This window comes from Pseudomonas sp. Marseille-Q5117 (genome assembly GCF_946901175.1).
Taxonomy (GTDB): domain Bacteria; phylum Pseudomonadota; class Gammaproteobacteria; order Pseudomonadales; family Pseudomonadaceae; genus Aquipseudomonas; species Aquipseudomonas iranensis.
The window spans coordinates 1-115,343 of the sequence record NZ_CAMPPP010000011.1; the positions used below are offsets into that span (position 1 = coordinate 1).

Below are 115,343 nucleotides of genomic sequence, written 5' to 3' on the forward strand. Positions count from 1 at the left end.
GTTGCCTGCCCCGGTGGATCTCACCTCGCACATAGCTGCCACCTATTCGCCGCGTGAGATCCGGCGATCGATGGCTGCCCATCAGCATCCGCAGGAGAAGCATTTTGGATAAGATCGTCCCCGACCCACCCCTCGAACCCACCACCCCCCTCGAACAAACCATCCGCGCCGACGACCTCGCGAAAAACCGCGAAGCGATCAAGCGCGCTCTCGATTTCTACCTTTGCCCGCAGCCTGGCAAGTCGCATCCGCCCAGCACTATGTTTCTGATTCAGCCCGACATCGACACTGAAAGCCTGCTCGCCCATGCCTGTGAATCACTGGCTTCAGCCAATACCCTGGCCAGTGATTTCGCCGATCAACTGGGCCGTCCGCAACGCAATACGGCTTTGGCGATACAGCAGATCATCATGCTCGCCGAGCTGGCGGTGAATCGGGCGCTGGATCGGGTTGACCCGCGTAGTTGAGTCAGGCGCGCAAATGTCGGCTCGGACATAAAAAAACCACTGGGCCGCCGGGCCCAGTGGTTCTTCTCGACGTGCAATCAGATTTACGTCACCTGCACCAGCTTGATGTCAGTTACCAGCATGCTGATCAACGTCCGCAGGTATTTGAAGCCCTCGTCTTTTTTGCCCCATCGATCAATGAACAACAAGCCTCGGTCGTTGACCTGAATCGGTGTGACCACTATTTCGCCAGCCTTGGATTTATGCACCAGACGCGTTCCGCTGGTGCCCTCGTTTTCGATCAGGAACAGCCCGGGGTGAGTCAGTTTACTGCGGCTGACCGGTGGCGCAGGGGCAATCTCCTTCTTGCCTGCGACTGCGAGGTTCATCGTGAAATCACTGCGCACAGCCCGTGCGCCGATGGCTTTTTCCGGGATTATTGTCGCCCACGCGCCTTGTTGGATCGAGCTGGCGAGATCAGGCGCACTGTCGCGAACATGAAGGCTGACCGCGCTCAGCGTTTCCCCCAGCCCCGGAACGCCGAGACTGTAGTTGGTCTGCGTGCTGTCGATGAGCGCGATCCATTTATGCGGTCCGTGGACCAATTGATCGGCTTTGATCGTTTCAGTGGCGAAGTAGCTGAACATCTCCTTCCTCGACAACTCGGGATCAGGCAATCCCTTGACGTTGTAACTGGCGACGCAATCAATGGCCCTGATGCGGATGTTGTATTTGGCCGCCGCCTCACATACCTCGTTGTAATTGTCGGTACCCACATAACCACTCGGCCGATCCGCGCTGAGCATGTGCAGATGAGTCTTGAGTCGCTCGGGCATCCGTTGGGTCAGGTGAAAGATGTCCAGATCCGCCTGATGCAGATCGGTGTATATACGCTCCAGGTACAACGTGTCATAACCCGCATCCTTGAATGCCTCCATGTGTTTCCTGAGCAGCGCCTTGCCTGATACTTCGGTTGGGTTTTCACCGATCAGGAGATTCAAGCGACCGTCTGCCAGTTTTTGCAAAAACGTGTCGAAGGTTTCCTCGGCGGTGATCGTCGGGAGCGCCGCTGTTGTTGCAGGTTTGAACTCGGCCAATGTATCTCTGGCCGCTTTGCCCAAGCGCTGGCGTGCGCCAACAAAAGCGCTGAATAACAGCCGGTCGCCTTTCGCGGGCTCGTAAAAACTGTTCAAGCCGTTACTGTCGCGCATCAGCCTGACAACACCCTCGTGAAACGACGGCGCCATATCGTAGTCGCCCAATTGACTGGAAGTCGTGGCAGTTGCCGCTGGCTTGGAGACCGGCCGAGGTGCTTTGTACACGGTCGGCATCTGCACCAGATAATCGCCTTGGGCCGTCGCACTCCCGGCGGTTGCTGCGGGAGAGTCCAGGCCAATGCGAGCGGGTTGATACAGGTCGACATCTTCAACACGCACGGCTACAGCGTCGTGCAAATCGGCCAGCCCCGGGGTGTTATCGAAGGTACTCATGCGTGACTGCTCGGTCAGGACAATCCAGCGGTCTTCAGGGGCGTCGGCGATGTTGGCTGCAAGGGTCTGGTGCGAATAGAAGTTGCGGATGCTGTTGCTGCGTGGCGTCAGAGGCGAGATCGTCGACATCGCCATGAAGTGCTCCAGTTGGTAGCTGGTAGAGGCATCCAGTGCATGAATCTGGAGTCCCTTTTCTTGAGCTGCACGCACAAGTGCTCGATAAGAGTAGAGCGAACCCTCTGCGTGCCCCAGTGCCTTGTCGACGGCTTTGAGATGATCTTTGATGTGCTTCCAGCTTTCACCTTTGTTCAACTTTTGCAGCTTGGGATAAAAGACGTCTCCCGCGACATACTCAACATAAAGGCGCTTGAAACCCTTGGCCACGAGCGCGTCCATATTTTCAATCAGCACTTTTTTGCTGGCGATGGAGCCGGGCGCGGCGCCAATCACCAGATTTTTTCCTTTGCATGCGTCGCTGGCGATCAATTGTGCAAACGAGGCGTCGGCGGCCACGTCAGGGACCCGAGCGCGAACAGGCCGCGGGGCGAGTTCGGCGAAATGACGGTTCGCGTCTGCGGTGAGTTTGTCGACCTGTTTCAGGTAAGCGATTCGTGTTTTTGCGAGTCCATCGACTACGCCGATCACGGTCGCGAGGGGTGACGTACCCATGTAATCCTGCCCACTCGCCAGGACGCTGGCGCGGAACTGCGGATCCATTACCGCCTCGATGCGCTGCCGGTACTTTTGCGCCACGCCATAGTCTTTGTGCGGACCGGGTGTCTCGGGCACGGCGTCGTACTTCGGCGCGCCGCCGACCATGCCGCTGCGCCTCATTGTTCCGTCAAGATCGGGCACGACGAGAATACCGGTCGAGACGGGAGGGTCACTCATTTTCATCTGATAAAGCAAATAACGACCCAGTGCGTCGGGATCGTGCTTGGCGTAGTAAAAACTCCCTCTGAACTGGACCAGACGCAAACTGTGCCATTGCGGTGCTGGGGCTACCTGATCAATCAGTCTCACGACACCCTGCTGTTCGTTGCCAGCACTGGCGATCCCTTTACGCAACAGCCGACGCACGGGCTTGAGTGAGCGCAAGGCGGGACGCAGATCGGTCAACACTGCGCCGGTACTGTTGAACAAGTAACCGAGCAGGTGTTGGAAGGCTTCGCCGTGGTCCCCTTGGCGATAAGCGTGCAGCGCGAGCATGGCGTCCTTGAAGGCCAGCAGCAGACCGGTGCTCAGGCTTAGCAGCGGAAAGGGCGCGGTGGCGATGGCGGTGATCCATTCGACACTGGTCCAGATCAGCCCGGCGATCATTTCGGTCCGGCTGGTGGTGGTGGCGTGGACATTGTCGATTCGCCGTTGCAGCTTCATGTTGTATAGCGCCGTGCGCAGATCGCTGACGGCGTCGGTCGCTGGTGTCGAGTCGTAACGTGGCGGGCTTGGCGTGATTTTATTGAGGTCTTTGGGCAACTGAGTTTTGACGTTTTCGAGGAAAGTGCGAATCCGCGGCTGAGCGCTGACACTGACGCGCAGAACAAAGTATTCGGTCATTCCAGCCTGCTGTTGGAGCAAGTAGTTGAACAGCCGTGCTTCGCGAAAGCTGACACCGTCGGGCGCGTCGGGGGTGTAGAGCAGAACCGGGTTATCACCATGGCTGAACAGCCAGGCGTCGATCACCCATTCGCCGTCGATCATCAAGCGGTGGATGGGGAATTTCGTACGCGTCACTCCAGACGATTCATCCATGCTGGTGATGCTCTGCTCCAGCCATTGCCGATCGCTGCTGGCGATGTGACCCTGCAGCTGGCATTCCAGCGCAGCGCTTTTCATCTGGCGCTGAGTGATGGCCAGGGTTGCGTTACGGCGGAACTCGTAGCCCTCGCTTGTCGCACTCTGCAGTTCAGCCTTGACCTTGTCGGTGTAACGCTGGCCGATCCACATTCCGGTGACCGAGCGCGCGACGTTCTGCGCGGTGAGGCTGCTGATATCGATATCCGGCGGGCCTTTGAAGCGGGCCGAGCGGGAGAATTTGTCATCGAGAAAACCGATGCCGTCGGCATAGCCGTCGCGATACAGCTGGGTGTAGGTCAACGGCTTCGGGGTCGAGGAGCGCACGATGGAAGTCGGCGAGTAAGCCCATACGGTATCCGGGTCGACATCATTGGCCGGGCGCTTGAGCAAGCGGTTCAGACTGATTTTCGCCTGCTCGTGGACGTAGTCGTTGAAGGCTGGAAAGCGGCTGCCCGACAAGTGATGTTGATTGAAAGCGCGCAATGCGCCCTCGGCCTCCTCGGTGAAGGTCGACAATGCCCGGCGATTGGCTGCTGTTGTCGAGCGATACCAGGTGGGCGTGCTGAAGTCATAGTTGTCGATCCGCGTGGCCAGTACGTGTTCGGCCATGGCTTGCAGGCAATCGACATGGTTGCCGGTGTGCCCGAACGTCACCTTCCGATGCTCCAGCGCATCAGGCTTGAAGCTCAGCCCTGCCAGCACTTTGCGTAGCGTCGGGCGAAAGCGTATCGGCGCACGGCTGATCAGGTAGCCCGCCATGCTGTCGGCGACATCACTGTGCCCGGCCCAGCCCAACAGATGGGTCTGGCATTCGCGTTCACTGGTGAAGGCCTGAAACTGCTGCTCTCGCGGCGCCTGCGGCGTGCACAGCAATACACGTTTGATCACGCCCTTGTCGTCGCTCTGACGCAGCACCCACAGATCTTGCAGTTGCGCGCCGTGCAGCGACAGGGTGGCGGCGCGCAGATGGGCATCGCTGCCGCTGCGCAGGCGCTGGATGAGCTGCAGATCACCGTCTTGCAGGTGCCCTTGGAGTACCGCCGTATGGGCGAGAGCGACGATTCGCAGGTCGAGCATTCGCTCAATGGCGGGTTTGATCGCAGGCTTGGCCTGCATTTCTTTTTGCAAGCGATTGAAGTCGATGCGCGGCTGCAGTTTCAGCGCTTGCCCGACCAGCCACGCCGGTGTCACGTCGGCAAAGGTTTCCGGCAAGGGCGCACCATCATAGGTCAGGGTGGTGTAGTTCAAAAACTCTGATCCCGGTAACTCATCGCCGGTGTGGGGACCGCGCAAGGACAGATCGAGCAAATTGCTCTGATGCGCATAGACGCCATAGCCCGGCACTCGGCGATCGGTGCTGACCTGCAATTTTTCCGGCTCCAGATCGTCGATTCCCAGCTCGTTGCTCAGGCGTTCCAGCCATTGTTCGCGGGCCAGCGCCAACAGGCTGCCTACCGGCTCCATCAGGTCGAGCAAGTGTTGTCGCGCCTGCTGATAGTTGCGCAAGTGCTCGGCCAGTTCGGTCTGCCGTGCAGTGCTGGCGCTGCGGTACCAGTCCGGTGCGCTGTAGCGCAGATGGCGTTCGAACAGGGTCTGTGCGCGCAGCTCCAGGCGTGGAGTGAGATCCGGCTGGGCGGTAGCAATGGCTTTTTCGAGCGCTTCGAGCAACAGCGTTGGGTCTTGTTGCGGGTTGTCGGCGAAACTCAAGGCACGCTCGATATCCTGCGTGCGTTTCTCGATCAGCGCGTCGTAGGTGTGTTCGAACAAGGGTTTGCTGTCGATCGGCGCGAGCGACAGCGGCCAGATCCCTGCGGCACCGACATCGTGATAACGGGTCGGCAGCATTTGCATGAAATCCTCGCGGCCGCTGCGCGAGTTCAGCGACTCGCGCAGATGAGTGTCGAGATCGGCCGGCGAATTGAAGAACTCGATACCGCGTGCAGGTGTGAAAAGCAGGGCGTAGCCGACGCTCTGGTCTTTCAGCAGATCGGGAACTCGGGGGCTGTCCTTTTCCGTTACGACAAAGGCGCCGGCCAGTTCGACGGTGGTGGCCTGATAGCTGAACTGCAATGCATGAATGGCGGGACGCAGCATCGGGGCCAGGTCGAGTTTATTCAGCAGCTCGCCCGCTTGCGGGTGGAGCAGGCGATCGGTGACGGCTTGCCGTGCTTCGTGGCCGATAGCGGTGAATCCGGCGTCGTACGTCAGAAATGTTTTTGCCGGTTTGCCGTCGATCTGATCACGCAGGTCCATGTTGATCAGTTGGGTGTTGAGTCTGATCTTCAGGTTTGCGATCAGCTTTTTGCCTGTGTCGCTTTGCAGGTCGCTGGTTTCGAGCTCTTGGTATAGCGCGCGGCTTCGCTGCTGGTAGCTGGTGCGGTAGGTTTTCAGCTGTTCATTGAGGGTTTTCAGGTAGGTCTGTTCGGTGGTCGGTTTGTGTTCGGGGAGAAGTGGGTCAGGGGTATTGAACAGGTAATCACCGATCTGGTTGAGGTCGCTTTTGATCTCATCGGGGGTGGGGGCGTTGGGGGTGCTCATGGGCACGTTCTCCAGGCTGGGAATGAGGGGCCAGCATGGCGAGGAGGGTGTTTTGTGGGGTGGTATATATGTATGGGTTTGGGGCTGGGTTTGGGTGAGTATCCGTTTCTTCGAGTGTTGCGGCTGGCAGTTTCGCCCTTGCGGCGAGGCACTTTTTCCACTGCGTCGTACGGTCGCTGCGCTCCCACCCCGGATCAATCCCTGCGCTCAGCCTTCCGACGGGCTCCAAAGTCAAAAGCGGACTCGAGCTTGGGCTCATTGTTTTGAGTGGTTAGAAGCGGGTGGTGTCTGGCTTTGGTTTTGTGGTGGATTCGCCACTCATCGGAACGCCGCCCGCCCAACCCTCTCCCCGAGGAGAGGGAGCTGATTTGTGGGGTGTTCAAAATATGCATTCAGCTCGGTATCGCACCTCGGCGCCGTCATCCAACCAACTCGGTCGGTCCCCTCTCCCTCCGGGAGAGGGCTTGGGTGAGGGGCTGTTGATCTGCTCCAAAAGTGGGAGCGAGCCAGCTCGCGAAGCGGCCCGCCAAACCACGACAGATTCAAGCCTGCGCGCTGACCTCCCGGCGACTGACCAACCCCTCCAGCGCCCCACTCAAACTCGCGGCCTTTTCCCCGACCAGCAAATGCCAGACACCGCCATCCAGCTGGCTGACACCCTGGCACCCGAGCGCCTTCAGCTGCGCCTCGGACAATGCCTTGCCATCGGCCAGTTGCAGGCGAATGCGGGTCATGGCGATGCAGTCGAGCTGCAGCACATTGTCACTGCCGCCCAGCGCATTCAGCCATTGCTGCGCTTCACTGCTTGTAAGCGCAACTGTCTTGGGCTCATCGGTAGCAACAACGGTTTCAGCCAGAACCGCACGGCCCAGCGCCGGCATCGCCAAGCGAATTTCATCGGCGATGCTATCAGCAAGCGGCCCGACCACGACCTGCAAACTGCCGCCCTTGCCCGGGCGCACCACGGCCATTGCGCCCAGCGCTTTCAGCTCGGCGTCCGAGGCCTTGTTGCGGTCGACCATCTCCAGGCGCAGTCGCGTTGTGCAGGCACCGACGGTGAGCAGATTCTCGGCGCCGCCCAAGGCTTTGATATACGCACTGGCGCGTTCGGTTTCCGAGAGCACGGCTTTTTCGGCGCTGGCGACGTCTTCGCGCCCCGGCGTCTTCAGATTGAAGCGGCGGATACAGAAGTCGAAGACCAGGTAATAGATGACCGCATAAGCCAGCCCGACCGGCACCACCAGCCAGCCATTGGTCGACTTGCCCCAGCCGAGAATCATGTCGATGAAGCCACCGGAAAAGGTGAAGCCCAGATGAATGTTCAGGCCGTTGGTGATCGCCATCGACAGCCCGGTCAGCAGCGCGTGCAGGAGGAACAGCAGCGGCGCGAGAAACATGAAGGCAAATTCGATTGGCTCGGTGACGCCAGTCAGAAACGAGGTCAGCGCCATCGACAGGAAGATCCCGCCCATCACCTTGCGCCGCTCCGGCAGGGCGTTGCGGTACATCGCCAGGCAGGCGGCGGGCAGGCCGAAGATCATCATCGGGAACATGCCGGTCATGAACTGGCCGCCCTTCGGATCGCCGGCAAAATACCGCGACAGATCGCCGGTCACCAGCGCGCCGGTGGTCGGGTCGGTGAAGTTGCCGAAGACGAACCACGCCATGTTGTTGAGGATGTGGTGCAGGCCGGTGACGATCAGCAGGCGGTTGAACACGCCGAAGACGAACGCGCCGAGGCTGCCGCTTTCCATCATCAGCGCGCCGAACGCGTTGATGCCCTGCTGGATCGGCGGCCAGATGTAGCCGAACAGCACGCCCAGACCCACCGCCGCGAACCCGGTGACGATCGGCACAAAACGCCGGCCACCGAAGAACGCCAGATACTCCGGCAGCTTGATGTCCTTGAAGCGGTTGTACAGCGCGCCGGCCAACAGGCCGCTGACGATCCCGGCGAGCATGCCCATGTTGATCGTCGAGTCGAGCACCTTGAGCGTGGAGATCATCACCAGATAACCGATCACTCCGGCGAGGCCGGCGGTGCCGTTGTTGTCTTTGGCGAAACCGACGGCGATGCCGATGGCAAAGATCATCGCCAGGTTGGCGAAGATCACTTGTCCGGCATCGTGAATGATCGCGATGTTCAACAGGTCCGTGTCGCCCAGGCGCAGCAGCAGGCCGGCAATCGGCAGGATCGCGATCGGCAGCATCAGCGCGCGGCCCAGGCGTTGCAGGCCCTCGATGAAGAGTTGGTACATGGCGTTTGTCCTTTTTGTTTTTGTTAGCGCAGAGGCCAATGTTGATGACAGGCGTGGCGAACGGCGGCGGCGCTGGACAGCTTGAGCAGGTCGCGGCTCAGGCGCTGACATTCGGCTTCATGCAACTGACGTACGCGGTCCTTGATTTCACCGATCTGCACCGGGCTCACCGACAGTTCGGTGACGCCCAGACCCACCAGCACCGGCGTCGCCAGCGGGTCGGAGGCGAGGGCGCCGCAGACACCGACCCAGCGCTTGTGCACCGCCGCACCTTCGCAGGTCATGGCGATCAGGCGCAGCAGCGCCGGGTGCAGGGCATCGACCCGCGCCGCCAGCCCGGCGTGGTCGCGGTCCATGGCCAGGGTGTATTGCGACAGATCGTTGGTGCCGATCGAGAGAAAGTCGGCGTGTTCGGCCAGTTGTTCGGCTTGCAGCGCGGCGGCGGGGACTTCGATCATCACGCCGATTTCCGGGCGCTCGGCAATGCCCATTTCAAGCCGCAGTGCATCGACGCGCTGGCGGATGTGCAGCAGTTCGTCGACCTCGGTGACCATCGGCAACAGAATCCGGCAACGCGACAACGGCTTGACCTGCAGCAGCGCGCGCAGTTGCTGATCGAGAATTTCCGGGCGCGCCTGGGCCAGCCGAATGCCGCGCAGACCGAGCACCGGGTTGGCTTCGGCCGGCAGCGGCAGGTAGTCGAGTTGCTTGTCGCCGCCGACGTCGATGGTGCGGATGATCACTGGCTTGTCGCCCATGGCATCGATCACCGCTTGATAGGCGCTGCGCTGTTCTTCGACGTCCGGTGCAGTCTGGCGATCGACGAAAAGAAACTCGGTGCGCAACAGGCCGACGCCATCGGCACCGTTGGCAAAAGCGTCTGTCGCTTCGTTGCTCGAGGCGACATTGGCAGCCACTTCGATGTGCACGCCATTGCGCGTTTCAGCGGGCAAATGGGCTTTGGCCTGTTGGCTGTCGCGACGCTGCTGACGCTCGATCTGCGCCTGTTGCACTTCGGCCAGGCGCTCGGCGTTTGGCGTCAATTCGAGGCGCCCGCCATCAGCGTCGAGCACCATGGCCTGATTTTGTGATTGATCAAGCAATTGCGCGCCCAAAGCGACGATGCACGGCAGACCTTTGCCGCGCGCCAGAATCGCTACGTGGGAGGTCGCGCCGCCTTCGGCCATGCACAACCCGGCGACACCTTGCGCGCTGAGTTGCAGCAGATCCGATGGCGTCAGTTCGTGGGCGGCAACGATGGCGCCGGCCGGAACCTGGTATTGCCAGGCCTCGCCAAGCAGGGCGCGCAGGACGCGTTGTTTTAGATCACGCAAATCGTTGGCGCGTTCGGCCAGCAGCGGACTGCCGGTGCCTTGGAGCATGTCGCACTGCGTGTCGATCGACTGACTCCAGGCGTGCGTCGCAGCGGTGCCTTGCGCGATGAATTGCTGCGCGGCGTCGAGCAGGGCCGGGTCTTCAAGCAGCGCCATGTGTGCAGCGAAGATCGCTTCTTCGTCGGCGCTCTTGTGCTTTTTCGCTTGGGCGAGGGTGGCGGCGATTTCGCTGCGCACCGCGTTCAAGGCCGCTTCAAGAATCGGCTGCTGTTGCACTTGATCGTGATGGCCCGCATCCGCCGGCAAAGTGATCGCGTTCAAGCGAAACAACGGCCCGGCGACCAGCCCCGGCGCCGCGCAAACACCGTGCAACACGCCAGCCTCGGCCGGGCGTTTCAGCGCGGCTGCGGTGGTCGGCGCTTGCGCGTGGTGATCGTCCGGCAGCGCCGTGGCCAATGCGCTGAGCAGGGCTTGCAATGCGGCATCGGCGTCCGGCCCCTGACAACTGACCTGCACCTCATCCTGCTCACCAATCGCCAACCCCATCAAACCGATCAGACTGTTGCACGGCGCCGCTTTGCCGTTGAAGTGCAGCTGTGAGTGGCTGCTGAACCCCTGGGCGGTCTGGCGGATCAGCGCAGCGGGGCGCGCATGCAAGCCGCCGCGATGAGCGACCCGAACTTGGCCACGAACCTCTGGCCCGCCGCTTGTATCGGTATTCGCCGCCACCACATTGCGCGCGATGATGTGCAGCAACGGCTCGCCGACTTTCACCGCTTTGAGGGTGATCGGCCGCACCTGAAAATCCGTGCTGTTGGTCAGGATCAACAGGCTGACCAGGCTTTTGCAGTGCTGACCGACCTTGTCTAGGTCATAGCGCAGCAGCGGCTGACCAAGGCTGACGCGATCGCTTTCCTTGACCAGCATGGCGAAACCTTCACCGTTCAATTCAACGGTGTCGAGGCCCAGGTGCAGGAGGATTTCCGCACCGTTGTCGGCGCGCACGGTCACCGCGTGGCTGCTGCGCGCAACGTGGATGACCACGCCGGCGCAGGGCGAATACAGCGTGTCGTTGAGCGGGTCGATGGCGATGCCGTCGCCCATCGCGCCACTGGCGAACACCGCGTCCGGGACGTTGGCGAGCGTCAGCACCGGGCCGCTGAGCGGGGCGCTGAGGGTCAGCTCTTTATTGTTGTCGGGCATGGCTGGGTCTCATGGGTTGAATCTCGGTTCGATGTCCCCTGCAGGAGCTGCCGAAGGCTGCGATCTTTTGATCTTGTTTTCATGGGTCGAGATCAAAAGATCGCAGCCTTCGGCAGCTCCTACACGGGTACATCCGTCAGCAGTTGTCAGTGCGTGCGGGTCACTTTGCTCAAATGGCGCGGCTGATCCGGGTCCATCCCCCGCGCCACGGCCAGGCCTGCGGCCATCACGTAAAAGCTCTGGATCGCCAGAATCGGGTCGAGGGCCGGGTGTTCGGCACGGCTCAGGGTCAGATCGCGTTCGCTGACGTCATCCGGCGCGGCGAGCAAGACCCGGGCGCCGCGCTGGCGCATTTCCGCCGCCAGACTCAGCAGGCCGGCCTGCTCGGCGCCGCGTGGGGCGAAAACCAGCAGCGGATAGTGTTCGTCGATCAGTGCCATCGGGCCGTGACGGACTTCGGCGCTGCTGAACGCTTCGGCCTGAATCGCTGAGGTTTCCTTGAACTTCAGCGCCGCTTCCTGGGCAATCGCGAAACCGGCGCCACGGCCGATCACCATCAGGCGCTCGCAATCGCGCAGGGCTTCGATGGCCACGCTCCAGTCCTGTTTAGCCGCTTCGCGCAGGCCTTCTGGCAGCGCATCGTGGGCTTGCAGCAATTCGCTGTCTTCTTTCCAGTGCGCGATCAAACGCGCGCTGGCGCTGAGGGTGGCGATAAAACTCTTGGTTGCGGCGACGCTGCTTTCCGTGCCGGCAAGCAGCGGCAGGCTGAATTCACAAGCCGCCTCCAGTGGCGAGTCGGCGGCATTGACCATCGACACGCTCAGCGCGCCACGCTTGCGCAACAGGCGCAGGCTGTTGACCAGATCCGGGCTCTGCCCCGACTGCGAAAACGCAAAGGCGACCTGACCGCTGACTTTCAGTGGCGCCTGCTGCATGGTCACCACCGACATCGGCAACGAGGACACCGGCACGCCCAGTTGCTGCATGGTCAGGTAGGCGAAATAGCTCGCCGCGTGGTCGGAGCTGCCGCGCGCGACGGTCATCGCCACTTGCGGTGGCTGGCGGCGCAGGCGCCCGGCGATCTCGATCATCGGCGCGTCGAGCTGTTGCAGTTGGGCTTGCACGGCCTCGAACGAGGACAGCGCCTCTTCAAGCATTTTTGAAGTCAATGTCTTCTCCTTCGACCATGACGGCGGTCAGTGTGAGTGAGCGATCGAGCCGCACGCAGTCGGCCCAGGCGCCGGGGGCAAGGCGTCCGCGTTCGGTAATGCCGAGGTAGTCGGCGGGAAATTGCGACAGACGCTGCGAGGCTTCGGCGATCGGCAAACCGATCTTGACCAGATTGCGCAGGGCCTGATCCATGGTCAGGGTGCTGCCGGCCAGCGTGCCGTCGGGCAGGCGCACGCCGCCCAGGCATTTGGTCACCGTGTGGCTGCCAAGCTTGTATTCACCGTCGGGCATGCCGGCGGCGGCGGTCGAATCGGTGACGCAATACAGGCACGGGATCGAACGCAGGGCCACGCGGATGGCGCCGGGATGAACGTGCAACAGATCGGGAATCAGCTCGGCGTATTTGGCGTGGGCCAGTGCTGCGCCGACGATGCCCGGCTCGCGGTGATGCAGCGGGCTCATGGCGTTATAGAGGTGAGTGAAGCTGCTGGCACCGGCAGCCAGCGCAGCGACGCCTTCCTCGTAACTGCCAAGGGTGTGGCCGATCTGCATGCGGATACCACGGCTGCTCAGCTCGCGAATCAATGCATCGTGACCGGCGATTTCCGGGGCAATGGTGATGACGCGGATCGGCGCCAGCGCCAGATATTCTTCGACTTCGGCCATCAATGCGGTGTGGGCGAAGTTCGGTTGAGCGCCGAGTTTTCCCGGGTTGATGTACGGGCCTTCAAGGTGCACGCCGAGGACTCGCGCGGCGCCTTTCGGACGCTGTTCGCAGAATTCTCCTACCTCTTTCAGGACATTTGAGATCTCCGCGCTTGGCGCGGTCATGGTCGTGGCCAACAGCGAGGTGGTGCCGAAACGCACATGGGTTCTGCTGATGGTTTCGAAGGCTTCGGCGCCCTCCATGATGTCTTTGCCGCCGCCGCCGTGCACATGCAGGTCGATGAAACCCGGCAGCAGATAGGGCAGATCGTTAGTGGCTGGATCGCAGGGCACGCCTTCGATCGACACGATCTTGCCGTGTTCGTGAATCAGCCGGCCGCGAACCCAGCCGCTGGCGGTGAGGATGTTGTCTTCGGACATTTTCGTTCTCGCTTGGGGCCGCGCTCAGCGACGCGGCTCTTTATCTACGAAGCTCTGCAACAAAGTCGTAGTAGTCGTTGCGGCAATAGGTGTCGGTGACTTCGATCGGCGTGTTGTCTTCCAGATAGCCGACCCGGGTCATCAGCAGCATGGCGGTGCCGGGGGCGATGCCGACCAGTGCGGCGAATTCGTCCGAGGCGTTGATTGCCTGGATGTGCTGAAGGGCGCGGACGATCGGTTTGCCGATGCCGTCGAGGTATTCGTAAAGCGAATCGCCCACCGCTTGCGGCCTGGGCATGATCGACGCGGGCAGGGTGCTCATTTCGATCGCCATGACCGTGTCATCGGCTTTGCGCAGGCGCTTCATGCGCGCCACCTTGTCGTTCGGCGACAGGCCGAGGCGGATCAATTCTTCGTGGGTCGGCAGGGTGATCTCCCGCTCCAGCCACTTCGAGCTAGGCACGAAACCTTTCAGGCGCAGCATTTCGCTGAAGCCGGACAGACGCGACAGCGGTTGTTCCAGGCGTGGGGTGATGAACGTGCCCGAGCCTTGCAGGCGGCGGATCAGGCCTTGCTCGAGCAAAACTTCCAAAGCCTTGCGTGCGGTGACCCGGGAGATGCCGAGCTGGTCGCTGAGGTTGCGCTCGGACGGCATCGCCTGTTCGGCCTTCCACTGCCCGGCATGAATCGCCGCTTCCAGATTGCGCGCCAGTTGCAAGTACAGCGGCGTCGGCTGGGAGTCATCGGGACGTAGGGTTTGAAGGTCGTTCATGTAGGTCGTTTCCGTCGCGAGTATAGGATTGTTGTGGCTCGCTTGTGCGACGGAAGCTAATACCACTTGAATACCATGTCAACGCGATCAAACGGCGTCTGGCCCAATGGATTGGCGGGTGTCAGGGGGCACTGTTTAAAGTGGTATTAGTGGTGGCCCATAAAAAGCAAAAGATCGCAGCCTGCGACAGCTTCTACAGTTGAGAGTGGTATCACCCCTGTAGGCGCCGTCGCAGGCTGCGATCTTTTGATTTATTTTTGTTGCGGTGACCAGCGGTCGAGTTTACGGACGAATCTCGATCATCGTGCCGTCCGGTACCAGATTCCACACTTCACGCATGTCGACGTTGCGCATGGCGATGCAGCCGTCGGTCCAGTCGAGGGTGTGGAATAACTGCTCCGGATTGTCTGCTGAATCCGGAGTGCCGTGGATCATGATCATCCCGCCGGGCTCGACACCTTCACGGCGTGCGCGGGCGGCATCGCTGATGTTCGGGTAGGAGATGTGCATCGACAGGTTGAATTTGTCGCTGGTCTTGCGCCAGTCGATCCAATAGAAACCTTCGGGTGTGCGTTTGTCGCCCTCGATCAGTTTCGGGCCTTTCTTCGCACCCTTGCCCAAGGAGATGCGATAGGTCTTCAGCGGCTTGCCGTCGGCAATCAACTGCAGTTGGTGGGCCGATTTGAGTACCAGGACTTTTTCGATCAGTGGAGTGTTCGAGGGCGTCACGGTGGTCACGAATGACGCTTGCGAAACGCTGACGAACGACAGGCACAACAGGGCAAGCAACCAACGCATTGAAACGATTCCCCAAGAATGACGCAGACACATAGTGATAGATGCAGGTGTGGTTATCGGCAGGGTGCCGCGAAGCTCAAGTGATCGCCGGCTGCACCAGTGGCGGAATCGACTCCGAACGCACCGGGTAAACCTCGCTGCGCCGATCGGCAAAGAAACATTCCAGCGTGCGCCCGACCGTGCGGAACGCCAGCTCGTCCCAGGGAATGTCGGCTTCTTCGAACAGCTGCACTTCAAGGCTTTCCGGCCCGGCCGCATACTGCAGATCGGCCAGTTCGGCGCGGAAGAACACATGCACCTGGCTGATGTGCGGCACGTCGATCAGCGTGTAGATGCTCAGGTTGCGCACCCGGGCGCAGGCTTCTTCGGCGGTTTCGCGGATGGCGGCCTGCTCGATGGTCTCGCCGTTTTCCATGAAACCGGCAGGTAGCGTCCAATAACCGAGACGCGGCTCGATGGCGCGGCGGCAGAGCAGCACTTTCGTCCCCCAGGTCGGCACGCAGCCGGCGACGATATTGGGGTTCTGGTAGTGAATGGTCTGACAGCTGTCGCAGACAAATCGCAGCCGCGAGTCGCCTTCGGGAATGCGCTGGGTGACCGGGTTACCGCAGTGGCTGCAAAATTTCATGCTCGGGTTCCTGAATGCTGCGCCTATCTTGGCGTGCAGCGGGGCCGGTCGGCAAGTTGTCGTTTCGCGACACGACGGGTTTCGGGGGCTTGGGCGCTCGCTTTGATTGGTGCATGATGCGGAGCAAGGCACCGATCGAGAACACTCATGCTGGACGAGCTACTGCATAGGGTAAGCAACCACACACCGCGCACGTTGGAGACCGACGCACGTTTCCCCGAGGCCGCCGTGCTGGTGCCGATCACCCGCAGTGACGAACCGGAACTGGTCCTGACCCTGCGCGCCAGCGGGCTTTCGACCCACGGCGGCGAGGTCGCTTTCCCCGGAGGGCGCCGCGACCCGGAAGATCCGGACCTCATATTCACCGCGCTGCGCGAAGCCGAAGAAGAGATCGGCCTGCCACCGGGCCTGGTCGAAGTCATCGGCCCGCTGAGTCCGCTGATCTCCCTGCACGGCATCAAGGTAACGCCGTATGTCGGCGTGATTCCTGACTTTGTCGAATACCAGCCCAATGATGCCGAGATCGCCTCCGTCTTCAGCGTCCCACTGGAGTTCTTCCGCAAGGACCCGCGTGAGCATACCCATCGCATCGACTATCAGGGCCGCAGTTGGTACGTGCCGAGCTATCGCTTCGGCGAGTATAAGATCTGGGGCCTGACGGCGATCATGATCGTCGAGTTGATCAACCTGCTCTATGACGCCAAAATCAGCCTGCACCGACCGCCGAAAAGCTTTATCGATACCTGAGCCGTCGTTCGAACGGCCGTGAGCCCCGAGGAAAACAAGATGAAATACCGCCTGGGCGACGCCCGTGTCGAAACCCATCCACAGAGCTGGGTCGCGCCCAATGCCGTGCTGGTGGGCAAGGTTCGCCTGGAAGAGGGCGCCAACGTCTGGTTCAACGCCGTATTGCGCGGCGACAACGAACTGATCCTCATCGGCAAGAACAGCAACGTGCAGGACGGCACGGTGATGCACACCGACATGGGTTACCCACTGACCATCGGTACCGGCGTGACTATCGGCCACAACGCCATGCTGCATGGCTGCACGGTCGGCGATTACAGCCTGATCGGTATCAACGCGGTGATTCTCAACGGCGCGAAGATCGGCAGGAACTGCATCATCGGCGCCAATTCGCTGATCGGCGAAGGCAAGGAGATTCCCGACGGTTCGCTGGTGATGGGCTCGCCGGGCAAAGTCGTACGTGAACTGACCGAGGCGCAAAAGAAGATGCTCGAAGCCAGCGCCGCGCACTATGTGCATAACTCGCAGCGTTACGCCCGCGATCTGGTCGAGCAGGAACAATGACGACTGTTGAACGACCAGTCGCCTCGCCTTGCGTGAATATCTGCGCGCTGGATGAAGATGACGTTTGTACCGGGTGCCAGCGCACGGTCGCGGAGATCACCCGCTGGGGCCGCATGAGCAATGACGAGCGCCGCGTGGTGCTGGGGTTGTGTCATGAACGGGCGAAGGCGAGTGGATTGGTCTGGATGATTCCCGCGAAGTCAGGCGTCTGAACCACCGCTTTCGCGAGCAGGCTCGCTCCGACCTTGAAAATGCTTTCCACTGTGGGAGCGAGCCTGCTCGCGAAGACGTCGGTCCTGTCACCGCACCTATTGGCGCAATACCAGCGCTCAAGTAACCTGTGCGCCACATTTACAGGCCGCCCCCATGATCTTCCTTATCGCCTACATCAGCAGCGTCGTGCTGATCAACTTCGCCTTTTCCACCGCTCCGCACCTGGACATCATCTGGTCGGCCTGGGGCGGCCTGGTGTTCGTGCTGCGCGACATGGTGCAAACGCGCTTCGGTCATGGCGCGATCGTGGCGATGCTGGCGGCGCTGGTGCTTTCCTACATCACGTCCGACCCTTCCATCGCGCTGGCCAGCGCCACGGCGTTCGCGGTCTCCGAGTGCATCGACTGGCTGGTGTTCAGCATCACCAAGCGGCCGTTGCGTGATCGTCTGTGGATCAGTTCGGCGCTGAGCATTCCACTGGATACCTTTATCTTCTTCGGCATGATCGACGCCTTGACGCCGCCGGTGATCATCACCGCGCTGGCCTCCAAGTTTGCCGGCGTTACCGCGGTCTGGCTGATCATGGCCTGGCGTGATCGCAAACAGGCTGTCGCCAGCTGAAGCCAAACCCTCGGGTTCATGTAAAATGCCGCGCTTTCTCCCCATGGAAAGCGCACTCGCGTGGCTTTCCTCGATGATCCGCTTCCTTTGAGGACCTGAGATGACCCGTATCGGAACTCCATTGTCGCCAACCGCGACCCGCGTATTGCTGTGTGGCTGTGGTGAGTTGGGCAAGGAAGTGGTAATCGAACTGCAGCGCCTGGGCGTTGAAGTGATTGCCGTCGACCGCTACGCCAACGCGCCGGCCATGCAAGTCGCCCATCGCAGCCACGTGATCAACATGCTCGACGGTGCTGCTCTGCGTGCAGTGATCGAAGCCGAGAAGCCGCACTTCATCGTGCCGGAAATCGAAGCCATCGCCACCGCCACGCTGGTCGAGCTGGAAGCCGAAGGCTTCACCGTGATTCCGACCGCGCGTGCGGCGCAGCTGACCATGAACCGCGAAGGCATCCGTCGTCTGGCTGCCGAAGAGCTGGACCTGCCGACCTCGCCGTACCACTTCGCCGACACCTTCGAGGACTACAGCAAAGCCGTTCAGGACCTGGGTTTCCCTTGCGTGGTCAAGCCGGTGATGAGTTCGTCGGGCAAGGGGCAGAGCCTGCTGCGCAGCGCCGATGACGTACAGAAAGCCTGGGATTACGCGCAAGAGGGCGGTCGCGCCGGCAAAGGTCGGGTGATCATCGAAGGCTTCATCGACTTTGACTACGAAATCACCCTGCTGACCGTGCGCCACATTGGCGGCACCACGTTCTGCGCACCGGTCGGTCACCGTCAGGAGAAGGGCGACTATCAGGAATCCTGGCAGCCGCAGGCCATGAGCCCGATTGCTCTGGCTGAATCCGAGCGCGTTGCCAAAGCAGTCACTGAAGCACTGGGTGGCCGTGGTCTGTTCGGCGTCGAGCTGTTCATCAAAGGTGATCAGGTGTGGTTCAGCGAAGTCTCGCCACGGCCGCATGACACCGGGTTGGTGACGCTGATTTCTCAGGACCTGTCGCAATTCGCCCTGCATGCCCGCGCGATTCTCGGCCTGCCGGTGCCGCTGATCCGTCAGTTCGGCCCATCGGCGTCGGCAGTGATTCTGGTGGAAGGCCAGTCGACCCAGACCGCATTTGCCAACCTGGGCGCTGCGTTGAGCGAGCCGGACACGGCGCTGCGTCTGTTCGGCAAACCGGAAGTGAACGGTCAGCGCCGCATGGGCGTGGCGCTGGCCCGTGATGAGTCGATCGAGGCTGCTCGCGCCAAGGCGACGCGTGCGTCGCAGGCGGTTGTTGTCGAGCTGTAAACCGAGTCGCGGCAACTATTCGCGAGCAGGCTAGCTCCCACATGGGATTGGGTGAGCACGAATCTGTGACCAATCCCAAAACCCTGTGGGAGCGGGCTTGCCCGCGATAGCGATCTGTCAGGCAACCTGATTCAGATCGTTGTTGCGCGTCTCCTTCAAACAGAGCACCGCAATCAGACTCAACACCGCCGCCGCCGACACATACCCGCCGACATAGCTCAACCCACCCATCGCCACCAGTTTCTGCGCAAAGAACGGCGCCGCCGATGCTCCGACGATCCCTCCCAGGTTGTACGCCGCCGAAGCGCCGGTATAACGCACGTGGGTCGGAAACAGCTCAGGCAACAGCGCGCCCATCGGTGCGAATGTCACGCCCATCAAAAACAGCTCGATGCACAGAAACAGCGCCACGCCCCAGGTCGTGCCCTGCGTCAGCAACGGCTCCATCAGAAAACCGGACAGAATCGCCAGCACGCCACCGATGATCAGCACCGGTTTGCGCCCGTAACGGTCGCTGGCCCAGGCCGACAAAGGCGTCGCGGCGGCCATGAACAACACGGCAAAGCACAGCAGGCCAAGGAAAGTCTCGCGGCTGTAACCCAGCGTCGATACGCCGTAGCTCAGGGAAAACACCGTCGAGATATAGAACAGCGCATAGCAGACCACCATCGCCGCCGCCCCGAGCAGGGTCGGCGCCCAGTATTGGCTGAACAGCTCGACCAGCGGCACCTTGACTCGCTCCTGACGGGCGATCGCATTGGCGAACACTGGCGTTTCATGCAATTTCAGGCGCACATACAGGCCGACCATCACCAGCGCCGCACTGAGCAGAAACGGAATGCGCCAGCCCCAACTGCGAAACTGTTCGTCATCCAGCGTCATCGCCAAGGTCAGGAACAGGCCGTTGGCCGCAAGAAAACCAATCGATGGACCGAGCTGCGGGAACATGCCGAACCACGCGCGTTTGCCCTTCGGCGCGTTTTCCGTGGCCAGCAGCGCCGCCCCGCCCCATTCGCCGCCAAGACCCAAGCCCTGACCGAAACGCAGCACGCACAGCAGAATCGGCGCCCAGGCACCAATGCTGTCGTAGCCCGGCAACACGCCAATCAAGGTGGTGCACACGCCCATCAACAGCAGCGAGGCGACCAGCGTCGATTTACGACCGATACGGTCGCCGAAGTGGCCAAACAGTGCCGAACCCAGTGGTCGGGCGAGGAAGGCAATGCCGAAAGTGAGAAAAGCGGAAAGCATCTGCGCCGTGCCGGAGGTCTGCGGAAAGAACACCGGCCCGATCACCAGTGCCGCAGCAGTGGCGTAAACGTAGAAGTCGTAGAACTCGATGGCGGTGCCGATGAAGCTTGCCGTGGCCACGCGGGTGGCGGAATTGGTCGGCTGGGCAGGCGCGGTTTCGCTGTAAGCGGTATGGGTCGTCATGCGGTGATCCCTGACAGTCATGAGCTCCAGTGGAGCGAATTATTATGGTCGAACACCCAGGGATGTGGGGTAGGGCGCGAGCGCTGTTTCGAGTAGGAACAGTCGTCGGTTTGCAGCGGAAACGGTCAGGATCCGGGCAGTGCCGGGTAGGCACAGGGATCGACGGCGCTTGGGTAAGCGCCTCGATTATAGGAAGGGGGCTAACGATCAAACAAGCGCAAACAATGCAGCTTTATCGAGCGGGCACCAGAGCAGGCACCGAAGAGGTCAGCCAGATCAACACTTTGCTCACCCGGTTCTCCTCAGTCTCCAGAATCTCCAGTCGATAACGCCCGATCTTCAGACAAACAGCACTTTCAGGAATCGTCTCCAATGCCTCAGTCACCAATCCATTGAGCGTCTTCGGCCCGTCGCTCGGCAAATGCCAGCCCAGGCATTTGTTCAGATCGCGAATCGACGCAGCGCCATCAATGACCATGCGTCCATCAGTCTGCGGATGAATATGCGGATTATCGAGGCTGTGCTCGCTTTCGAACTCGCCGACGATCTCTTCGAGAATGTCTTCAAGGGTGACGATGCCCAGCACTTCGCCGTATTCATCGACGACCATGCCGAGGCGGCGTTGCTGCTTGTGGAAGTTCAGCAGTTGCAGTTGCAGCGGCGTGCTTTCCGGGACGAAGTAGGGCTCGTAGCTGGCGGCCAGCAGTGCCTCGCGGGTCAATCCACCGTTGCTCAGCAAATGGCCGATCTGGCGAGTGTTGAGCACCGCTTCGACCTGATTGATGTCGCTGTGAAACACCGGCAGACGCGTGCGCTTGTTCTCGCGCAGTTGCTCGATGATCTCTTCGATCGAATCGTCGAGGTTGATGCCGTCGACGTCACTGCGCGGCACGAGAATGTCATTGACCGTGATGTTGTCCAGCGCATGAATGCCCGATACCGGATGGCTGCGGACCGGATGGTCGTGATCCTCATCGTGATCGGCCGGCAACTCGTCCTCGCTCTGTTGCACCACCTGCGCCTTGCGCGTGAACGGCGTCATCAACAAAGCGCTGACCCGGCTGAACAGCCACGCGAACGGGTAGACGATTTTCATCGGCACGGCCAGCAGGGTATTGCCGAACGCCAGCACGGCGTCCGGATAGCGCCGAGCCACGGTGCGCGGGAAATAATCGGCGAACACCAACAGGATGCCACCGGCGCCCAGGCAGGCCGCCCACGGGCCGTTTTCTTCGCAGAGGAAAATCGCCAGCAGCGTCGCGATGATCACTGCGAGGGCGCGGCACAGGGTGTTGCAGAGGATCAGGCTGTCGAGCGGGAAGCTCAGCTTCGCCAGCGGTTTATCGCTGGCGCGCGAGGCGATACGTTGCGCGAGCAGGTGCTGCTGCGCGATTTCGACGGCGGTAAACAGCCCTGACCATAAAATCAGCAGGACAAATACCGCGAGCATCGGCCCTATGGGCAAACCGTCCATTTATACCGCCCGTCAGATGTGCAGAATGTATTCACGAACCAGTTTGCTGCCGAAGTACGCCAGCATCAGCAGGCAGAAACCGGCGAGGGTCCAGCGAATCGCCTTGTGGCCGCGCCAGCCCAGACGGTTGCGGCCCCACAACAGCACGCTGAAGACGATCCATGCCAAGCAGGCCAGCAGGGTCTTGTGCACCAGATGCTGGGCGAACAGGTTCTCGACGAACAGCCAGCCGGAAATCAGCGACAGCGACAGCAGCGTCCAGCCGGCCCAGAGAAAGCCGAACAGCAGACTTTCCATGGTTTGCAGGGGCGGGAAGTTCTTGATCAGCCCGGACGGGTGCTTGTGCTTGAGCTGATGGTCCTGAACCAGCAGCAGCAACGCTTGGAACACGGCGATGGTGAACATGCCGTAAGCGAGGATCGACAATAGAATGTGCGCGAGGATGCCCGGCTCTTCATCGATGATCTGCACCGTGCCGGTCGGCGCGAACTGCGCCAGCAATACCGTGATCGCGCCCAGCGGGAACAGCAACACCAGCAGGTTCTCCACCGGGATCCGCGAACAGGCGAGCAGGGTCAGGGCGATTACCGCAGCGGCAATCAGGCTGGACGCGCTGAAAAAGTCCAGGCCAAGGCCGATCGGGGTCAATAGATGTGTAAGCAGGCTGGCGCCGTGGGCGAGCACGGCGAAGACGCCGAGGCTGACCAGCAGGCGCTTGTTCGCCTTGGCGCCGGTGGCCAGGCGGGTGCTTTGATAGACGGTCGCAGCGGCATAGAGCAGGGCGGCGGCGAGGGTGGTCAGCAAACTGGGTGACAAGGGGAGCATAAATCCTGTTAGGCGAGCCCGAAAGGCGCTGAGTTTGGCATAGAACCGCCACGGCACGAAAGACTCCGCAAGCTGACGGCGAGGTGTCCGCCGGCCGCAGTCTTCGCTATAATCCGCGACCTGCCCACGCCGCAGGCTCGCCGAGCACATGTTGATTCCGGTCTGGGCCGCCATTATCCCGGTTCGTACAGGGCCTGAAAGGATCGCGCAATGTTTGAAAACTTAACCGACCGTCTCTCGCAGACGCTGCGCCATGTCACCGGCAAGGCGAAGCTGACCGAGGACAATATCAAAGACACCCTGCGTGAAGTGCGCATGGCGTTGCTCGAAGCTGACGTCGCATTGCCGGTGGTCAAGGACTTCGTCAATTCGGTCAAGGAGCGCGCTGTTGGCACCGAGGTGTCGCGCAGCCTGACGCCGGGCCAGGCGTTCGTGAAGATCGTCCAGGCCGAACTCGAAAGCCTGATGGGCGCGGCCAACGAAGACCTCAACCTGAGCGCCGTTCCGCCAGCCGTGATTCTGATGGCCGGTCTGCAGGGCGCGGGTAAAACCACCACCGCCGGCAAACTGGCGCGCTTCCTCAAAGAGCGCAAGAAGAAGTCGGTCATGGTTGTTTCGGCGGACATCTATCGTCCGGCGGCGATCAAACAGCTGGAAACCCTGGCCAACGACATCGGCGTGACGTTCTTCCCGTCCGACCTGAGCCAGAAGCCGGTCGACATCGCCAACGCGGCTATTAAAGAAGCAAAACTGAAATTCATCGACGTGGTCATCGTCGACACCGCCGGTCGTCTGCACATCGACGAAGAAATGATGGGCGAGATCAAGGCGCTGCACGCTGCGATCAACCCGGTCGAAACCCTGTTCGTGGTCGACGCCATGACCGGTCAGGACGCCGCCAACACGGCCAAGGCCTTCGGCGATGCGCTGCCGTTGACCGGTGTGATCCTGACCAAGGTCGACGGCGACGCCCGTGGCGGTGCCGCGCTGTCGGTGCGCGCCATCACCGGCAAGCCGATCAAGTTCATCGGTATGGGCGAGAAGAGCGAAGCGCTCGATCCGTTCCACCCTGAGCGTATCGCCTCGCGGATCCTCGGCATGGGCGACGTGCTCAGCCTGATCGAACAGGCCGAAGCGACGCTGGACAAGGACAAGGCCGACAAACTGGCCAAGAAGCTGAAAAAGGGCAAGGGCTTCGACCTCGAAGACTTCCGCGATCAGCTGCAACAGATGAAGAACATGGGCGGCCTCGGCGGGCTCATGGACAAGCTGCCGAGCATCGGCGGCGTCAACCTGTCGCAGATGGGCAATGCCCAGAACGCCGCAGAGAAGCAGTTCAAGCAGATGGAAGCCATCATCAATTCCATGACCCCGGCCGAGCGCCGCGACCCTGAGCTGATCAGCGGTTCGCGCAAGCGCCGGATCGCCATGGGTTCCGGCACGCAGGTGCAGGACATCGGCCGCTTGATCAAGCAGCACAAGCAGATGCAGAAGATGATGAAGAAGTTCACCGCCAAGGGCGGTATGGCAAAAATGATGCGCGGCATGGGCGGTATGTTGCCCGGCGGCGGCATGCCGAAAATGTGAGACAGGACACCAAGACTTCGCCGGTCGTCGCACCGGCGCAGACCCTGCAAGGACGCAGGATCAACAGCAAACCCGCACTCGGCGGGAGCTGACTGGCCGTTTTTATCGACGGCTCTCTATGCAAATCTGCACGGCATGCCATGGGCGCCGGAAAAAGTCATTTGCAAAAGTCCGGATATTCCTTAGAATATGCGGCCTTTCGGGCACCCATGCCCGCTGTGCATTTAGATTTGCAGCACCGACTACAGGAACGATGTTCACATGCTAACAATCCGTCTTGCCCTTGGCGGCTCCAAAAAGCGCCCGTTTTACCACCTGACCGTAACCGACTCGCGTAACCCGCGTGACGGCTCCCACAAAGAACAGGTTGGTTTCTTCAACCCTGTTGCCCGTGGTCAGGAAATCCGTCTGTCCGTGAACCAAGAGCGCGTTGCCTACTGGCTGAGCGTTGGTGCACAACCTTCTGAGCGCGTTGCTCAGTTGTTGAAGGAATCTGCCAAGGCTGCGGCCTGAGCAATATGAACGCGACGCCAGCCCCTGCCGATGATTTGATCGTTATTGGCAAAATTTATTCTGTTCATGGCGTTCGCGGCGAAGTGAAGGTTTATTCCTTTACTGATCCGACTGAAAACCTGTTGCAGTACAAAACCTGGACGCTCAAGCGCGAAGGCAATGTCAAACAGGTCGAGCTGGTCAGTGGACGCGGGAGCGACAAGTTCCTGGTCGCCAAGCTCAAGGGTCTCGATGATCGTGAAGAAGCTCGTCTTCTGGCCGGTTATGAGATCTGCGTGCCGCGCAACCTGTTCGCTGAATTGACCGAAGGCGAGTACTACTGGTACCAGCTGGAAGGTCTGAAGGTCATCGACACCCTTGGGCAACTGCTCGGGAAAATCGATCATCTTCTGGAAACCGGCGCCAATGATGTAATGGTCGTCAAGCCTTGCGCTGGCAGCCTGGATGATCGCGAACGCCTGTTGCCCTATACGGAGCAATGCGTGTTGGCCGTCGACCTGGAAGCGGGCGAGATGAAGGTGGATTGGGACGCGGACTTCTGAACGTGGCTAACTTGCGCGTAGAAGTGATCAGTCTGTTTCCCGAGATGTTTTCCGCCATTGGCGATTACGGCATCACCAGTCGTGCGGTCAAACAGGGGCTCTTGCAGCTGACCTGTTGGAATCCGCGAGATTACACGACGGATCGGCATCACACTGTGGACGATCGCCCGTTTGGCGGTGGTCCGGGCATGGTGATGAAGATCAAGCCCCTGGAAGATGCGCTGGCTCAGGCCAAGGCAGCAGCCGGGGAGGCGGCGAAGGTGATTTACCTGTCCCCCCAAGGCCGTCAACTGACTCAGTCGGCGGTACGCGAGCTGGCACAATCGGATGCATTGATCCTGATTGCCGGCCGCTACGAAGGCATTGACGAGCGCTTTATTGAGGCTCATGTCGATGAAGAGTGGTCGATTGGCGACTATGTACTGTCTGGCGGCGAGCTGCCGGCCATGGTCCTGATCGATGCGGTTACACGACTGCTGCCTGGAGCTTTAGGGCATGCGGATTCCGCTGAGGAAGATTCCTTTACGGATGGTCTGCTGGATTGCCCGCACTACACCCGACCGGAGGTGTATGCGGATCAGCGTGTTCCCGACGTGTTGCTGAGTGGCAATCACGCGCATATCCGGCGTTGGCGTTTACAGCAGTCCCTTGGTCGGACCTATGAACGACGCGCCGATCTTCTGGAAAGCCGCTCGCTTTCTGGAGAAGAGAAGAAGCTGCTCGAGGAATACATCCGCGAGCGGGACGATAGTTAACAACGTATCGATGGTAGATCGAACGATTTACCTTAGGAGCACAGCATGACCAACAAAATCATCCTTGCACTCGAAGCAGAGCAGATGACTAAAGAAATCCCTACCTTCGCCCCAGGCGACACTATTGTCGTTCAGGTGAAAGTGAAGGAAGGTGATCGTTCCCGTCTGCAAGCGTTCGAAGGCGTTGTAATCGCCAAGCGTAACCGCGGCGTGAACAGTGCGTTCACCGTTCGTAAAATCTCCAACGGTGTTGGCGTAGAACGTACTTTCCAGACCTACTCCCCGCAGATCGACAGCATGGCTGTCAAACGTCGCGGTGACGTACGTAAAGCCAAGCTTTACTACCTGCGCGACCTGTCGGGTAAAGCAGCACGCATCAAGGAAAAACTGGCTTAAGCCCAGCTTCCGATGCAGAAAAAAGCAGCCTGCGGGCTGCTTTTTTGTTGCCTGCGATTTGTGCTGCAAAGATCTTCAGTCTATCTTTGACCGAGTCGCGGCCTTCGCGAGCAGGCTCGCTCCCACAGAAGTCCGAATGTGGGGCCTGCTCGCGAATCGATCCGTCAGGCGCTGGAACCTTGCGGTTGAATCAACGCCTGCAACGTCCACCCAGCCCCCGGCTTCAACGCCGTTTCCGGTGTCACCACATGCACCCAGCCGCTGTCATCACGCATGAACAGTAGCGTCGCGCGATTGCCATGCAGCGCTTGGTAATCCTCCCAGCCAAACCCATCCGTCAAGGTTGTGCTGTACAGCTCGGCACCCTGGCCCATCTGGCCGGCCAGTTTCGAATAGGTCAGTGCCTCACTGCCCAATTGATTGCCCCGGTGTTCCAGGCTCGCCCGATGTTTATCGCTGCGGCGGCTTTCATGGCCGCTGGCCAGACCGAACAGGCGCTGATGACCGAAGTCATGACGAAAGCGCATCGCCGCCAATGTGTTCAGCTCGCCCGACGGTGACAGTGCCAGCAAATGCCCCAATCCCACCAGATCCAGATGCGCGTCGGCATGCTGCGACGCAGGATTGCCGAAATAGGTCGGCAAGCCTTCCATACGTGCCGCGCGGATATTCTCCCAGCTCGAATCGGTCAGCAGCACGCGGCTGCCCAGCTGTTGCAGCGACTTGCCCAATTCACGGGCCGGGCCATTGGCACCAACGATCAGAAAACCGCTCGGCGCCGGTTCGGCGACCTTTAACAGCCGTGCCAGCGGTCGCGCCGTTGCGCTTTGCAAAACCACGGTGCCGATGATTACCGCAAAGGTCAGCGGCACCAGCAGCAGGGCGCCTTCATGCCCGGATTCATCCAGGCGAATCGCGAAAATCGCCGAGACAGCCGCAGCGACGATTCCGCGCGGCGCGATCCAGCACAGCAACGCCCGTTCGCGCCAGCTCAGACTGGAGCCGGCGGTGCTAAGCAAAACATTCAACGGACGGGCGATCAGCTGGATCACCAACAGCAGAATCAACACCAGCGGTCCCAGACCGATCAAAGCGTTCAGGTCCAGGCGCGCCGCGAGCAGGATGAACAGCCCGGAAATCAGCAACACGCTGAGGTTTTCTTTGAAGTGCAGGATGTGCCGCACGTCCACGCCTTTCATGTTGGCCAGCCACATGCCCATCAGCGTCACCGCAAGCAGTCCGGACTCATGCATCACTTGGTTGGCACCGATGAAAATCGCCAGCACGGCTGCCAGCGAGGCCAGGTTATGCAGGTATTCCGGCAGCCACTGACGGCGGATCACGGTCCCCAGCAGCCAACCCCCGACGACACCAAACACGGCGCCGCAGAGAATCACCCCGCCGAAGGTGAGAAGACTTTGCTTGAGGCCATGGCCTTCAGCGCTGGCGATGATGAAGCTGTACACCACGACCGCGAGCAGAGCGCCGATCGGATCGATGACGATGCCTTCCCAGCGCAGGATGTTGGCAATCGACGCTTTTGGCCGCACCACCCGCAGCATCGGCACGATCACGGTCGGACCGGTGACCAGCGTCAGGCTGCCAAACAGAATTGCCAGCATCCAGTCGAAGCCGAGCAGGAAATGCGTGGCCACCGCGATGACGATCCAGGTCGAAATCGCACCGAGGGTCACCAGTCGATGGACGACGCTGCCGATCTCTTTCCATTCCGACAGGTGCAGGGTCAGGCTGCCTTCGAACAGGATCAGCGCCACTGCCAGCGACACCAGTGGCATCAGCAGCGGGCCGAACATTTCCTGCGGGTCGAGCCAACCCAGCAGCGGGCCGGCCAGAATGCCGGTCAGCAGCAGAAACAGAATGGCCGGCAGCTTCAGGCGCCATGCCAGCCACTGACAACCCAGCGCCGCCGCGCCGATCCCGCCAAATGCCAAAAGAATTTGCTGCTCGTTCATTGATGCTCCCTGTTCCTTGATCTGGCTGGCTATGAAAGACTAGCGGCCATTCCCGTCGTTCACTGTCTATTTGCGCGCAGTGTGAAAAACTGCCTCCCCCGAGCACCCATGCCTGCCATCGACCATCCGCTGATTGACCAATTCCTCGACGCTTTATGGTTGGAGAAAGGCCTGTCCGACAACACCCGCGACGCCTATCGCAGTGACCTCGCGCTGTTCAACGGCTGGTTGCAGGAGAAAAATCTCGAGCTGATCAATGCCGGTCGCGAGTTGATCCTCGATCATCTGGCGTGGCGGCTGGAGCAAAACTACAAGCCGCGCTCCACCGCGAGATTTCTCTCCGGGGTGCGTGGCTTTTATCGCTATCTGCTGCGGGAAAAACTGATCAGCGTCGACCCGACGTTACGCGTCGACATGCCGCAACTGGGTCGGCCGTTGCCCAAGTCGCTGTCGGAAGCCGATGTCGAAGCACTGCTCAAGGCGCCGGATCTGAGCGAAGCCATCGGCCAGCGCGACCGCGCGATGCTGGAAGTGCTGTACGCCTGTGGCCTGCGCGTAACCGAGCTGATCAGCCTGACGCTGGAGCAGGTCAACCTCCGCCAGGGCGTATTGCGGGTGATGGGCAAGGGCAGCAAGGAGCGTCTGGTGCCGATGGGCGAGGAGGCGATTGTCTGGGTCGAGCGCTATATGCGTGATGGTCGTGGCGAGTTGCTCGGTGGCCGCCCCAGCGATGTGCTGTTCCCCAGCCAGCGCGGCGAGCAGATGACCCGGCAGACGTTCTGGCATCGGATCAAGCATCAGGCCAAGGTCGCCGGGATCAGCAAGTCGCTGTCGCCGCACACCTTGCGCCACGCGTTCGCCACGCATCTGCTCAACCATGGCGCGGACTTGCGCGTGGTGCAGATGCTGCTCGGGCACAGCGACCTCTCTACGACGCAGATCTATACCCATGTCGCCCGCGCCCGATTGCAGGATCTGCACGCCAAGCACCACCCACGCGGCTGACACATCCCATAATGTTGAAACACTGACCTGTGGCGAGGGGATTTATCCCCGTTCGGCTGCGCAGCAGTCGCAAACCCCGCTGGCTCGATTTTGACTGAAAGATCGCGGTGGATGGTTCAGGGCTGCTTCGCAACCCAGCGGGGATAGATCCCCTCGCCACAATAATGTATGTCAGTTGCACATGAGTGTGTGGCGACAGGCGCATTCGGCCCTCGTGGCCTTATGTGTTAGGCTTTGCCGGTTTGCACGATGGACGGTTATGACCCGGTGTTTCGCACGGGCGTTCTGATCGTTTCATTGGCCCGCCCTCAGGAGTACTCATGCGTCTGACCCAGATTTTCGCCGCCGCCGCCATTGCGTTGGTGAGCACCTTTGCCGTCGCCGACGACGCGGCTGACAAAGCCATTCGTCAAAGCCTGGAAAAACTCGAACTCGAGGTTCCGGTCGAAAGCATCAGTGCCAGCCCGTTGCCTGGCATGTACGAAGTCAAACTCAAAGGCAGCCGCGTGCTGTACGCCAGTGCCGATGGCCAGTACATCGTGCAGGGCAACCTGTATCAGCTCGCGAATGGCAAACCGGTCAACCTGACCGAGAAGACCGAACGCCTGGGCATTTCCAAATTGATCAACGCCATCCCGGTGGCCGAAACCGTGGTCTACCCGGCCGTGGGCGAGACCAAATCGCATATCACCGTGTTTACCGACACCACCTGCCCGTACTGCCACAAACTGCATGCCGAAGTGCCCGAGCTGAACAAGCGCGGCATCGAAGTGCGCTACGTGGCGTTCCCGCGCCAAGGCCTGAATTCTCCGGGTGACGAGCAGCTGCAAGCAGTGTGGTGCTCGAAAGACAAGAAAGCCGCGATGGACAAAATGGTCGATGGCAAGGAAATCAAGGCCGCCAAGTGCGATAACCCGGTTTCCAAACAATTCGCCCTCGGTCAGTCGATCGGCGTGAACGGTACACCGGCCATCGTTTTGGCCGACGGCCAAGTCATTCCGGGCTACCAGCCGGCGCCACAAGTCGCCAAACTGGCGCTGGGCGCGAAGTAATTCGCATCGTCACGGGCAACCGTTGACGATCGTGGTCCGGCGGCAACAGCGCCGGGCCATCAACAGAGAGCCGCGAGCACGCGGTTGTTTTCCGGCCGACCCTGTGTCGGCCGTTTCATGGGGAGTTCACAGTGAATCCGGTCAAAGTAGGCATCTGTGGGTTAGGGACCGTCGGTGGCGGTACCTTCAACGTACTTCAGCGCAACGCCGAGGAAATTGCTCGTCGTGCCGGGCGTGGAATCGAAGTGGCACAAATTGCCACGCGCACGCCAAAGCCTCAGTTCCAGACGACCGGTATTGCGATTACCAACGATGTCTTCGAAGTGGCCACGAACCCTGAGATCGACATCGTCATAGAGCTGATGGGCGGCTACACCGTTGCCCGCGAGCTGGTACTCAAGGCCATCGAGAATGGCAAGCATGTGGTCACCGCGAACAAGGCGCTGATAGCCGTTCACGGTAATGAGATTTTCGCCAAGGCACGCGAGAAAGGCGTGATCGTGGCATTCGAAGCAGCGGTGGCCGGTGGCATTCCGGTGATCAAGGCGATCCGCGAAGGCCTGTCCGCCAACCGCATCAACTGGGTTGCCGGGATCATCAACGGCACCGGCAACTTCATCCTCACCGAAATGCGCGAGAAGGGCCGTACGTTTGAAGACGTACTTGCCGAAGCGCAAGCGCTGGGTTACGCCGAAGCTGACCCGACCTTCGATGTCGAAGGCATCGATGCCGCGCACAAGCTGACCATTCTGGCGTCGATTGCCTTCGGCATTCCGCTGCAATTCGACAAGGCTTATACCGAAGGCATCACCAAACTGACCACTGCCGACGTCAACTACGCCGAAGCGCTGGGCTATCGCATCAAGCACCTCGGCGTGGCGCGCAGCACTGACGCCGGCATCGAGTTGCGCGTGCACCCGACGCTGATTCCGGCCGATCGCCTGATCGCGAACGTCAACGGCGTAATGAACGCGGTAATGGTCAACGGTGACGCCGCCGGTTCGACGCTGTTCTACGGCGCTGGCGCTGGCATGGAGCCGACCGCTTCGTCGGTGATCGCCGACCTGGTCGACGTGGTTCGCGCCATGACTTCCGACCCGGAAAACCGTGTGCCGCACCTGGCCTTCCAGCCGGACTCGCTGTCGGCGCATCCGATCCTGCCGATCGAAGCCTGCGAAAGCGCTTACTACCTGCGCATTCACGCCAAGGACCATCCGGGCGTACTGGCCCAGGTGGCGAGCATCCTGTCGGAGCGCGGCATCAATATCGAATCGATCATGCAGAAGGAAGTCGAAGAGCATGACGGTCTGGTGCCGATGATTCTGCTGACCCACCGCGTGGTCGAGCAGCGCATCAATGATGCGATCACCGCGCTGGAAGCACTGGCTGGCGTTGACGGCCCGGTTGTACGGATCCGTGTCGAACATTTGAACTAAAAGCAGCGGCAAGCTTCGAGCTGCAAGCGGCAAGAGAGAAGCAGTCTGGCTTTTACTTGCGACTTGCAGCTTGCAGCTTGCAGCTCAAACCGAAGGTTTGAAAAAAATGCGATATATCAGTACTCGCGGCCAGGCCCCGGCCCTGAATTTCGAAGAGGTCCTGCTGGCCGGTCTGGCGACCGACGGCGGTCTGTACGTCCCGGAAAACCTGCCACGTTTCACTCAGGAAGAAATCGCTTCCTGGGCCGGCCTGCCGTATCACGAACTGGCCTTCCGGGTGATGCGCCCGTTTGTCACCGGCAGCATTCCGGATGCCGATTTCAAGAAGATTCTCGAAGAAACCTACGGTGTGTTCGCCCACAGCGCCGTGGCGCCACTGCGTCAGTTGAACGGTAATGAATGGGTGCTTGAGCTGTTCCACGGCCCGACCCTGGCGTTCAAGGACTTCGCCCTGCAACTGCTCGGTCGTCTGCTCGATTACGTGCTGGAAAAGCGCGGTGAGCGCGTGGTGATTGTCGGTGCCACCTCTGGTGACACCGGTTCTGCGGCCATCGAAGGCTGCAAACACTGCGAAAACGTCGACATCTTCATCCTGCACCCGCACCAGCGAGTATCTGAAGTACAGCGTCGGCAGATGACGACGATTTTCGGCGAGAACATCCACAACATCGCCATCGAAGGCAACTTCGATGACTGCCAGGAAATGGTCAAGAACAGCTTCGCCGACCAGAGCTTCCTCAAAGGCACGCGTCTGGTGGCGGTGAACTCGATCAACTGGGCGCGGATCATGGCCCAGATCGTTTACTACTTCCACGCCGCACTGCAGTTGGGCGGTCCGGCGCGTTCTGTATCGTTCTCGGTACCGACCGGCAACTTCGGCGATATCTTCGCCGGCTACCTGGCGCGCAACATGGGCCTGCCGATCAATCAGTTGATCGTCGCGACCAACCGCAACGACATCCTGCACCGCTTCATGAGCGGCAACCAGTACGTCAAGGAAACCCTGCACGCCACGTTGTCGCCCTCGATGGACATCATGGTGTCGTCGAACTTCGAGCGCCTGCTGTTCGACCTGCACGGTCGCAACGGTGCGGCGATTGCCGGCCTCATGGACTCGTTCAAAAAGGACGGCAGCTTCAGCGTCGAGCAAGAGCGCTGGACCGAAGCGCGCAAGCTGTTCGACTCGCTGGCGGTGGACGACGCACAGACCTGCGAAACTATTGCTGAAGTCTACGAGCAGAGCGGCGAAGTCCTTGATCCGCACACCGCAATCGGCGTCAAAGCCGCGCGCGAATGCCGTCGTAGCCTGGACATTCCGATGGTGATCCTGGGTACTGCCCATCCGGTCAAGTTTCCTGAGGCAGTAGAGAAAGCGGGTGTAGGAAAAGCGCTCGAACTACCTGCACATCTTTCTGATTTGTTTGAGCGAAACGAGCGCTGCACGGTTCTGCCAAACGACCTGAAAGCCGTGCAAGCCTTTGTCAGCCAGCATGGCAACCGCGGCAAGCCACTTTAAGCCAGTAAAAGCTGTCACATTTTGAAGCCCGTCTCCTGACGGGCTTTTTTGTTTCTGCTGCCACACTGCTCGGGTTTTCACCCACGAAGGACGGGTGAGTCGATCACGAAGGAAATGGCAATGCTGTTTTACAGAGGTTTGAAACCGGCACTGGGCTGGTTGTTTTTGTTGGCGGTGCTGGGGTGGACACACAGCGCCATGGCAGCGCAAATGGCACTCGATCAGGCGAATGTGCAGGTTCATGTGCAGCCTGTCGAACTGGACGCGCAGGAGCGGCAATGGATCCGCGACAACCCCAAGGTAACGGTGGCGTCGGTGCAATACCCGCTGTATCTGTTTCAGGACGAGCACGGGCAATGGAGCGGTCTGAACAATGATGTGCTCAAGCGCGTCAGTGCGATGACCGGGCTGCAATTCGAACATCAGGAATCATTTTCCACCGATCACATGCTCGAACGCCTGCAAAGCGGGGTTGCGGATATCAGCACGACGTTGGCGATGAGTGACGATCGAAGACTGTTTCTTGATTTCAGTCATGCATTCGGCGGGGCGGGCTGGGTGTTCGTCGGGCATGCCAGCGCGCCGAGCGTCGAGTCTTTCGAACAACTGGCGAAACGCGTGGTGGTGCTGCCAGCCCGCCATGCGCTGGAAGATGTAATCCGGCGCGATTATCCCTCGATTCAAATACGCTCGGTGAAAACCTACGCCGAAGCGCGGGCACTGGTCGAGAGCGGTGAGGCCTACGCCACGATCGAAAACGAAATCGGCGCGCAGTTGTATCCGTTGGGCATGCTCAAGGTCGGTGGTCTGGTGGAGGGCAAGTGGGAAGCCGATCACCTGGCTGTACGAAAAGGCATGCCGGAGCTGCTGAGTATTCTCAACAAGGCGCTGGAAGCTTTCCCTGCTGCGGAGTTGCGGGCGATTCGTCTCAAGTGGCTGGAGGGCATCTCGCCGACGCCCGTGCCGTCAATCTGGCAGCGATTGGTCGAGTGGGCATGCTGGGTGATGGGCGTGGTTGGTGTTTTCGGAATATTGTCGCTGGTCTGGAGCAGGCGTCTGGCGGCGGTGATCAAGTTGCGCTGCGAAGCGGAAAAGGAACTGGGCGATCAATTGGCCTTTCAGCACGCCCTGATCGATTCCATGCCGGATCCGGTGTTCGTGCGCGACCTGCAGGGACGCCTGATCATCTGCAATCGCAGCTACGAGGAGGCGCTGTCGGTGCGCCTGGACCAAATGCTGGGACGTATGCTGGTCGAGGTTGATGCATTGCCCGAAGCCACCGCGCGCATGCTTCACGACGAGTTCATGGCGCAATTGCAGACTCGCAAGTCGCGCTTCAGCAAGCGAGAGTTGCTGTTCAATGGCGGGCCTCGTGAGGTCTATCAGTGGACGGTGCCGTTTTACAGCGGTGACGGTAAATTGCGCGGTTTGTTGGGTGGCTGGACCGACATTACTCAGCGCCGGACCGAGAGCGGGTGCAGATGTCAGCAGTAAGAAAGGAAACGTCCTGCAAGACGCGACTACTTTTCTTATGGGAGGCTTAAGACGCCTGCCCTAGAGTGAACGACAACTGCGGTGAGAGTCCGCGATGATCGCTCCAGAGGTCGCCCATGCGCTCGCTTAAAGTCCTGATTCTTGAACCCAACCCGTTCCAGCTGATGGCATTGCATCAAATGCTCAATGCCATAGGCATCTACGATGTATTGACCGCGCCTTCGCTGGCGTCAGCCTTGAGTTCACTGGGGCATCGCGGCGCGGTCGATATCGCCATTTGCGATCCGCAGCTCAAAGGTGGCGATGGGCTGGCTTTGATTCATCATCTGGCGGCGCACCATGAGGCGCGTGCCCTGATTATGCTGGGCTCGGTCGCGCAGAGTTTGATGAGTGATCTGGAGCCGCTGCTCCGCCAGCAACGCCTGCGCCTGCTGGGACGGCTGCAAACGCCGGTTTCGGCGGTGTTGATGAGAGGTCTGCTGGACAGTTATCTGATCACCCCGCAGGAGCTCATCGAGGCCTGAAACCGGCGAATATTTTTCTGTCATCTTCGCCGTGCATGCTCTGTCAGACGCGGACCCGCAAGGTCGGGACGCGACAGGCAGAACTTTCTTCTCGGGCCGGTGGTCATTTAATGTGAACACGCCCCAGGCACTGTGTTTTCGGACTATTGAGTGGAGATCGAGATGGAAAGTATCAGTCTATTGCTCGGTGAGGCTCTGAGCCCGTATCAGGTGACGCTGACCCCTCGCGGCAGCCATGGTGAATGTCTGGTGACGCTGAAGAACAGCAGCGGCGCCATTGTGGTGGAACGCGAATTCAATCAGGCCCAGTTGAGCGACAAGCGCTTGCTGACCGATGTGGTGGACGGCCTGCACCGTGACGTGATGATCGCTGAAGGACGGCTGGAACCTTGCGTGATTGCGGCGTTGCGCAATGCAGCTCTGGACAAGCGTCCGGCCCTGTAAAGATGAAATATTTTTTGTGGGAACCTTCCTGCATCCCTGTCAGTCAGACCCCATAACAGCAGGATCAAGCATTGTGCTCCGGTGCTTGTCGCTTGCTGCTACGGGTCTCGAAGCAGACCCCGTTTAACCCCGAGTCGTCTCCCCACTTCTCGGGGTTTCTTTTGCCCGGCGTTTGCGCAGTGCGCGGTTTGTTGCTTGGAAAACCGAAGCGCCCGGTGGTGCTCAGATGGCCCCGTCTTCACGCAGCCGAGTGATTTGCGCCGCGTCGTAGCCCAGATCGCCAAGCACCTGCGCGTTGTGTTCGCCCAACTGCGGCCCGACCCATTCGGATGAACCTGGGGTTTCGGAAAGTTTCGGCACGATGCCGGGCATCTTGAAGTCCTTGCCGTCCGGCAACTTGGCATGCAGGAACATCTCTCGCGCCAGATATTGAGGATCGTTGAACATGTCCTCGGCGCTGAAGATCCGGCTGACCGGTACGTCGGCCTGATTGAGCAAGTCGAGAACAGTCTGCAGCGGTAAGGAATTGACCCAGCGATCAATCACGCCGTACAACTCGTCCCGGCGACTGTCACGCCCGTCGTTACTGGCCAGCAGCGGGTCGTTGGCAAGATCTTCGCGGCCAATCACGAGCATGAAGCGTTTGAAGATCGCATCACCATTGGCACCGATCTGTACATGCTTGCCATCGGCGCTGGTATGAATCGAAGAGGGCGTGATGCCCGGCATGATGTTGCCGCTGCGTTCGCGGATGAAACCGAACACGTCGAACTCCGGCACCATGCTTTCCATCATCGCGAAGATAGCTTCATACAGCGCAACGTCGACCACTTGGCCCAGCCCGCCGTTGACCTCGCGATGACGCAGCGCCATCAACGCACCGATCACGCCCCACAGCGCGGCAATCGAATCACCGATGGAAATCCCGGTACGCACCGGCGGCCGGTCTTCGAAGCCGGTGATGTACCGCAGACCGCCCATGGATTCTCCGACCGCACCGAAACCTGGCTGGTCTTTCATCGGCCCGGTCTGACCGAAACCGGACAGGCGCACCATCACCAGTTTCGGGTTCAGTGCGTGCAGGGTTTCCCAGCTCAGACCGAGTTTTTCCAAGACGCCGGGGCGGAAATTCTCGATGAGGATGTCGGCCTCGCCCAGCAGCTGTTTCAGGATCGCCAAACCGTCGGGGTGTTTCAGATTGAGGGTCAGCGACTTCTTGTTGCGCGCCTGGACGAACCACCACAACGAGGTGCCTTCGTACAATTTGCGCCACTTGCGCAGGGGATCGCCGCCGTCCGGCGATTCGATCTTGATCACCTCGGCGCCGAATTCGCCGCAAATGCGCGAGGCAAACGGCCCGGCGATCAGCGTACCCAATTCAATGATTTTCAGACCCGAGAGCGGTTTGCTGGTGAACGGCATGCGAAATCCTGTAGGACAAGGCTGAACGGATACAGGGTTTTAACATAGCCGGCTGTCAGACGCCGCAGCTGGATTGCCATCAATTCGATGATTGCCTGTGGCATCGGTTAGACTTGCCGACTTTCCTCGTATCAAGAAGCCCGTTCATGGCCCAGCCGTCCACTACCTACAAATTCGAACTGAACCTCACCGACCTCGACCGCAGCGTCTATGAGAGCGTCAAGCAGACCATCGCCCGTCATCCTTCGGAAACCGAAGAACGCATGACCGTGCGGCTGCTGGCCTACGCGCTCTGGTACAACGAGCAGCTGTCGTTCGGCCGTGGTCTGTCAGACGTGGATGAACCGGCCTTGTGGGAAAAGAGCCTGGACGACCGTGTCCTGCACTGGATCGAAGTCGGCCAGCCGGATGCCGATCGCCTGACCTGGTGCTCGCGCCGCACCGAACGCACCAGCCTGCTGGCCTACGGTAGCCTGCGTGTGTGGGAAACCAAGGTGATCCCGGCGATCAAGAACCTGAAAAACGTCAACATCGCAGCCGTTCCGCAGGAGGTGCTGGAGACCCTGGCGAAGGACATGCCGCGTGTCATCAAGTGGGACGTGATGATCAGCGAAGGCACGATCTTCGTCACCGACGATCGCGGTCAGCACGAAGTCCAGTTGCAATGGCTGCAAGGTGAGCGCGGCTGAGGTCGCGACACCGCTGATATTTCCCACGAATCAAAGAGAAGCCTCCGTCGCCCCATGCGTATCGACCCTCGTCAACTGCCTGCCACGCTGCCTTTCCTCGGTGATCTGCCGCCACTGCTGACCCGCCTGTACGCGGCGCGGGGTGTGCAATCGGAAGCGGAGCTGGACAAAAGTCTGGCGCGCTTGATCCCGTTCCAGCAGCTCAAAGGCATTGATGCGGCGGTTGACCTACTGGTGACGGCATTGGAGCAACGCCAGCGCATTTTGATCGTCGGCGACTTCGATGCGGGCGGCGCCACCGCCAGCACTGTCGGTGTGCTCGGTCTGCGCCTGCTGGGCGCGGCGCATGTCGATTATCTGGTGCCGAACCGTTTCGAATACGGTTATGGCCTGACGCCGGAAATCGTCGAAGTCGCACTGACCCGTGAACCGCAACTATTGATCACCGTCGATAACGGCATCTCCAGCGTCGAAGGCGTCGCGGCGGCCAAGCGCGCCGGACTGAAGGTGTTGATCACCGACCACCACTTGCCCGGCGATGAACTGCCGCAGGCCGATGCGCTGGTCAATCCGAACCAGCCGGGCTGCGAGTTTCCGAGCAAGGCGCTGGCCGGCGTCGGGGTGATTTTCTACGTGTTGATGGCTCTGCGCGCGCGACTGCGCAGCCTCGGCTGGTACGAGAGCAAACCGCAACCGAACATTGGCGAACTGCTCGATCTGGTGGCGCTGGGCAGCGTCGCCGATGTGGTGCCGCTGGATGCCAACAACCGCATTCTCGTGCATCAAGGGCTGGAGCGGATTCGTGCCGGCCGGGCGCGGCCGGGGATCAAGGCGATTCTCGAAGTCGCCAAGCGAGAGGCTGCGCGGATCACTTCCACCGACTTGGGTTTTATTGTCGGCCCGCGCCTGAACGCCGCCGGGCGTCTGGACGACATGAGCCTGGGCATCGAATGCCTGCTCACCGCCGACGCCAATCTGGCGCGGGAAATGGCTGCGCAACTGGACGGTATGAACCAGGATCGCAAATCCATCGAGCAGGGCATGCAGCGTGAAGCGCTGGCGCAGCTCAAGGATCTGCCGGTCGAGTCGATGCCGTTCGGTCTGTGCCTGTTCGACCCGGAGTGGCACCAAGGCGTGATCGGCATCCTCGCCTCGCGGATGAAAGAGCGCTATTTCCGCCCGACCATTGCTTTTGCCGATGCCGGTGATGGTCTGCTCAAGGGCTCCGGTCGCTCGGTGCAGGGCTTCCATATCCGCGATGCGCTGAGCGTGGTCGCGGCGCAGCATCCGAACCTGATCGCCAAGTACGGTGGCCACGCGATGGCCGCTGGTCTGACCTTGCCGCAGGAGAATTTTCCGCTGTTCGCCGAGGCATTCGACGCTGAGGTGCGTAGGCAACTTCGCGAAGAAGACCTCACCGGGCGCATGTTGTCCGATGGCACGCTGGCCGTCGAAGAATTCCACCTCGAACTGGCCCGCGCCTTGCGCCATGCCGGGCCATGGGGTCAGCACTTTCCGGAGCCGCTGTTTCACGGTGTGTTTCAACTGGTCGAGCAGCGCGTGGTTGGCGAACGGCATTTGAAAGTGGTGCTGAAAAGCGAATGTGGCTCGGTGAAGCTCGATGGCATCGCGTTTGGTATTGATCGCGATGTGTGGCCGAACCCGACGATTCAATGGGTTGAACTGGCTTACAAGCTCGACGTCAACGAGTTTCGTGGCAACGAGACTGTGCAGTTGATGATTGCTCATATCGAACCGCGTTAAGCCATTCGCGAGCAGGCTAGCTCCCACATTGAAATGCATTTTGCTGTGGGAGCGAGCCTGCTCGCGAAAGCGTCCTTTCACACACTGAATTACTCTGAACCCTCCCTCATCCCCGGTTGTCGACTAGGCTCTAAGCACTGCTTGATTGGCCTTGTGACGTCTTGTCGAATTCTTGCCCGCGGGGGCGGGCGCTGTACCCTTTTTCTGTCACTCGTCGACTTTTCAAACAGAACCCTGGAGCCTGCCCACTGATTCGAGAGGTGCCCCATGAGTCTGCTGCTTGAACCCTTTACCCTGCGCCAACTGACCTTGCCCAACCGCATCGCCGTGTCGCCGATGTGCCAGTACTCCAGCGTCGACGGCCTGGCCAACGACTGGCATCTGGTGCACTTGGGCAGCCGCGCAGTGGGCGGTGCCGGACTGGTGTTTACCGAAGCCACGGCGGTTACCGCCGACGGGCGTATCACCGCCGAAGACCTTGGCCTGTGGAACGACGAACAGATCGAACCGCTGCAACGCATCACTCGCTTCATCACCGCCCAGGGCGCGGTCGCCGGCATTCAGTTGGCCCACGCCGGGCGCAAGGCCAGCACCCACCGGCCGTGGATCGGCAAGCATGGCAGTGTCAAACCCGAGGATGGCGGCTGGACCCCGGTCGGGCCATCGCCGATTGCTTTTGATCCGCAACACACTCAACCGAAGCAGCTGGATGAGGGGCAGATCGCCGAAGTGATCCAGGCCTTTGTCGACGCGGCCAAACGCGCGCTGACGGCGGGGTTCAGCGTGGTCGAGGTGCATGCCGCGCACGGCTATCTGCTGCATCAGTTTCTTTCGCCGCTGAGCAACCAACGCCGCGATCAGTACGGTGGTTCGTTCGAGAATCGTATCCGTCTGGTGCTGCAAGTCACTGAAGCGGTGAGGGCGGTATGGCCGGAGGAATTGCCAGTATTTGTCCGCGTCTCGGCGACTGATTGGGTCGAAGACGGCTGGAATCCGGATGAGACCGTGGAACTGGCGCGTCGCCTTCACACGCTGGGCGCCGATCTCATTGACGTGTCTTCAGGAGGGACAGCTGCCAACGCGGAAATTCCGGTCGGACCCGGATATCAGACGCGCTTTGCCGAGCGGGTCCGCAAAGAGTCAGGCATTGCCACCGGTACTGTCGGAATGATTACCGAGCCTGCCCAGGCCGAGCACATTCTGCGTACCTGTCAGGCCGATATCATTTTCCTTGCGCGCGAACTGCTGCGCGATCCGTACTGGCCGCTGCACGCCGACGATGATCTGGGCGGGCGCAAAGCAGTGTGGCCTGCACAGTATCAGCGCGCGACCCATCGGGATCAGCCGATTCATGAATCGGATTTGCGCGATTGATTGAAGGCTGGAAAGCAAAAGCCCCGAGCCAGTGATGGCCGGGGCTTTTCTATTCGGCAGAAGTTTGCGTTGTCCAGGCGGGCCTCTTCGCGAGCAGGCTCGCTCCCACAGTAGGAATGCGAACCCCTGTGGGAGCGAGCCTGCTCGCGAATGACGCCAGAACAGCCGCCTTAGAACCTCCAGGGTATTTACGCTTGTCCGGCGCCGGCGGGAAGTACTGGTACAACCAGGTCTCGCTCAACGTGCGGTCATTGGTGCGAATGAACAGGCGCAGTTCCACTGGCTCGACACTGTCATTGGTCGGATACCAGTCGAACAGGATCCGATAACCCTTGATGTCATCCAGCACCAGCACGCTGAAGTCCTGCACCTTGCCGTTGGAACAGGTAATCACTGGCTCGATCCCGGTGCCCTGTGGCAGGCGCTCAAGGCCGCCACCGGTGAAGTCCACGGCAAAACGGCGCGCCCAGACTGGCGGGTAGTGCTCACCCGGCGCCCAACCCTCGGTGAAGCCGCCCATGCCCGAACGCGTCGCGTGCACTCGCGCCAGTGGCGTGCCGACCGGTGGCAGCGCGCTCCAGTAGAGCTTGTACCCGTAGTTCAGCGAATCACCGGCAGCCACGGGTTTTTTCGGCGTCCAGAACGCGACGATGTTATCCAGCGTCTCGCCGGTCGTAGGAATTTCCAGCAGATCGATAGAGCCTTCGCCCCATGCGGTTGTCGGCTCTACCCACAGGCTCGGGCGCTTGCTGTACCAGTCGACAGTGTCTTGATAGTTGGCGAATTCGTGGTCGGTCTGCACCAGGCCGAAACCCTTCGGGTCCTTGTCGGCAAATGCGTTGAATTGCAGCGTCGCCGGGTTGTTCAACGGACGGCAGATCCACTCGCCATTGCCGCGCCACATCGCCAGGCGATCCGAGTCGTGGATTTGCGGGTGAATGGTGTCGCACATGCGCCGTTCGTGGGTGCCGCAGCTGAACATGCTGGTCATCGGCGCCACGCCCAGTTGTTCGATGGTGGTGCGAGCGTTGATGTGCGCGTCGATTTCCATGACCACGCGCTCGGCCTGGCAATCGATGTCGAAGCGATAGGCGCCGGTCGCGCTCGGCGAGTCGAGCAGGGCGTAGACCACAAAACGCGTGGCGTTCTTGTCAGGCGTCTCGAACCAGAACTTGGTGAAGTCGGGAAACTCTTCGCGCTTCTTCGCGTAGGTATCAATGGCCAGGCCGCGCGCGGAGAGGCCATATTGGCCAGTAGCATCGACCGCACGGAAATAGCTGGCGCCGAGAAACGACACCACGTCATGCCGATCCAGCTCCGGTGCCTTGAACAGTTTGAAGCCGGCAAAACCCAGGTCGCCCTTGAGCTGCTGGGTGTCGACCGAAGTGTTCTCGTAATTGAACAGCGCCGGGCGGAAATGCACCTCGCGCGCCATGCGCGTCTTCGGATCAACGCTGTACATGCGCACCGGTTGGCGGAAACCCATGCCGACGTGGAAAAACTGTACGTCCAGCTGGCCTTTGTTTTCCTTCCACAGGGAATGCTCGCCGTCGTAGCGGATTGCGTTGAAGTTCTGCGGAGTCATGGTCGCCAGGGTTGGCGGCAACACCTGTTTCGTATCCTGATAGGCATTGCCGGCGAGCTGCTTGGCCTGACGCTTCAACGACTCGAAATCGAAGGCCTGAGCCTCGCCATCGGCGGCGCCGCCATTGGCTGCCCAAGCCCGGGCTGCCAACAGGCCCGACGCGGAAAGACCGGTGTAGGCCGCAATGGCCATGGACGCTTTGAGCAAATTCCTGCGGTGCATAAATACAACCTGTCGTGTGCAATCCGGCGCCGTTCCTGGCACCTGTCGGATCGGAAATTACGGTTCGGTCATGCCTTCGGCCAAACGCAACGGACTATAAACAGATGCCCGCTAGCTTAATCGGTTCGATTGTCGGGCAAAAAGGCTTGTTTGCGCTGCGTCATCTGGCAATGAAACAAGACATGTCTGTAATTTTTCTGACAGGGTTCTCTGATTTAGAGGGCATATCTGCTTTTTTCGATTAATTACTCTAAAAACCACTTTTCAACGCCGATTTAATTCCTATTCTATGGGCAAGACCGGATACAAGCCTTCGTGCCGGCGGGGCACACGACGCTGCTCGAAGAGGCAGGGCGATGTGAGGTTCAGCAGTTTCTTGACTCAATAGAGAAGGACATCGTCCATGGCAAAAATACAGGGCATCACCGAAATGTTGGGCATCTTTCCTTGCTTGGGCGGCGGGCGCAGAAGACGCCGTCTCAATTCCGAAGAATTGAAGCTGGTGGAGCGTTATCGAGAGCTATCGGAAAGCGACCGGATCGCCATGCGCTATCTGGTGGATGCGATGCGGAGTGTTTCGCGGTTTTAAGGAGGAGGGGAGAAGGGGGCAGGTCGAAAGGCCTGCCCCTTTTCATTGGGTAACGCTCGGAACGGGCCCTTCTGAGTGGCGAGCAACATCTCGAAGCACACTCACGGGGCGGATTGGGGCACTTTCGAACTAGGCTGAGGGCCTTAGATCCGGATAACCCTTGTTTGGAGACGGAACATGAACACCCGTGGATTGCTCGATCAACTGCTCAAGTCCGGGCAGGAAATGCTGCAGAACAAGGCTGGCGGCGCTTCCAGCAAATCGGCTGCCAGCGGACTTGGCGGCTTGCTCGGTGGCTCGTCTGGCTCCAGCGGCCTCGGCGGCCTGCTCTCCGGCGCGGGTGGCGGCGCATTGGCCGCAGGCGCGATGGGCCTGCTGCTCGGCAATAAAAAGGTCCGCAAGGTCGGCGGCAAAGTCGCGATCTACGGCGGCCTCGCCGCGCTGGGCGTACTGGCTTACAAGGCCTATGGCAACTACAACGCCCAAAAAGGCAGCGCACCACAACGCGAACCGCAAACCCTCGACCGCCTGCCCCCCGCGCAAGTCGAGCAGCACAGCCAGGCAATCCTCAAAGCCTTGGTCGCCGCCGCCAAAGCCGACGGCCACATCGATGAACGCGAGCGTGAACTGATCGAAGGCGAATTCACCAAACTCGACAACGACCAGGAACTGCAACACTGGCTCCACGCCGAACTCAACAAACCCCTCGACCCCACCGACGTCGCCCGCGCGGCGAGCACGCCGGAAATGGCGGCGGAGATGTACATCGCCAGTGTGATGCTGGTGGATGAGGAGAATTTTATGGAGAAGAGCTATCTGGATGAACTGGCACGGCAGTTGAAATTGGAGCCGGCGTTGAAGGTGGAGTTGGAGAGGCAGGTGCGGTTGGCGGCCGATTGATTCTATGGTGTGAGAAATCGCAGTGTTGTGCTGCGATTTCTCCTGAGTCGCCTAATGACGCTTCAATGAAGATTGAGCTTGGAAAGCTGTTTTAAATCTGTTCCATTCTTGAGCAGCGATGGTACTCAAGCCTCCATCATGAACTCTTCAATTTTTTCAATAAATTCGATTTTTCTTTTGGTCCTGAATTCAGATAGAAAAATTTCGGAGTTTTTAATCGGATTACCTCTTCTATCGTATTCGATCGTTAGCATGTCGATCACAAACTCTCCGTCGGGATCCCCTTCGGGCTCGACTCTCGTGTCAAAGCAATGGCCGGTACTCTGGCGGACTCCTCCGATCAGTACCGAACTAGAGAACCAGTTGCAAGTCTCCGGTGTCAGCTCCACCTCAAACAGATTGTTGATTGTTATTGTCCAGCCGCTTGGTACTCTGATAGGTTGGAGCTTGTATTCGAGTTTTGATCTCATTGGGTCTCTTCAAATCTTTGCGTTCGTGAATACTTTGCTCTGATCATTCAAACGATAGTCGTGCTTACTGCAGCGTTGAATAAGTGCGCTGGCAAGTATCAATTTTTTTACTTTAGTTTGTATTCGAAATTTTCATCTAAACCCAGGATATGTCCTGATTTTTTGTTCGCTCGAATATAAATATTATTTTTTTAAAAGTTTCGCCCATGCTTTGTTCAGATTCTTTCGAATTTTTCCATACTATTTCAATCGGACGCTCCACGTCCGTACTGAGCAAATCCCACAGAGAATTTAGGTTGTTTCCATAGTACTGAGCCCAAGAAAATGCAGAAGCTATACGCTTGTGGAGCAGCGGTTTAAAATAGATTCAAAATTTATTAATGATTTCATAAAGCTTAGTCGATTTTATCTCTTCAATATTCAGCTTGGATAGTATTGATTTTATTCTCTCTGAGTATTTTTCCGGGGTTATAATATGAGCGGTTGAGTGGGTGTCACTTTCTAGAAAGCGAGCAATGAGTGTATCTCGATTGTTCTTCAAGAACTTTGCTATAGCTGCTACGTTCAATTTGTCGTTTTCACTTAGGTGGCTCCAGATTTTATATGCGTCTTCCTCTTCCTTTTTTAGAATGAGAATAGTGTTTCGGTATTGTGTTAGTTCGTTAGGGGTGAATGTGATGTCGTTCGTGTTGGTGAAGTCTACATAAGAGTATATTTTAGTCTTTTCGTTTTTTTTCAAAAGTCCATTCGGGCTTAGGCTTGTGAGTATCTCTTTTTGCAGGCGTAGCTCTTGGATTTTCTGTTGTTCCAGAGAGTATCCAATGGTCCGCCACTTTATGGTTACCGGCCATTCAGGTGCGAGAAAATTACTGACGGCTTTCCACGTGGACCATAAGTCTTGAAGAGTGCCCGCTACTAATGCGATGCTCATGAAGTCAGGGTCGGAAAACTGCTCGGGCGTTTCATGGAACTTTATACCCGGTTCGCATGTGTAGTATATGCTCATGATTAGTCTTTTTTGAAGTAAGTGTGTGAGTTGTCACCTTCTTTTAAGGCTGCTTTCGTACCTGTGGTTCCCGTAACTTCAGTATTGAAGTGTGGCCCTTCATTACCTTTTATATGTCCCAATGAATGCTCTCTAATAGTCACAATCCTGCCGTCTTTCAAATTGAACTCATAAACCCTACTCATCACGCGACCAGGCTGGTCGGTAAGTACCTCTTTATAGGATCTGGATGGCTGCTGTGATAGGGGCACACCTCCAACGCGTTTCGCTTGTCTGAATGCGGCTTTCCTAGTAATTGTGCTGTCATGGCCTTTAGGTAGCTCTGGTTCGCCATTTTCAACCTTATTGTTACTAGTATCATCCACCTTTCTTTGAAAGCCTTTTTTCGCTTTGCCAGGGCAATTGTTGCTCAACCCCAAAGGATCCACCCACCCCGTAGGGTTAGGCACGTACTGGTAGCTGTTCAACCCACCCGCAAGCTTGATCGGGTCCGGCGTCAAGAACCGTCCAGTTCCCGGATTGTAGTAGCGGTGGCGGTTGTAATGTAACCCTGTCTCGGCGTCGAAATACTGCCCTTGAAAACGCAGCGGATTATCGATTTCGCTGACGTCTAGCGCCGCGAGGTTGCCATAGGCGCGGTACTTCGCGGACCACATGATTTCGCCACTGTAGTCGGTGAGCTCTTGCGGAGTGCCAAGGTGGTCGAGTTGATAGTAGAACGGGGTAGCCTTTAGTGGGCCTTCGCCGTCGAGCATCGCCAACGGGCGGAAGCTGCCCGGCTCGTAGATGTAGCTGCGATAGCGATTTTCTGCGCTTTCGGCGATCAATCGTTCGCCTTGCCAGAGGAATTCAGTGGTGTGGCCGTCGACGGTTTTCTCGATGCGGCGGCCGAAGGCGTCGTATTTGTAGGATGCGGTGCTGCCGCCCGGCAGGCTGACGCCGATCAGGCGGTGCTGGCAGTCGTAGCGGTACTCGGTGACGAGCTTCTGGCCGGTGCCGCGACGCTCTCGGATCAGGTTGCCGTAAGCGTCGTAGTCGTAGTGGCGGTCGCCCTGCATGAGCAGGCGATTGCCTTTGACGTTGGCGAGGTTGGCTGCGGGCAGGTCATTTTGTCCGAGGAGGTTGCCTGCCGGGTCGTGAGCGAAGCTCTCTGGCATGGCGCCGCGTACGCTGATCAGTCGGTCGAGTGGATCGTAGTGATAGCTGCGGTTGCCTTTGCGGCTGTCGTCGATGCCGGCGAGGTTACCGTTGGCGTCATTGGAACAGGTGTTTGTCCCGTTGGCTCACGCTGTGCGCTTGCAGGCGGCCCTGTTCATCGTATTCATATTGGCTTAGCAGCAAACCTTGCTGGCGCTGTTGTTCGCGACGGGCGCTGAATTGGTGGCTGGTCAGGCGCGAGCCATTGAGGTCAATGCTGCTGAGTTGCCCGCCAGGCTGGTGACGGTAATCGAGTTTGCTGCCATCGGGCAAGCGGCAGTGCTTGAGCTGGCCGACGCTGTCGTATTCGTAGCGCAGAGTGCCCCAGCCTTGGTGTTCTTCGATGAATCGGTCTTGCAGATCGTATTTATAGGCGAGCGGCCAGTGGCCGTCGTCGACGTTAACGAGGCGACCAAGCGCATCGTAGCTGTAGTGAATCTCCTCACCATCGGGCAGCGTCTTGACCAGCAAACGGCCGGCGGTATCCCGCTGATATTCGGTGATCAGTTCGCTACCGTCATCGCCGAACTCGGTTTTCTTAAGCAGTTGGCCGTTCAGGTCATACTCGTACGCGGTGCGTCGGCCGTCGAAGCCGGTTTCCTGCTGGATCAGGCCGTTGGCGTAGTATTCGAGGTGGTAGTGCTCGCCACGCTCGTTTTCATTTTCAGTGAGCAGCAGGCGCGAGTTGTCGTAGCGATAGCGCAGTTGGCTGCCGTCGGGATTGATGCGGCGGCTGACCAGATGCAGGTTGTCGGCGTATTCGTAGCGGGTGATGCGGCCGAGTTCGTCGCGTTCGGCTGTGACATTGCCGTAAGCGTTGTAGCTGAATGCACGAGTGGCACCGCCGGGCAGCGTAACTTGGGCAAGGCGATTGGCAGCAGCCCATTGGTAATGAGTGATCGTGCCTGACTCTTCCTGGCGAGTGATCTGCCTGCCTAGTGCATCGTAACGGTACTTGCGCTGACCGCCGTCGGGCAGGCGTTCTTCAAGCAATTGACCGAGATTGTTCCAACTGAGTTGATGACGGCTGCCGTCCGGGTGACGGATTTCAGACGACCCTACTCCCAACTGGCTTTGCCGCGACGAAACGAAAAGGGGACAGATTTATATTCAGTTTGTAGACAACAAATCTGTCCTCTTTTGCTTCTTCTGCTTTTGTACGTGTATTTGTGGCGTACATGTATCGTTAAAGGCGTTCGAGATCAATTAGACAGCCCTTGAGTTTTAATCGCTTGATCTCGTCATCAAATTTGTATTTTGGCAAATCTTTGTTTTTGACGTCGTATTGCTGTCTAAGGAGGCGAAATAATTTCCCTATATTTTTCTTGCTTTTTTCATCAATGCTTTCAATTAAATCGTAATTGTTGGCGGACAGAAACGCGATTTTGCTTTTAAGTGTGTAGTGCGCGCTTATGTTTGAAAGCAATCCTTCTGCATCTGAATAATCTTCTTTTAAGTATTTGTGTAATCTTCAAATATGGCCGTTAGCAGGCTTTGTGCAGCTTTTTGATGTTTTAAAACTCCGCACATTTCCTGCCAGTTGCTGATGAATAGATGGTCTCCCCAATCGGAGCCGCGGGCGCAATATTGTCCCTTTCCTCTAAAGAAGTTAGGTGTTTCATGAAGTTCTAAAGCCGTTTCAAAAGTAGTCTTCATTGAGCTTTTTCCAGTCGTCAAGGTTTGTCACAAAACGTTCCAATATCATTGCTTTGATGAGCGTTTTTTGAATCACGTATTTGTGAATTCGGAACCTAAGGATGCTCTATCTTCGGAATATACCGCTGTCATTATTTTTCTAAGTACGGTTGGCTGTCAGTTAGAGTTAGCAGTCCAAGTCAAAAGCATGCGACTGTGAAGGGCCGTAATCGGCTGAGCCGAGATACCTATCCCGAAAAAGGGCTAGAGCCTTCCCGAGAAAATAGCAAGTTCGGCTCGCCAGAAATTTTTTAGGTCGCAACTCCGCGGTCTGCGCCTGGCTTGAACATGAGAGATTCGTCTTCTTGTCTAGCTTTACAGCGCTCTACAAAAAACATTGCTGCGGACGGATCTTTAAGAAAGAGTTCGTACGACTCTTTGCTTATCTCGTAATACTCATCATAGTCAACCAAACGGTTGCTAACGGGGATGGAAACATAATACTTTCCACTAGCGGCTTCTATTCCTAAGGTGAATCGCTCGTCTGTATTGACAAAAGTGTCATTGAATTTCATGTTTTCCTCTTACGGCGATAGTGGTGATATTTCAAGTTTCGGTGCAATCGCGCCTTTAGCGTCGACTATTGCTTCACTATTTCCATTTGGCAACTTTCCACCCGGAATCCATAAGTCGTTAGCGCCGGCTTCATTTCCTGATGGAATTCTTAGTCCGAGTTCCCTTGGATTAGTGATGTCCACGCGCAATAATTGATTGTTGCTAAGAAAGCCAGGTTCAAGGCCCAAGGAACTCTCAAGAACAGAGCTATCTCCGTTAGCGGATGCTAGCAGCCTGTCGGCTTCGCTTCTCGGCATAACAAAGGATGTGCCATCGCGTTGCCCAATACCATATCTGTCCAAGTTGTTTTGAGTCATAAAACGGGTCGCACCTCCATCAAACTGGGAAAGATGATTCGATATGTAGTCGGCGGACAGATAACTGCTTGGATCGGGGCGCATACCCTTCGGTGTCGCAATAATCTCGTCTATTTGCGACTGAGTTAGTGGAGGTGAAACATCAGGGCAGTCCCCTTTCCCACACATCAAACCTAATGGATCAACCCACCCTGTAGGGTTCGGCACATACTGGTAGTTGTTCAACCCACCCGCAAGTTTGATCGGATCCGGTGTCAAAAACCGTCCAGTCGCAGGATTGTAGTAGCGGTGCCGGTTGTAATGTAACCCCGTCTCGGCATCGAAATACTGACCCTGGAAACGCAAAGGGTTGTCGATTTCGGCGACGTCCAACGCTGCCAGGTTGCCGTAGGCACGGTATTTCGCAGACCACATGATCTCGCCACTGAAGTCGGTGAGTTCTTGCGGCGTGCCGAGATGGTCGAGTTGGTAATAGAACGGCGTGGCCTTCAGTGGGCCTTCGCCATCGAGCATTGCCAGCGGGCGGAAGCTACCAGGCTCGTAGATGTAGGTGCGGTAGCGACTCTCAGCACTTTCGGCGATCAGGCGCTCGCCTTGCCAGAGGAATTCAGTCGTTTGTCCGTCAACGGTTTTTTCAATGCGACGGCCAAAAGCGTCGTATTTATAGGTTGCGGTACTGCCTCCGGGTAGGCTGACGCCGATCAAACGGTGCTGGCAGTCATAGTGGTATTCGGTGACCAGACGCTGGCCGGTTCCACGCCGTTCGCGGGTCAGGTTGCCATAGGCATCGTAGTCGTAGTGGCGGTCACCTTGCATAAGCAGGCGATTACCTTTGACGTCGGCAAGGTTTGCCGTTGGCAGATCGTTTTGACCGAGCAAGTTGCCGGCTGGGTCGTGAGCGAAGGTTTCGGGTATGGCACCGCGAACACTGACCAGACGATCCAGTGGGTCGTAGTGGTAGCTGCGGTTTCCCTTGCGGCTGTCATCGATGCCGGCCAAATTGCCATTTTCATCGTAGGCGTAGCGGCGCTGGAACAGGTTGCGGTCTTGCTGACCCACGGTGTGCGCTTGAAGCCTGCCCTGTTCGTCGTATTGGTATTGGCTCAGCAGTACGCCTTGTTGGCGCTGCCGTTCGCGGCCAGCGTCGAATTGGTGCGTAGTCAGGCGCGAGCCATTGAGGTCGATACTGCTCAGTCGGCCGCCGGACAGGTGACGATAATCAAGCGTGCTGCCATCAGGGAGTCGGCAGTGACTCAATTGGCCGACGCTGTCGTACTCGTAACGCGTGGTGCCCCAGCCTTGGTGCTCAGTAATGAGACGATCTTGTACGTCGTACTCATAGGCGAGGGGCCAGTGACCGTCGTCAACGTTTACCAAGCGACCCAAGGCATCGTAGCTGTAATGGATTTCCTCGCCATCTGCGAGGGTTTTGACCAGCAAGCGGCCAGAGGCGTCGCGCTGGTACTCGGTCACTAGTTCACTGCCGTCGTCGCCGTATTCGGTTTTCTTCAGCAGTTTGCCGTTGAGGTCGTACTCATACGCAGTGCGACGCCCGTCGAAGCCGGTTTCCTGCTGGATCAGGCCGTTGCTGTAGTAATCGAGTCGGTAATGCTCACCGCGTTCGTTTTCGATTTCAGTGAGCAAAAGACGCGCATTATCGTAGCGATAGTGCAGTTGGCTGCCGTCCGGATTGATTCGACGGCTGACCAGATGGAGATTGTCGGCGTATTCATAGCGCGTGATCCGACCCAGTTCGTCGCGCTCTGCGGTGACGCGACCGTATGGGTTGTAACTGAACGCCCGAGTAGCGCCGCCGGGCAGGGTAATTTGTGCCAGCCGATTCGCAGCGTCCCATTCATAGTGAGTAATCGCTCCGGTTTCAGCCTGACGTGTGATCTGCCGACCGAGTGCGTCGTAGCGGTATTTGCGCTGGCCTCCGTCCGGCAGGCGCTCCTCCAGCAATTGGCCGAGATTGTTCCAGCCCAGTTGATGACGGCTTCCATCAGGATGCCTGATTTCCAGCAGTCGACCCTGGCGATCATAGCTGTAGTGTGTCGAGTTGCCATCCGGATCAACTTGTTCGGTGATATCGCCCTGGTCGTTGCGCCAGTAGATCCATTTGGCCGGGCCACGATTTACCACACGAACGTAACCGTGGTAGTACTCGTAAGAGGTCGGCATGTCTTCCGGCGGGATGACCGCGACCAGTCGACCGGCCTCGTTGTACTGGTATTCAGTGACCGCGCCGAGGGGATCCTTTTCGGCGATCAACCGGCCTTGGTCGTCGTAAGCTTTGAGGTGTTCTGCGCCATCCGGATCAACCTTGGCTACGAGTCGAGCCTTGTCATCGTGGGTGTAGACTTCTTCACTGCCATCTGCGTTGGTTACCGTGACACTACCGTTGTCATCCCAGGCGTAATGCGCGTCCATCTGCGAGAAACTGGCCCAGTGATGGATGCAACGCGCGGACTTACCTTCCTTTTCCCATTCCCAGTAGAAGCTCGCGCCACCGGCAAGTTGCCGCTCGAGAATGACGTTCTGTTCGTTGTAGGTGTAACGCTCAGACTCACCGGCAGCGTTCGTGGCTTTAGTCAGGCGCTGCTGAGCATCGTACGTGTAGGTGACCAGGGTCTGGACGGAGCTCCATGCATCTTCCAGCGTGTCTGCCGGGACAAATTGCTGATAGTCGATAGCGACGATGTGTTTGCGATCATACCGAACCAGCAGGGCTCGACCGGCCCCGTTGTCCACGCGCTTGATTCGACCGTGGATGTCACGGGTGATATGCAGGCGATTGTCGTAGTTGTCGCTGATAGCGATCAGCGTCGCACCTTTGCTGTCGAAGCGGAAGTGATAGAACTGCTTACGCTCACCTGCCTGTGTGAGAACGAGCTCGGAAGGATCACCGCCAATGAAGATGGCCGCTTCCGAAAGGCTATTGGTGATTGCCGGACGCTGTTCGCTCGGCATCGGAAACGTCGTGACACGGTTTTCGTGGTCAGTCCAGATGACTTCGTCGCCATTGATGTCCACGCGCTGGGCGAGGGCATGGCTCCAACCATAACCGAGGCCGCAGTCGATTTCCGCCGCACTGGTGCGATAGAGACGCGTCCATGTAAAGGGCAGCAAACCGCCGAGTTCACCATCGGTAATCGTTAACAGCTCTTCACCCGTCACCATCGAAACCGGGCAGCCATTGGTGCAGGTTTTCTTGGCGCAGGTGGCGCTTTTGTCGTCGGGCGTCTTGGATTGATCGGGAGCGTCGTCGACCTTGTCCTTTGGCTGGAGCGAGGTTTGATTCTGTTTTTTGTCTCGTGGAAACGAAGAAGCGTCTTTGACTTCCTGTTTTGGAGTATCTGTAGTTTTCGGCAGCTGGCTTTTGGGCGGCAGCCCCGCTACATGACTTTTGGGTTCAGCGTTACGCGAGCCAGCCTTTGGCGCCTCGGTGGTAGCTTCATCGATTTTCAGCACTGCGGTTTTGGCAGGCTTCATCGGCACATTCTTGGCGCTGGCGATGATTGGTTTCGACGCTTGCGCATGGGCGGGCAAGGCGTGTTTGCTACTGAGTGTCATCAGGGTAGATGCAAGATCGTCCAGATACTTAATCGCTTCGCCCGATTTGACCGTGGTAATGACTTTTGTCCCGGCTCTTACAGCAAGTCCAGCGCCACCTGTCAGGCAGATACCCAGTAGTACGTTGATCAGAAACTCCGAAGCGATCGCCGTCATAACGTCGACGATTACCTGCGGCGGGAGCATGCCGACCCAAGCCACGATCGCCGAGACATAGATGAACATCAGCGGTTCGTCGCTGAGGATCAGCAACCCTGAAGCAATGGACTCTTTCGAAGCAGCGTATAGCTTGTCGATTTCGACGTCCGACAAATATTCTTTGAGTTTTGCGTAGTTTTTTTGAGGATGAGCGAGCAGGTCGAACAGGCTTTTGATGTCATCCCACAGACGGAGGAGAGCTTGCTCAAAACCGTCCAGCGCTCGTTTGAGCAAAATGACCGAGCGCCCTGCACGATCTGCCGCCGAGTAGCTCGCCCACTGCGGCTGAAACTTGCTCGACCATTCGCTTTGCAGCCAGCCTTCAAGCTTGCCGATAACGCCTTGATAGGAGTCATAGAGTGCTTTGACGTCACTCTGCGATACGTTGGGGAAGAACGTGATGCGATAGGTCTGGCCCTTCTTGGCCCCATCTATCACTTTGATGCCGCTTGGGCCGATCATGGTTTCGATGACCGGACCGGTAACGTCGTCGTAAAAGGTGCCTTTGGTGACTGGCTCCAGTTTCACTGGAGTATTTCCGATAGGTACAAATCGCGCTGACTCAAACATGTGGATCAGCGTGAAATCACCCACCAGTGGGCAGGTTGCGTATGTTTCCACGGCACCCGTTTTGGTCTTTCGTTCAGTCACTCGGACTTCATTGCCGACCTTGAAGGTCTGGTCGACGTCCAGCGCCCAACCAGTCCAGAAACCGTCTGCCCATTCCTTGTAATCACTCAGGCAGTTTTTGAAGTCTTTGAGTATCAGATTCACGTCAGGCGCTTTGGCGTCCAGCACACGCAGGACCAGGGTACCAATCGGGGTATTCATGACGTGACTTCCTTTGTCAGCTGTGCGGCGAGACGTTCTGCCATATCTTCTGTGTTTGGGTTCTGGCGCACGAAGCGCTCAACCTTTCTGCGCAGGTTGGCTTCGGGTAATTCGAAGTAAAACTCAGGGCAATCTTCTGATAGCCACTGCATCAGGTTCTCGACGACGGTGGTGTGATTTTTTTTAGCGAGGGCATCCAATAGTGCTTGGGGAATTTCCCACCAGGGCCAATCTTTTGCGGGAGGTACCGCTCTTCTGCCGACTTCGAGACACTGTCCGTTAATCAGATAGCGTTGGAACACGGGCAGCAATTCACCTGCCGTAGCACCTAACCCCTCGATGATCGGATGAAAATGCCGACCATCCCAGAATCTGAAAAACACTTCAGTAGCGTCGGGCATTTTTACTTGAGTCAGGCTGCGCAAATGCTCCAGCACCGTTTCCGGCGCGCTGGTGGATACCGCAAGCCAACCCCAATCCAATGCAGCGGTTTCAGTAATCCATTGCAGAAAACTGGCATTGGTACTGATCTCGGCGAGATACGGCATTACGGGTAGCCAATCGGCGTAGGGCGTTCCACTCCAGATAGGCAGTAGTTGTGGTGCGGCATCTTGTTGATAGAAGGGCTTAAGCGGTTCGGCATCACTCGCCGCGCTGATCACCAAATACAAACGCTCGCCGCTTTGCAGCGGCTGTTGCGCCAGCCAGTCCTTGGGGGTGATTGGTTCAGATGGCACAGGCACCTGCCTTGCATTTTTCGCATTCTTCACAGAATGGCGCGTTACGTTTTAGGGTGTTGATCTGCGCCGGGGTCAGGACTTGGCCAGCCTTGTCGGCATCCGCCTGTTTCAACACGCCGGGCATCAATGGCGCGGCGCCCGTACCAACGCCCGGGCTACCACCAGAGTTCATGTTGATCACCGGCCCGCTCAGGGTCACGCCGCCGGCGTCGATCTTGATAAAGCTGCCGCCGCCGACCAGGGTCAGCTCCGCACCCGCTTCCATCACCACTTTCATGCCGCTGCTCAGGTGGATTTCCTGGCCTGCGTCGATGAACTGGCCGGTGCCGATCTTGATGTGCTGGTTCACGCCGACGGTGAGGTGGTCGTTGGCGCGGGTTTCGACTTTGCGATCGGCGTAGACGGTGTGGTGTTCTTCGGCCTTGAACTCGGTGTAGCTGTTCTTTTCGACGGTGTCGTGGCGTTCGTTGCCGACGCGGATTTTCTGGTCGTGCTCGATGTTCTCGTCCCAGTCGCGCTGGGCGTGCAGGTAGATCTGTTCCTGACCTTTTTTGTCTTCGATGCGCAGTTCGTTGTAGCCGCCACCACCCATCGAACTCAGGGTCTTGAAGGTGCTGCGGGTCTTGTTCGCCGGCAGTTCATAGGGGACGGTGTTTTCCTTGTGGTACAGGCAGCCGCTGATCAAGGGCTGATCGGGGTCGCCTTCAAGGAAGGTGACCAGCACTTCCATGCCGATGCGCGGGATGGCGATGCCGCCGTACTGGGCGCCGGCCCAGGCGCTGGAGACGCGCAGCCAGCAGCTGGTCTTGTCGTCGGCCTGGCCTTCGCGGTCCCAGTGAAACTGGACTTTGACCCGGCCGTATTCGTCGCAATGAATTTCTTCGCCTTTCGGGCCGGTGACTACTGCGCTCTGGCTGCCGAGGATTCGCGGTTTCGGGTGGCGCAGCGGCGGGCGGTTGGGTACGTCCCATGGCGTGGCCTGGAAGCGGTTGCGGTAGCCCTGGTGGAAATCGTCTTTCAGCGCGGTGGTGTCGCTGGTCACCGACTCCTCGAGCACTTGCGGCTGCTTGCCTTCATGCAGGACTTCGGTGAGCAGCCACAGGTCGTTCCATTTGGCTTTCGGGTGTTCGGTCAGGGCGAGGAAATGACCGCTGACCAGCAACGGCTGATCACTCTTGCCTTCGGCCAATTGGAAGTCGCTGCGATGACGTTCGAGGGCGCGTTTGGCCAGGTGCTTGCCGCGCTCGCGGTCGATGAAGCGGCCCGGGTAATCGTAGTCTTCGAGGTCGGGCAGGGCGTCGCCACGGTTTTCGCTTTCCAGGGTCAGGCGCGGTTTTTCGAAGTCGTAGTCGCGGCGCGTGGTGCGGCTGGTGCGGGTTTCCAGGCGCAGATCGAAACGCTTGATCACCGGGTTGCTGGCGACCATGCCGGAGTCTTGCTGATAGGGCACCGGGGCGAGTTTCGGGAACACCGTCTGGTCATCGCCGAAAACGAGCTTGTGCGCGTTGGCGCTGTGCTGGAAGTGGAAGTGAATGCCTTCTTCTTCACACAGGCGCTGGATGAAGTGCAGATCCGACTCGTCGTATTGCACGCAGTAGATGCGTTCGGGATAGATCGAGCCGGTCGTGAATTCGTAGGCGTTGCCTTGAATGCCGTGCTCTTCCAGCACCATTCCGATGATTTTCGGCACGCTGAGGTTCTGGAAGATGCGCTGGTTGATGCGGTGCGCCAGATACGCCAGCTGCGGGCGCAGCGTCACCGAATAACGGGTCAGACGCTTGCCGGAATCGCCTTGCGCGGCGCGGTAGATCTGCCCATGAATGCCGCTGCCATCGGGCGACAGCTGCAGAAAGGCCGGTTTGTGCAGCAGGGTTTCGAGGTCCAGCGACGGCTGCTCACTGACCAGTTCCACCTCAAAGACAAAAGGCTGGCTGATGGCTTCCCGACCGGTCAGGGTGAATACCTGAAAGTCGGCGGAAAGCCCCTCAATGGTCAGGGCAAAGTGGGTTTCATTGGCCGGCGCGAACATCCCTTGTTCCTCGTGCTGTACAGCGGCGCTCGTCGACGACCGCAAAAAAGCGGCTCAACGTACGCGAAATTCTGGAGGGGCGTAAACAACATCGACCAGCAGAGCTGGCCGATGCGTGTAACGGTCAGCCGTAATTAAACGACTGGAGCACGCCAGTCATCGGAACCCGAAGTACCGGATACTTCGTGGGTCCAGGTGATTTTGCGGTAGGTGAACTGCACTTCTTCCAGGTGGGTGAAGTGCGCGTTGCCTGGATCCTGGCAGTTGTGCATTTTGTTGTTGATGGCGACGATGATCGCGTCTTCCAGTTTGGTGGTGTAGTAGTGCTCTTGGGTGCCTTGAGCCGAAGTGCGGTACCACTGGATAACGATTTCGCTCATGCGCTCGCCGGAAGTCAGAGCTGCTTGCAGCAGTGGCGAAGCCTTGTCGTAAACCTTGGTGATCACAACTGGCTTGTGAACGCGCTGACCGGTTGGCTGACCGGATTGCGGGTCACGCGGGATGATCACGTCGTGGGTGAAAGCCTGAACCATGACCTGGTCTTCGTGGCCTTCCTGGTAGGTGTTGCCAACGGAGTCGGCGGTGAAAGCGCCGGCAGTGATCAGGCCTTGTTTTTCGCCGGTAACCGACATGTACGCTGGTGTTGCCATGGGGTGCTCTCCTTGCGGATAAAGTTAGGGTGCCCGGAGGCGAAATCGCCCGGTGGGTGGCTGAGGGTTATCAAGGAGCGTGCCAGGTTTTGCGCGGTACCCGGATGGCGGGGGCGCCACAGTAGTCGGTGATCATTCGGGGCGATTTTCAGCGGAAAAGTCGGGAGGAAGTGCGCAAGAAGTTGCGCAGTACTGCGCAACTTCTTGCGCACTTGGCTGCAGGCCCTGACCCGCTTGGGCTACGGGGGATTTAGGCCCTGAAATATTACGACCTACTGCGCAACTTCTTGCGCACAATGGCCAGATGCCTTTGTGGAGGCAAAGATTGCTATGGAGGCAAAGATTGCCTCATAGCTTCAGATCAAAAGATCGCAGCCTGCGGCAGCTCCTACATTTGGAATGCGTTTCCCCTGTAGGAGCTGCCGTAGGCTGCGATCTTTTAATGTTTTAACGCGCGAGTCGGGTCAAACACTCCTCAACCGACCGCCGTTGCGTCTCGGCGTACAACCCCAACTCATCAATGGTCGAACGCCCCAGCGCCTGTTCGAAAGCCTGGCGATTGGAATGTTCGGCGTAATGCGTCTGCGCAGAATCGCCGAGGTTCGACTGAAAAATCCCCGCTGCGCTCACCGGCAGGAAATCTTCGTACACCAGCGGCTCCGCTTTCACGTAGCCATCGCGCAGCAAGTCCTCCAGGGACGACTCACCAAGTCCTCCAGCGGCCAAACCCTTTTCCGAGAGGAAATAACGAAAGTACGCCAGCCCCTGTTCGCGCATGCCCTCAGTGCTGTCAGGAAATTCGGCAAAGTGCTGAGTCATCAGCGCGTCGTAGCGTGCGGCATTGGCTTCGTTGGGGAAGTCGCCCAGTTCATCGCGAGCGGCATTCAACAAGCGGTCATACAGCGCGCGACCCTTGGGTGTCAGAGCTGCGCCGCGTTGTTCGATTTCGCCGAAGCGCGCGCTGTGGCTGCCACGGGTTTCGGGCTGATCGGTGAAGGCGATCGGCTCGTCCAGCGCTTTGAAGCTGGTCTGGCGCAGCAGGATCGGGCAGTTGCGACGCGGTGGGCCTTCGATCACCGCTTTTGGTGTAATGCCATGGGCAGGCATCTGTTGCTGCACGGTGTCGATGTCCAGCGTGCGTGGGGTCAGGTGGTTGATGTGCGGGCCTTTGAACGCAACGACATCGGCGACCAAGCGGTGCTGGGCGCTGAGTTTCTGGTATTGCGCGGCGCTGACCGTGGCGCTGTGGTGCCAGCGAAAAGTCTCCAGTGCCTGTCGGACGAATTCCACGGCCTCCGCTTCATTCAGTCCGCCTGCCGTTTCCGCCTGTTCAATCAGGCGCAACGCCTCTTCAGTAAAAATCGAACGACGGGCCAGTACCGACTCGGCAAACGAACGCAATTCAGGATCTTCAATCAGCTCCAGCCGCAGCAACGAGGTGAACACGCGAAACGGGCTGACCTGCAACGCTTCTTCATGCACCGCACGAAACGCCGTTGAATGCACCGGCACACCGGCCGGGGTCAGGTCGTAATAACCCACCGGTTGCATACCCATCACCGCGAACAGGCGGGCGAGGGTGGCCAGTTCGCTCGCGGTGCCGACGCGAATGGCGCCGTGGCGTTCCATGTCCAGCCGCTCGATTTCGCCAGTGCGCTTGAGCTGTCCGGCAATCTCAGGCTGACGTGTCAGCACTTCGCGATTGGTTTTCTCCACCAGTTCCATCAGCGCGCCGTACAGCGGCACCTCTTCGCGGTACATGTCGGACATCGCTCGGGAGAAGCGTTGGCGGATCAGGTCGGGGCTGACGAACGGCTGCACGGTCATGAAAAAAATTCCTGCCACGGTGACGAAATGGATGCCGGAAAAGATCGCAGCCTTCGCCCACGCGGGCAAACGAAGAATCCTACGAACTTCATTCTGCCAACGACTGATCCACCAGTTCGATCCAGTGTCTGACCGGCGTGCGCCCGGCGCTCGCCAGATGGCTCTGACAGCCCACATTGGAAGTGACGATCAACTCCGGTCGGCCGCTTTCCAGGGCGTTGAGGCGCTGATCGCGCAGTTGCCGCGCCAGCACCGGTTGGGTCAGCGAGTAAGTGCCCGCCGAGCCGCAGCACAAATGGCCATCCGGTACCGGCGTGAGGTTGAAGCCGAGTCGGGTCAGCACTGTTTCCACGGCGCCGCCGAGTTTCAGCGCGTGCTGCAAAGTGCACGGGCAATGCACGGCGATGCGTCGTTCGCTGGCGGCGCAGACCTGTTCCAGCGGTTCCTGCGCGATGACTTGCACCAGGTCCCGAGTCATTTCGCTGATCTGCCGAGCCTTGTCGGCATAGACCGGATCGTCCGCAAGCAAATGCCCGTAATCCTTGATGAACGCGCCGCAACCGCTGGCCGTCTGCACGATGGCTTCGGCGCCGTTCTGCAGATGCGGCCACCAGGCGTCGATGTTCTGTCGAGCGCGGTCGAGACCTTTGCCCTGAGCGTCGAGGTGATAGTCGAGGGCGCCGCAGCAACCGGCCTCGCTCACCGGGGTGACGCTGATGCCCAAGCGATCGAGCACCCGCGCGGTCGCGTCATTGGTGTTCGGCGACAGGCCCGGTTGCACGCAACCTTCGAGCAACAACACCCGGCGCGCATGCCGAGGAGCAGGGCGCGACCCCATAACATCCAAGCGCTGCGGCAGTTTGCTTTCCAGCAGGCGCGGCAGCAGCGGCCGAAAGGTCGCGCCGATGCGCAGCAAGCCTTTGAACACAGCCGGATTCGGCGCCAACGCGCGCAAGCCTTCGCGCAGCAAGCGCTGGGCGGCGGGGCGCGGCACCGCGCTGTCGACTACCGCGCGGCCAATGTCGAGCAGGTTGTGATAATCGACGCCGGACGGGCAGGTGGTTTCGCAGTTGCGGCACGACAGGCAACGATCCAGATGCAGTTGCGTCTGCTCGGTGGCCGGTGCGCCTTCCAGCACTTGCTTGATCAGATAAATGCGTCCCCGCGGGCCATCGAGTTCATCGCCGAGCAATTGATAGGTCGGGCACGTCGCGTTGCAGAAGCCGCAATGCACGCAGGTGCGCAGGATCTTTTCCGCTTCGCCAGCGCGGGGCAATTGCCGCGATTGCTCGCTGAGGGTGGTTTGCATGGCTAGACCTCCGCGTACATTCGTCCGGGGTTGAACAGCCCTTGCGGGTCGAGTTGCGCCTTGAGTTGCCGGTGGCAGCGCAGCAGGGTTGGCGCCAAGGGTTGAAACGGCGAGTCGGTGGCACCGTGGGTAAAGCACGTTGCATGGCCGCCCAAGGAATGGGCGAGTGCGTGAATCTCAGGGCGTTCGGATTTCACCCAGCGTTGCGCACCGGCCCAATCGATCAGTTGCTCGCCGGGCAGCTCGAGCGGGCCGAGGTTGTTCGGCAATGACAGGCGCCACAGCGGCAAGCCTTGGTCGAAAAAACTCAGGCGCTGTTCGTTGAGGTCGCGCCAGAAAACCGAGTCCAACGGCTCACCACCGAGGCGTTGATGCGCCGCCGTCACCGAACCTTCGCCACCTTCCAGACGCAGGTACAGGCTCCGGCCATCGTGGCACGCGGCGCTGATCGGCAGCGGTTGCTGGCCCCATTCGGCAAGTTTGCTCAAGGCCCGAGCGCAGTCGATATCGAGGCGAATGCTCAGGCACTGGCGCGGTTTCGGCAGGACTTTCAGCGACACTTCGGTGAGCACGCCGAGGCAACCGAAACTGCCGGCCATCAGCCGCGACAGGTCATAACCGGCGACGTTTTTCATCACTTCGCCACCGAAGCGCAGATGCTGACCGAGGCCGGTGATCACCCGCGTGCCGAGAACGAAGTCGCGTACCGAGCCGGACCACGGCCGGCGTGGCCCGGACAACCCTGCGGCGACCATGCCGCCGACCGTGGCGCTGTCGGCGAAGGACGGCGGTTCGCAGGGCAACATTTGCCCGGCGTCATCCAGCGCCGCGAGCAGCTCGGACAACGGCGTGCCGGCACGTGCGGTGACCACCAGTTCGGTCGGATCGTATTGAACGATGCCGCGATGAGCACGGGTGTCGAGCACTTCGCCGGCCACCTCGCGACCGAGAAACGCCTTGCTGTTGCCGCCCTGAATCTTCAGCGGCGTGGCATTGGCCCGCGCGGCGTTGACCTGATCAAGCAGGGCGTTGGCGGCATCGAAATCAGCCATCAGAATCGCTCCAGCTCGGGGAAGGGCAGTTGCCCGGCGTGAATGTGCATCGCGCCGAATTCGGCGCAGCGATGCAGGGTCGGAATGTTCTTGCCGGGATTGAGCAGGCCCTGCGGATCGAACGCGGCTTTCACCGCATGAAACAGCAGTAACTCGTCGCTGTTGAACTGCGCGCACATCTGATTGATTTTTTCGCGGCCGACGCCGTGCTCGCCGGTGATGCTGCCGCCGACTTTCACGCACAATTCAAGGATCTTGCCGCCCAGTGCCTCGGCGCGATGCAGCTCGCCTGGCTGGTTGGCATCAAACAGGATCAGCGGATGCATGTTGCCGTCGCCGGCATGGAACACGTTGGCTACGCGCAAGCCATATTCTTCGCCAAGACGCGAGATACCTTGCAGCACAGCGGGCAATTCGCGGCGCGGGATGGTGCCGTCCATGCAGTAATAATCCGGCGACAACCGGCCGATCGCCGGAAACGCGTTTTTGCGCCCGGCCCAGAAACGCGCGCGTTCAGCCTCGTCCTGGGCCTGGCGCACCTCAGTGGCGCCGGCCGCTGTCATGACTTCCCGTACGCGCTGGCAATCGTCGTGCACGTCGGCTTCGACACCGTCCAGTTCGCACAGCAGAATCGCCTCGGCGTCGACCGGATAGCCGGCGTGGATAAAATCTTCGGCGGCGCGGATGGCCAGGTTGTCCATCATTTCCAGACCACCCGGAATGATCCCGGCTGCGATGATTTCGGCAACCGCGCGGCCGGCCTTTTCCACTGAATCGAAACTGCCGAGCAGGACCTTGGCGACTTGCGGTTTGGGCAATAACTTCACCGTGACTTCGGTGATGATCCCCAGCAGGCCTTCGGAGCCGGTGAACAAGGCGAGCAGGTCGAAACCGGCTGAATCGAGCGCCTCGGAGCCTAGCGTCAGACGTTCGCCCTCAATGGTCAGCACTTCGATTTTCAGCACGTTGTGCACGGTCAGGCCGTACTTGAGGCAATGCACGCCACCAGCGTTTTCCGCGACGTTGCCGCCGATCGAACAGGCGATCTGCGATGACGGATCCGGTGCGTAATACAAGCCGAACGGGGCCGCCGCCTGGGAGATGGCGAGATTGCGCACCCCCGGCTGAACCCGCGCGATACGTGCAGCGGGGTCGATGTGCAGGATGCTGTTGAACCGCGCCATCACCAGCAACAGGCCCTTTTCCAGCGGCAGCGCGCCGCCGGACAATCCAGTGCCGGCACCCCGCGCGACCACGGGCACGTTGTTCTGATGGCAGAGTTTCAGCAGGGTTTGCACTTGCTCCAGACGCCGGGGCAGGGCGACCAGCATCGGCGTGGTGCGGTAGGCGGAGAGGCCGTCGCATTCGTAGGGTTTGAGTTCATCTTCGCGCCAGAGGATGTCCAGGTCCGGCAGGGCGTGTTGCAGAGCCTTGAGCAATTCGCCCTTGTTCACCTCGGGCAACGGACCGTCGAGGCGTTCGTCGTAAAGGATGTTCATGGGAACGCCAACCTTCTGTCTCCGCTGATCGTTCCCACGCTCTGCGTGGGAATGTAGCCCGTGACGCTCTGCGTCACTGGACGCAGAGCGTCCCCTGAGGCATTCCCACGCAGAGCATGGGAACGATCAGTTGCGCCACCTGAGGCATCGCGAATATCTATCTTCATCGCTTTCGTTCCAGAAATTCCCCGTACAGCCGCGCGGTATTTCCCGGCTGTTCGACCATCGGCATGTGCCCGACGTGATCCCACACATCCACTTCGAGATTGGCGATGCCTTTGCTCCACACCGGCACGCTGCTGACGTCGATCAGGCGATCCTTGCGCCCCCACAGCAACAGCGCCGGGCATTTGATCTCGGCCAGTTTCGGCTCCATCGGCGGGCTGGCGCGGAAGTCGCGGAAGATTTCTTCGAGCTCGTCACGTTGTTGCTCATAGCGCTGGGCGACGGCGTCCAGCACCAGCTTCGGTACCCACGGCGGCGACTCCATGGTCATCGCGTAGAAGCGCTGGAATTCTTCGCGGGAGTTGATCAGGAACGGATTGTGCCCGCGCGCCAGATGGCGCTCCATGTCGCTCGGCTCCGGTGCGGTGACGCCGGCCGGGTCGATCAAGGCCAGCGAAGCGATTCGCTCCGGATAGGTCGCCGCCAGCCACGCGGCGATATAGCCGCCCATGGAATTGCCGATGACATGGACTTTCTCCACGCCGCAGACATCGAGCAGTTGAATCATGCGTTTGGCCTGAACCGCGATGTCATAACCGCCGCCAGCCTTGAAGCCAGTCTCACCGTGGCCGGCCAGATCCGGAATGATCACCCGATACTGACGGACGAAATGCCGGGCGCAGCGCAGCCAGAGGTTTTTGTCGGCGCTGAAGCCGTGCAGCATCAGGATCGCGCTGGACGCCTCGTACGGCCCGCCTTGCCAGGTCGACACGGTCATCTCGGCGATCGGCACTTCGATCTTGTGCAATTTGTACAACCTGGCCTCGCTGGCCATGGCCAGGTCGTACAGCCAATGGCCAACCGCCGGATAACTCAGCCAGCTCCAGGCCACGAAAACTGCGAGTGCGACAAACAGCAAAAGCATCGACGTCTTCCTTTTACGTGTTCAGGACAAAATATGGTCGGCCGGTTTCAGCGCCCGGGTCAGCAGGTGATAGCTGAAACTGAAGCCGGGAAACATGGCGATCACATGACCGCTCTTGCTCTGGTACCAACTGTGGCAACCACCGGACTTCCACACCGTGCGCTGCATTTCCCGGTGGATCATTGCAGTGTAGGTACGTTCTGCGTCACGGCGCACTTCGATGCTGCGCAGGCCTTTGGCCCGTACGGTGCGGATGCAGTCGAGGATGTAGTTCATCTGCGATTCGATGATGAACAGCGCCGAGGTGTGGCCAATGCCGGTGTTCGGCCCGGTGACGATAAACAGGTTGGGGAAATCCGGCAGGCTGGTGCCGAGGTAGGCGCGCGGGTATTCGGCCCAGACATCTCTGAGTTGCACCGCGTTTTTGCCGCTGACCGGGTAGGAAATCACCCCGTCGGTGGCGTCGTAACCGGTGGACCAGACGATCAGATCAACATCGAGATGCTCGCCGCCCACGGTATTGATCCCGCTTTCGTCGATCGAAGCGATGCCGTGCTCGCGACTGTGCAACGTGACGTTGGCGCGGCTCAGCGCCGGGTAGTACGTGCTGGACACCAGCACCCGTTTGCAGCCGATGGTGAAGTCCGGGGTGAGTTTCTGCCGCAGCAGCGGGTCCGGAACCTGACGTTTGAGAAAACGCAGCGCATGTTGCTGGACCAGGTGAATCGCCGGTTTCGAGTATTTGAAAGCGATCACCCGGGTTTCGAATTGCCAGTAGATCAGCCAGCGCAGCAGTTTGTATGCCGGTTTCAGGCCAAGCAGCCAGCGCTGGAAATGGCCGAATTTGCGATCGGCACGCGGCAGCACCCAATGCGGCGTGCGTTGGAACACATGCAGCTGTTCGACTTGTGGCGCTATCGCCGGGATCACCTGGGCGGCGCTGGCGCCGCTGCCGACGATCGCCACGCGTTTACCGCGATAGTCGTAGCTGTGGTCCCAGTTATTTGTATGAAAAGTCTTGCCTTGAAAGCGATCCATCCCGGGAAAGTTGGGGATGACCGGCTGACTCAACGGCCCGGAAGCATTGATCAGGAATTGGGTTCGGAAAGTACCTCTGGCGCGGGTGTGCACCAACCAACGCTTTTCCGCTTCGTCCCATTCGACGCGCTCGACATCGGCCCCCAGTTCCACGCGCTCGCGTAAACCGAACTGCTCGATCAGCTGTTCGGTGTAGCGCCGCAGTTCCGCCTGTTCGGCGAACATCTGCGACCAGCGGTAGGGTGCGAATGACAGCGAATACAGCGGCGACGGCACGTCCACTGCTGCGCCGGGGTAGGTGTTCTGGCACCAGGTGCCGCCGAAGAAGTCGCGTCGCTCGAGAATGCGAAAGTCGTCGATTCCGGCCTTGAGCAGGTTGACCGCCGCGCACTGGCCGCCGAAACCGCTGCCGATGATCAACACAGCGTAGGTATGCATGTGCCCCCTTTTTATAGTTGTTTTTCCATTTCCCCTCTTTCATTTATAGCCAACTCTGGGCCGCGCGTGCGGCGCTGATAGCGCTCTATTCAGGCCGCTGGCCGGTGATGGCTATTTAACGGCGCCCTGATAGACTCCGGACACATCCTTGTCGGGATGTAACCATGCATCGCGCGGTCGAGGCCCTTATGGGAAATACGCGAGGAAAGGGACTTTCACTGGCCAGGAGGCTTTACAGGTCGCGGGTGTTCGGGCTGCTGCTCGGGCTGATGTGTGTCAGCGTGGCGATGCACGCGCTCGATCCGCCGCTGTGGGTGTGGGGCCTGATGCTCTTCAACGGCCTGGTCTGGCCGCATCTGGCCTTTCTATGGGCGCGAAGCTCCAACACTCCATACCGCGCCGAACACCGCAATTTGCTGATCGACGCATTCATGGGCGGCTTCTGGGTCGCCGCCATGCAGTTCAATCCGCTGCCCAGCGCAACCACGATTTCGATGATGGCAATGAACAACGTCGCCATTGGCGGTGGGCGTTTTGCTCGCCGGGTCGGCGGCGCAGCTATTGGGCATCGGCGTCGGGCTGGTGGTGTTTGCGCCGGCGTTCATCCCGCCAACAACGCCGCTGCAGCTCTACGCCTGTTTGCCGTTGCTGTTGCTGTATCCGCTGGCGCTGGGCTGGATCTGCTTTCGTCAGGCCTCGACCCTCGGTCGGCACAAGCGTGAGCTGTTGGCTTTGAGTCGCACCGACAGCCTGACCGGTCTGCTCAATCACGGCGCGTGGAAGGATCAACTGAACCTCGCATTCCAGCGCTGCAACCGCCAGCAGCAGGGCGCGGCAATAGCCTTGATCGACATCGATCACTTCAAGGCGATCAATGACACCTACGGCCACGTCGCCGGCGATATCGTCCTGCGCCAGTTGAGCAAACTGCTCAAACAGAATCTGCGCGCCACGGATGTGGCCGGGCGATACGGCGGGGATGAGTTCTGCGTGATCCTGCCGGAGCTGCCACTGTTCAACGCCGCTCAGGCCATGGAAGCCTTGCGCGAGCGTTTCGCGGTGATGGGCTACGAGCAGAACCCGGCGTTGAAGGTCAGTCTGAGCATTGGTCTGGCCGCCTACGACCCGAGTCATGCCGACGCCACGCGTTGGCTGGATGAGGCCGATCAGGCGTTGTACGAAGCCAAGGCCAGTGGGCGCAATCGGGTGATCTGCAACAGTGACAACAAACCGAGGCAGGCGCTGCTGGATTCGGTTTGACGAGGGTTGCTGATGCCTGTGGGAGCGAGCCTGCTCGCGAAAGCGCTGGGTCAGTCGGTATCAATATGGTTTGCCACGACGCCTTCGCGAGCAGGCTCGCTCCCACCGGGGGTATGTGTTGTCGGTTAGATCAGTGTCGCATCCGCTATAGAGCCTCGCGCCGATGTCGGTTACGGTTGAAGTCCCCCGACACGAAACAAGGACTGCTTCATGACGTTCTCATTTCCCCGCTCTCTGCTGGCCGCCAGTCTCGGTCTGTCCCTCGCGTTCTCGGCCGTAAACGCTTGCGCCGAACCACATAAACAAGTGCTCGCCGATGCCGAGCAGTACCAGCCCGAAGCCCTGAAGTTACTGGAACGACTGGTCAATATAGACTCCGGTTCCGGTTACGAACCGGGCCTGAAACAGGTCAGCGACATCGCCATCGATGAGCTGAAAAAACTCGGCGCAACCATCGAACTGGTACCCAACACGCCGGAAAAATCCAACCACGTGCTGGCCACGCTCAAAGGCACCGGCAAGGCGAAAATCCTGCTGATGGCGCACATGGACACGGTGTTCAAGGAAGGCTCCGCGGCCGAGCGGCCATTCCACATCAAGGGCGGCCGTGCCTACGGGCCGGGGGTGATGGACGACAAGGGCGGCATCGTCGCCGGCATCTACGCGCTTAAAGTGCTGAAGAACCTCGACTTCAAGGACTACGCGCAAATCACCTTCCTGCTCGACGCCAGCGAAGAAACCGGCTCGGACGTCGCCACCGACCTGATCAAGAAAACCGCCAAACAGCACGACGTCACCCTCAACCTCGAACCGGGCCGCCCGGCCGATGGCCTGGTGGTGTGGCGCAAGGGCAGTGCGACGGCGCTCCTCGAAGTCAAAGGCAAGGCCGCCCACGCCGGCGTCGCGCCAGAGTTGGGACGGAACGCGGCGATGGAAGCGGCGCACCAGATTCTGCAACTGGGCAAGCTCGGCGATGAAGCGAAGAAAACCACCATCAACTTCACCGTGCTCAAGGCTGGCGATCGCACCAACGTGATTCCCGATCAGGCCACGGCCAAGGCGGATGTGCGCGCGGCAGTGCCGGAGGAATTTGATCGCATCGAGAAGGATCTGGCGCGGGTATCGCAGGACAAGTTGATTGCCGAGACCGAAGTGAAAACGTCCTTGCAGCGCGGTTTACCGCCGATGCCACAAACTGCTGAATCGGATCGCCTGATGGCCATGGCCCAGGGAATTTACGGCGAGATTGGCCGCAAGCTGACTGAGGAGGGCAGTGGTGGCGCGGCGGATGCCAGTCTGTCCGCAGGCGTAGGGACGCCGACGCTGGATGGCTTCGGGATTGTCGGCGGCAATATTCACACGCCTGAGGAATATGCCGAAGTGGCGAGCGTGGCGCCGCGGATTTATCTGTTGTCGCGGATGATCATCGAACTGGCCAAGCCGCGTTGAAGCTACGGGTGTCTTGATTGTAGGTACGATCAGAACACCAGTCGGTAAAAAACAGAGCGCGGCTCCTCGAGTGAGCTGCGCCTGTGCTTGAGACGGTTCCGGGCGCACTGGAAAACCGGCACAAGCGCTGAGATTGTGCCTGTTGTGCCAACCTCGCTGCGCTTCAATCCCATTAAAGCTACACACCGCTCATCGGTTTTCAGTGCAAAAAAACCGAAGCTTCCTGATTGCTTGCTTGTCATCTCCATGAGACCGCAGCCCTTTCAATACGGCCGTTTCGCTGTATCACGCCGCCCGTCGACGCAGAGGAATGAGCGCACGATAGGCGCAGTCGACTTTGCACGGTGAGCCTCGACAGGCGCTGCGTGTTGACTGATGAGGAGAACGACAGATGACAAGAATTGACACTCTGCTGGACAACAAAGGCACCCCGCTGGACAAACAGATTTTCACTTGGCGAGAGCTCGCTGGCAAACCGATCAGCAAGCTCGACGACGATGCGTTCAACGTGCAACCACCGATCCGAGAAGGACACCGCCGTGAGTGAAACCGATCTTGAAATGGAACTGAAAGCGTGGCGTCTGTTGCTGGAGGACGACGCCTATCGCCTGGATTTCCCCGAGGATTATCACCGCACCCTGATCCAGCGTGCCGACGAATTGCTGCTGCACGAATGGATCACCCGTGACGATTGGCAGTTGCTGATAAACGTGGCGGATGACGCGCGTGAATTTACCCTCGAGAGCCTTGCGCGTGAGCAGCGCGATTGTTTGAAAATCTCGTCGCTTCGACTACCGAAAGGCCACGAAGACGAACAGCCTCAGCGATCGCAAGGCGCCGCACGTGTAGCAACCAACGGGAGCGTCATCATGACTGATGAAAAGAAAGATCAACCGAACAACCCGCCGAACAATCAGCCGAACGACACCTTGCCTGCGCATTCCACCGAACAGGAGCGCGAGCGCTTTAAGGACTTCAACAAGGACGGCATCCCGCCGGGAAGCTGCTGATTGCCTCTCAAGCCCAGAGCACGCGGAGTATTTCACCATGCAAGTACAAGTAGACAGCAACCATATCGAAGGCAGCGCCGAACTGCAGGACTGGGTGGGCAGTACGGTGGTCGATGAACTGGACCGCTATACGTCTTTTCTGACCCGATTGGAAATTCACGTTGGCGACGTCAACGCACAGAAATCCGGTGCGCAAGACAAGCGCTGCCAGATCGAGGCGCATCCCAAGGGGCACACCTCGCTGTCGGCCAGCCATCATGCCGAAAGTCTGGAGCTGGCCGTCGCCGGAGCGGCAAAAAAGATTGCCCATGCGCTGGAGCACCTGGTGGGGCGCCTGTCGCCGCGCGTCGAATCGACCGGACGCCTGACGGCACCGCCGGTCCGGGAGGATTCGCAAGCGGAAATCGACGCCATGCTCGAAGACGAGTTTCTCGCCAGACAAGTTGACCTGGAGAAAGAGTAAGGAGTGTCGTCATGGCCCGGATTCAAACCTTTACCCACGAAACGCTGAGCACACTGTTGGCCCTGAATGACCGTCTCAACCTCAGCCTGTACATGCCGGCGCATCGAACCTTTCCGGAACGCTCGCAAGACCCGATCCGTTTCAAGAATCTGGTCAGGCAACTCGAAAGTTTGCTCGAACAACATTCTCCCGAGTCGCCCAGGGACATCGTGCTCGCGCCATTTCATGAGCTGCTGGACGATCAGTCCTTCTGGAACACCTGCCCCGAGTCCATCGCAGTTTTCGGCGGCGAGGAGCATTTCATCGTGGTCGGCCTGCATCAGGCGGTTCGCGAAGCGGTCATCGTCAACAGCCATCCGTATCTCAAGCCGTTGCTGCGCCTGGCGCCGGTGATTGATCGTTGCCAAGTGCTGTGCCTGTCCCGTGACAGCGTGCAGATGTATCAAGGGACGGGGCAGCAGATGCAGGAGGTCGAGCTGCCCGAAGCGGTGCCCACCCGACTGGCGGATGCGCTCGGTAACGAGCTCACGCCACGCGATCAGCAGGGCCATCCCGATGGCTTCAGCGGTGGGGGGGAGCGTGGTGATCCGATGATGCACGAGTCGGGCGGTGGCGGTAAGCAGGATGAAATCAACCTCGATCGAGAGCGGTTTTTCCGCGCGGTCGATAAAGCTGTCACTGAGCATTGCTCGCGCCAGTCCAGCCTGCCGCTGGTGCTCGTAGCGCTGCCGGAGAACCAGGCGGTCTTCCGTACGGTGAGCCATAACCCGTTTCTGTTACCCGACGGCATCGAGCGGGATCCGGCAACGCTTCAGCCCGCGCAACTGGCGGCAGCCTGCGCGGTTTTGTTACGCAAGCGTCATGACGATGGGCTGAACAAAGCATTCGATCGCTATGGCGTGGCGCTCGGTCAGGGAGCGGTGGGGCAACATTTGTCGGAGATTGCCCAGGCAGCGGTAGAGGGCAGGGTAGCTTTGTTGCTGGTTGAGGCCGAGCGTGAAATTGCCGGGACCATTGCGGCCAATGCGCTGAACCGCGAGGCTGCTGATAGCCGCAAAATTCATTCGAAGGACGTACTCGACGAACTGATTCTGGCGGTGATCCGCCAGGGCGGTGAGGTGGTGGTTGTACCGCCGGAACGCTCGATGCCGACTGAGACGGGGGCGGCAGCGGTTTATCGGTATTGATCGATTAGCCGAGACGTTGCTCAGTTACTTACGTCGGTTCAGCGCTGTGACGGCTACCCTCATCTCTGGCAAGCCAGGCTCCACAGGTTGCGCGTTAAACCTCAATCGATGGTTCAACGCAAACCCTGTGGGAGCTGGCTTGCCAGCGATGGCGTCAGCTCGGGCAAACCGTCACTCCTTGACGCTCATATATTCCTTGGCCCAGAGAATGTATTCCTCCGGCTGGGTGTAGGTGTGGGTCAACTCGGTCGCGCTCAAATCGGAGGCCTGGGTGAAGATCTGCCGCTGTTCGCGCAGGCTGTCGTAGGTGGCCTTGATCGCGGCGAAGTAGGCGCCGTGGCCGTCGATGGTCACGCGTACTCCCAGTTCGGCCAGGCGTTTGTCGTCGCGCAGGGCCGGGTTGCCGTAGGTGACCAGCATCAACGGCACGGTCAGATGTTCGGCGATTTGTTCCAGTTGATCGAAGTCCTGCACGCCGACCATGCAGATACCGTCAGCGCCCGCCGCTTGATATTGGCGGGTGCGGCTGATGATTTCCTGGTTCGGCAGAATGCCGGCATTGGTGCGGGCGATGATGGCCATCTCGGTGTCAACCCGGGCTTCCAGCGCCGCGCGGATCTTGCCGACGCCTTCGGCTACGGTGATCAGGTCGGTGGATTTGCGCCCGAATTGCGCGGGCAGCAGGGTGTCTTCGATGGTCAGTGCAGCGACGCCGGCGCGTTCCAGTTCGACGATGGTGCGCATCACGTTAAGGGCGTTGCCGTAGCCGTGGTCGGCATCTGCGATCACTGGCAATTGGGCGACGCGACCGATGCGCGTGGCCTGTTCGGCGAATTCGCTAAGGGTGATCAGGGCGAAGTCCGGTGCGCCGAGCACCTGTAGCGAAGCCACGGAACCGCCGAGGATACCTACTTCAAAACCCAGGTCAGCGGCGATACGGGCCGACATCGGGTCGAACACCGAAGCCGTGTGGTAGCAGGTGTCGGAGGCCAGCAGCTGACGGAAATTGCGGCGCAAATCTTGATGGGAAAGCCTGGTCATACGAGTTCCACCAATACATAAGGAATGGAAAGGCTTGAGCAAAGGTGTCAACGCCGAAGAATGAAAAGGCTATCACGCGAATGGGTCAAGAATCATGACGAATTTGCGCGGCAGGACTGGCGGCTGAAAGGTTTAATCTCCCGTGCCGGAAATATCAGGCCGCCACGGCATGTTGCTGTTGATGGGGCAGAAGCACTGCGCGCACTGAATTGCCCGGCTGAAGTTGCAGGCGCTTGGCGGTGAGACGATCAACCACCAGGCTGTTGCCCACCAGTCGACCGTGGGCCGCGGTGATGCGGCAGTTTTCCAGCCGGCGGTTGTGAATCAGCCATAGCGGCGCCTGCTCGTCCGGGATGCCGAGGCTCAGGGTCAGTTCGAGGCTGTCACGTACCGTGCGGATGCTGCGGATTGGCGCCTCGATGACCGGGCCACCGTCGAAAATGTCGATATAGCCTTTGTGCGCAAAGCCTTCAGCTTGAAGAATTTTCAACGCCGGCTGGGTGTTCGGATGCGTCTGACCAATCGCCGCCTGCGCCTGTTCGGTGAGCAGGCAGGTATACAGCGGCTGGCGCGGCATCAGTTCGGCGATAAAGGCTTTGTTGCCCAGGCCGGACAAGTGATCGGCGTGGGTGAAATCCATCTGGAAAAAGTGTCGGCCCAGGCTGTCCCAGAACGGCGAGCAACCGTTTTCATCGGCACTGCCGCGCAGTTCGGCGATCATCTTCTCGCCAAACAGATGCGGAAATTCGGCGACGAACAGCAGACGACCCAGCGACAACAAGCGGCCATTGCTGCCGTTGCGCTGGTCATGGCGCAGGAACAGCGAGCACAGCTCCGATTGGCCGGTCAGTTCGTTGTTCAGGAACAATGTCGGGATCTGCCGCTGAATGCCCAGGTCCGGTGCCGAACTGACGGTCACCCCAAGCCGATAGTTGTACCAGGGCTCGCGCAGGCCAACGGCGCCGGCCATCGCGCTGACACCGACCACGCGCTGCTCATCATCCTCGAGGACAAACAGGTAATCGGCATCGGCGCGCTCCACCTGTTCGGCGAATGCGCGCTGTGCCCAACGCACTCGATGTGCGAGGCGGTCCTCGTTGGCAGGAAGGGTGGTGAAACCTGGCCCTGCCTGTTCAACGAGGGTCATCAACGCAGGCAGGTCGCTGACTTTTACCGGACGGACAATCATGCTCCAACTCCTTTGGCGTACCGATTCAGGCGCGGATGGCTAACGCGGCTCACAGAGCGACCAGCCGTATCGAGCTGCCATCGCTGACCTTCAGCGCCGCGCAGATGGCGGGTGTCAGGGGCAGCGGCTGACCGGGGTGATAGTCGAGTTCGGTGACCATCGCGCGGTAGTCATGCAGGGCGTCGTTGCTCAGCAGGTAACGGCCACGGGCGTCGGTCGATGGTTGTTGGCGGACGATGGCCGTTTGGCTGTCGGCGATCGAGCGAATGTTCGCGGTGCGCGCATACAGGGTCGGGCCGGCGTCGAACAGGTCGATGTAGCTGTTGGTTTCGAAGCCTTCCCGCGCGAGGATGTCGAAGGCTTCCTGGCCGTCCGGATGCACGCGGCCGATGCAGTCCTGCGCTGCTGGCGGCAGCATCGGTACGTAGATCGGGTATTGCGGCATCAGTTCGGCGAGGAACGTGCGGCTCTGCAAACCGCACAGACGCTCGGCTTCCGCGTAGGGCAGATCGAAAAAGTGCTTGCCCAGCGCATCCCAGAATGGCGAATGACCCTGCTCGTCGCTATAGCCGACGATTTCGGTGATCACCGCCTCGGAGAACCGCTGTGCATGCGCAGCAACGAACAGCAGGCGCGCCCGCGACAACAGTTCGGAAAACGGCGTACGCACCAGCGCGGCGTCAATGTGGAAACCGCGTAGCAAGGTATGCCCGCTGAGGTCATGGCATAGCGACAACGCCGGTACGCCGTGCTCGATGTTCAATTCCCGCGAAGCACTGGTGAAATGGCGGTTGCGCAGGCTGTAGAACGGCTCCTTGAAGCCGGCGGTGGCGAGGATTTCCGAGCAGCCGACCAATTGCCGGCGTTCGAGATCTTCCAGCACGAAGAAGTAGTTCTCCGGCCCCTGCGCCTTGGCGGCGCTATCGAAGGACGCGCACGACGCGGCGATTTTTTCGCGCAGGTGCTCGCTGTCATCCGGCAGCGAGGTCACGCCGATCAGGCTCTCGCGGGCCAGGCGCTGTAGCTGGGGCAGATCATTCTGCTCGACTGGGCGTAAGACCAGCATGGATGTACTCCTGTATCAAAAGGTTTGGCCCATTCGCCGAACCTGACTATCACTGTCGGTTTCCACGCGTTGAATCGGCGGTCGCCTGATTTGTTGTCAGACGCCGCTCTTTTTCTTGTCAGCCTTTGCTCGGATCGGGCAGCGCTGTGCTGGCGCCGAGCTTGTTGAGGAAGAACAGGTACACCAGGCCCAGGGCAATCCAGATCAGGCCGAGTTTCTGCGCATCGACGCCCATGTTGTACATGATAGCGGCGACGATGATGAAGCCGATCACCGGGCAGAGCAGATGGCGCACAAACTGCCCCGACTTCTGCCGACGCCAGTAGTGGTTGATCACCGTCAGGTGCAGCAGCATGAAACCGCTGAGGGCGCCGAAGTTGATCAGCGAGGTGAGAATGTCGACCGCGTCGATGAACAGGTAGCAGATCAGCAGCGACAATACCGCTACCAGATAAATGCTCAGGTACGGCGTGTTGTGTTTCGGGTGGACCTTGGCCAGCACCTTCGGCAGCTTGCCGTCGCGGGCCATGCCGAACAGCAGACGCGAGACGGCGGCCTGCGAGGTGATCGCCACCGCGACGCCCCAGGCCAGCGCCGTGGCGACGGCGGTCAGGGTCGCCAGCCAGCTGCCGGCGGCGATTTCGGCAATTTCATAAAACGCGGTGTCGGCGGATTTGAAGCCCATGCCCGCTGCCAGATCGGTGGCGATCCACGTTTGTACTACGAAAATCGTGCCCATCACTGCCAGAGTGATGAGCGCTGCCTTGCCGACACTGCGGCCCGGATCTTCCTTGATTTCTTCGGCGAGGGTGGAGATCGCGTCGAAGCCGAGGAACGACAGCACGGCGATCGACACCGCTTGCATCAGCAGGGCGAAGTTGAAGGTTTGCGGGTGATACAGCGGCGCCAGCGTCAGCTCGCCGTTACCGCCACCGTTGTGCAGGGCGTTCCAGGCGTAGAACAGGAAGATGCCCAGCACCACCATTTGTGCCAGCAGGAACAGCATGTTCATCCGCGCGGTGAAGGTAATGCCGCGCAGGTTGACGAACGTCGCGCTGACCAGAAACGCCAGGATGAAGCCGACCTTGGGAATGTCTGGGTACAAATGGTTGAGCGCCATCGCCGAATACAGGTACAGCAGCGGCGGAATCAGCAGGTAATCGAGCAGCATCAGCCAGCCAGCGATGAAGCCGACGTGTTGATTAAGCCCGCGTTGCGCGTAGGAATATACGGAGCCGGCAACCGGAAAGGCCTTGGCCATGCTGCCGTAACTCAGCGCGGTGAACAGCATTGCCACCATGCCGATGATGTACGCCAGCGGCACCATCCCCGGTGCTTCGGCGTTGACGTAGCCATACACACCGAACGGGGCGATGGGGATCATGAAGATCATCCCGTACACCACCAGATCGGTCAGCGTCAGGCTACGTTTCAACTCTTGCTTGTAGCCGAATTCTTCAATTTCCATGAAGCGCAACTCCTTGTCAGCTATCGGTCGGTTTATGTTTTATCGGTCCATCGTTTACAGCAAAGGTGCGAGGTAACCTGCCCAGCGCGAGACCGCTTCGGGGCTGCGCAGCAGATCATTGCGCACCTCGATCAGCACCGCCTCAAGGCCCCTTGCATCACCGTGCACGGGCACGGTCATGTCGCCCAAGGGATCAATTTTGTACGGCTGGTTGCCCGCGACTTTCAGCGGGTGCGCTTGCAGCCCGTCGAGCAGGCGCTGAGCATAGTCCTGGGCCTGGCCGAACAACACGCCGACTTCCAGTGGTCGCGGCTGGCCGTAATACACCGGGGTGAAACTGTGAATACCGACTACACGCACCGGCAGACCTCTGGCAATGCGCTCGTCGATCAACATCTGCAAGCGCGCATGAAACGGTTTGAACAATGTCTGTCGCCGGTACTCGCGGGTCGCCTCATCCAGCTCGCGGTTGCCGGGTATCGGGTAGATCTCGCTCTGCAGCGGGATGCTGTCCGGGGCATGGCGCGGGCGGTTGAGGTCGATCAGCAGCCGTGAATAATTGGCGCTGAGCAACGTGGCGCCGAGCTGTTCCGATAACTGTTCGGCCAGTTGCAGCGCGCCGATGTCCCAGGCGATATGTTCGCGGGCGGCTGCCTCGTCCAGGCCCAGATTGTTCAGGGCGTCGGGGATGTAGCGACTGGCGTGTTCGCACACGAGGATCAACGGATTCGTCGAATCCTCGCGGCTCAGGTTGTAGACCGGGCGGGTGTACAACCCAAGCTCGGCGGATTCAGTACAGGCGTGCATAGTGCTTACACAGGTCAGCGGGCGAGAGCTGTTCCGTCAGCGCCAGTTCCTCGGTTTTCAGGGCGTAATAAGTGTCGAGCAACGGCTTGGGCAGCCATTCGTTGAAGGCTGCACTGTCACGCAGGCAATCCAGCGCCTGGGCCAGCGAGGCGGGCAGGGCGACGATGCCCCGGGCCTCGCGTTGCTCGTCGTTGAGTGAATCGGGAATTTCATCGGTAACCGCGTTCAGCGCCAGACGCTGTTCGATGCCCAGCCGCCCGGCAATCAGCAGCGCAGCCATGGCCAGATGCGGCGAGGCAGTGGCGTCCATGGCGCGGAATTCCAGGTTGAACTGCTGCGCGGCGGACTTGCCGCCCAAGGTCACAGTCGGGCAGATGCGCAGCGCCGCTTCACGGTTCTGCTGCCCCAGACACGCATACGACGCGCTCCAGTGGTGCGGCTGCAACCGCTGGTACGACAGCGGCGTCGGCGCGGTGAACGCGCACAGCGCCGGCAAATAGTGCAGGACGCCGGCAGCCCAGTGCTGACCGATGCTCGACAGACCATTGCTGGTGCCGGCGTCGTAGAGCATCGGCTGACCGGCCAGATCGAGCAGGCTGACGTGCAGATGGACACCGTTGCACACCGCCTCGGCGGCGGTCTTCGGCGCAAAACTCAGCTCCAGGCCCATCTGCCGGGCGATTTCCCGGCTGATTCCGCGCACGTTGACCGCGCGATCCGCCGCCGCCACGCCAAGGGTCGGGCGGCAGGTGATTTCGTATTGATGCTTGCCGTATTCCGGCAGGAACATTTCCGGCTCGACCCCGCCGGCGCGCAGGGCGCTGAGCAGCCAGCCGCCGAATTCGGCGCCTTGGCGCTGCGCCTCGAGAGAGAACGCCGCGTGTTCGGCAATACCTGCGTGCAGGTTGAATTCATGTTCGAAGGCGGCGTTGACCTGCAACCCCAACTCATCGTGATAGCGCTCGATTTCATCACTCAGCAGCGTGCGCGGGCAGGCACCCCACGCCTGGCCATCGGTTTCGCGAATATCGGCGTGAATGAAATCCAGCACCGGTGCATTGGCGTCCGGGCCGCTGCCGACAGTGACGCGGCTGCTCAGATCCGGAATCAGCCGCAGGTCGCCGTACGCGCCCCAGGGATTGCTCGAAGCGATGATGTCTTGCGGCGTCAACGCACTGTTGGCCGGTACCCAACCGCAACCCGCGGCCTGGTAGTGCTCCAGCTCATCGCTGGGAAACGAGCGGCCACGGGTGATGCCGATCAGGTCGGTTGTCACCAGTGTGGTCATCGGCAACGGCGTCAGGCGCGGGCTCATGGCTGCATCTCCTGTAAACGCCCGAGCACAGTGTCGGTGTCGGTGATCCAGCAATAACCCTTGATCGCGTTGAGGCAGGCGTGATGGCGTTCGGCGCTGTAGGTGGCGCACGCGTCTTCAACCAGCGTCACCAGATAGCCCCGGTCAGCGGCATCGCGCACGGCCATGTCGACACATTGGTCGGTGACGATGCCGGCGATGATCAGATGGCGGGTTTGCAGGTTGCGCAGTACGTAATCGATGTTGGTCGAGTTGAACACTCCGGAGGAGGTCTTCGGCAGCACGATTTCGTTCTCGGTCGGGGTCAGCTCAGCGATGACCTGAGCCTGCACGCTGCCCTTGGGCAGGTGCATGTCCGACAGTTTGTGATCCAGCGAGCGGTCGCGACCGTCGGCGGTCAGGCTTTCGATGATCGTGTGCAGCACGTTCTGCTGCGCCCGGCGAAAGGCGCCAAGCAGACGTTGTTGATTGGGCACCACTTGCTTGCGCGTGCGCTGGAGAAAATACTCGGCATCCGGCTCGCTCAGGTGCGGGTCGAATTGCGGTTCGAGCCAGGCGCGCTGCATGTCCACCAGCAGCAAAGCGGTGTGGTCGGTCGCAAACGGCAGGTCCCGAGGCGAGCGGTGGGGAAGGCTGAACATCCTTATTTGTCCTCCAGCAGGTGAGTCGCAAAGTCGTTGCGCAGGGCATCGATGCCTTCCAGGCGATCGGCCGGGTCCGGCACGCGCAAGGTCAGGCAGGCGATCAACGCCTCGACCTGCGCCAGCGCCGGTACCATGGTGTCGAACGGCGACGCCGATTCCACCGGCGCGCTGATGATCAGATCGGCCAACTCGCGCAGCGGCGAGGCGTAGACATCGGTGAACAGCACCACCCGCGCGTTGTTGTTCTTCGCCGCCTGCGCAACGCGCAAAGCTTGGGTCTGATAGCGCCGGTAGTCGAACACCAGCACCACGTCCTGACGTTGCAGATCGTATAAACGATCGGGCAGCAGGGCGTTGTCTTCCAGGGCGAAGCAGCCGGGACGCAGCAGGCGCAAGTGGTTGAGCAGGTAATTGGCCAGCAGAATGCTGAAGCGGCCACCGAAACAGTAGACCTGATGGCGGCTGTCGAGCAGCCATTCCACGAGGATGCGCACATCTTCAGGCTGGGTCAGGGCTTGGGTGTCGACCAGCAAACGGTGACTGTCGGCGAGGTAATGCGTCCAGGCATCGTCCTTGTTCTGCTGCGAGCGCGGCTGCAACAAGGTGCGCGGGGAACGCAGGCGATGGTCCATGTCGCTGAGCAGGGCTTCCTGGAATTCGGCATAACCGCCGAAACCGAGCTTTTTCACCAGACGCACGATGGTCGGATCGCTGACGCCGGCATGTTCGGCCAGTCGCGCCATAGGCCCGAGACCGTTGCGCGGATACTGATCGAGCAGGGCGCGAACGACTTTGCGCTCCGACGGCGTCAGGTCCAGGCCGGGATCGGTGATCAGGTCTCTGAGAGGGGGCATCCGGGCTCCTGCTGGATGGGGGTGTCGAATTCGTTTCACAATCCGTTAAACGAGTATTTATGTAATGGGCATTACATGTCTAGCGAATTTTTGTACAGGTTTTCCGAGCACCAAAAGTGTGCAAGGTGCCCGCGTAATAAGGGCTACGTCGAAGTAACGCGCTGTTGTAGTCCTTTGCCGATTGCTATGTCAGACATTGCCTATCCCAAGCTCAGCGACTGGCCGGTGATAACCCTGAACGCCGAGGTTTTACGGCACAATGCGACGCGTATCGGCTGTGTGCCATTGTTTGTTTTATCATTCGACCGAGAACCTGCTCGTGCCAAGTAGCCGTTTGACACTGATTTGCCATGCGCGAACCGTCGCACAGAAACTGGCGCGTTTTCCTACGGACGAGCCTGTTGAAAATCTGGCTGTTCCGTCCGACGCGTTCAGGGCGCGATTGGCGGTAACACGGCGGCTGGTGTGTGCCCCGGAGTTGAGAACTCAGCAAACGGCGGCATGGTTTGGCGTCGATGCGCAGATTGATAAAGCCCTGCGCGATTGCGATTGGGGAAGCTGGCACGGCCAATCGATCAAGGATCTGCAAGCCAATGAAAACCAGGCGTTGCAAGCCTGGCTGGCCGATCCTGAAGCGGCACCCCATGGCGGCGAATCAGTCAGGCAACTGACGCAGCGGGTGGCAAAGTGGCTGGACACAATCGCTGCAACGCCTGGGCATGTCGTGGCGGTGACTCATCCGTTCGTCATGCGCGCGGCGCTGATGCAGGTGCTGCAAGGCGCGGCGTTCCACGCAATCGACATCGAGCCTCTGGCGATGATCGACTTGCGCTTCAATGGCATCTGGCGACTACGCTTGCCGGGCATGGCCCTTGACGAGGAATCCTGATGAAACAGCTGCTGGTCATCGGCATTGGCGCCGGCAATCCGGACTACATCACCATGCAGGCGGTGAAAGCGCTGAATCGGGTCGATGTGTTCTTTCTGCTGGATAAAGGCCAGAGCAAGCAGACGCTGATCGACCTGCGCCGAGAGATCTGCGAGCGCTACATCACCGACCACGCTTATCGCTTTGTCGAAGCCAGCAGCCCGGAGCGCGAGCGCGGCGATGTCGACTACACGGCGAGCGTCGATGCACTGAATCGCGCCAAGCAGCAGACGTTCGAACAGCTGATCAATGAAGAGTTGTCCGAAGGCCAGTGTGGCGGATTCCTGATCTGGGGCGATCCGGCGTTATACGACAGCACATTGCGGATTCTTCAGGCGATTCAGGCATCAGGCCGCTGTCAGTTTGAATACGAAGTGATACCCGGGATCACCAGCGTTCAGGCCCTAGCTGCGCAGCACAAAATACCTTTGAACACGATTGGTCGCTCAGTAGAAATCACCACAGGCCGGCGATTGGCGGCGGGGCAGGTGAGTGAAGCGGACAGTCTGGTGGTGATGCTCGATGCCGAGGATTCCTACCAGCGGGTGGCGGATCGGCAGACCGAGATTTTCTGGGGCGCTTACCTGGGCACGCCGGACGAGATACTGATCAGCGGCCGGCTGGCGGATGTCGCCGATGAGATCGAACGGGTGCGCAAAGCGGCGCGGGCCGAGCATGGGTGGATCATGGATACCTATCTGTTGCGCAAGCCTTGAGTTCTCAGTGGCTGTACCGGCCCTATCGCGAGCAGGCTCACTCCTACATTTGAAATGCGTCCCCCCTGCAGGAGTGAGCCTGCTCGCGATGACGGTGGTCCATTCGATACGAATTTCGGACAGGCAAAAAGAAACCCGATGCAACGCAGTCACCAGTTCCCCTCACCCCAGCCCTCTCCCGGGGGGAGAGGGAGCCGACCGCAGACATCGACCTGAATGACCGAGTCGATTATGGATTCAACTCAGCTCGTTCAGGCCGACATCACTCCTGCGCATTCCCCGATCAGTTCCCTCTCCCTCTGGGAGAGGGCTAGGGTGAGGGGCTTTTGAGCAGGCTAACGCGGATGTCGTGGCTAAACGCGTTCCAGCGCCAGCGCCACACCCTGACCGCCGCCAATGCACAAGGTCGCCAGACCTTTTTTCGCATCACGCTTGAGCATTTCATGCAGCAATGTCACCAGCACGCGGCAGCCCGATGCGCCGATCGGATGACCGAGGGCGATGGCGCCGCCGTTGACGTTGACCTTGTCCAGATCCCATTGCAGGTCTTTGGCCACGGCCAGCGATTGCGCGGCGAACGCTTCGTTGGCTTCGATCAGGTCGAGCTGGTCGATGTTCCAGCCGGCCTTTTCAAGGCAGCGACGGGTCGCCGATACCGGGCCGATGCCCATGATCGCCGGGTCGACGCCAGCGTTGGCGTACGCAGCGATTTTGGCCAGAACCGGCAGGCCCAGCGCTTTGGCTTTCTCGGCACTCATCAGAATCACAGCGGCGGCACCGTCGTTCAGCGACGAGGCGTTGCCAGCGGTGACGCTGCCGTCCTTTTTGAACGCCGGACGCAGTTTCGCCAGGGATTCTGCGCTGGTATCGCCGCGTGGCTGCTCGTCGACCTTGAACGCGACAGGATCGCCTTTGCGCTGCGGGATCAGGATCGGCGTGATCTCATCAACGAAGCGCCCGGCCTCGATCGCAGCGGCAGCTTTCTGCTGAGACGCGGCAGCAAAGGCGTCCTGCTGTTCGCGGCTGATCTGGTATTTGTCGACCAGATTCTCGGCAGTGATGCCCATGTGGTAATCGTTGAACGCATCCCACAGGCCATCGCTGATCATGGTGTCGACGATTTGCGCGTGACCCATGCGCAAACCGGTGCGCGCGCCCGGCATGATGTAGTTGGACAGGCTCATGTTCTCCTGACCGCCGGCGATGATCACCTCGGCGTCGCCGCAACGGATCGCTTGCGCGCCCAGGTGCAGAGCCTTGAGGCCCGAACCGCAAACCTTGTTCAGGGTCATGGCCGGTACGGCATGGGGCAGGCCAGCCTTGATCGCGGCCTGACGTGCCGGGTTCTGCCCGGCGCCAGCGGTCAGCACCTGACCCATGATCACTTCATCGACCTGCGCAGCGTCGAGGCCGGTCTGCTCAAGCAACTGGCGGATCACCGCCGCGCCCAGATCTACGGCGGACACGCTGGCCAGGGAGCCCTGAAAACTGCCGATCGCGGTACGCGTGGCGGCAACAATGACGACGTCTTGCATTTTCGAATTCCTCACTCGGCAGCGAACTGCATTTCCGGTACGTGATCCGGGACGATCAGTTTACCAGCGGTTTTGGCGACGATTTCCTCGACGCTGACGCCAGGTGCGCGTTCCTTGAGGACAAAAGCGCCATTTTCGATTTCCAGATAGGCGAGGTCGGTCAGCACGCGCTTGATGCAGCCGGCACCGGTCAGCGGCAGGCTGCATTTGGCCAGCAGCTTGGACTCACCGTCCTTGGACGCGTGGGTCATGATGACAATGATGTTGTCGGCGCCGGCCACCAGATCCATCGCGCCGCCCATGCCCTTGACCAGTTTGCCGGGGATCATCCACGAAGCGATGTTGCCTTCAACGTCGACTTCGAACGCGCCGAGCACGGTCAGGTCGACGTGGCCGCCACGGATCATCGCGAAGGACTCGGCGGAATTGAAGATCGACGCGCCGATCCGTGCCGTCACCGTTTGTTTACCGGCGTTGATCATGTCGGCATCGATGGTTTCTTCGGTCGGGAACGGACCCATGCCGAGCAGGCCGTTTTCCGATTGCAGCATGACTTCCATGCTTTCGGGGATGTAGTTGGCGACCAGGGTCGGAATGCCGATGCCGAGGTTGACGTAGTAGCCGTCCTGCATTTCGCGGGCGACGCGCTGAGCCATTTGTTCGCGGGTAAGTGCCATGTTGTTGTTCTCCGTAGGCCTGAATTATTTGCGGATGGTGCGCTGTTCGATGCGTTTTTCGAACGTGCCGCAAATGACCCGGTCGACGTAGATGCCCGGGGTGTGGATCTGCGTCGGGTCGAGTTCGCCGGGCTCGACGATTTCTTCGACTTCGACCACGGTGATCTTGCCGGCGGTGGCGGCCAGCGGGTTGAAGTTCTGCGCGGTGTGGCGGTAAACGACGTTACCGAAATGGTCGGCCTTCCAGCCTTTGACGATAGCGAAGTCGCCGGTGATGGACTCTTCCATCAGGTACTTGCGACCCTTGAATTCACGCACTTCCTTGCCTTCGGCAACTGGAGTGCCGACGCCAGTGGCGGTGAAGAACGCCGGAATGCCAGCGCCGCCCGCGCGCATTTTCTCGGCGAGGGTGCCTTGCGGGGTGAGGATAACTTCAATCTCGCCCTTGAGCAGTTGCTCTTCGAACAGCTTGTTTTCGCCGACGTAAGAGGCGATGACCTTGCTGATCTGGCGGTCGGTGAGCAGCACGCCAAGGCCGAAACCATCAACGCCGCAGTTGTTGGAGACGACGGTGAGATCGCGGGTGCCCTTGCGCTTGATCTCGGCGATCAGGTTTTCCGGAATGCCGCACAGACCAAAGCCGCCGGCGATAACGGTCATACCGTCTTCCAGCCCGGCCATCGCTTCCTCGTAGGAATACACACGCTTGTCGAAACCTGCCATAGGCACCTCTTTTATTATTTGCGGGCGGCTGGCTAGCCGAATGACTGGAGTGTCTCTCTGTGGAATATATTTGTTAAGTTGATTTTTGCGGTTGATTGATTGATAAATCTCACTAATACGCGTTCGGCGATGATCGTTCCCACGCAGGAGCGTGGGAACGATCAGGGCCATCGCATCACGGCTTGCAGCTTGACGCTTGCGGCTTAGAACTGGAGCAAAGCGACCATGACCATCAAACAGATCCGTGCCTTTCTCGCCGTGGCCCATAGCCTGAGCTTCGCCGTGGCCTGCGAGCGTCTGCACCTGTCGCAGTCAGCGCTCAGCCTGACCATCAAGGCGCTGGAGGAGGGTTTGGGCGGGCGTTTGTTCAGTCGCAACACGCGCAATGTCGCGCTGACCCCGGAAGGCGAGTCCCTGCTGCCGCTGGCGCGCCGCTTGATCGCCGATTGGGACAACGCCGAAGACGAGATGCGCCAGCGTTTCAGCCTCCAGCGCGGACGCGTGACGCTGGCGGCGATGCCGTCATTTGCCGGCAATCTGCTGCCGCCGATTCTCAAGAGCTTCCGCGCGCGTTATCCGAACGTCAACGTCACGGTCAACGACGTGATCAACGAGCAAGTGCTGGAAATGGTCCGCGATCGTCAGGTTGAACTCGGTGTGGCGTTCGCGCCGATGCAGAGCACTTCGATGACATTCACGCCTTTGTATGTCGATCGCTTTGTCGCCGTGGTGCCGGCCGATTCAGCACTGGCCGGTCGCGCCGACATCGATTGGCAGACCTTGCTGGAGCAACCGTTCATCACCCTGCAGCGGCCATCGACCGTGCGGGTCATGCTGGAAGAGCATTTGCAGGCGCGCGGAATGAAGTTGCCGGTGGAGTTCGAGAGCCATCAATTGGCGACCGTCGGGCGCATGGTTGCCAGCGGGCTTGGGGTCAGCGCGGTGCCGGCATTGTGCGCGGGGCAGATGCGCGAGCTCGGTGCGCATTGCCTGACCTTGAATGACTCTGTGGAGCGGGCGATTGGCGTGTTGACCGAGCCGGGCAATGAGCTGTCGGCGGCGGCGCAGGCGTTGTTCGAGATTCTCAAGGCTGAAGATTTGCAGCGCCAGTTCGATTTCCCCCTCACCCCGGGAGCGCGGAAACAGAGCGCCGAACGCTGATTCAGTGTGCGAGCGAGCCTGCTCGCGAAGAACGATAACGCGGTCTAAGCCTTGGCCACTCGCCACAGATACCAGGCCGCCACCGTCCGATACGGGCTCCACGGCTGACCAATCTCGATCATCTGCTTGCGCGTCGGCTGCACCTCCAGTCCCTTCAAACGCCGATAACCCTCACGCACGCCAAAATCATCCGCCGGCAGGATATCCATGCGTTCGAGGCTGTAGATCAACAGCATCTCCACGGTCCAGCGGCCGACACCGCGCAGGCTGGTCAGGCGTTCGATCAGGGTTTCATCGTCCATCGCCCGTGCAGTCGGGTAATCCGGCACCACGCCGTCCAGAGTCGCCTGGGCTATCCCTTGAATCGTCGCAATCTTGCTCGCCGAGAAACCACAAGCACGCAGGCGCTCGACCTCGGTAGCCAGAATCTGCTGCGGACGCGGAAACGCCTGGCCGGGGAATAACTCCACCAAACGCCCAAGGATCGCATCGCCGGCCTTGGCGTGCAGTTGCTGATAGGCAATCGCCCGGACCAGCGATTCATAGGGATCGCGCGCCGGATGTGGCTGATGCAGGCACGGGCCGACGGCGCTGACATGGCGCTGCCAGTCAGTGTCTATCGCGGCCAGAAAAGCGCTGGCCATCTCACACATGTCAGCCATGTTGCGGTGATTCGGACATACCCATCGAAATCCCTGTTTGCGCGTTGGATTGCATGGCTCAAAAAGCCAATTGTTGAGTCATTTGCAGCGCGGCGTTTTCCAGCCTGAGCAGGAACGCCTTGCGCGGTTGTCCGCCACCATAACCGGTCAGCGAGCCGTCTGCGCCGATCACTCGGTGACACGGGACCACGATCGACAGACGATTGTGCCCGTTGGCCAGGCCGACCGCGCGGCTGGCGCCGGGTTTGCCCAGGCCCGCCGCGATAGCGCCGTAAGTGCTGGTATGGCCGTAGGGGATTTGCCGCAGCGCCGCCCACACCTCTTGGGCGAATGCGCTGCCGGGCAGGTGCAACGCCACGCTGAACTCGGTGAGTTTGCCGGCGAAGTAATCCGCCAGTTGCACTTCGATTTGCTGCAAGTGCGCGTTATGCCCCGGCGCGACTGCGTAGCCATAACGGTTTTGCAGGGCTTCGACTTCGCGGGTCAGTGCCGGTCGATCGAGAAATTCCAGCAACACCAGCCCACGGCGCTCGGCCATGGCGATCATCGGCCCCAGCGGCGTGGTCAGGCGGGTGAACAGCAGCGGCTCACTGTTGGCCGCGCGACCCGGAGTGATGTGGAAGGATTTCTGAAACGCGTCGCGAAAACCACTGAGCGATTCATAGCCGGAGTCGAACGCGGCGTGATCGATCGACGTGCCTTGCCTGATTCCGCCCAGAGCCATGCCGAGGCGCCGTGTGCGCAGCCAAGCGTGGAAAGTCATACCGAAGTGCTGCTTGAACCAGCGTCGCAGTTTCAGCGGTTCGATGCCCTCGGCGAGCAATTGCGCATCGCTCCAGCGCCGTTCGGGATCGGCGTCCACCGCATTGAGCAGGCCCTGCACCCAGTCCGGGGCGATGGCCGCTGCGTCCAGCGGTTTGCAGCGCAGGCAGGCGCGGTAGCCGGCGCATAGGCATTCGTCGGCGTGGGCGAAGAATTCGACGTTTTCCGGTTTCGGCTTGCGCGCCGTGCAACTGGGGCGGCAAAAGATCCCGGTGGTTTTAACGGCCGTGAAGAACACGCCTTCATAGGCAGTGTCGCGTTCGAGCATGGCGCGAACCATTTCGGCGTGGGGCGGCAGGACAGCGGCTGGTATGTTCATGGCCAGAGAGTAAATCCGCTTTGTCGATGGCTCCACCGAAAAATCGACAGTGAATTTTTTCCCTTGTGCAGCACAATGAGCGGGTTGCCGCTTTCCAGGAAGCCAAACCATGCAGCCGTTTTCCATTCAGCACATCGATCATATCGTCCTGCGCGTCGCCGACCTGCAACGCAGCATCGATTTCTACGCCAGGGTGTTCGGCGCCGAAGTGGTCAGGCATAACCAGCCGCTGGGGCTGGTGCATTTGCGCGCTGGCACGTCGATGATCGATCTGGTCGACTTGCACGGCGAACTCGGGCGCAAGGGCGGTGGCGCGGCGCAGAAGCTGCGACGCAATGTCGACCACTTCTGCCTGCGCATCGAACCGTTCGACGAAGCGGCGCTGGTCGCTCACTTGCAATCCTTTGGCTTGAGGGTGGAAAAAGCCGCCAGGCGTTTCGGCGCCGAAGGTTACGGCCTGTCGCTGTACTGCTTCGATCCTGACGGCAATCAGGTCGAACTCAAGGGCCCGTCTGAAAGCTCTCAGCCAGACGTTTCCTGAAGCACAAGTTCGGTCACCTGCGTCAACGCTGATCGGCGGTTTTGCGGCTCCTCTGGTGCGCGGTTGAACAGCGCCAACTGCCGGTCGGCGCTGGTGCCGCTGGCGATGATCGCCCGCGCACGTTCGAACAACTGCGGCGCGTCCAACGCATGCGCGGTATCGGCAAAGCGCTGCTCGGCCAGTTCCAGCCACTGCGCGATCGAACAGTCGCCGTCGATGCCTTCGACCAGAAAGCGCGCATGAATCCCTAAACGTTTGGCGCGCCAGCGGTTCTCTTCCAGCATCGAACGTGCTGTCTGGTCATACAGCAAGCCCGGCCGCCGTTGTGCACTGGCGTGCGCGACCAATACGCGAAAAAACGCCGCCAGGGTCAGTGCATCGTCGACCCGAGGGCAGGCGTCGGTCATGCGCAATTCGAGAGTCGGGTAACGCGCTGCCGGGCGCACGCCCCACCAACATTCGCCCGGCTGGCTGATCGCACCGATGCGGATGAGAAACGCCAGATGCTCGTCGTAATGGCGCTGATCGGCAAACAGCGGCGGGATGCCCATGCGTGGCCACTCGTCACACGCCGTCTGCCGATAGCTCATGAACCCGCTGGCGGCGCCATCCCAGATCGGCGACGAGCAGCTCAATGCCAGGAGTAACGGCGTCCACGGCAGCACTTCGTTCATCACCGCGACGCGATCCAGCGGCTCTGCTACCTCGACGTGCACGTGCAGGCCGGACAGCACGCTGCGCCGGGCAACATGGCCGTAGTGTTCGAACAGGTGATGGAAATGCTCTTCGTCAGTCGGGACTTGTTCGCGCCAGTCGGCCAGCGGGTGACTGCCGGCGCTGAGCACGCCCAGACCAAACGGCTCAAGGGCGGCGCGCAAGGCTTGACGGCTGCCGCGGAGGAAATCGCCGGCGTGCTCGAAGTCGCTGAACACCGGCGAAGCCACTTCGATCTGCCCCTGAAACATTTCCGTGGCAAACCGCGGGCCCAGCCTCGCCCGGCACGCCTCGATGGCCTGCAGCGACGGGCTGCCGACCATGCATAGGGTCTGCAGGTCAGTGATGAAATATTCTTCCTCAATGCCGAATCGCGGGGCGCTCATGGCGGTGCTCAAAGACTGTTTCTCATGGGAACCGCGCGTGACAGCCGTGGTTCAAGCCAGGCGACCAGCGCCCGAATGCACCGTTGGTCTTTTCCATTGCACTTGAGCGATAACGGCGATTCCAAACAAGTCCGATCAACGTTTTCTGGAGGCAGAAATGACCCATCCATCCAGCAACGACAAAGCGCTCAACGAAGACATTAATCCCAACGACGACGGTTTCGTCATCGGCACCGCCGGGCGCGATGAAGACCCCAACGCCACCACCGACGGGCAGGTCCGTCGTGACAACGAAGATGTCATGACACCCGAAGATACTCGCGGTCTGCCCGGTTATCCCGGCGCGGAAAAGAACAACCCTTCGAAACCGGTTCCCGACAGCAGCGTACCGGCCAATGGTGATCCATCCGTGCAAAACGACAGCGCCGACTAAACTGGCGCTATCGCCGACAGAGCCCAAGGAGGCCCCATGAACAACCCGATGCGCCATTGGGCGCTGCTCGCCTTGACCCTTTCGGTCGGTATCAGCCAGGCCTATGCCGAACCCACCAAACGCGTCGACGTGATGCTGGTCGGCGGCGGCATCATGAGTTCGACGCTGGCGGTCTGGCTCAGTGAACTGGAGCCGGGTTGGTCGATGGAAATGGTCGAGCGTCTGGACAAGGTCGCCGAGGAAAGCTCCAACGGCTGGAACAACGCCGGCACCGGCCACTCGGCGCTTGCCGAACTGAACTACACGCCGGAAAAGGACGGCAAGGTCGATATCACCAAGGCTGTCGAGATCAACGAGGCGTTCCAGATCACCCGGCAGTTCCTCGCCTGGCAGGTGAAAACCGGCGTGCTGAAGAATCCGCGCTCGTTCATCAACTCCACGCCGCACATGAGTTTTGTCTGGGGCGACGACAACATTCGTTTCCTGAAGAAACGCTACGAGGCGCTGCAGGCCAGTCCGCTGTTCCGCCCGATGCAATATTCGGAAGACCCGCAGCAGATCAAACAATGGGTGCCGCTGATGATGGAAGGGCGCGACCCGACACAGAAAATCGCCGCCACCTGGACGCCGATCGGCACCGACGTCAATTTCGGCGAGATCACCCGCCAGTTCGTCAGCCATCTGCAAAGCCGCGACAACTTCAACCTCAAGCTGTCCACGGAAGTGCGCGACATCACGCGCAACGACGATGGCTCGTGGCACGTTGAGTACAAGAACCTCAAGGACGGCACCACGGCCGCCACCGACGCGAAATTCCTGTTTATCGGAGCGGGCGGGGCGGCGTTGCCGCTGCTGCAGAAGTCCGGTATTGAGGAAGCGAAAGACTACGCCGGGTTCCCGGTGGGTGGTTCTTTCCTGGTCACGGATAATCCCGAAGTCGCGCAACAGCACATGGCCAAGGCCTACGGGATCGCTTCGACCGGCGCGCCACCGATGTCGGTGCCGCACCTCGATACGCGGGTGCTCGATGGCAAACGGGTAATTCTGTTCGGGCCGTTCGCGACGTTCTCCACCAAGTTCTTGAAAGAGGGTTCGTATTTTGATCTGCCGGCCAGTACGACCCTGCACAATCTTTGGCCGATGGTTCGGGTCGGCGTGCGCGAGTTCGATCTGGTGCAATACCTCGCCGGCCAGTTGATGCAGTCCGATGACGACCGTTTCGAGGCGCTGCGCACCTACTTCCCTCATGCGAAGAAAGAGCAGTGGCGACTGTGGCAGGCCGGCCAGCGCGTGCAGATCATCAAGAAGGATGAGCAGCAGGGCGGGGTGCTCAAGCTCGGTACCGAAGTGGTCGCGTCGAAGGATGGCAGCATTGCCGGACTGCTCGGCGCGTCGCCCGGGGCGTCAACAGCCGCGCCGATCATGCTCGACCTGATGGGCAAAGTGTTCAAGGAAAAACTGGCCTCGGCGCCGTGGCAGGACAAGCTGCGCCAGATCGTGCCCAGCTATGGCACGCGCCTGAACGAACACCCGGACAAGGTCATGGAGGAGTGGCGCTACACCAGCGAAGTGTTGCAACTCACGCCGCCACCGGGCATCGATCAGGCTCCGGCGCAAAACCCGCCGGGCAATATCGACGCTGTGCAGCAGAAGAATCTGGACAGCGACCCCGACCTCAAGCCCTGGGACGGGCAGATGTGGCGCGGGTCGAACTTTTTTGATCCGGCGCCACTCTGAACGTGTCGTAGGGTCGCGGTTCGACAGAAAAAACGCTTCGGCAGGCAGAAAAAGCTGCGTGGCGTGATAAATTCCCCCCACGTCGAGCCCACCCAGAATGGCCCCTGCCGGGTCCCACCAAGAGCGATCTACATGCAAGCAAAGGCCCGTGAGGTTTATGTGCCACCGGTGCTGCAGGATCTGCGGGCCGGCACAGCCGAACTGCACATCGCACTGGAAAAACGCCTTCCTTTTTTCTCCGACACCCTCGATACCCCCGCTTTCGAGCGCTTGATGCAGGCCTATTACGGGTTCTATCAGCCGCTCGAACAGGCGTTGCTCGCCAGTGGCGCGGTCCCGGACGATTTCAATCTGCTGCCTCGTCTGAAGGCTGACACCCTGCGCGCCGACCTGCGCGCACTGGGGGCAACCGCTGATGATTTGCCGCTGTGTGAAGATCTGCCAGTCATTGACTCCAGCGCCGCCAGTCTCGGCGTTTTGTACGTGCTCGAAGGCGCGACTCTCGGCGGGCAGATCCTGCGTCGGGAGATCGCCGCGCGGCTGAATCTGGACGCCGACAATGGCGCTGCCTTCCTCGATGTCTACGGCGCGGCCACCGGGCGGCGCTGGCGCGAGTTCATCGAATACCTGAGCAACCGGCCCATGGCGGCCAGCGAACGCGCGGCCGTGGTCAGCGCAGCACAAATCACATTCAGCTGTTTCGAGCAGTGGCTCGAGCGCCAGGAGGTACTGGCATGAACCCGCAAGACCCACAAGCCTTTGAAGAACTGCTGGCCAACTGTGCCGACGAGCCGATCCGCTTTCCTGGCGCGATCCAGCCCCATGGTCTGCTGCTGACCCTGACCGAGCCTGCGCTGCAGATCATCCAGGTCAGCGCCAACGTCGAAACCCTGCTGGCCCGCGCGCCCGAATCCTTGATCGGCAAGCCGCTGCACAGCCTGATCGGCGCCGAACACACCGCGCAAGTGCTGCAGGCCTTGCAACAGGCGACGTTCTCCGAGGCGGCGCCACTGCGTTTCGAGCTTAACGGCACTGAATTCGAAGGCTTGCTGCACCGCCATCAGGGCGTGCTGATTCTCGAGCTTGAGATTCATGTAAAGAATTTCCAGCCGCGCAACGTCGCCGGGGTCAATACCCACTTGGGCCGCATGCTCCAGCGCCTGCAAGCGGCGACCACGCTGCAGGCCCTGTACGACATCAGCGTCAAGGAAATCCAGGCGATGACCGGTTACGACCGGGTGCTGATCTATCGCTTCGAGGAGGAGGGCCACGGTCAGGTCATCGCCGAAGCGTCCGATCCGTCGATGGAAGTGTTCAACGGCCTGTTTTTCCCGGCTTCGGACATTCCCGAGCAGGCGCGCGAGCTGTACCGCACCAATTGGCTGCGGATCATCCCCAACGCCGATTATCAGCCGGTGCCACTGGTGCCGAAGCTGCGCCCGGACACGCAGACGCCGCTGGACCTCAGTTTCGCCACGCTGCGCAGCGTCTCGCCGATTCACTGCCAGTACATGAAGAACATGGGCGTGCTGTCGTCGATGAGCATTTCCCTGCTCAAGGGCGACAAGCTCTGGGGCCTGATCAGCTGCGGCAATCGCCAGCCGCTGCACGTGCCGCATGAATTGCGCATGGCCTGCCAGACCATCGGCCAGGTCTTGTCGTTGCAGATCAGCGCCATGGAAACCCTTGAGCTGACCCGCCAGCGCGAAGAGAAGGTCGAAGCGCTGGCGCGGCTCAATCAGGCGATGGTCGATTCGCCGCAAAACGTCTTCGACGGCCTCGCCCAGCAGCCAGCGACGCTGATGGCGCTGGTCAATGCCGGCGGCATTGCGATCATCGAAGACAAGCAGTTGCACCGTTACGGCAACTGCCCTGAACCGGAAGAAATTCGCGCGCTGCACAAATGGTTGCAGGCGCGCGGCGAGCCGGTGTTCGCCAGCCATCACCTGTCCAGCGTTTACCCGCCGGCGGCGCAGTATCAGTCGGTGGCCAGTGGTGTGCTCGCCATGAGCCTGCCCAAACCGGTGGACAACGGCGTGCTGTGGTTCCGTCCGGAAGTGAAGGAAAACATCAACTGGAGCGGCGACCCGCGCAAGCCGCTGGATCTGGAAAACTCCGACGCCGGCCTGCGCCTGCGTCCGCGTACCTCGTTCGAGATCTGGAAAATCGAGATGGCCGGGATCTCCACCAAGTGGAGCCACGGTGACCGGTTCGCCGCCAACGATCTGCGCCGCTCGGCGCTGGAAAACGATCTGGCCCGTCAGGTACGTCGCGAGCAGGAGGCCGTGCAGGCACGGGATGATCTGGTGGCGGTGGTTTCCCACGACCTGCGCAACCCGATGACGGTGATTTCCATGCTCTGCGGCATGATGCAGAAAGCCTTCAGTTCGGAAGGCGCGCACACCTCGCGGCGCATCTCCACGGCGATCGACACCATGCAACAGGCCACGGCGCGGATGAACACGTTGCTGGAAGACCTGCTCGATACCTCGAAAATCGACGCCGGGCGCTACTCCATCACCCCGCAGGCGCTGGAGGTCGGGCACATCTTTGAAGAGGCCCAAGCGTTGCTGTCGCCGCTGGCCCATGACAAGGACATCAGCATTTCCTTCCTGGCCGATCCTGACCTGCGCATCCACGCCGACCCTGAGCGGCTGTTTCAGGTGTTGTCGAACCTGGTGGGCAACGCCATCAAATTCACCCCGCGCATGGGCACCGTGGGCGTACACGCGAAATCGGTGGGCGATGAGATCGTGTTTATCGTGCGTGACAGTGGCGAAGGCATTCCCAAGGAGCACTTGCCGCATGTGTTCGATCGTTACTGGACGATGAAGGAAGGCAACCCGACCGGCACGGGCCTGGGTTTGTATATTACCCAAGGCATCGTCGAAGCCCATGGCGGCCAGATCGTCGCCGAGAGCGAGCCGGGGCAGGGCAGCGAATTCCGCTTCACCGTGCCGCGCCTGGCCTGAGTGCCCCCTGTAGGTTTCGATCGTTCCCACGCTCTGCGTGGGAATGCCTCTACGGACGCTCTGCGTTCGGCTCTGAATGGGACGCAGAGCGTCCCGGGCTGCATTCCCACGCAGAGCGTGGGAACGATCAGATTCGGAGCCTCAGGGTCATTTTCTTCAATACCGCAAATCCCCCGCCCGCTACCGTAGCCACCTCGTTCCTCGTTTGAAGCAGGTGTGCAATGAGTCTGATTCTTTCCATGGCGGCCTTTGCCCTCGCCGCATCCATCACCCCCGGGCCGGTCAATATCGTCGCCTTGAGTTCAGGCGCGCAGTACGGTTTCCGCGCCAGCCAGCGGCATGTGGCCGGGGCGACGCTGGGGTTTGTGCTGTTGCTGGTGCTGATGGGGCTGGGCCTGCATGAAGTTCTGCAGTTGTGGCCATTCATGACCCGCGTGGTGCAATGGGCCGGGGTGGCGTTTCTGTTGTTCATGGCCTGGAAACTGGCCAGCGATGACGGCCAGTTGAACGCCAGCGACTCCGCCCGCGCGCCGTCGATGCTCTATGGCGCGGTGATGCAATGGCTCAACCCCAAGGCCTGGCTAGCGTGCGTAGCCGGCATGGGCGCATTTGTCGCCGACGGCGAGGCGCGGCTGGTCTGGCAGTTTGCGGCGGTGTATCTGGTGATCTGCTATCTGTCGGTGGGCTGCTGGGCGTATGCCGGGACGTTCTTGCGCGGGTATCTGAGCAATGCGGCGGGGATGCGCTGGTTCAACCGGGTGATGGCGTTGTTGTTGGCGGTGAGTGCGCTTTATCTCCTGATCACCTGATTGGCAGGTCAATTACAAAACCCTTGTGGGAGCGAGCCTGCTCGCGAACGCGGTGGATCAGTCAGTGAAGTGTTGAATGACACACCGCGTTCGCGAGCAGGCTCGCTCCCACAGGGGGGGCAGTGATCAACTTTGAGTATGAAGTCAGCCGCGATACTGCCCCGGCGTCGCCGCCAGATGCTGTTTGAACGCTCGCTGAAAATGCGCCTGATCGGCGAATCCAGCCTCTAGCGCTACATCGGCAATCAACCGCCCGCTGCGCAAGCGCTCGCGGGCGAACTGGATGCGCTGGTTGACCAGGAAGGCATGGGGCGTCATCCCGTAGCGCTGTTTGAACGCACGAATCAGGTATGACGGCGATAGTTGCGCCGCCGCGCAAATTGCCTCGAGGCTGAGCACTTCGGTGCAATGTTCACGAATGAAATCAGCGGCGCGTTCCAGCTTGAAATTCGGCTCGGCAACGGGCTCGTCCGCCGGATTCAGGCGCCCCTGCAAATCACTGAAAAACTCAACCGCCGCGCTGTGTTTCGCCAGCGCCTCCAACTGGTCGTCGAGCAGAACCTCATACAACCCCATCAATTTGCCAAACAGCTCGGCATCGGTCAGATGCGTGTCGGAGAACCGTCGAAATTCCAGCTCCGCCGCAAACCCCAGCTGATGCTGCAAATCCGTCAGCCACGGCGTTTCGACATACAGCATCACATACGACCAAGGCTGATCATCGATAGGATTGCAGGCATGCACATCACCGGGATTCATCAGCACCACGGTGCCGGCCGCCACCTCATACTGCGCCTGCTCATGCACATAGGTGCTGCGCCCGGCGGTGATCGCGCCGATGGAAAAGTGCGCATGGGAATGTCGCGCGTAACAGACTTCACGCCCATCCGCGATGGCCCGCGCCTCGATGAAGGGCAGGGCGTCGTCGCGCCAGAAACGCGGGGCTTTCTCGGGGTTTTTCGCTGTGGGGTGTTTCATCGTGATCGTCCCGGCAGGTCAGCGTCTGAGTGTATTAGCTCTGGCCAGCGAATGCCCGTTGCAGTGTCGTCACATCAAGCTTTTTCATCTGAAACATCGCCTGCATTGCAGCGCCGACTGTTATAGGCTCTGGGGAGCGTCACACCACGGGCGCGATGGAGCTAAACCATGACTGCATTTACCGGCGGATGCCTGTGCGGCGATGTGCGTTTTCAAGCCACTGGCGAGCCTTACCGGGTTGGACTGTGCCATTGCCTGGACTGTCGCAAGATCCACGGTGCGCTGTTTCATGCTTCGGCGATTTTTCCTGAGGACGCGGTGACCCTCAGCGGTGAAACCCATGAGTATCAAGGGCGGCACTTTTGCCCGCGCTGTGGCTCGTCGGTGTTCAACCGCAGTGGTGATGAGGTTGAGGTGAACCTCGGCGCGCTGGATGCGCCGAATCAGTTGAAGCCGACCTATGAGAGCTGGATTGTGCGGCGTGAATCGTGGTTGCCGGATTTTCCGCTGGCCAGGCATTACCGTGGTGATCGTGAAGGCAAAGGGCGGCGAGAGGAATAGGATTTATTGCATTTCTGAGCCCACCGAGGGCCCCTGTAGGAGTGAGCCTGAACTGGTCAAGTAATCCCAGACACCGGTTACGGTGTTTTAGGCAGCTTTCTGCTCCATCGCTATTGGCGACAGATAACTGTTGTAGCTGTGGAGCCGGGTGCGGTTGTAATACACGAAGAAACGCACCATGTCGGTTTCTGCTTCATCGATCAGGCTGTAGCCGCTGCGAGGCACCCATTCTGATTTCAAGGTTCCAAAAAAACGCTCTGTCGGAGCGTTATCCCAGCACTGGCCACGATGACTCATGCTTTGCAGGATGCCATGGCTCATTAGTTCCTGTTGAAACTTGCGACTGGTGTATTGGCAACCCTGATCCGAGTGAAACATCAGTCCCGGCGGGCATGTTCGTATCTGTGTCGCCATGCGTAACGCCTTGCTGACCAAGTTAGCGTCATTGACCAGCGAGAACGCCCAACCAATGACCCGGCGAGCAAACAAGTCGATCACAATGGCTAGATGAACCCAGCGCTTGCCCACCATCAGACTGGTAACGTCTCCACACCAGACCTGATTAACCGCCGTTGGCTTGAAATTTCGCTTGAGTAGATTGGGTGCGACAAATGCTTCAACTCCCCTGGATCTAAATGGATGCGGTTGGCGCTGTTTGCTGACAATGTTTGCCTCTCTCATTAGCGCTCTGACAAGACTCCTTCCCGCCGCTATGTTTTGGGCCTGCAGACCTTTGCTGATCATTCTGGAGCCCATGGCACCCCGGCTTTCGCTGTGCAGTTCAACCACTTTCAGCTTGAGTTCTTCGCGTTTTATCTGTGGCTTGGCTAGCCGCTGAAGCCACTCGTAAAAGCTGCTGCGCTTCACATCGAAAACACGACACAGAGTGGCAGTCGGAAAAGACTCTCTTAGCTCCGCGATCATCGAAAACGATCGGGATCCGACATCAAGAGAGCAGTAGCCTTTTTTAAGATATCGGCTTCCATCTCCATGCGTTTGATCTTGGCTTTCAGCTCCTGAATCTCGCGCTTGTCTTCGGTAATCGCTTTAGTGCCATTGACCGGCTGTCCTTCGCGCTCTTTGCGAACTTGGTCCACCCACCGCCTTAAGGCAGTAGGGCCTATATCCAGCGATGCGCAAACGTCTGGAACCGGGCAGTTGTCGTCAAGCACCATGCTGGCAGCACGTAGCTTGAATTCGCGGGTATAAATCTTTCTTTCGTTCATGAAACCTCCAGATTGGCGAAATCATATCGCCCTTAAGAGGTGTCCGGAATTATTAGGCCAGTTCAGCCTGCTCGCGAAGGTTTTTTGTCGAGCGATGATTTGTTCTGGTTGACCGAGTACATATCCGTTGCTGCGGTAACGGCGGCTTAGGGTTTCGCCCTTACGGCGACTTACTTTTTTACAAGCGCCTAAAAAAGTAAGCAAAAAACGCTAGCTCCTACGTTCGGCCCTCGCAGGCTCGGGTTCCTTCGCTCCGGGATCGATCCGGGCGCAGCGGCTCCGGTTTGCTTCGCTGCACCTCCTTCCGCTGTGTCTGGCTGCGCCAGACGGTCGCTGCGCTCCCACGCCCGTATCAATCCCTCCGCTCAGCCTTCCGACGTCGCCGGTGGATCAAGATCAAAAGCCGCAGGCGAGCTGACACTCGGCCTAGAGGTGAACGTGGGACTGTAGGAGCTGCCGAAGGCTGCGATCTTTTGATCTTGATCTTGATCTTGATCTTGATCTTGATCTTGATCTTGATCTTGATCTTGATCTTGATCTTGATCTTGATCTTGATCTTGATCTGGTAGGAGTGAGCCTGCTCGCGATTGCTATCTCAAGGTACGAAAGAACAGCGGATCTACCCTGATCCCTGTGGGAGCTGGCTTGCCAGCGATGGCGGCCTTCCAGCCGACCAGTCTCTGACGGATATACCCAATTCCAACTGTGGGAGCGAGCCTGCTCGCGAAGGCGTTGGGTCAGTCAACATGCAAGTGGCTGAACGAACGCTTTCGCGAGCAGGCTCGCTCCCACAATTTGTTTTGTGGTGTCCGCTGCTATGGGTACATCCTCAGCTCTGTCAGCCGCGAATAAACGCCAACAAATCCGCATTGATGGTTTCCGCTTGCGTGGTCGGCATGCCATGCGGGAAGCCCGGATACGACTTCAGTGTGCCGTTGGGCAGCAGTTTCGCTGACAACGGTCCGGAGTTGGCGTAGGGCACGATCTGGTCATCCTCGCCGTGCATGACCAGCACCGGCACGGTGACTTTTTTCAGGTCTTCGGTGAAGTCAGTTTGCGAGAACGCGACGATGCCGTCGTAATGCGCCTTTGCGCCGCCGATCATGCCCTGGCGCCACCAGTTGGCGATTATCCCTTCCGCCGGCTCGGCGCCGGGGCGGTTGTAGCCGTAGAAGGGGCCGCTCGGCACATCGCGATAGAACTGCGCGCGATTCGCCGCCAACTGCGCTTGAAAGCCATCGAACACCGATTTCGGCAAGCCGCCGGGGTTGCTTTCGGTCTGCACCATCAATGGCGGCACGGCGCTGATCAATACCGCTTTGCTGACCTTGTCCTGGCCATGCCGGGCGATGTAATGGATCACTTCGCCGCCGCCGGTGGAATGGCCGACGTGCACCACGTTGCTCGTACCCAGATGATTGACCACGGCCAGCACATCGTCGGCGTAGTGATCCATGTCGTGGCCGTCCCAGACCTGGCTTGAGCGCCCGTGCCCGCGTCGATCATGAGCAATCACCCGAAAGCCCTGTGCCAGGAAAAACAGCATCTGCGCGTCCCAGTCATCCGAACTGAGCGGCCAGCCGTGGTGGAAGTGGATCACCGGCGCGTCGCGCGGGCCCCAGTCCTTGTAGAAGATATCGACGCCGTCTCGAGTGGTGACAAAGCCCATAGGTGCTGCTCCTGACTCAAAGGATGGTCAACCGCGATGCATCGCGGACCGCTTGTGCAGAGGTACGACGACTCATTCGAGCCGTTATCAACTGTAGGAGCAATGCCGGGGTCTGCATGACCGCTGGTCACAACGTCTGGCTTCAGGCGCAAATTAGGCTTTGCTGAAAGGGATAAGCGCGGGCATCCGTAGGTTTTTGCGACCACAGCGACGCCCCTTCGCAACACGTGAGTCTGAGGAAACCATCCGATGTTGACCCTGAATATCAATGGCAAGGACCAGGAGCTCGATGTCCCCGCCGACATGCCGCTGCTCTGGGTTCTGCGCGATGTCGCGCACCTGACCGGGACCAAGTTCGGTTGCGGCATGGCCCAGTGCGGCGCCTGCACCGTGCACGTCGACGGCGCGCCATTGCGCTCCTGTATCACCCCGGCGACCGCCGTTGCCCACGGCCAGAAAATCCTCACCATCGAAGGCTTGTCCACCGATGGCTCGCACCCGGTGCAGCAGGCCTGGGCCGAGCTGGACGTGGTGCAGTGCGGTTATTGCCAGTCCGGGCAGATCATGTCCGCCGCCGCGTTGCTGGCGAAAATCCCCAAACCCACCGACAGCGATATCGATCAGGCGCTCTCCGGCAATATCTGCCGCTGCGGCACCTATCCGCGCATTCGCGCAGCGGTCAAACGCGCCGCCGAAATCGGCTGAGTCATTCTCTGGGAGAGGAACGATGGACAGTCCCGTATCGCGTCGCGGGTTTCTCAAGGGCAGCGCACTGTTAAGCGGCGGCTTGATGGTGGCGTTCGTGGTGCCGGGGGCCAATCGCTTTGCCCGGGCGGCAGAAAATCAGAACAAGACCTTCGCGCCCAACGCGTTCCTGCGCATCGCGGCGGACAACAGCGTCACCGTGCTGCTCGGCCATTCAGAAATGGGCCAGGGCATCTGGACCGGCCTGACCATGCTGATCGCCGAAGAACTGGACGCCGACTGGTCGAAAATCAGCGTGCAACACTCGCCAGCCTCGGCGGCCGATTACGGCTTGCCGGCGTTTGGCGGCATGCAGATCACCGGTGGCTCGACGTCGACCTGGATGGAATTCGACCGCTATCGACTGGCCGGTGCGACGGCGCGGCAGATGCTGGTGGAAGCCGCAGCGAAACGCTTCGACGTCGCGCCGTCAACGATTCGCACGGAGTCCGGCGTGGTCATCGCCGGGGACCAACGCGCGACCTACGGCGAACTGGCCGATGCCGCCGGGCAACTGCCGGTGCCGGATCCGAAAACCATTACCTTCAAGGAAGCCAAGGACTGGAAAGTCATCGGCAAACCGACCAATCGTCTCGACACCCCGGAGAAAATCACCGGCCGCGCCAGGTTCGGCATGGACGTGCAGTTCGAAGGCCTGATGACCGCGATGGTCGCCCGCGCCCCGGTGTTCGGTGCCACGGTGAAATCCTTCGAAGGCGCCGCAGCGCTGGCGATTCCCGGCGTGCACAAGGTGGTGCAGGTGCCCAGCGGCGTGGCGGTGGTGGCCGAGCATTTCTGGGCGGCGAAGCTGGGCCGTGATGCGCTGAACGTCGATTGGGATCTGGGGCCGTTGGCCGACATGAGCAGTGAAAAACTGCTGGAGAGTTTCCGCAAACTGGCGGCGACGCCGGGCACCTCGGCCACGCAGGCTGGAGATGCCAAGGTCAATTTCGGCAAAGCCGCGAAGAAAATCGAGGTCGAATACAGCGTGCCGTATCTGGCCCACGCGCCGATGGAACCGCTCAATTGCACGGTGAAAATCAGCGCCGGCAAATGCGAGATCTGGACCGGCACGCAATTCCAGACGCTGGACCAAATGGTCGCCAGCAAGATTACCGGGCTCAAGCCCGAACAGGTCGAGATACACACCGAATTCCTCGGCGGTGGTTTTGGTCGCCGCGCCAATCCGACCTCGGATTTCGTCGCCGAAGCCGTGCAAGTGGCGAAAGCGGCGGACCTGCCGGTGAAAACCGTGTGGGCGCGCGAAGATGACATTCGCGGCGGCTACTACCGCTCGATGTACCTGCACAAAGCGCAGGTCGGGCTGGGCGCCGATGGTTTGCCGATGAGCTGGCAGCATGTGCTGGTGGGGCAGTCGATCATGGCCGGGACGATGCTTGAGGCGACGATGGTCAAGAACGGCATCGATGCCACCTCGGTAGAGGGCGTGGCCGACAGTCCGTATATCAAGGATCTGCCTCACCATCAGGTCGACCTGCATTCGCCGCAAACCGGCATCAATGTGTTGTGGCTGCGTTCGGTGGGCCATACCCACACGGGTTTTGTCATGGAATCGCTGATCGATGAACTGGCGACGGCGGCGGGCAAGGATCCGGTGGAGTACCGGCGAACGTTGCTCAAGGCGCACCCGCGCCACCTCGGCGTGCTCAATCTGGCGGTGGAGAAGGCCAACTGGGGCGCACCGTTGCCGGACGGGCATGCTCTGGGCGTGGCGGTACACGAGTCGTTCGGCAGCTATGTGGCGCAGGTGGCGGAGGTGTCTCAGGACAATCTGGCGATCCGCGTGCATCGGGTGGTCTGCGCGGTGGATTGCGGCATTGCGGTGAATCCGCAGAGCATCGCCGCGCAGATGGAATCGTGCATCACCTTCGGTCTCGGCATGGCGTTGCACAGCAAACTCACCGTCAAGGACGGCGGCGTCGTGCAATCCAACTATCACGATTATCAGGTGTTGCGGCTCAACGAAATGCCGGTGGTGGAAGTGCATATCGTCCCCAGCAGCGAGAAACCCGGCGGCATCGGTGAGCCCGGTGTGCCACCGACCGCGCCGGCCGTGGCCAACGCCGTGTTCGCCTTGACCGGGCAACGCCTGCGCGAACTGCCACTGCAACTGTCGGGGGTGTGAGATGAAACGACATCTTGTGCTGGGCACCGTCGTTTTGCTTGGTCTCGGTAGCTACGCCTCGGACCTGTTTGCCGAAGATCAGGAAGCTCTGAAAGCCTTTGGCACGGTGCAGAAAGTCTTTCAGAGCCCGCGCTGCCAGAATTGCCACATTCCCGGCGATTCGCCGTTGCAGTTCGACGCCGGCATCCCCCACGCGATGAATGTGGTGCGCGGCATGGACGGCAAGGGCGCTGCCGGTTTGCCCTGCGCGACCTGCCACGCCGAAAGCAACCCGCCGGCCAGTTACGGCCCTCATGCGCCCCCGGGTGCGCCGCACTGGAGCCTGCCACCGGCGGCGCACAAAATGGCCTGGATCGGCCTGCCCTCGGACAAGCTCTGCGCGATGATCAAGGATCGTGCGAGCAACGGCGACCGGGATTTCGCCGCACTGTTAAAACACGTCAGCGAAGACAAACTGGTGCTCTGGGGCTGGAATCCCGGGGCAGGGCGCGCACCGGTGCCGGTGCCGCACGATATTTTCGTCGCGCAGTTCAAACTCTGGGCCGATGCCGGCGGGCCGTGTCCGGTGGCGCAGATGTGATGCCCCGTCGATTAAGCGCTACGCTGAACGCATGACTGTCTACGGAGTGTGCGCATGCTGGTGCCCGGAAAACCTGCCAATGAAGCTGCACGAATCGACGCGCTGCATGGCCTCAACCTCGACTCGGCGCCGGAGGAGCGTTTCGATCGTCTGACGCGCCTGGCCAAGCGCTTGTTCAACGTGCCGATCGCCCTGGTCACGCTGGTCGACACGGATCGCCAGTGGTTCAAATCCTGTGTGGGACTGGATGTCAGCGAGACGTCTCGCGATGTCTCTTTCTGCGGCCATGCGATTCTGCAAAACGAGCTGATGCTGGTTCCCGATGCGCTGGAAGATCTGCGCTTTCATGACAATCCGCTGGTTACCGGCGCGCCGAATATTCGCTTTTACGCCGGGTACCCACTGACCGTGCCCGACGGCAATAAATTGGGCACTTTGTGTCTGATCGATACCAAACCGCGCAATCTCGATGACGAAGAGCGCGCCTTGTTGCGCGACTTGGCCGAGATGGCCGAGCAAGAGTTGATGGCGGTGCAGATGGCGAGCATGGATGAGTTGACGTTGTTGTCCAATCGCCGTGGTTTCAAGCAACTGGCCCAGCATGCCCTGGATGCCTGCGCGCGCCTGAACCGGCCGGCAACGCTGCTGTTTTTCGATCTCAACGACTTCAAGCAGATCAACGATCTGTACGGCCATGCCGAAGGCGACAGTGCGCTGAAGACCTTCGCCGATGTGTTGCGCATTGCCTTTCGCGAGAGCGACGTGGTCGGGCGCTTGGGCGGCGATGAGTTCGTCGCATTGCTGACTGGCTCCAGCCACGTTGAAACCACGCGGATCATGGCTCGGCTCAAGGAAATCCTCGAAGAGCGCAACGCCACGCTGCACCGCGGTTACGCGATTCGCTTCAGCGTCGGCCAGATCGAATACGACCCCACGCGCCACGAAACCGTTGATCGGCTGCTGGCCGATGCGGATGGCGCGATGTATGCGCACAAACAGGCGTTGAAAGGCTGCTAGCACCGGCACCATCGCTGGCGAGCCAGCTCCCACAGATATGGTGCTGAACTGAAAATCCTCCGCGCCATCGAAACCTGTGGGAACGAGCCTGCTCGCGAAGGGCGTCAGCCGATTCATCCCCGGATTCGCCAGTGCTCAGCGCTTGGGCGGGCTCAGCTTCTGGTAAAACGCCAGCCATTTCTCATGACTGGCCGCGGCATCCTCGAGTTCGGGCACGACCAGTGCCTCTTGCAGGGCTTTCGCTTCGAAGGCGTCGAACAGATGTCGGACAGCGGTGCTGGCGATGGCGTTGACCTTGTTGGATGCAAAGGTGTCGGGCACGGCGGTGCGTTCCTGTTGCGCCAGGGGCGCGCCGTGAATGTCCAGACGCGTGATGAACGCCTTGCATGTGGCATTGGCAGCGGGAACGGTTCCGCGCCGATATGCCTCGGCGTCGAGTGGCAGTGACTTCGCCACTTCCTTCGCGGCAGAGGGTTTGAGTGAGGCGATGTCGATATCACGCCGCAAGACCACTTCCGATCGGCGGGTGAGCACCTCGAACACTCTGGCCGGCGTTCCATGCAGCAGCGCCAGAATGCCAAAGGGCGCCGCGTCATTGGCCATCTGCTTGTTCGCCGCAGCCGAGACTGGCTGCACGGCGAGCAATTCCAGACTGTGGCCTTCAATATCCTGCCGTTGCGCCAGTGGCAAACGGCAGAGCGCTTCCTTGATCAAGGCAATATGCGCGTCCTTCATCTGTTTGAGTCGCGCGCCAAGTGCCGCATGGAAAAGGCTTGTCACCTTGCCGAGCTGGGCAAACGAGGTGCGCAGGGATGCCAGCGGTACTGGTTCGCTGCTCGATTGCCAGCCCTGCATATCGCCTGCCAGCTTGCCGGCCAGATGCAAGTCACTCAGCGAATAAAGCGCCGCTGGAGTGTCGCCGCTCGATGCAGGAATGGACAGAACCTTGTCTTCGAGATGCGTATTGTCGACAAACACTTTGCGCAGATCCCCTTGAGCGACGCTGGTCGGCGTTGCAAATTCTCTGAGAAAAGCATGGTAGTAAAACCCCCGCATCAGCCGATTGTGTTTGCGAAAGGCACTGTCGGCCTTCTTCATCGTAGCGGTGTCGTACAGCGTGACCGGGCATTCGGCATCGCGCTGGACCAAACCTCTGGCAACGGCCCAGTCGACAACGATCGAAGCACAGGCATCCCCGCGCAGGAATTTGTAGAAATCTGCAGGTGCAGGGCCTTTGGTCAGGCTGGCCAGGTGTTCGAATGACATCAGGCGCGTCACGCCCGGAAGACGGCTTTCGATATACAGGACCACCTGTTTCAACCTGACCCAGCGCTGGCTGTTCATATAAGAGAGGGACGCAGGAATGTCGCGGATCAGGAATTCCGGTGCGATGCCGGACAACAAAAGATGGGTTGCCAGTGTCTTGTTCTTGAACGCTGCCAGATTGAACTGATGATCGATGAACCGCCGTACTTCGTCATAGGTTTCGCCCCAGAAATAGCTGTCTTCCAGACGTTGGCTGATGATCCTGTGCACATCCTCACCGGCGCTTGGTTCCAGGCTGAGAATCAATGCGGCGAGCAGCAGGCGTTCGCGATTGCTGGCCATGATGTGTCTGTCCCGAGCCGGTGGCGCGAGTTTCTTCACCAACTGGTTGCCCAGCGTCCGGGCGCGTGGTGTGCTCAGGATGCGGCTGATCAGGTAGTCGGCCTTGGCCTTGAGGGTGGTCAGCGGCAGATCGGTGTCGACCCCTTCGCTCAGATAGTCGATCAACGGTGCTGAGTCCTTGGGCAGGAACGCCTGGGTGGTGTCGATGACGAGCTGGCGTTGCGCTGCGGTAAAAGCCTGGGTTTGTCTGCCAGGCTGGCCCAACAGATGCCAATGGTTCATGTGCCCGGGCGGCATGTGCAGATTGACCTTGTTCCACTGCGCGAGCGCGAGGGCCTGCTGGACTGTTTTTGGTAATGGCAACTGGTAGAAACGCAGCATCTGCCCCAGCGTGACCTGGCCACTGGAGCGCAAGGCCCCGCCCGCCTTGCGCGCCTTGGTTTTGAGCAGATCACGGTAAAGTTTCAGATCAGGATGCTTTTCCACTTGCGGCGTCAATGTCACCCAGCCGTGCGCGCTGGCCGTGCCGACATGTCCGGATTCAGTCAACAGCAACGGACTGTCCCTGGGTAGATCGTGCTGTTGCACGATGGCCTGAAAATCCGCATTTTCCCTGAGCGTCTGCAACCCTCGCTGGCCGGATTCAATCCTCTTCGCCAATGCGGAATCCGGATGGGGGTCGCTGAACTCCTCATAATCCATGCGGGCCGTGGGTTCCTTGTTCCAGCTCAGGGCTTTGAGGCGCCGAACAATATGCCGATCGTCTTCAAGGTTGGCGAAGCTTTCCCGATAGCGGCGAATAGGGTCGGCGGTCTGCACGTAGTCACTGACGTAAGGCAGTTCAGGCCAGCTGTTTTTTCGCAGGCGTAGAGAAAGTGCTTTGGCCGCCGTGGCGTCTTCCGGCAATGGCAATTCGTAGCGGCTGAGCAATTGACCGAGCTTGAAGCGCGGGCCGCCACGGGTGGCGGACACGGACGAAGAATCGAGCGTGACCGGCGTGGCGAGAAAGCCGCGCTGCTCGAAGGGATCGCTGACCAGCAATACCTCATCGATTCGGTCGGCGATTGCCTTGAAATCCGCCAGCTGCCCGTCGCGCTCCTTGACCACAGCCGAAGTGGTTTGGCCGTTCTCATCGATGGCGGCAAGGCCGGTGGTTTTCAGCTCGGCGACGATGATTCTGGCCTGAGCGGTGTTTTGCGGTTCCGGATAACCATAGAACGCCAATACCACTTGGCGTGGAAAGCGATACAGCGGATTGGCCGACTTGCCGCCGATGTACGGCAAACCCAAGCCGGCAGGATCAATCCGTTGTGAGATCGACAACAGCATCGGCGCCATCTGCCACCAGCCGGAGTCATCTTCCAGAGTGAAAGTGCGAACGGCGCTGGAACCGTTCGAGGGTGTCTGCGCCTGCAGGGTGTCGCCCTTGATCCTCAGGGTGTCCAGATCGATGTAAAAGCGACTCGCCCAGTCGAGAAATTCAGGGCGTTCGAGGGCGGTCCAGTAAAGCTCCATCCATTCGCGCAGCAGGCATGGCCGAGGAACTTCAAGCATGCGTGGCGGCTCGGCGGCAGTGGCCACCGGTACGGCGGTCAATTCCGCGATGAGGTTCTGGATCAGTGTCTGTTGATGTACCGGTGTGTCGTTCATCTGCGCCTCCCTGGCGGTTGATAAGCATCAAGCGTCGAGTATCGAAGGCAGGGCAGGGTGGTTGGCGGTACATATCTATCGATTTGGCCTGAAAAGACATGATTCTGGTCTATCCAGACATTAGGACTGTCATTTCCGACAGTGATCTCGAAAGTCGATATCGCGCTAAGCTCAAGCCTCGGCCGGCGCGTCTTTCAAATGATCGGCCTCTGACGGAACGCTTCCAAAGGAGATGGATGTTATGAAGGCATCAAAAAAAAAGCACGTAACAGCTGGCGAACTTGACCCTACATTCGGGGCGGGTGGGATGATTATTCCTGAGTTGGGAAGAACGACGTAATGCGTCACCGAAACAGCCGACAAAAAACTTCTTTACTTGACTAGCGGTGACGGGGCTTCTGTGTTCAGAGTCACCGCGCAGGGCCAGGACAATGACCTGAAACTCCCGCGCAACTGGACGTTCAAGGAGGATCCGAACGAGGACCTTTTTTACGCGTTCACGGCATTGCTTGCGCGCGAAGACGGCAAATTTCTGATTGTTGGAAGTACTGGTGACGCCTTTACAAGAAACATTGCGATCAGTCAGTTCGACGCGTCGGGGAATGAAGATCCCTCCTTTAAAAAACCATATTTCCCTTGCCAGGTGGAGTGCGGCGATTTCAGCGATTGGAAACCCACGAGCCGGTAGCGTGCCTTGCTCCTTATGATCACGTGCTGCTTGCCGGTAGTTATCTCGTATCCGAAAACGATAGTGCCCCGTTCAAGTCTGCAGTACTGATTCACCGGCTCGATGCCAAGGGGCAACCCGATAAGTCCTTCAATGAGACCGGTACTCTGGAAGTCCAGTTCAAGCGCGAGCAAACGCGAGCTTCCGCAATCGCAGTTCTACCTGACAAGCGCATTGTCGTGTTCGGGACTGCGCAGACTCAAACCGATTCAAGAGCAGCGCTGGCTTGTTTCGACCCCTCAGGTAAACCTGACCCGACTTTTGTTGGTAATGGCTATTGGGAGGGTGACGACTTCACTGCCTTTGGCAATATGGTCGTACATGCAGGCAAGATCATCTTGGCAACTGTCTGGAGTGGCGGTGGGTCAGAACGTGAAATCGTAGTGCGGCGGATGCTGGCAAACGGCAGCCCGGATCCAGCTTTTGCTGACGGTAAACCACTGCACGTGGCTTTGGGGACCAGTTACCTGTTCCCGCCTTCACTGGCTGTGCAGACGGATGGAAAAATCGTTGTGAGTGGCACACTCGGTCTAACGCGCAAGCAAATGTATTGGCTTCGTATACGAGAAGATGGTGAAGGACTTGACCTCGAATTCGGTGAAAATGGACTGGTGAAGACGGATCCCGGCAGCGTTCAGGATGTCATCAGTCAGAATGGCAGCAATCGAATCATCGTCGCTTGCGGTGAAGAGGATATCAGCGGGTTATTACCCAGGGTATTCGGCATTGTCAGCTGATCGAAGGGGAGCCTTCCAGGCATAAAAAAACCGCCATGATCGGCGGTTTTTTTATTGGCTACAGGAAGATCACTCTTCGATGTTGCCCATCGCGGTGGTGTTGAAGCCGCCGTCGACGTACATGATTTCACCGCTGATGCCGGACGCGAGGTCGGAGCACAGGAAGGCGCCGGCGTTGCCGACTTCTTCGATGGTGACGTTGCGGCGCAGCGGAGTCTGCGCTTCGTTGGCGGCCAGCATCTTGCGGAAGTTCTTGATGCCGGAAGCAGCCAGGGTGCGGATCGGGCCAGCCGAGACGCAGTTGACGCGGGTGCCGTCCGGACCGAGGGATCCGGCCAGGTAACGCACGCCGGCTTCCAGCGAAGCCTTGGCCATGCCCATCACGTTGTAGTTCGGCATGGTGCGCTCGGCGCCCAGGTACGACAGGGTCAGCAGGCTGCCGTTGCGGCCTTTCATCATTTCGCGACCGGCTTTGGCCAGGGCCACGAAGCTGTAGGCGCTGATGTCGTGAGCGATGCGGAAACCTTCACGGGTGGTGGCTTCGGTGAAGTCGCCGTCCAGTTGGTCGCCCGGGGCGAAGCCGACGGAGTGCACGATGCAGTCCAGACCGTCCCACTTCTTGCTCAGTTCTTCGAAGACCTTGGCGATTTCTTCATCGCTGGCCACGTCGCACGGGAAGCACAGCTCAGGGCTCGAACCCCAGCCCTGTGCGAACTCTTCGACGCGACCCTTGAGTTTGTCATTCTGATAAGTGAAGGCAAGCTCAGCGCCCTCGCGATGCATGGCGGCGGCGATGCCGGATGCGATGGACAGCTTGCTGGCGACACCGACGATCAGTACGCGCTTACCGGCGAGAAAACCCATGTGTTGCTCCTCTTTCAGGTTATTGCGCAGTGGCTGGTGCCAGAAAAGCGGCTTCCAGCAACTGCTGTGTATACGGATGTTGGGGGGCGGCAAAGATACTTTGCGCGTCTCCCTGTTCGACCACTTGGCCATGCTTGACCACCATCAGCTGGTGGCTCAGCGCTTTGACGACAGCCAGGTCATGGCTGATGAACAAATACGTCAGGTTGTACTTGGCTTGCAGTGAACGCAACAGCTCCACCACTTGCCGCTGCACCGTGCGGTCGAGCGCCGAAGTCGGCTCGTCCAGCAGGATCAGCGCCGGTTTCAGCACCAGGGCCCGGGCAATGGCGATTCGCTGCCGTTGCCCACCGGAAAATTCGTGGGGGTAGCGATGCCGGGTTTCCGGATCCAGACCTACCTCCTTCAATGCCGCAATGATCGCCGCTTCCTGTTCGGTTGCGGTGCCCATCTTGTGTATGCGCAGGCCTTCGCCAACGATGTCATTGACGCACATGCGCGGGCTCAGGCTGCCAAACGGGTCCTGAAACACCACCTGCATTTCCCGCCGCAGCGGGCGAACCTCGTTCTGCGTCAGGCAGTCTAGCTGCTTGCCTTCAAAGCGGATCGCGCCTTTGCTGCCGATCAGCCGCAAAATCGCCAGACCCAGGGTGGATTTGCCGGAACCGCTTTCGCCAACGATCCCCAGGGTCTGACCCTGCGGCAGGCTGAAATTGATGCCGTCCACTGCCTTGACGTAATCCACCGTGCGCTTGAGCAGGCCTTTCTTGATCGGGAACCAGACTTTGAGGTCCTCGACTTCGAGCAGCGGCGCGCCGATTTCATTGCTTGCCGGGCCGCCGCTGGGCTCTGCGCCGAGCAATTCCCGAGTGTACGGATGCTGCGGCGAACGGAACAGCTCTGCGCACGATGCCTGTTCGACGATGCAACCGCGCTGCATGACACATACGCGATGCGCAATTCTTCGCACCAGGTTCAAATCGTGACTGATCAGTAGCAGCGACATGCCCAATCGAGCCTGAAGATCCTTGAGCAAATCGAGGATTTTCAGCTGAACGGTCACGTCCAGCGCGGTGGTCGGTTCGTCGGCAATCAGCAATTCCGGCTCGTTGGCCAGGGCCATGGCGATCATCACCCGCTGGCGCTGGCCGCCGGACAATTCATGGGGCAGGGCCTTGAGACGCTTGTGCGGTTCGGGAATGCCGACCATCTCCAGCAGCTCCAAAGTGCGCCTGGTCGCGACTTTGCCGCTCAGGCCCTTGTGGATGCCGAGCACTTCATTGATCTGCTTCTCGATCGAATGCAGCGGATTGAGCGAGGTCATCGGCTCCTGAAAGATCATCGCGATGCGGTTGCCACGGATGTGGCGGATGGTCTTCTCGCTCAAATCCAGCAGGTTCTGCCCGGCGTAATTGATGCTGCCGGCCGGATGCCGCGCCATGGGGTAGGGCAACAGGCGCAGGATCGAATGCGCCGTGACCGATTTGCCCGAGCCCGATTCACCAACCAGCGCCAGGGTCTCGCCGCGCTTGATGTCGAAGCTCACGCCCTCGACCACGCGGTGGACGCGCTCGCCGAAACCGAATTCGACGGCGAGGTCACGCACTTCGATCAGATTGTCCTGATTCATTTCACTTCCTCGGGTCGAAGGCATCGCGAGCGGACTCGCCGATAAACACCAGCAGACTCAACATCAGCGCCAGCACGGCAAACGCACTCATGCCCAGCCACGGCGCCTGCAGGTTGGATTTGCCTTGCGCGACCAGTTCGCCCAGCGACGGACTGCCGGCCGGCAGGCCGAAGCCGAGGAAGTCCAGCGCGGTCAGGGTGCCGATGGCGCCGGTGAGGATGAACGGCATGAAGGTCATGGTCGAGACCATGGCGTTGGGCAGGATGTGGCGGAACATGATCGCGCCGTTCTGCATGCCCAGCGCGCGGGCGGCGCGCACGTATTCCAGATTGCGCCCGCGCAGGAACTCGGCGCGCACCACATCGACCAGACTCATCCACGAGAACAGCAGCATGATCCCCAGCAGCCACCAGAAATTCGGCTGGACGAAACTGGCGAGGATGATCAACAGATACAGCACCGGCAGCCCCGACCAGATCTCCAGAAAACGTTGCCCGGCGAGATCGACCCAGCCGCCATAAAAGCCCTGGAGGGCACCGGCAATCACGCCGATGATCGAGCTCAGCACGGTCAGCGTCAGCGCAAACAGCACGGAAATGCGGAAACCGTAGATCACCCGCGCCAACACGTCGCGGCCCTGATCGTCGGTGCCCAGCAGGTTGTCCGCCGAGGGCGGCGCCGGGGCCGGGACTTTCAGGTCGTAGTTGATGCTCTGGTAGCTGTAGGGGATCGGCGCCCACAGAATCCACGCGTCCTTGGCCTTGAGCAGCTCACGGATGTACGGACTCTTGTAGTTGGCTTCCAGCGGGAATTCGCCGCCGAACGCGGTTTCCGGGTAGCGCTTGATCGCCGGGAAATACCAGTTGTTGTCGTAATGCACGACCAGTGGCTTGTCGTTGGCAATCAGCTCGGCGCCCAGGCTCAGGCCGAACAGAATCAGAAACAGCCACAGCGACCACCAGCCACGCTTGTTGGCCTTGAACAGTTCGAAGCGCCGGCGGTTGAGAGGGGACAGGTTCATCTCAATGCTCTCTGCTTGCGAAGTCGATACGCGGATCGACAAAGGTGTAGGTCAGGTCGCCGATCAGTTTCACCACCAGCCCGAGCAGGGTGAAGATGAACAGAGTGCCGAACACCACCGGGTAATCGCGGTTGATCGCCGCTTCGAAACTCATCAGGCCAAGGCCATCGAGGGAGAAAATCACTTCCACCAGCAGGGAACCGGTGAAGAAGATACCGATGAATGCCGACGGAAAACCGGCAATCACCAGCAGCATGGCATTGCGGAACACGTGGCCGTAGAGCACGCGATGGCGGGTGAGGCCTTTAGCCTTGGCGGTGACCACATACTGCTTGTTGATCTCGTCGAGAAAGCTGTTCTTGGTCAACAGGGTCATGGTCGCGAAGTTGCCGATCACCAGCGCCGTGACTGGCAATGCCAGGTGCCAGAAGTAATCGAGGATCTTGCCGCCCAGGCTCAGCTCATCGAAGTTGTTCGAAGTCAGCCCGCGCAGGGGAAACCAGTCCAGATAACTGCCGCCGGCAAACACCACGATCAGCAGGATCGCAAACAGAAACGCCGGGATCGCATAGCCGACGATGATCGCCGAACTGGTCCAGACATCGAAGTGGCTGCCGTGCCGCGTGGCCTTGGCGATGCCCAGCGGGATCGACACCAGATACATGATCAGCGTGCTCCACAGCCCCAGCGAGATCGACACCGGCATCTTTTCCTTGATCAGGTCGATGACCTTGGCGTCGCGGAAGAAGCTGTCGCCGAAATCCAGCTGCGCGTAGTTCTTGACCATGATCCACAGGCGTTCCGGGGCCGATTTGTCGAACCCGTACATGTGCTCGATTTCCTTGATCAGCGCCGGGTCCAGCCCCTGCGCGCCACGGTAGGACGAACCGGCCACCGCCACTTCGGCACCGCCGCCGGCAATCCGGCTGGTGGCGCCTTCGAAACCTTCGAGCTTGGCGATCATCTGCTCGACCGGCCCGCCGGGCGCGGCCTGGATGATCACGAAGTTGATCAGCAGAATGCCGAACAGGGTCGGGATGATCAGCAGCAGTCGCCGAAAGATATACGCCAGCATCTGATTACTCCGTGCCCGCAGGGTCGGCTTGCAGTTGGGTTTCGACTTCTACGGCAGGCTTGGCGTCAGGCTTGACCCACCAGGTGTTGATGCCGATGTCGTACTTGGGCGAGGTTTTCGGGTGGCCTATATGATTCCAGTAAGCCACGCGCCAGCTCTTGATGTGCCAGTTCGGCACCACGTAGTAGCCCCATTGCAGTACGCGGTCCAAGGCCCGAGCGTGGGCTACCAGGCTTTTGCGCGAGTCGGCGTTGATCAGGCTTTCCACCAGTTGGTCAACGGTCGGATCCTTCAGACCCATGCTGTTGCGGCTGCTCGGCTTGTCGGCGGCGGCGCTCATCCAGTATTCGCGCTGCTCGTTGCCCGGCGAGTTGGACTGCGGAAAGCTGCCGACCATCATGTCGAAGTCCCGCGAGCGCACGCGGTTGATGTACTGCGAGACGTCGACGCGGCGGATCACCAGATCGATGCCGAGGTCGCTGAGGTTGCGCTTGAACGGCAGCAGCACCCGTTCGAATTCGGTCTGGGCAAGAAGAAATTCGATCACCACCGGTTTGCCGGTGGCGTCGACCATTTTGTCATCGACGATTTTCCAGCCGGCCTCTTGCAGCAGTTGATAGGCCTCACGCTGCTGGGTGCGGATCATGCCGCTGGCGTCTGTCTTGGGATTTTCGAAGGCTTCGCTGAATACCTGAGCCGGCAGTTTGCTGCGGAACGGTTCGAGGATCGTCCGTTGCTCGGCGTCGGGCAGGCCGGTGGCGGCCATTTCCGAGTTCTCGAAGTAACTGCGGGTGCGCACGTAGGCGCCGTTGAACAACTGCTTGTTGGTCCATTCGAAGTCGAACAGCAGCCCGAGAGCCTGACGCACGCGCACATCCTGGAACACCGGGCGGCGCAGGTTGAAGACGAAGCCTTGCATGCCGGTCGGGTTGCTGTTGGGGATCAGTTCCTTGATCAAACGGCCCTCGGTGACCGCCGGAACGTTATAGGCGCTGGCCCAGTTCTTCGCGGTCATCTCCAGCCAATAATCGAACTGCCCGGCCTTCAGCGCTTCGAGGGCGACGGTGTTGTCGCGGTAGTAGTCGGTGGTCATCGTGTCGAAGTTGTAGAAGCCACGGTTGACCGGCAAGTCCTTGCCCCAGTAATCCTTGACCCGCTCGTAACGTACCGAGCGGCCTGCCTTCACTTGGGTGACCTTGTACGGGCCGCTGCCCAATGGGATTTCCAGATTGCCCTTGTTGAAGTCGCGGCTGGCCCACCAGTGTTTTGGCAGGACCGGCAACTGGCCGAGGATCAGCGGCAGCTCGCGGTTGTTGCTGTGCTTGAACTTGAACAAGACTTTCAACGGGTCTTCGGCAATGGCTTCGGCGACGTCGTTGTAATAGCCGCGAAACATCGGCGAGCCTTCCTTGGTCAGCGTCTCGAAGCTGAACACTACATCTTCGGCGCGCACCGGGTGGCCGTCGTGAAAGCGTGCTTCCGGGCGCAGGTAGAAACGCACCCAACTGTTGTCATCGGCTTTTTCTATCTTGCTGGCAATCAGGCCGTACTCGGTGAACGGCTCGTCGAGGCTGTGTTTGGTCAGGGTGTCGTAGATCTGGCCGATGTCATCGGCGGGCACGCCTTTGTTGATGAACGGGTTGAGGCTGTCGAAGCCGCCGAACCCGGCCTGACGAAACACGCCGCCCTTGGGCGCATCGGGATTCACATAGTCAAAATGCTTGAAATCGGCCGGGTATTTCGGCGGCTCGTTGTACAGGGTCACGGCGTGTTGCGGGGCGGCCCAGGCCAGCCCGGCGAACAGCAAGCCGCTGGCCTGCACGAGCAGGGTGCGAACAGCGTTCATCGATCTTTCTCCGAAGACTTCAGCCACCACGCGCTCAAGCCCAGGGTGTAGGGCGGCGTGGTGACAAAGGCCAACCGGTTGCGGTAGGCCAGACGGTGATAATTGAGGTACCAGTTGGGAATGCTGTAGTGCTGCCAGAGCAGCACGCGGTCGAGCGCCTTGCCGGCGGCGACCTGCTCGTCGCGGGTGCGCGCGGCGAGCAATTGTTCGAGCAGGTGATCGACCACCGGATTGGCGATGCCCGCGTAATTCTTGCTGCCCTTGACCTTCACCTGGCTGGAGTGGAAGTACTGCCACTGCTCAAGGCCCGGGCTCAGGGTCTGGCCGAGGGTCATCGAGATCATGTCGAAATCGAATTGGTCGAGGCGCTGTTTGTACTGGGCGCGATCGACGGTACGCA

General features: G+C 59.8%; 97 protein-coding genes and 3 pseudogenes (1 of these 100 running past the window's edge). 45 read left to right on the forward strand and 55 right to left on the reverse strand.

What is annotated here, in order from left to right; genetic code table 11:
• The first annotated feature begins 104 nt into the window (after positions 1-104).
• Positions 105-467 (forward strand): DUF6124 family protein, encoded by a 363-nt coding sequence (locus tag OC605_RS17525; protein ID WP_262138454.1) that lies wholly within the window; start codon positions 105-107, stop codon positions 465-467.
• An 83-nt stretch (positions 468-550) separates the two neighbouring features.
• Here the strand turns inward: OC605_RS17525 and OC605_RS17530 are convergent, their stop codons facing one another.
• The 8 genes from OC605_RS17530 to OC605_RS17565 all read right to left on the reverse strand — a co-directional run bounded on the left by OC605_RS17530 (position 551) and on the right by OC605_RS17565 (position 15,520).
• A complete protein-coding gene (locus OC605_RS17530; protein ID WP_262138456.1) occupies positions 551-6,271 on the reverse strand; it encodes a membrane-targeted effector domain-containing toxin in 5,721 nt (1,906 codons plus the stop codon).
• A 542-nt stretch (positions 6,272-6,813) separates the two neighbouring features.
• The gene (gene nagE / locus OC605_RS17535; RefSeq protein ID WP_262138458.1) at positions 6,814-8,529 is read right to left on the reverse strand and encodes an N-acetylglucosamine-specific PTS transporter subunit IIBC; all 1,716 of its coding nucleotides are present in this window, start codon (positions 8,527-8,529) and stop codon (positions 6,814-6,816) included.
• A gap of 23 nt (positions 8,530-8,552) precedes the next feature.
• Positions 8,553-11,066, reverse strand: coding sequence for a phosphoenolpyruvate--protein phosphotransferase (ptsP, locus tag OC605_RS17540; RefSeq protein WP_262138459.1), 2,514 nt, complete (start codon positions 11,064-11,066; stop codon positions 8,553-8,555).
• Positions 11,067-11,212: 146 nt separating this feature from the next.
• Positions 11,213-12,235: an SIS domain-containing protein gene (locus OC605_RS17545; RefSeq protein WP_262138461.1), complete on the reverse strand. Its 1,023-nt coding sequence runs from the start codon at positions 12,233-12,235 to the stop codon at positions 11,213-11,215.
• Positions 12,216-13,322, reverse strand: a complete 1,107-nt coding sequence (nagA, locus tag OC605_RS17550) for an N-acetylglucosamine-6-phosphate deacetylase (RefSeq protein WP_262138463.1) — start codon at positions 13,320-13,322, stop codon at positions 12,216-12,218. Before nagA ends, OC605_RS17545 begins: the two co-directional genes overlap by 20 nt.
• A gap of 40 nt (positions 13,323-13,362) precedes the next feature.
• Positions 13,363-14,094, reverse strand: a complete 732-nt coding sequence (locus OC605_RS17555; protein ID WP_016771550.1) for a GntR family transcriptional regulator — start codon at positions 14,092-14,094, stop codon at positions 13,363-13,365.
• Positions 14,095-14,376: 282 nt separating this feature from the next.
• Positions 14,377-14,892 carry a murein L,D-transpeptidase family protein gene (locus OC605_RS17560; protein WP_024011712.1) on the reverse strand — a complete coding sequence of 172 codons (516 nt, stop codon included), beginning with the start codon at positions 14,890-14,892 and terminating at the stop codon, positions 14,377-14,379.
• A 76-nt stretch (positions 14,893-14,968) separates the two neighbouring features.
• Positions 14,969-15,520: an NUDIX hydrolase gene (locus tag OC605_RS17565; protein WP_016771548.1), complete on the reverse strand. Its 552-nt coding sequence runs from the start codon at positions 15,518-15,520 to the stop codon at positions 14,969-14,971.
• Positions 15,521-15,667: 147 nt separating this feature from the next.
• On the opposite strand from OC605_RS17565, the gene OC605_RS17570 reads away from it, so the two are divergent.
• From OC605_RS17570 to purT, 5 genes are all read left to right on the forward strand, one after another.
• On the forward strand, positions 15,668-16,267 hold the full coding sequence (locus OC605_RS17570; protein WP_262138465.1) for a CoA pyrophosphatase: 600 nt from the start codon (positions 15,668-15,670) through the stop codon (positions 16,265-16,267).
• 39 nt (positions 16,268-16,306) lie between these two features.
• Positions 16,307-16,831: a gamma carbonic anhydrase family protein gene (locus OC605_RS17575; protein WP_071174483.1), complete on the forward strand. Its 525-nt coding sequence runs from the start codon at positions 16,307-16,309 to the stop codon at positions 16,829-16,831.
• Positions 16,828-17,043, forward strand: a complete 216-nt coding sequence (locus tag OC605_RS17580; RefSeq protein ID WP_071174484.1) for a DUF1289 domain-containing protein — start codon at positions 16,828-16,830, stop codon at positions 17,041-17,043. The genes OC605_RS17575 and OC605_RS17580 overlap by 4 nt, the downstream gene beginning before the upstream one ends.
• A gap of 154 nt (positions 17,044-17,197) precedes the next feature.
• Entirely contained in the window at positions 17,198-17,665 is a 468-nt protein-coding gene (locus tag OC605_RS17585; RefSeq protein ID WP_016771544.1) for a VUT family protein, read from the forward strand.
• Positions 17,666-17,765: 100 nt separating this feature from the next.
• Entirely contained in the window at positions 17,766-18,947 is a 1,182-nt protein-coding gene (purT, locus tag OC605_RS17590; RefSeq protein ID WP_024011715.1) for a formate-dependent phosphoribosylglycinamide formyltransferase, read from the forward strand.
• Positions 18,948-19,064: 117 nt separating this feature from the next.
• On the opposite strand, the gene OC605_RS17595 is transcribed toward purT, so the two are convergent.
• From OC605_RS17595 to OC605_RS17605, 3 genes are all read right to left on the reverse strand, one after another.
• The gene (locus OC605_RS17595) at positions 19,065-20,381 is read right to left on the reverse strand and encodes an MFS transporter (protein WP_262138468.1); all 1,317 of its coding nucleotides are present in this window, start codon (positions 20,379-20,381) and stop codon (positions 19,065-19,067) included.
• Positions 20,382-20,613: 232 nt separating this feature from the next.
• Positions 20,614-21,855 carry a CNNM domain-containing protein gene (locus OC605_RS17600; protein ID WP_262138470.1) on the reverse strand — a complete coding sequence of 414 codons (1,242 nt, stop codon included), beginning with the start codon at positions 21,853-21,855 and terminating at the stop codon, positions 20,614-20,616.
• 12 nt (positions 21,856-21,867) lie between these two features.
• Positions 21,868-22,680: an inner membrane protein YpjD gene (locus OC605_RS17605; protein WP_016771539.1), complete on the reverse strand. Its 813-nt coding sequence runs from the start codon at positions 22,678-22,680 to the stop codon at positions 21,868-21,870.
• A gap of 210 nt (positions 22,681-22,890) precedes the next feature.
• On the opposite strand from OC605_RS17605, the gene ffh reads away from it, so the two are divergent.
• The 5 genes from ffh to rplS all read left to right on the forward strand — a co-directional run bounded on the left by ffh (position 22,891) and on the right by rplS (position 26,473).
• Positions 22,891-24,267 (forward strand): signal recognition particle protein, encoded by a 1,377-nt coding sequence (ffh, locus tag OC605_RS17610; RefSeq protein WP_007967791.1) that lies wholly within the window; start codon positions 22,891-22,893, stop codon positions 24,265-24,267.
• Between the two features lie 261 nt (positions 24,268-24,528).
• Positions 24,529-24,780: a 30S ribosomal protein S16 gene (gene rpsP / locus OC605_RS17615; protein WP_003185073.1), complete on the forward strand. Its 252-nt coding sequence runs from the start codon at positions 24,529-24,531 to the stop codon at positions 24,778-24,780.
• Between the two features lie 5 nt (positions 24,781-24,785).
• The gene (rimM, locus tag OC605_RS17620; protein ID WP_016771538.1) at positions 24,786-25,322 is read left to right on the forward strand and encodes a ribosome maturation factor RimM; all 537 of its coding nucleotides are present in this window, start codon (positions 24,786-24,788) and stop codon (positions 25,320-25,322) included.
• Between the two features lie 2 nt (positions 25,323-25,324).
• On the forward strand, positions 25,325-26,077 hold the full coding sequence (trmD, locus tag OC605_RS17625) for a tRNA (guanosine(37)-N1)-methyltransferase TrmD (RefSeq protein ID WP_038860625.1): 753 nt from the start codon (positions 25,325-25,327) through the stop codon (positions 26,075-26,077).
• 45 nt (positions 26,078-26,122) lie between these two features.
• Positions 26,123-26,473: a 50S ribosomal protein L19 gene (gene rplS / locus OC605_RS17630; RefSeq protein WP_003175895.1), complete on the forward strand. Its 351-nt coding sequence runs from the start codon at positions 26,123-26,125 to the stop codon at positions 26,471-26,473.
• Between the two features lie 164 nt (positions 26,474-26,637).
• Here rplS and OC605_RS17635 read toward each other — a convergent pair whose 3' ends face one another.
• Positions 26,638-28,446 carry a cation:proton antiporter gene (locus OC605_RS17635; protein ID WP_262138474.1) on the reverse strand — a complete coding sequence of 603 codons (1,809 nt, stop codon included), beginning with the start codon at positions 28,444-28,446 and terminating at the stop codon, positions 26,638-26,640.
• A gap of 108 nt (positions 28,447-28,554) precedes the next feature.
• Here OC605_RS17635 and xerD point away from each other — a divergent pair, with 108 nt between their 5' ends.
• From xerD to OC605_RS17670, 7 genes are all read left to right on the forward strand, one after another.
• Positions 28,555-29,451: a site-specific tyrosine recombinase XerD gene (gene xerD / locus OC605_RS17640; protein WP_071174488.1), complete on the forward strand. Its 897-nt coding sequence runs from the start codon at positions 28,555-28,557 to the stop codon at positions 29,449-29,451.
• A gap of 320 nt (positions 29,452-29,771) precedes the next feature.
• Positions 29,772-30,503: a bifunctional protein-disulfide isomerase/oxidoreductase DsbC gene (gene dsbC / locus OC605_RS17645; protein ID WP_016771534.1), complete on the forward strand. Its 732-nt coding sequence runs from the start codon at positions 29,772-29,774 to the stop codon at positions 30,501-30,503.
• A 131-nt stretch (positions 30,504-30,634) separates the two neighbouring features.
• The gene (locus OC605_RS17650) at positions 30,635-31,939 is read left to right on the forward strand and encodes a homoserine dehydrogenase (protein WP_024011722.1); all 1,305 of its coding nucleotides are present in this window, start codon (positions 30,635-30,637) and stop codon (positions 31,937-31,939) included.
• 106 nt (positions 31,940-32,045) lie between these two features.
• The gene (thrC, locus tag OC605_RS17655; RefSeq protein ID WP_133334902.1) at positions 32,046-33,455 is read left to right on the forward strand and encodes a threonine synthase; all 1,410 of its coding nucleotides are present in this window, start codon (positions 32,046-32,048) and stop codon (positions 33,453-33,455) included.
• A 120-nt stretch (positions 33,456-33,575) separates the two neighbouring features.
• Entirely contained in the window at positions 33,576-34,949 is a 1,374-nt protein-coding gene (locus OC605_RS17660; protein WP_133334904.1) for a transporter substrate-binding domain-containing protein, read from the forward strand.
• Between the two features lie 116 nt (positions 34,950-35,065).
• A complete protein-coding gene (locus tag OC605_RS17665) occupies positions 35,066-35,473 on the forward strand; it encodes a response regulator (RefSeq protein WP_133334906.1) in 408 nt (135 codons plus the stop codon).
• A 162-nt stretch (positions 35,474-35,635) separates the two neighbouring features.
• Entirely contained in the window at positions 35,636-35,917 is a 282-nt protein-coding gene (locus OC605_RS17670; protein ID WP_016771530.1) for a DUF3509 domain-containing protein, read from the forward strand.
• Positions 35,918-36,139: 222 nt separating this feature from the next.
• On the opposite strand, the gene OC605_RS17675 is transcribed toward OC605_RS17670, so the two are convergent.
• Positions 36,140-37,339, reverse strand: coding sequence for a CaiB/BaiF CoA transferase family protein (locus OC605_RS17675; protein WP_262138478.1), 1,200 nt, complete (start codon positions 37,337-37,339; stop codon positions 36,140-36,142).
• A gap of 146 nt (positions 37,340-37,485) precedes the next feature.
• Between OC605_RS17675 and OC605_RS17680 the strand changes: the two genes are divergently transcribed.
• The 3 genes from OC605_RS17680 (at position 37,486) to OC605_RS17690 (ending at position 41,166) form a co-directional block, all read left to right on the forward strand.
• A complete protein-coding gene (locus OC605_RS17680) occupies positions 37,486-38,028 on the forward strand; it encodes a YaeQ family protein (RefSeq protein ID WP_007908961.1) in 543 nt (180 codons plus the stop codon).
• Between the two features lie 54 nt (positions 38,029-38,082).
• Positions 38,083-39,792, forward strand: a complete 1,710-nt coding sequence (gene recJ / locus OC605_RS17685; RefSeq protein ID WP_262138480.1) for a single-stranded-DNA-specific exonuclease RecJ — start codon at positions 38,083-38,085, stop codon at positions 39,790-39,792.
• A 267-nt stretch (positions 39,793-40,059) separates the two neighbouring features.
• Positions 40,060-41,166 carry an NADH:flavin oxidoreductase/NADH oxidase gene (locus OC605_RS17690; protein ID WP_039759093.1) on the forward strand — a complete coding sequence of 369 codons (1,107 nt, stop codon included), beginning with the start codon at positions 40,060-40,062 and terminating at the stop codon, positions 41,164-41,166.
• A gap of 184 nt (positions 41,167-41,350) precedes the next feature.
• On the opposite strand, the pseudogene OC605_RS17695 reads toward OC605_RS17690, so the two are convergent.
• Positions 41,351-42,973 (reverse strand): annotated as a pseudogene (locus tag OC605_RS17695) (glucan biosynthesis protein D); the annotation flags it as partial.
• Between the two features lie 403 nt (positions 42,974-43,376).
• Between OC605_RS17695 and OC605_RS17700 the strand changes: the two are divergent.
• Both OC605_RS17700 and OC605_RS17705 read left to right on the forward strand, forming a co-directional pair.
• Complete coding sequence (locus tag OC605_RS17700) at positions 43,377-43,562, forward strand: hypothetical protein (protein WP_016771524.1); 186 nt, start codon at positions 43,377-43,379, stop codon at positions 43,560-43,562.
• Positions 43,563-43,739: 177 nt separating this feature from the next.
• Positions 43,740-44,462 (forward strand): tellurite resistance TerB family protein, encoded by a 723-nt coding sequence (locus OC605_RS17705; protein ID WP_262138484.1) that lies wholly within the window; start codon positions 43,740-43,742, stop codon positions 44,460-44,462.
• A 125-nt stretch (positions 44,463-44,587) separates the two neighbouring features.
• On the opposite strand, the gene OC605_RS17710 is transcribed toward OC605_RS17705, so the two are convergent.
• The 16 genes and pseudogenes from OC605_RS17710 to OC605_RS17800 form a co-directional block, all read right to left on the reverse strand.
• Positions 44,588-44,932, reverse strand: a complete 345-nt coding sequence (locus OC605_RS17710) for a hypothetical protein (RefSeq protein WP_262138485.1) — start codon at positions 44,930-44,932, stop codon at positions 44,588-44,590.
• 136 nt (positions 44,933-45,068) lie between these two features.
• Positions 45,069-45,299, reverse strand: coding sequence for a barstar family protein (locus OC605_RS17715; RefSeq protein ID WP_316044674.1), 231 nt, complete (start codon positions 45,297-45,299; stop codon positions 45,069-45,071).
• Positions 45,300-45,938: a hypothetical protein gene (locus OC605_RS17720; protein WP_258605098.1), complete on the reverse strand. Its 639-nt coding sequence runs from the start codon at positions 45,936-45,938 to the stop codon at positions 45,300-45,302.
• Positions 45,939-45,940: 2 nt separating this feature from the next.
• Positions 45,941-48,185, reverse strand: a pseudogene (locus OC605_RS28200) (RHS repeat-associated core domain-containing protein); the annotation flags it as partial.
• 402 nt (positions 48,186-48,587) lie between these two features.
• On the reverse strand, positions 48,588-48,791 hold the full coding sequence (locus tag OC605_RS17745) for a hypothetical protein (RefSeq protein WP_262138491.1): 204 nt from the start codon (positions 48,789-48,791) through the stop codon (positions 48,588-48,590).
• Between the two features lie 290 nt (positions 48,792-49,081).
• Positions 49,082-49,345, reverse strand: coding sequence for a hypothetical protein (locus tag OC605_RS17750; protein ID WP_262138493.1), 264 nt, complete (start codon positions 49,343-49,345; stop codon positions 49,082-49,084).
• Positions 49,346-49,354: 9 nt separating this feature from the next.
• Complete coding sequence (locus tag OC605_RS17755; protein ID WP_262138494.1) at positions 49,355-54,304, reverse strand: RHS repeat-associated core domain-containing protein; 4,950 nt, start codon at positions 54,302-54,304, stop codon at positions 49,355-49,357.
• Positions 54,301-55,041 (reverse strand): DUF4123 domain-containing protein, encoded by a 741-nt coding sequence (locus tag OC605_RS17760; protein ID WP_262138495.1) that lies wholly within the window; start codon positions 55,039-55,041, stop codon positions 54,301-54,303. The genes OC605_RS17755 and OC605_RS17760 overlap by 4 nt, the downstream gene beginning before the upstream one ends.
• Positions 55,031-57,073: a type VI secretion system tip protein TssI/VgrG gene (gene tssI / locus OC605_RS17765; protein WP_262138497.1), complete on the reverse strand. Its 2,043-nt coding sequence runs from the start codon at positions 57,071-57,073 to the stop codon at positions 55,031-55,033. Before tssI ends, OC605_RS17760 begins: the two co-directional genes overlap by 11 nt.
• 134 nt (positions 57,074-57,207) lie before the next feature.
• Positions 57,208-57,723 (reverse strand): Hcp family type VI secretion system effector, encoded by a 516-nt coding sequence (locus OC605_RS17770; RefSeq protein ID WP_007949952.1) that lies wholly within the window; start codon positions 57,721-57,723, stop codon positions 57,208-57,210.
• A gap of 447 nt (positions 57,724-58,170) precedes the next feature.
• Complete coding sequence (locus OC605_RS17775) at positions 58,171-59,550, reverse strand: VOC family protein (RefSeq protein ID WP_262138498.1); 1,380 nt, start codon at positions 59,548-59,550, stop codon at positions 58,171-58,173.
• An 88-nt stretch (positions 59,551-59,638) separates the two neighbouring features.
• Positions 59,639-60,859, reverse strand: coding sequence for a glycolate oxidase subunit GlcF (gene glcF / locus OC605_RS17780; RefSeq protein WP_262138499.1), 1,221 nt, complete (start codon positions 60,857-60,859; stop codon positions 59,639-59,641).
• Positions 60,860-60,861: 2 nt separating this feature from the next.
• Positions 60,862-61,911 (reverse strand): glycolate oxidase subunit GlcE, encoded by a 1,050-nt coding sequence (gene glcE / locus OC605_RS17785; protein ID WP_262138501.1) that lies wholly within the window; start codon positions 61,909-61,911, stop codon positions 60,862-60,864.
• Entirely contained in the window at positions 61,911-63,410 is a 1,500-nt protein-coding gene (gene glcD / locus OC605_RS17790; RefSeq protein WP_262138503.1) for a glycolate oxidase subunit GlcD, read from the reverse strand. The genes glcE and glcD overlap by 1 nt, the downstream gene beginning before the upstream one ends.
• Before the next feature lie 163 nt (positions 63,411-63,573).
• Positions 63,574-64,500 (reverse strand): alpha/beta fold hydrolase, encoded by a 927-nt coding sequence (locus tag OC605_RS17795; RefSeq protein WP_262138505.1) that lies wholly within the window; start codon positions 64,498-64,500, stop codon positions 63,574-63,576.
• Between the two features lie 21 nt (positions 64,501-64,521).
• On the reverse strand, positions 64,522-65,976 hold the full coding sequence (locus OC605_RS17800) for a flavin-containing monooxygenase (protein ID WP_122601703.1): 1,455 nt from the start codon (positions 65,974-65,976) through the stop codon (positions 64,522-64,524).
• Between the two features lie 188 nt (positions 65,977-66,164).
• Between OC605_RS17800 and OC605_RS17805 the strand changes: the two are divergent.
• From OC605_RS17805 to OC605_RS17830, 6 genes and pseudogenes are all read left to right on the forward strand, one after another.
• Positions 66,165-67,236: pseudogene (locus tag OC605_RS17805) on the forward strand (diguanylate cyclase).
• Positions 67,237-67,446: 210 nt separating this feature from the next.
• Positions 67,447-68,685 (forward strand): M20/M25/M40 family metallo-hydrolase, encoded by a 1,239-nt coding sequence (locus OC605_RS17810; protein ID WP_262138509.1) that lies wholly within the window; start codon positions 67,447-67,449, stop codon positions 68,683-68,685.
• A gap of 391 nt (positions 68,686-69,076) precedes the next feature.
• Complete coding sequence (locus OC605_RS17815; RefSeq protein WP_262138678.1) at positions 69,077-69,232, forward strand: hypothetical protein; 156 nt, start codon at positions 69,077-69,079, stop codon at positions 69,230-69,232.
• A complete protein-coding gene (locus OC605_RS17820) occupies positions 69,225-69,695 on the forward strand; it encodes a hypothetical protein (RefSeq protein WP_262138680.1) in 471 nt (156 codons plus the stop codon). The genes OC605_RS17815 and OC605_RS17820 overlap by 8 nt, the downstream gene beginning before the upstream one ends.
• Before the next feature lie 37 nt (positions 69,696-69,732).
• Positions 69,733-70,158 (forward strand): HPF/RaiA family ribosome-associated protein, encoded by a 426-nt coding sequence (locus OC605_RS17825; protein WP_262138511.1) that lies wholly within the window; start codon positions 69,733-69,735, stop codon positions 70,156-70,158.
• Positions 70,159-70,169: 11 nt separating this feature from the next.
• Entirely contained in the window at positions 70,170-71,345 is a 1,176-nt protein-coding gene (locus tag OC605_RS17830; RefSeq protein ID WP_262138513.1) for a hypothetical protein, read from the forward strand.
• 171 nt (positions 71,346-71,516) lie between these two features.
• Here OC605_RS17830 and OC605_RS17835 read toward each other — a convergent pair whose 3' ends face one another.
• From OC605_RS17835 to OC605_RS17870, 8 genes are all read right to left on the reverse strand, one after another.
• Positions 71,517-72,386: an oxaloacetate decarboxylase gene (locus OC605_RS17835; RefSeq protein ID WP_016774123.1), complete on the reverse strand. Its 870-nt coding sequence runs from the start codon at positions 72,384-72,386 to the stop codon at positions 71,517-71,519.
• Positions 72,387-72,540: 154 nt separating this feature from the next.
• Positions 72,541-73,575 carry an arginine N-succinyltransferase gene (gene astA, locus OC605_RS17840; RefSeq protein ID WP_262138515.1) on the reverse strand — a complete coding sequence of 345 codons (1,035 nt, stop codon included), beginning with the start codon at positions 73,573-73,575 and terminating at the stop codon, positions 72,541-72,543.
• A gap of 49 nt (positions 73,576-73,624) precedes the next feature.
• Positions 73,625-74,641, reverse strand: a complete 1,017-nt coding sequence (locus tag OC605_RS17845) for an arginine N-succinyltransferase (RefSeq protein ID WP_262138517.1) — start codon at positions 74,639-74,641, stop codon at positions 73,625-73,627.
• A 118-nt stretch (positions 74,642-74,759) separates the two neighbouring features.
• Positions 74,760-76,109 (reverse strand): APC family permease, encoded by a 1,350-nt coding sequence (locus OC605_RS17850; protein WP_262138519.1) that lies wholly within the window; start codon positions 76,107-76,109, stop codon positions 74,760-74,762.
• A 54-nt stretch (positions 76,110-76,163) separates the two neighbouring features.
• Complete coding sequence (locus OC605_RS17855; RefSeq protein WP_262138521.1) at positions 76,164-76,916, reverse strand: N-formylglutamate amidohydrolase; 753 nt, start codon at positions 76,914-76,916, stop codon at positions 76,164-76,166.
• On the reverse strand, positions 76,900-78,231 hold the full coding sequence (locus tag OC605_RS17860; RefSeq protein WP_262138523.1) for a glutamine synthetase: 1,332 nt from the start codon (positions 78,229-78,231) through the stop codon (positions 76,900-76,902). Before OC605_RS17860 ends, OC605_RS17855 begins: the two co-directional genes overlap by 17 nt.
• A complete protein-coding gene (locus OC605_RS17865) occupies positions 78,228-78,872 on the reverse strand; it encodes an isochorismatase family cysteine hydrolase (RefSeq protein WP_186569211.1) in 645 nt (214 codons plus the stop codon). The genes OC605_RS17860 and OC605_RS17865 overlap by 4 nt, the downstream gene beginning before the upstream one ends.
• Positions 78,873-78,874: 2 nt before the next feature.
• Positions 78,875-79,729, reverse strand: a complete 855-nt coding sequence (locus tag OC605_RS17870; protein WP_186569212.1) for a MurR/RpiR family transcriptional regulator — start codon at positions 79,727-79,729, stop codon at positions 78,875-78,877.
• Positions 79,730-80,048: 319 nt separating this feature from the next.
• On the opposite strand from OC605_RS17870, the gene OC605_RS17875 reads away from it, so the two are divergent.
• Both OC605_RS17875 and cobF read left to right on the forward strand, forming a co-directional pair.
• Positions 80,049-80,618 (forward strand): histidine phosphatase family protein, encoded by a 570-nt coding sequence (locus tag OC605_RS17875; RefSeq protein WP_262138524.1) that lies wholly within the window; start codon positions 80,049-80,051, stop codon positions 80,616-80,618.
• Positions 80,618-81,373: a precorrin-6A synthase (deacetylating) gene (gene cobF / locus OC605_RS17880; RefSeq protein WP_262138526.1), complete on the forward strand. Its 756-nt coding sequence runs from the start codon at positions 80,618-80,620 to the stop codon at positions 81,371-81,373. The genes OC605_RS17875 and cobF overlap by 1 nt, the downstream gene beginning before the upstream one ends.
• 353 nt (positions 81,374-81,726) lie before the next feature.
• On the opposite strand, the gene OC605_RS17885 is transcribed toward cobF, so the two are convergent.
• From OC605_RS17885 to OC605_RS17895, 3 genes are read right to left on the reverse strand one after another with little or no spacing between them, the layout of a single operon-like run.
• The gene (locus tag OC605_RS17885; RefSeq protein ID WP_262138528.1) at positions 81,727-82,908 is read right to left on the reverse strand and encodes an acetyl-CoA C-acetyltransferase; all 1,182 of its coding nucleotides are present in this window, start codon (positions 82,906-82,908) and stop codon (positions 81,727-81,729) included.
• 11 nt (positions 82,909-82,919) lie between these two features.
• On the reverse strand, positions 82,920-83,585 hold the full coding sequence (locus OC605_RS17890) for a CoA transferase subunit B (RefSeq protein ID WP_262138530.1): 666 nt from the start codon (positions 83,583-83,585) through the stop codon (positions 82,920-82,922).
• A gap of 24 nt (positions 83,586-83,609) precedes the next feature.
• Entirely contained in the window at positions 83,610-84,308 is a 699-nt protein-coding gene (locus OC605_RS17895; protein WP_016774135.1) for a CoA transferase subunit A, read from the reverse strand.
• Between the two features lie 225 nt (positions 84,309-84,533).
• Here OC605_RS17895 and OC605_RS17900 point away from each other — a divergent pair, with 225 nt between their 5' ends.
• Complete coding sequence (locus tag OC605_RS17900) at positions 84,534-85,469, forward strand: LysR family transcriptional regulator (protein ID WP_041478631.1); 936 nt, start codon at positions 84,534-84,536, stop codon at positions 85,467-85,469.
• Between the two features lie 44 nt (positions 85,470-85,513).
• Here the strand turns inward: OC605_RS17900 and OC605_RS17905 are convergent, their stop codons facing one another.
• Entirely contained in the window at positions 85,514-86,131 is a 618-nt protein-coding gene (locus tag OC605_RS17905) for a DNA-3-methyladenine glycosylase family protein (RefSeq protein ID WP_262138532.1), read from the reverse strand.
• Positions 86,132-86,189: 58 nt separating this feature from the next.
• A complete protein-coding gene (locus OC605_RS17910) occupies positions 86,190-87,272 on the reverse strand; it encodes a bifunctional transcriptional activator/DNA repair enzyme AdaA (protein ID WP_262138534.1) in 1,083 nt (360 codons plus the stop codon).
• Between the two features lie 109 nt (positions 87,273-87,381).
• Between OC605_RS17910 and OC605_RS17915 the strand changes: the two genes are divergently transcribed.
• On the forward strand, positions 87,382-87,813 hold the full coding sequence (locus tag OC605_RS17915; protein ID WP_262138536.1) for a VOC family protein: 432 nt from the start codon (positions 87,382-87,384) through the stop codon (positions 87,811-87,813).
• Here the strand turns inward: OC605_RS17915 and OC605_RS17920 are convergent.
• Positions 87,795-88,913: a carboxylate-amine ligase gene (locus OC605_RS17920; RefSeq protein WP_262138538.1), complete on the reverse strand. Its 1,119-nt coding sequence runs from the start codon at positions 88,911-88,913 to the stop codon at positions 87,795-87,797. The two genes, OC605_RS17915 and OC605_RS17920, sit on opposite strands and share 19 nt — an antisense overlap.
• Positions 88,914-89,070: 157 nt before the next feature.
• On the opposite strand from OC605_RS17920, the gene OC605_RS17925 reads away from it, so the two are divergent.
• The 5 genes from OC605_RS17925 (at position 89,071) to OC605_RS17945 (ending at position 94,864) form a co-directional block, all read left to right on the forward strand.
• Entirely contained in the window at positions 89,071-89,346 is a 276-nt protein-coding gene (locus tag OC605_RS17925) for a hypothetical protein (RefSeq protein WP_133339836.1), read from the forward strand.
• A 48-nt stretch (positions 89,347-89,394) separates the two neighbouring features.
• Positions 89,395-91,083, forward strand: a complete 1,689-nt coding sequence (mqo, locus tag OC605_RS17930) for a malate dehydrogenase (quinone) (RefSeq protein ID WP_410056007.1) — start codon at positions 89,395-89,397, stop codon at positions 91,081-91,083.
• Positions 91,084-91,215: 132 nt separating this feature from the next.
• Positions 91,216-91,821, forward strand: a complete 606-nt coding sequence (locus tag OC605_RS17935; protein WP_016774141.1) for a biliverdin-producing heme oxygenase — start codon at positions 91,216-91,218, stop codon at positions 91,819-91,821.
• Positions 91,818-94,055, forward strand: coding sequence for an ATP-binding protein (locus OC605_RS17940; RefSeq protein ID WP_262138541.1), 2,238 nt, complete (start codon positions 91,818-91,820; stop codon positions 94,053-94,055). Before OC605_RS17935 ends, OC605_RS17940 begins: the two co-directional genes overlap by 4 nt.
• A gap of 221 nt (positions 94,056-94,276) precedes the next feature.
• Positions 94,277-94,864 carry a LysE family translocator gene (locus tag OC605_RS17945; RefSeq protein ID WP_262138543.1) on the forward strand — a complete coding sequence of 196 codons (588 nt, stop codon included), beginning with the start codon at positions 94,277-94,279 and terminating at the stop codon, positions 94,862-94,864.
• Positions 94,865-95,008: 144 nt separating this feature from the next.
• Here the strand turns inward: OC605_RS17945 and OC605_RS17950 are convergent, their stop codons facing one another.
• Positions 95,009-95,842: an AraC family transcriptional regulator gene (locus tag OC605_RS17950; RefSeq protein WP_186569223.1), complete on the reverse strand. Its 834-nt coding sequence runs from the start codon at positions 95,840-95,842 to the stop codon at positions 95,009-95,011.
• 168 nt (positions 95,843-96,010) lie between these two features.
• Here OC605_RS17950 and OC605_RS17955 point away from each other — a divergent pair, with 168 nt between their 5' ends.
• Complete coding sequence (locus OC605_RS17955; RefSeq protein ID WP_262138545.1) at positions 96,011-96,403, forward strand: GFA family protein; 393 nt, start codon at positions 96,011-96,013, stop codon at positions 96,401-96,403.
• A gap of 87 nt (positions 96,404-96,490) precedes the next feature.
• Here the strand turns inward: OC605_RS17955 and OC605_RS17960 are convergent, their stop codons facing one another.
• From OC605_RS17960 to OC605_RS17970, 3 genes are all read right to left on the reverse strand, one after another.
• Positions 96,491-97,327 carry an IS3 family transposase gene (locus OC605_RS17960; RefSeq protein WP_241196157.1) on the reverse strand — a complete coding sequence of 279 codons (837 nt, stop codon included), beginning with the start codon at positions 97,325-97,327 and terminating at the stop codon, positions 96,491-96,493.
• A complete protein-coding gene (locus OC605_RS17965; RefSeq protein ID WP_225927690.1) occupies positions 97,324-97,629 on the reverse strand; it encodes a transposase in 306 nt (101 codons plus the stop codon). The genes OC605_RS17960 and OC605_RS17965 overlap by 4 nt, the downstream gene beginning before the upstream one ends.
• Before the next feature lie 838 nt (positions 97,630-98,467).
• Positions 98,468-99,298, reverse strand: coding sequence for an alpha/beta fold hydrolase (locus OC605_RS17970; protein ID WP_262138546.1), 831 nt, complete (start codon positions 99,296-99,298; stop codon positions 98,468-98,470).
• A 249-nt stretch (positions 99,299-99,547) separates the two neighbouring features.
• Here OC605_RS17970 and OC605_RS17975 point away from each other — a divergent pair, with 249 nt between their 5' ends.
• Genes OC605_RS17975 through OC605_RS17990 form a run of 4 tightly spaced genes read left to right on the forward strand, consistent with a single transcriptional unit; the run spans position 99,548 to position 103,785 of the window.
• The gene (locus tag OC605_RS17975) at positions 99,548-100,003 is read left to right on the forward strand and encodes a (2Fe-2S)-binding protein (protein WP_010459764.1); all 456 of its coding nucleotides are present in this window, start codon (positions 99,548-99,550) and stop codon (positions 100,001-100,003) included.
• A gap of 22 nt (positions 100,004-100,025) precedes the next feature.
• On the forward strand, positions 100,026-102,188 hold the full coding sequence (locus tag OC605_RS17980) for a xanthine dehydrogenase family protein molybdopterin-binding subunit (RefSeq protein ID WP_262138549.1): 2,163 nt from the start codon (positions 100,026-100,028) through the stop codon (positions 102,186-102,188).
• Between the two features lies 1 nt (position 102,189).
• Positions 102,190-102,768, forward strand: a complete 579-nt coding sequence (locus OC605_RS17985) for a hypothetical protein (RefSeq protein WP_186569226.1) — start codon at positions 102,190-102,192, stop codon at positions 102,766-102,768.
• 54 nt (positions 102,769-102,822) lie between these two features.
• Positions 102,823-103,785: a sensor domain-containing diguanylate cyclase gene (locus OC605_RS17990; protein ID WP_262138552.1), complete on the forward strand. Its 963-nt coding sequence runs from the start codon at positions 102,823-102,825 to the stop codon at positions 103,783-103,785.
• 135 nt (positions 103,786-103,920) lie between these two features.
• On the opposite strand, the gene OC605_RS17995 is transcribed toward OC605_RS17990, so the two are convergent.
• Positions 103,921-107,043 carry a hypothetical protein gene (locus OC605_RS17995; RefSeq protein WP_262138554.1) on the reverse strand — a complete coding sequence of 1,041 codons (3,123 nt, stop codon included), beginning with the start codon at positions 107,041-107,043 and terminating at the stop codon, positions 103,921-103,923.
• 400 nt (positions 107,044-107,443) lie between these two features.
• On the opposite strand from OC605_RS17995, the gene OC605_RS18000 reads away from it, so the two are divergent.
• A complete protein-coding gene (locus tag OC605_RS18000; RefSeq protein ID WP_262138556.1) occupies positions 107,444-107,731 on the forward strand; it encodes a hypothetical protein in 288 nt (95 codons plus the stop codon).
• Positions 107,710-108,507, forward strand: coding sequence for a hypothetical protein (locus tag OC605_RS18005; protein WP_262138557.1), 798 nt, complete (start codon positions 107,710-107,712; stop codon positions 108,505-108,507). Before OC605_RS18000 ends, OC605_RS18005 begins: the two co-directional genes overlap by 22 nt.
• Positions 108,508-108,576: 69 nt before the next feature.
• On the opposite strand, the gene fabI is transcribed toward OC605_RS18005, so the two are convergent.
• The 6 genes in view from fabI to OC605_RS18035 are tightly spaced (at most 19 nt apart) and all read right to left on the reverse strand, a layout consistent with a single transcriptional unit that may run on beyond the window.
• The gene (gene fabI, locus OC605_RS18010) at positions 108,577-109,371 is read right to left on the reverse strand and encodes an enoyl-ACP reductase FabI (RefSeq protein WP_003202751.1); all 795 of its coding nucleotides are present in this window, start codon (positions 109,369-109,371) and stop codon (positions 108,577-108,579) included.
• A 19-nt stretch (positions 109,372-109,390) separates the two neighbouring features.
• Positions 109,391-111,001 carry an ABC transporter ATP-binding protein gene (locus OC605_RS18015; protein WP_262138559.1) on the reverse strand — a complete coding sequence of 537 codons (1,611 nt, stop codon included), beginning with the start codon at positions 110,999-111,001 and terminating at the stop codon, positions 109,391-109,393.
• Between the two features lies 1 nt (position 111,002).
• A complete protein-coding gene (locus OC605_RS18020) occupies positions 111,003-112,022 on the reverse strand; it encodes an ABC transporter permease (RefSeq protein ID WP_016774153.1) in 1,020 nt (339 codons plus the stop codon).
• 1 nt (position 112,023) lies between these two features.
• Positions 112,024-113,097: a microcin C ABC transporter permease YejB gene (locus OC605_RS18025; RefSeq protein WP_016774154.1), complete on the reverse strand. Its 1,074-nt coding sequence runs from the start codon at positions 113,095-113,097 to the stop codon at positions 112,024-112,026.
• A 4-nt stretch (positions 113,098-113,101) separates the two neighbouring features.
• Positions 113,102-114,943, reverse strand: coding sequence for an extracellular solute-binding protein (locus OC605_RS18030; RefSeq protein WP_041478649.1), 1,842 nt, complete (start codon positions 114,941-114,943; stop codon positions 113,102-113,104).
• Positions 114,940-115,343, reverse strand: partial view of an extracellular solute-binding protein gene (locus tag OC605_RS18035; RefSeq protein ID WP_186569231.1) — the 3' portion only. 1,429 nt of this gene lie beyond the right edge of the window; 404 of the gene's 1,833 nt are visible here — the last part of the coding sequence; its start codon lies off the right edge, out of view; it ends in the stop codon at positions 114,940-114,942. The genes OC605_RS18030 and OC605_RS18035 overlap by 4 nt, the downstream gene beginning before the upstream one ends.

Excerpts from the sequence above, each read along its gene's own strand:
- OC605_RS17530 (WP_262138456.1), bottom strand. The coding sequence starts at position 6,271 with ATGAGCACCCCCAACGCCCCCACCCCCGATGAGATCAAAAGCGACCTC.
- nagE (WP_262138458.1), bottom strand. The coding sequence starts at position 8,529 with ATGTACCAACTCTTCATCGAGGGCCTGCAACGCCTGGGCCGCGCGCTG.
- ptsP (WP_262138459.1), bottom strand. The coding sequence starts at position 11,066 with ATGCCCGACAACAATAAAGAGCTGACCCTCAGCGCCCCGCTCAGCGGC.
- nagA (WP_262138463.1), bottom strand. The coding sequence starts at position 13,322 with ATGTCCGAAGACAACATCCTCACCGCCAGCGGCTGGGTTCGCGGCCGG.
- OC605_RS17555 (WP_016771550.1), bottom strand. The coding sequence starts at position 14,094 with ATGAACGACCTTCAAACCCTACGTCCCGATGACTCCCAGCCGACGCCG.
- OC605_RS17560 (WP_024011712.1), bottom strand. The coding sequence starts at position 14,892 with ATGCGTTGGTTGCTTGCCCTGTTGTGCCTGTCGTTCGTCAGCGTTTCG.
- OC605_RS17565 (WP_016771548.1), bottom strand. The coding sequence starts at position 15,520 with ATGAAATTTTGCAGCCACTGCGGTAACCCGGTCACCCAGCGCATTCCC.
- OC605_RS17570 (WP_262138465.1), top strand. The coding sequence starts at position 15,668 with ATGCTGGACGAGCTACTGCATAGGGTAAGCAACCACACACCGCGCACG.
- OC605_RS17575 (WP_071174483.1), top strand. The coding sequence starts at position 16,307 with ATGAAATACCGCCTGGGCGACGCCCGTGTCGAAACCCATCCACAGAGC.
- OC605_RS17580 (WP_071174484.1), top strand. The coding sequence starts at position 16,828 with ATGACGACTGTTGAACGACCAGTCGCCTCGCCTTGCGTGAATATCTGC.
- OC605_RS17585 (WP_016771544.1), top strand. The coding sequence starts at position 17,198 with ATGATCTTCCTTATCGCCTACATCAGCAGCGTCGTGCTGATCAACTTC.
- purT (WP_024011715.1), top strand. The coding sequence starts at position 17,766 with ATGACCCGTATCGGAACTCCATTGTCGCCAACCGCGACCCGCGTATTG.
- OC605_RS17595 (WP_262138468.1), bottom strand. The coding sequence starts at position 20,381 with ATGACGACCCATACCGCTTACAGCGAAACCGCGCCTGCCCAGCCGACC.
- OC605_RS17600 (WP_262138470.1), bottom strand. The coding sequence starts at position 21,855 with ATGGACGGTTTGCCCATAGGGCCGATGCTCGCGGTATTTGTCCTGCTG.
- OC605_RS17605 (WP_016771539.1), bottom strand. The coding sequence starts at position 22,680 with ATGCTCCCCTTGTCACCCAGTTTGCTGACCACCCTCGCCGCCGCCCTG.
- ffh (WP_007967791.1), top strand. The coding sequence starts at position 22,891 with ATGTTTGAAAACTTAACCGACCGTCTCTCGCAGACGCTGCGCCATGTC.
- rpsP (WP_003185073.1), top strand. The coding sequence starts at position 24,529 with ATGCTAACAATCCGTCTTGCCCTTGGCGGCTCCAAAAAGCGCCCGTTT.
- rimM (WP_016771538.1), top strand. The coding sequence starts at position 24,786 with ATGAACGCGACGCCAGCCCCTGCCGATGATTTGATCGTTATTGGCAAA.
- rplS (WP_003175895.1), top strand. The coding sequence starts at position 26,123 with ATGACCAACAAAATCATCCTTGCACTCGAAGCAGAGCAGATGACTAAA.
- OC605_RS17635 (WP_262138474.1), bottom strand. The coding sequence starts at position 28,446 with ATGAACGAGCAGCAAATTCTTTTGGCATTTGGCGGGATCGGCGCGGCG.
- xerD (WP_071174488.1), top strand. The coding sequence starts at position 28,555 with ATGCCTGCCATCGACCATCCGCTGATTGACCAATTCCTCGACGCTTTA.
- dsbC (WP_016771534.1), top strand. The coding sequence starts at position 29,772 with ATGCGTCTGACCCAGATTTTCGCCGCCGCCGCCATTGCGTTGGTGAGC.
- thrC (WP_133334902.1), top strand. The coding sequence starts at position 32,046 with ATGCGATATATCAGTACTCGCGGCCAGGCCCCGGCCCTGAATTTCGAA.
- OC605_RS17660 (WP_133334904.1), top strand. The coding sequence starts at position 33,576 with ATGCTGTTTTACAGAGGTTTGAAACCGGCACTGGGCTGGTTGTTTTTG.
- OC605_RS17665 (WP_133334906.1), top strand. The coding sequence starts at position 35,066 with ATGCGCTCGCTTAAAGTCCTGATTCTTGAACCCAACCCGTTCCAGCTG.
- OC605_RS17670 (WP_016771530.1), top strand. The coding sequence starts at position 35,636 with ATGGAAAGTATCAGTCTATTGCTCGGTGAGGCTCTGAGCCCGTATCAG.
- OC605_RS17675 (WP_262138478.1), bottom strand. The coding sequence starts at position 37,339 with ATGCCGTTCACCAGCAAACCGCTCTCGGGTCTGAAAATCATTGAATTG.
- OC605_RS17680 (WP_007908961.1), top strand. The coding sequence starts at position 37,486 with ATGGCCCAGCCGTCCACTACCTACAAATTCGAACTGAACCTCACCGAC.
- recJ (WP_262138480.1), top strand. The coding sequence starts at position 38,083 with ATGCGTATCGACCCTCGTCAACTGCCTGCCACGCTGCCTTTCCTCGGT.
- OC605_RS17690 (WP_039759093.1), top strand. The coding sequence starts at position 40,060 with ATGAGTCTGCTGCTTGAACCCTTTACCCTGCGCCAACTGACCTTGCCC.
- OC605_RS17700 (WP_016771524.1), top strand. The coding sequence starts at position 43,377 with ATGGCAAAAATACAGGGCATCACCGAAATGTTGGGCATCTTTCCTTGC.
- OC605_RS17705 (WP_262138484.1), top strand. The coding sequence starts at position 43,740 with ATGAACACCCGTGGATTGCTCGATCAACTGCTCAAGTCCGGGCAGGAA.
- OC605_RS17710 (WP_262138485.1), bottom strand. The coding sequence starts at position 44,932 with ATGAGATCAAAACTCGAATACAAGCTCCAACCTATCAGAGTACCAAGC.
- OC605_RS17720 (WP_258605098.1), bottom strand. The coding sequence starts at position 45,938 with ATGAGCATATACTACACATGCGAACCGGGTATAAAGTTCCATGAAACG.
- OC605_RS17745 (WP_262138491.1), bottom strand. The coding sequence starts at position 48,791 with ATGAAGACTACTTTTGAAACGGCTTTAGAACTTCATGAAACACCTAAC.
- OC605_RS17750 (WP_262138493.1), bottom strand. The coding sequence starts at position 49,345 with ATGAAATTCAATGACACTTTTGTCAATACAGACGAGCGATTCACCTTA.
- OC605_RS17755 (WP_262138494.1), bottom strand. The coding sequence starts at position 54,304 with ATGAATACCCCGATTGGTACCCTGGTCCTGCGTGTGCTGGACGCCAAA.
- tssI (WP_262138497.1), bottom strand. The coding sequence starts at position 57,073 with ATGTTCGCGCCGGCCAATGAAACCCACTTTGCCCTGACCATTGAGGGG.
- OC605_RS17770 (WP_007949952.1), bottom strand. The coding sequence starts at position 57,723 with ATGGCAACACCAGCGTACATGTCGGTTACCGGCGAAAAACAAGGCCTG.
- OC605_RS17775 (WP_262138498.1), bottom strand. The coding sequence starts at position 59,550 with ATGACCGTGCAGCCGTTCGTCAGCCCCGACCTGATCCGCCAACGCTTC.
- glcF (WP_262138499.1), bottom strand. The coding sequence starts at position 60,859 with ATGCAAACCACCCTCAGCGAGCAATCGCGGCAATTGCCCCGCGCTGGC.
- glcE (WP_262138501.1), bottom strand. The coding sequence starts at position 61,911 with ATGGCTGATTTCGATGCCGCCAACGCCCTGCTTGATCAGGTCAACGCC.
- glcD (WP_262138503.1), bottom strand. The coding sequence starts at position 63,410 with ATGAACATCCTTTACGACGAACGCCTCGACGGTCCGTTGCCCGAGGTG.
- OC605_RS17795 (WP_262138505.1), bottom strand. The coding sequence starts at position 64,500 with ATGCTTTTGCTGTTTGTCGCACTCGCAGTTTTCGTGGCCTGGAGCTGG.
- OC605_RS17800 (WP_122601703.1), bottom strand. The coding sequence starts at position 65,976 with ATGCATACCTACGCTGTGTTGATCATCGGCAGCGGTTTCGGCGGCCAG.
- OC605_RS17810 (WP_262138509.1), top strand. The coding sequence starts at position 67,447 with ATGACGTTCTCATTTCCCCGCTCTCTGCTGGCCGCCAGTCTCGGTCTG.
- OC605_RS17815 (WP_262138678.1), top strand. The coding sequence starts at position 69,077 with ATGACAAGAATTGACACTCTGCTGGACAACAAAGGCACCCCGCTGGAC.
- OC605_RS17825 (WP_262138511.1), top strand. The coding sequence starts at position 69,733 with ATGCAAGTACAAGTAGACAGCAACCATATCGAAGGCAGCGCCGAACTG.
- OC605_RS17830 (WP_262138513.1), top strand. The coding sequence starts at position 70,170 with ATGGCCCGGATTCAAACCTTTACCCACGAAACGCTGAGCACACTGTTG.
- OC605_RS17835 (WP_016774123.1), bottom strand. The coding sequence starts at position 72,386 with ATGACCAGGCTTTCCCATCAAGATTTGCGCCGCAATTTCCGTCAGCTG.
- astA (WP_262138515.1), bottom strand. The coding sequence starts at position 73,575 with ATGATTGTCCGTCCGGTAAAAGTCAGCGACCTGCCTGCGTTGATGACC.
- OC605_RS17845 (WP_262138517.1), bottom strand. The coding sequence starts at position 74,641 with ATGCTGGTCTTACGCCCAGTCGAGCAGAATGATCTGCCCCAGCTACAG.
- OC605_RS17850 (WP_262138519.1), bottom strand. The coding sequence starts at position 76,109 with ATGGAAATTGAAGAATTCGGCTACAAGCAAGAGTTGAAACGTAGCCTG.
- OC605_RS17855 (WP_262138521.1), bottom strand. The coding sequence starts at position 76,916 with ATGCACGCCTGTACTGAATCCGCCGAGCTTGGGTTGTACACCCGCCCG.
- OC605_RS17860 (WP_262138523.1), bottom strand. The coding sequence starts at position 78,231 with ATGAGCCCGCGCCTGACGCCGTTGCCGATGACCACACTGGTGACAACC.
- OC605_RS17865 (WP_186569211.1), bottom strand. The coding sequence starts at position 78,872 with ATGTTCAGCCTTCCCCACCGCTCGCCTCGGGACCTGCCGTTTGCGACC.
- OC605_RS17870 (WP_186569212.1), bottom strand. The coding sequence starts at position 79,729 with ATGCCCCCTCTCAGAGACCTGATCACCGATCCCGGCCTGGACCTGACG.
- cobF (WP_262138526.1), top strand. The coding sequence starts at position 80,618 with ATGAAACAGCTGCTGGTCATCGGCATTGGCGCCGGCAATCCGGACTAC.
- OC605_RS17885 (WP_262138528.1), bottom strand. The coding sequence starts at position 82,908 with ATGCAAGACGTCGTCATTGTTGCCGCCACGCGTACCGCGATCGGCAGT.
- OC605_RS17890 (WP_262138530.1), bottom strand. The coding sequence starts at position 83,585 with ATGGCACTTACCCGCGAACAAATGGCTCAGCGCGTCGCCCGCGAAATG.
- OC605_RS17895 (WP_016774135.1), bottom strand. The coding sequence starts at position 84,308 with ATGGCAGGTTTCGACAAGCGTGTGTATTCCTACGAGGAAGCGATGGCC.
- OC605_RS17900 (WP_041478631.1), top strand. The coding sequence starts at position 84,534 with ATGACCATCAAACAGATCCGTGCCTTTCTCGCCGTGGCCCATAGCCTG.
- OC605_RS17905 (WP_262138532.1), bottom strand. The coding sequence starts at position 86,131 with ATGGCTGACATGTGTGAGATGGCCAGCGCTTTTCTGGCCGCGATAGAC.
- OC605_RS17910 (WP_262138534.1), bottom strand. The coding sequence starts at position 87,272 with ATGAACATACCAGCCGCTGTCCTGCCGCCCCACGCCGAAATGGTTCGC.
- OC605_RS17915 (WP_262138536.1), top strand. The coding sequence starts at position 87,382 with ATGCAGCCGTTTTCCATTCAGCACATCGATCATATCGTCCTGCGCGTC.
- OC605_RS17920 (WP_262138538.1), bottom strand. The coding sequence starts at position 88,913 with ATGAGCGCCCCGCGATTCGGCATTGAGGAAGAATATTTCATCACTGAC.
- OC605_RS17925 (WP_133339836.1), top strand. The coding sequence starts at position 89,071 with ATGACCCATCCATCCAGCAACGACAAAGCGCTCAACGAAGACATTAAT.
- mqo (WP_410056007.1), top strand. The coding sequence starts at position 89,395 with ATGCGCCATTGGGCGCTGCTCGCCTTGACCCTTTCGGTCGGTATCAGC.
- OC605_RS17935 (WP_016774141.1), top strand. The coding sequence starts at position 91,216 with ATGCAAGCAAAGGCCCGTGAGGTTTATGTGCCACCGGTGCTGCAGGAT.
- OC605_RS17940 (WP_262138541.1), top strand. The coding sequence starts at position 91,818 with ATGAACCCGCAAGACCCACAAGCCTTTGAAGAACTGCTGGCCAACTGT.
- OC605_RS17945 (WP_262138543.1), top strand. The coding sequence starts at position 94,277 with ATGAGTCTGATTCTTTCCATGGCGGCCTTTGCCCTCGCCGCATCCATC.
- OC605_RS17950 (WP_186569223.1), bottom strand. The coding sequence starts at position 95,842 with ATGAAACACCCCACAGCGAAAAACCCCGAGAAAGCCCCGCGTTTCTGG.
- OC605_RS17955 (WP_262138545.1), top strand. The coding sequence starts at position 96,011 with ATGACTGCATTTACCGGCGGATGCCTGTGCGGCGATGTGCGTTTTCAA.
- OC605_RS17960 (WP_241196157.1), bottom strand. The coding sequence starts at position 97,327 with ATGATCGCGGAGCTAAGAGAGTCTTTTCCGACTGCCACTCTGTGTCGT.
- OC605_RS17965 (WP_225927690.1), bottom strand. The coding sequence starts at position 97,629 with ATGAACGAAAGAAAGATTTATACCCGCGAATTCAAGCTACGTGCTGCC.
- OC605_RS17970 (WP_262138546.1), bottom strand. The coding sequence starts at position 99,298 with ATGGGCTTTGTCACCACTCGAGACGGCGTCGATATCTTCTACAAGGAC.
- OC605_RS17975 (WP_010459764.1), top strand. The coding sequence starts at position 99,548 with ATGTTGACCCTGAATATCAATGGCAAGGACCAGGAGCTCGATGTCCCC.
- OC605_RS17980 (WP_262138549.1), top strand. The coding sequence starts at position 100,026 with ATGGACAGTCCCGTATCGCGTCGCGGGTTTCTCAAGGGCAGCGCACTG.
- OC605_RS17985 (WP_186569226.1), top strand. The coding sequence starts at position 102,190 with ATGAAACGACATCTTGTGCTGGGCACCGTCGTTTTGCTTGGTCTCGGT.
- OC605_RS17990 (WP_262138552.1), top strand. The coding sequence starts at position 102,823 with ATGCTGGTGCCCGGAAAACCTGCCAATGAAGCTGCACGAATCGACGCG.
- OC605_RS17995 (WP_262138554.1), bottom strand. The coding sequence starts at position 107,043 with ATGAACGACACACCGGTACATCAACAGACACTGATCCAGAACCTCATC.
- fabI (WP_003202751.1), bottom strand. The coding sequence starts at position 109,371 with ATGGGTTTTCTCGCCGGTAAGCGCGTACTGATCGTCGGTGTCGCCAGC.
- OC605_RS18015 (WP_262138559.1), bottom strand. The coding sequence starts at position 111,001 with ATGAATCAGGACAATCTGATCGAAGTGCGTGACCTCGCCGTCGAATTC.
- OC605_RS18020 (WP_016774153.1), bottom strand. The coding sequence starts at position 112,022 with ATGAACCTGTCCCCTCTCAACCGCCGGCGCTTCGAACTGTTCAAGGCC.
- OC605_RS18025 (WP_016774154.1), bottom strand. The coding sequence starts at position 113,097 with ATGCTGGCGTATATCTTTCGGCGACTGCTGCTGATCATCCCGACCCTG.
- OC605_RS18030 (WP_041478649.1), bottom strand. The coding sequence starts at position 114,943 with ATGAACGCTGTTCGCACCCTGCTCGTGCAGGCCAGCGGCTTGCTGTTC.